At 64.6% G+C, this 113374-nt stretch carries 100 protein-coding genes, 2 tRNA genes and 4 pseudogenes (2 of these 106 only partly in view); 54 read left to right on the plus strand and 52 right to left on the minus strand.

The features are described from left to right. Positions 1-1053 carry the 3' portion of a GGDEF domain-containing protein gene (locus J4G43_RS10865; RefSeq protein WP_208084780.1) on the plus strand. It extends 159 nt beyond the left edge of the window, so 1053 of the gene's 1212 nt are visible here — the last part of the coding sequence; its start codon lies beyond the left edge, outside the window; its stop codon occupies positions 1051-1053. Between the two features lie 33 nt (positions 1054-1086). Continuing rightward, entirely contained in the window at positions 1087-1713 is a 627-nt protein-coding gene (locus J4G43_RS10870) for a peptidoglycan recognition protein family protein (protein WP_208084781.1), read from the plus strand. Positions 1714-1799: 86 nt separating this feature from the next. Here J4G43_RS10870 and J4G43_RS10875 read toward each other — a convergent pair whose 3' ends face one another. From J4G43_RS10875 to J4G43_RS10890, 4 genes are all read right to left on the minus strand, one after another. Next, positions 1800-2147 (minus strand): hypothetical protein, encoded by a 348-nt coding sequence (locus J4G43_RS10875; RefSeq protein WP_223153852.1) that lies wholly within the window; start codon positions 2145-2147, stop codon positions 1800-1802. Positions 2148-2400: 253 nt separating this feature from the next. Continuing rightward, complete coding sequence (locus J4G43_RS10880) at positions 2401-2820, minus strand: hypothetical protein (protein ID WP_228411348.1); 420 nt, start codon at positions 2818-2820, stop codon at positions 2401-2403. Positions 2821-3152: 332 nt separating this feature from the next. Continuing rightward, positions 3153-4052, minus strand: a complete 900-nt coding sequence (gene rpoH, locus J4G43_RS10885) for an RNA polymerase sigma factor RpoH (protein ID WP_014492123.1) — start codon at positions 4050-4052, stop codon at positions 3153-3155. Positions 4053-4268: 216 nt separating this feature from the next. Then, the gene (locus J4G43_RS10890; RefSeq protein WP_063985479.1) at positions 4269-5276 is read right to left on the minus strand and encodes an RluA family pseudouridine synthase; all 1008 of its coding nucleotides are present in this window, start codon (positions 5274-5276) and stop codon (positions 4269-4271) included. Here J4G43_RS10890 and J4G43_RS10895 point away from each other — a divergent pair. The 6 genes and pseudogenes from J4G43_RS10895 (at position 5275) to J4G43_RS10920 (ending at position 10897) form a co-directional block, all read left to right on the plus strand. Then, positions 5275-5619 carry a hypothetical protein gene (locus tag J4G43_RS10895; protein WP_208084782.1) on the plus strand — a complete coding sequence of 115 codons (345 nt, stop codon included), beginning with the start codon at positions 5275-5277 and terminating at the stop codon, positions 5617-5619. The two genes, J4G43_RS10890 and J4G43_RS10895, sit on opposite strands and share 2 nt — an antisense overlap. A gap of 98 nt (positions 5620-5717) precedes the next feature. After that, on the plus strand, positions 5718-6308 hold the full coding sequence (locus J4G43_RS10900) for a DUF2846 domain-containing protein (RefSeq protein ID WP_208084783.1): 591 nt from the start codon (positions 5718-5720) through the stop codon (positions 6306-6308). Positions 6309-6449: 141 nt separating this feature from the next. Next, positions 6450-6524: transfer RNA gene (locus tag J4G43_RS10905), tRNA-Glu, on the plus strand. Between the two features lie 628 nt (positions 6525-7152). Further along, positions 7153-8025, plus strand: a complete 873-nt coding sequence (locus J4G43_RS10910; RefSeq protein WP_249814768.1) for an SEC-C metal-binding domain-containing protein — start codon at positions 7153-7155, stop codon at positions 8023-8025. A gap of 447 nt (positions 8026-8472) precedes the next feature. Further along, positions 8473-9963 (plus strand): amidohydrolase family protein, encoded by a 1491-nt coding sequence (locus J4G43_RS10915; RefSeq protein ID WP_208084785.1) that lies wholly within the window; start codon positions 8473-8475, stop codon positions 9961-9963. 4 nt (positions 9964-9967) lie between these two features. Continuing rightward, positions 9968-10897 (plus strand): annotated as a pseudogene (locus J4G43_RS10920) (CobW family GTP-binding protein). Between the two features lie 34 nt (positions 10898-10931). On the opposite strand, the gene J4G43_RS10925 reads toward J4G43_RS10920, so the two are convergent. Next, the gene (locus J4G43_RS10925) at positions 10932-11309 is read right to left on the minus strand and encodes a tautomerase family protein (RefSeq protein ID WP_208084786.1); all 378 of its coding nucleotides are present in this window, start codon (positions 11307-11309) and stop codon (positions 10932-10934) included. A 171-nt stretch (positions 11310-11480) separates the two neighbouring features. On the opposite strand from J4G43_RS10925, the gene J4G43_RS10930 reads away from it, so the two are divergent. Beyond that, on the plus strand, positions 11481-12080 hold the full coding sequence (locus J4G43_RS10930) for a TetR/AcrR family transcriptional regulator (protein ID WP_208084787.1): 600 nt from the start codon (positions 11481-11483) through the stop codon (positions 12078-12080). Between the two features lie 142 nt (positions 12081-12222). Here J4G43_RS10930 and J4G43_RS10935 read toward each other — a convergent pair whose 3' ends face one another. Beyond that, a complete protein-coding gene (locus J4G43_RS10935) occupies positions 12223-12567 on the minus strand; it encodes a hypothetical protein (protein WP_208084788.1) in 345 nt (114 codons plus the stop codon). A gap of 11 nt (positions 12568-12578) precedes the next feature. After that, complete coding sequence (locus tag J4G43_RS10940; RefSeq protein ID WP_208084789.1) at positions 12579-13079, minus strand: hypothetical protein; 501 nt, start codon at positions 13077-13079, stop codon at positions 12579-12581. A gap of 297 nt (positions 13080-13376) precedes the next feature. On the opposite strand from J4G43_RS10940, the gene J4G43_RS10945 reads away from it, so the two are divergent. The 3 genes from J4G43_RS10945 to J4G43_RS10955 all read left to right on the plus strand — a co-directional run bounded on the left by J4G43_RS10945 (position 13377) and on the right by J4G43_RS10955 (position 20508). Beyond that, positions 13377-15059, plus strand: coding sequence for a methyl-accepting chemotaxis protein (locus tag J4G43_RS10945; RefSeq protein WP_208084790.1), 1683 nt, complete (start codon positions 13377-13379; stop codon positions 15057-15059). Positions 15060-15253: 194 nt separating this feature from the next. Continuing rightward, entirely contained in the window at positions 15254-18556 is a 3303-nt protein-coding gene (locus J4G43_RS10950; RefSeq protein WP_208084791.1) for an acetyl-CoA carboxylase family protein, read from the plus strand. Positions 18557-18651: 95 nt separating this feature from the next. After that, on the plus strand, positions 18652-20508 hold the full coding sequence (locus tag J4G43_RS10955; RefSeq protein WP_208084792.1) for a sigma-54-dependent Fis family transcriptional regulator: 1857 nt from the start codon (positions 18652-18654) through the stop codon (positions 20506-20508). 195 nt (positions 20509-20703) lie between these two features. On the opposite strand, the gene J4G43_RS10960 is transcribed toward J4G43_RS10955, so the two are convergent. Both J4G43_RS10960 and J4G43_RS10965 read right to left on the minus strand, forming a co-directional pair. Then, positions 20704-21258 (minus strand): flavin reductase family protein, encoded by a 555-nt coding sequence (locus J4G43_RS10960; protein ID WP_208084793.1) that lies wholly within the window; start codon positions 21256-21258, stop codon positions 20704-20706. Between the two features lie 57 nt (positions 21259-21315). Further along, positions 21316-22413, minus strand: a complete 1098-nt coding sequence (locus J4G43_RS10965; RefSeq protein WP_063985464.1) for an LLM class flavin-dependent oxidoreductase — start codon at positions 22411-22413, stop codon at positions 21316-21318. Between the two features lie 240 nt (positions 22414-22653). Here J4G43_RS10965 and J4G43_RS10970 point away from each other — a divergent pair, with 240 nt between their 5' ends. The 3 genes and pseudogenes from J4G43_RS10970 (at position 22654) to J4G43_RS10980 (ending at position 25967) form a co-directional block, all read left to right on the plus strand. Continuing rightward, positions 22654-23568, plus strand: coding sequence for a 2-dehydro-3-deoxygalactonokinase (locus J4G43_RS10970; protein ID WP_166349504.1), 915 nt, complete (start codon positions 22654-22656; stop codon positions 23566-23568). A gap of 13 nt (positions 23569-23581) precedes the next feature. Then, entirely contained in the window at positions 23582-24214 is a 633-nt protein-coding gene (locus J4G43_RS10975; protein ID WP_208084794.1) for a 2-dehydro-3-deoxy-6-phosphogalactonate aldolase, read from the plus strand. 80 nt (positions 24215-24294) lie between these two features. Next, a pseudogene (locus J4G43_RS10980) lies at positions 24295-25967 on the plus strand (thiamine pyrophosphate-dependent enzyme). Here J4G43_RS10980 and J4G43_RS10985 read toward each other — a convergent pair. After that, entirely contained in the window at positions 25964-26329 is a 366-nt protein-coding gene (locus J4G43_RS10985) for a hypothetical protein (protein WP_038942774.1), read from the minus strand. The pseudogene J4G43_RS10980 and the gene J4G43_RS10985 sit on opposite strands and share 4 nt — an antisense overlap. Positions 26330-26397: 68 nt before the next feature. Then, on the minus strand, positions 26398-27306 hold the full coding sequence (locus J4G43_RS10990) for a PaaI family thioesterase (protein WP_208084795.1): 909 nt from the start codon (positions 27304-27306) through the stop codon (positions 26398-26400). Positions 27307-27455: 149 nt separating this feature from the next. Between J4G43_RS10990 and J4G43_RS10995 the strand changes: the two genes are divergently transcribed. After that, entirely contained in the window at positions 27456-27773 is a 318-nt protein-coding gene (locus tag J4G43_RS10995; RefSeq protein ID WP_028151536.1) for a hypothetical protein, read from the plus strand. A gap of 38 nt (positions 27774-27811) precedes the next feature. Here J4G43_RS10995 and J4G43_RS11000 read toward each other — a convergent pair whose 3' ends face one another. After that, entirely contained in the window at positions 27812-29281 is a 1470-nt protein-coding gene (locus J4G43_RS11000; RefSeq protein WP_208084796.1) for an amidase, read from the minus strand. Positions 29282-29393: 112 nt separating this feature from the next. Continuing rightward, complete coding sequence (gene atzD / locus J4G43_RS11005; RefSeq protein WP_208084797.1) at positions 29394-30512, minus strand: cyanuric acid amidohydrolase; 1119 nt, start codon at positions 30510-30512, stop codon at positions 29394-29396. Between the two features lie 248 nt (positions 30513-30760). On the opposite strand from atzD, the gene J4G43_RS11010 reads away from it, so the two are divergent. The 4 genes from J4G43_RS11010 to J4G43_RS11025 all read left to right on the plus strand — a co-directional run bounded on the left by J4G43_RS11010 (position 30761) and on the right by J4G43_RS11025 (position 35862). Next, positions 30761-33097, plus strand: coding sequence for a Tex family protein (locus J4G43_RS11010; protein ID WP_208084798.1), 2337 nt, complete (start codon positions 30761-30763; stop codon positions 33095-33097). 342 nt (positions 33098-33439) lie between these two features. Continuing rightward, positions 33440-34006 carry a hypothetical protein gene (locus tag J4G43_RS11015; RefSeq protein ID WP_208084799.1) on the plus strand — a complete coding sequence of 189 codons (567 nt, stop codon included), beginning with the start codon at positions 33440-33442 and terminating at the stop codon, positions 34004-34006. Between the two features lie 100 nt (positions 34007-34106). After that, positions 34107-34799, plus strand: coding sequence for a response regulator transcription factor (locus J4G43_RS11020; protein ID WP_208084800.1), 693 nt, complete (start codon positions 34107-34109; stop codon positions 34797-34799). After that, positions 34786-35862, plus strand: coding sequence for a sensor histidine kinase (locus tag J4G43_RS11025; protein WP_208084801.1), 1077 nt, complete (start codon positions 34786-34788; stop codon positions 35860-35862). The genes J4G43_RS11020 and J4G43_RS11025 overlap by 14 nt, the downstream gene beginning before the upstream one ends. Before the next feature lie 12 nt (positions 35863-35874). On the opposite strand, the gene J4G43_RS11030 is transcribed toward J4G43_RS11025, so the two are convergent. Beyond that, positions 35875-36246, minus strand: coding sequence for a response regulator transcription factor (locus tag J4G43_RS11030; protein ID WP_208084802.1), 372 nt, complete (start codon positions 36244-36246; stop codon positions 35875-35877). Next, positions 36243-37109: a S1C family serine protease gene (locus tag J4G43_RS11035; RefSeq protein WP_208084803.1), complete on the minus strand. Its 867-nt coding sequence runs from the start codon at positions 37107-37109 to the stop codon at positions 36243-36245. Before J4G43_RS11035 ends, J4G43_RS11030 begins: the two co-directional genes overlap by 4 nt. Before the next feature lie 200 nt (positions 37110-37309). Between J4G43_RS11035 and J4G43_RS11040 the strand changes: the two genes are divergently transcribed. From J4G43_RS11040 to J4G43_RS11050, 3 genes and pseudogenes are all read left to right on the plus strand, one after another. Then, on the plus strand, positions 37310-38275 hold the full coding sequence (locus J4G43_RS11040) for a VOC family protein (protein WP_208084804.1): 966 nt from the start codon (positions 37310-37312) through the stop codon (positions 38273-38275). A gap of 64 nt (positions 38276-38339) precedes the next feature. After that, positions 38340-39217 (plus strand): annotated as a pseudogene (locus J4G43_RS11045) (dihydrodipicolinate synthase family protein). Positions 39218-39446: 229 nt separating this feature from the next. Further along, positions 39447-41771 carry a xanthine dehydrogenase family protein molybdopterin-binding subunit gene (locus tag J4G43_RS11050; RefSeq protein ID WP_208084805.1) on the plus strand — a complete coding sequence of 775 codons (2325 nt, stop codon included), beginning with the start codon at positions 39447-39449 and terminating at the stop codon, positions 41769-41771. A gap of 179 nt (positions 41772-41950) precedes the next feature. Here J4G43_RS11050 and J4G43_RS11055 read toward each other — a convergent pair whose 3' ends face one another. The 3 genes from J4G43_RS11055 to J4G43_RS11065 are packed head-to-tail and all read right to left on the minus strand — an operon-like array spanning position 41951 to position 45161. Then, on the minus strand, positions 41951-43147 hold the full coding sequence (locus tag J4G43_RS11055) for an acyl-CoA dehydrogenase family protein (protein ID WP_208084806.1): 1197 nt from the start codon (positions 43145-43147) through the stop codon (positions 41951-41953). Between the two features lie 15 nt (positions 43148-43162). Then, positions 43163-44302: an acyl-CoA dehydrogenase family protein gene (locus tag J4G43_RS11060; protein WP_208084807.1), complete on the minus strand. Its 1140-nt coding sequence runs from the start codon at positions 44300-44302 to the stop codon at positions 43163-43165. A gap of 4 nt (positions 44303-44306) precedes the next feature. Further along, on the minus strand, positions 44307-45161 hold the full coding sequence (locus tag J4G43_RS11065; RefSeq protein WP_208084808.1) for an enoyl-CoA hydratase: 855 nt from the start codon (positions 45159-45161) through the stop codon (positions 44307-44309). A 171-nt stretch (positions 45162-45332) separates the two neighbouring features. Between J4G43_RS11065 and J4G43_RS11070 the strand changes: the two genes are divergently transcribed. The 6 genes from J4G43_RS11070 (at position 45333) to J4G43_RS11095 (ending at position 50666) form a co-directional block, all read left to right on the plus strand. Beyond that, on the plus strand, positions 45333-45941 hold the full coding sequence (locus tag J4G43_RS11070; RefSeq protein WP_063985447.1) for a LemA family protein: 609 nt from the start codon (positions 45333-45335) through the stop codon (positions 45939-45941). A gap of 138 nt (positions 45942-46079) precedes the next feature. Then, the gene (locus J4G43_RS11075) at positions 46080-46976 is read left to right on the plus strand and encodes a TPM domain-containing protein (protein ID WP_208084809.1); all 897 of its coding nucleotides are present in this window, start codon (positions 46080-46082) and stop codon (positions 46974-46976) included. 5 nt (positions 46977-46981) lie between these two features. Continuing rightward, complete coding sequence (locus J4G43_RS11080) at positions 46982-47479, plus strand: TPM domain-containing protein (RefSeq protein ID WP_208084810.1); 498 nt, start codon at positions 46982-46984, stop codon at positions 47477-47479. Between the two features lie 311 nt (positions 47480-47790). Beyond that, positions 47791-48774 (plus strand): hypothetical protein, encoded by a 984-nt coding sequence (locus J4G43_RS11085; RefSeq protein WP_208084811.1) that lies wholly within the window; start codon positions 47791-47793, stop codon positions 48772-48774. A 93-nt stretch (positions 48775-48867) separates the two neighbouring features. Continuing rightward, the gene (locus J4G43_RS11090) at positions 48868-50418 is read left to right on the plus strand and encodes a hypothetical protein (RefSeq protein WP_208084812.1); all 1551 of its coding nucleotides are present in this window, start codon (positions 48868-48870) and stop codon (positions 50416-50418) included. A gap of 80 nt (positions 50419-50498) precedes the next feature. Beyond that, positions 50499-50666, plus strand: a complete 168-nt coding sequence (locus tag J4G43_RS11095; protein ID WP_014492272.1) for a hypothetical protein — start codon at positions 50499-50501, stop codon at positions 50664-50666. A 13-nt stretch (positions 50667-50679) separates the two neighbouring features. On the opposite strand, the gene J4G43_RS11100 is transcribed toward J4G43_RS11095, so the two are convergent. The 3 genes from J4G43_RS11100 to putA all read right to left on the minus strand — a co-directional run bounded on the left by J4G43_RS11100 (position 50680) and on the right by putA (position 55929). After that, positions 50680-51327, minus strand: a complete 648-nt coding sequence (locus J4G43_RS11100) for a glutathione S-transferase family protein (RefSeq protein WP_208084813.1) — start codon at positions 51325-51327, stop codon at positions 50680-50682. A gap of 283 nt (positions 51328-51610) precedes the next feature. Next, positions 51611-52816 (minus strand): CaiB/BaiF CoA transferase family protein, encoded by a 1206-nt coding sequence (locus J4G43_RS11105; protein ID WP_208084814.1) that lies wholly within the window; start codon positions 52814-52816, stop codon positions 51611-51613. 116 nt (positions 52817-52932) lie between these two features. Beyond that, the gene (gene putA / locus J4G43_RS11110) at positions 52933-55929 is read right to left on the minus strand and encodes a bifunctional proline dehydrogenase/L-glutamate gamma-semialdehyde dehydrogenase PutA (protein ID WP_208084815.1); all 2997 of its coding nucleotides are present in this window, start codon (positions 55927-55929) and stop codon (positions 52933-52935) included. Between the two features lie 114 nt (positions 55930-56043). Here putA and J4G43_RS11115 point away from each other — a divergent pair, with 114 nt between their 5' ends. Next, positions 56044-56505 (plus strand): Lrp/AsnC ligand binding domain-containing protein, encoded by a 462-nt coding sequence (locus J4G43_RS11115; protein ID WP_038954741.1) that lies wholly within the window; start codon positions 56044-56046, stop codon positions 56503-56505. A gap of 170 nt (positions 56506-56675) precedes the next feature. On the opposite strand, the gene J4G43_RS11120 is transcribed toward J4G43_RS11115, so the two are convergent. The 4 genes from J4G43_RS11120 to J4G43_RS11135 all read right to left on the minus strand — a co-directional run bounded on the left by J4G43_RS11120 (position 56676) and on the right by J4G43_RS11135 (position 60670). Then, positions 56676-56876 carry a cold-shock protein gene (locus J4G43_RS11120; RefSeq protein WP_008134691.1) on the minus strand — a complete coding sequence of 67 codons (201 nt, stop codon included), beginning with the start codon at positions 56874-56876 and terminating at the stop codon, positions 56676-56678. Between the two features lie 208 nt (positions 56877-57084). Then, positions 57085-57393, minus strand: coding sequence for a SorB family sulfite dehydrogenase c-type cytochrome subunit (sorB, locus tag J4G43_RS11125; protein ID WP_208084816.1), 309 nt, complete (start codon positions 57391-57393; stop codon positions 57085-57087). 12 nt (positions 57394-57405) lie between these two features. Continuing rightward, positions 57406-58605: a SorA family sulfite dehydrogenase catalytic subunit gene (gene sorA, locus J4G43_RS11130; RefSeq protein ID WP_028151513.1), complete on the minus strand. Its 1200-nt coding sequence runs from the start codon at positions 58603-58605 to the stop codon at positions 57406-57408. Between the two features lie 334 nt (positions 58606-58939). Further along, entirely contained in the window at positions 58940-60670 is a 1731-nt protein-coding gene (locus tag J4G43_RS11135) for an adenylate/guanylate cyclase domain-containing protein (protein ID WP_208084817.1), read from the minus strand. Between the two features lie 413 nt (positions 60671-61083). Here J4G43_RS11135 and J4G43_RS11140 point away from each other — a divergent pair, with 413 nt between their 5' ends. Further along, on the plus strand, positions 61084-62613 hold the full coding sequence (locus J4G43_RS11140; RefSeq protein WP_208089286.1) for a glycosyltransferase family 39 protein: 1530 nt from the start codon (positions 61084-61086) through the stop codon (positions 62611-62613). A 287-nt stretch (positions 62614-62900) separates the two neighbouring features. Next, positions 62901-63143 carry a hypothetical protein gene (locus J4G43_RS11145; RefSeq protein ID WP_208084818.1) on the plus strand — a complete coding sequence of 81 codons (243 nt, stop codon included), beginning with the start codon at positions 62901-62903 and terminating at the stop codon, positions 63141-63143. 12 nt (positions 63144-63155) lie between these two features. On the opposite strand, the gene J4G43_RS11150 is transcribed toward J4G43_RS11145, so the two are convergent. The 4 genes from J4G43_RS11150 to J4G43_RS11160 form a co-directional block, all read right to left on the minus strand. Next, on the minus strand, positions 63156-63359 hold the full coding sequence (locus J4G43_RS11150; protein ID WP_166349576.1) for a hypothetical protein: 204 nt from the start codon (positions 63357-63359) through the stop codon (positions 63156-63158). A gap of 313 nt (positions 63360-63672) precedes the next feature. Further along, positions 63673-63807: a hypothetical protein gene (locus tag J4G43_RS55275; protein WP_256461516.1), complete on the minus strand. Its 135-nt coding sequence runs from the start codon at positions 63805-63807 to the stop codon at positions 63673-63675. Between the two features lie 576 nt (positions 63808-64383). Next, complete coding sequence (locus J4G43_RS11155; protein WP_208084819.1) at positions 64384-65409, minus strand: YcjF family protein; 1026 nt, start codon at positions 65407-65409, stop codon at positions 64384-64386. Next, positions 65406-66875 (minus strand): YcjX family GTP-binding protein, encoded by a 1470-nt coding sequence (locus tag J4G43_RS11160; protein ID WP_071909671.1) that lies wholly within the window; start codon positions 66873-66875, stop codon positions 65406-65408. The genes J4G43_RS11155 and J4G43_RS11160 overlap by 4 nt, the downstream gene beginning before the upstream one ends. 179 nt (positions 66876-67054) lie before the next feature. Between J4G43_RS11160 and trhA the strand changes: the two genes are divergently transcribed. Together trhA and J4G43_RS11170 are read left to right on the plus strand one after the other, a co-directional pair. Then, positions 67055-67750: a PAQR family membrane homeostasis protein TrhA gene (trhA, locus tag J4G43_RS11165; RefSeq protein ID WP_028151267.1), complete on the plus strand. Its 696-nt coding sequence runs from the start codon at positions 67055-67057 to the stop codon at positions 67748-67750. A gap of 93 nt (positions 67751-67843) precedes the next feature. Beyond that, positions 67844-68638 carry an SDR family oxidoreductase gene (locus J4G43_RS11170; RefSeq protein WP_208084820.1) on the plus strand — a complete coding sequence of 265 codons (795 nt, stop codon included), beginning with the start codon at positions 67844-67846 and terminating at the stop codon, positions 68636-68638. A 141-nt stretch (positions 68639-68779) separates the two neighbouring features. On the opposite strand, the gene J4G43_RS11175 is transcribed toward J4G43_RS11170, so the two are convergent. Together J4G43_RS11175 and J4G43_RS11180 are read right to left on the minus strand one after the other, a co-directional pair. After that, on the minus strand, positions 68780-69844 hold the full coding sequence (locus tag J4G43_RS11175; protein WP_208084821.1) for an IS630-like element ISRj1 family transposase: 1065 nt from the start codon (positions 69842-69844) through the stop codon (positions 68780-68782). Positions 69845-69890: 46 nt separating this feature from the next. Further along, positions 69891-70352, minus strand: coding sequence for a MarR family winged helix-turn-helix transcriptional regulator (locus J4G43_RS11180; protein WP_208084822.1), 462 nt, complete (start codon positions 70350-70352; stop codon positions 69891-69893). 75 nt (positions 70353-70427) lie between these two features. On the opposite strand from J4G43_RS11180, the pseudogene J4G43_RS11185 reads away from it, so the two are divergent. Next, a pseudogene (locus J4G43_RS11185) lies at positions 70428-71193 on the plus strand (SDR family NAD(P)-dependent oxidoreductase). A gap of 109 nt (positions 71194-71302) precedes the next feature. Here J4G43_RS11185 and mdlC read toward each other — a convergent pair. From mdlC to J4G43_RS11205, 4 genes are all read right to left on the minus strand, one after another. Beyond that, positions 71303-72925, minus strand: coding sequence for a benzoylformate decarboxylase (gene mdlC / locus J4G43_RS11190; protein ID WP_208084823.1), 1623 nt, complete (start codon positions 72923-72925; stop codon positions 71303-71305). A 165-nt stretch (positions 72926-73090) separates the two neighbouring features. Beyond that, positions 73091-73942, minus strand: a complete 852-nt coding sequence (locus J4G43_RS11195) for an HTD2 family dehydratase (RefSeq protein WP_208084824.1) — start codon at positions 73940-73942, stop codon at positions 73091-73093. A gap of 15 nt (positions 73943-73957) precedes the next feature. Beyond that, entirely contained in the window at positions 73958-75061 is a 1104-nt protein-coding gene (locus tag J4G43_RS11200) for a CaiB/BaiF CoA transferase family protein (RefSeq protein ID WP_208084825.1), read from the minus strand. A 9-nt stretch (positions 75062-75070) separates the two neighbouring features. Then, positions 75071-76240, minus strand: a complete 1170-nt coding sequence (locus tag J4G43_RS11205; RefSeq protein WP_208084826.1) for an acyl-CoA dehydrogenase family protein — start codon at positions 76238-76240, stop codon at positions 75071-75073. A 125-nt stretch (positions 76241-76365) separates the two neighbouring features. On the opposite strand from J4G43_RS11205, the gene J4G43_RS11210 reads away from it, so the two are divergent. Then, positions 76366-77286, plus strand: coding sequence for a LysR substrate-binding domain-containing protein (locus J4G43_RS11210; protein WP_063985424.1), 921 nt, complete (start codon positions 76366-76368; stop codon positions 77284-77286). Positions 77287-77520: 234 nt separating this feature from the next. On the opposite strand, the gene J4G43_RS11215 is transcribed toward J4G43_RS11210, so the two are convergent. Together J4G43_RS11215 and J4G43_RS11220 are read right to left on the minus strand one after the other, a co-directional pair. Continuing rightward, the gene (locus tag J4G43_RS11215; RefSeq protein WP_208084827.1) at positions 77521-78795 is read right to left on the minus strand and encodes a cytochrome P450; all 1275 of its coding nucleotides are present in this window, start codon (positions 78793-78795) and stop codon (positions 77521-77523) included. A 54-nt stretch (positions 78796-78849) separates the two neighbouring features. After that, positions 78850-80115, minus strand: a complete 1266-nt coding sequence (locus J4G43_RS11220) for a cytochrome P450 (protein ID WP_071909680.1) — start codon at positions 80113-80115, stop codon at positions 78850-78852. A 391-nt stretch (positions 80116-80506) separates the two neighbouring features. On the opposite strand from J4G43_RS11220, the gene J4G43_RS11225 reads away from it, so the two are divergent. Together J4G43_RS11225 and J4G43_RS11230 are read left to right on the plus strand one after the other, a co-directional pair. Then, positions 80507-81661, plus strand: coding sequence for a YjgN family protein (locus J4G43_RS11225; RefSeq protein ID WP_408581420.1), 1155 nt, complete (start codon positions 80507-80509; stop codon positions 81659-81661). 3 nt (positions 81662-81664) lie between these two features. After that, positions 81665-82777 (plus strand): M48 family metallopeptidase, encoded by a 1113-nt coding sequence (locus J4G43_RS11230; protein WP_208084828.1) that lies wholly within the window; start codon positions 81665-81667, stop codon positions 82775-82777. A 66-nt stretch (positions 82778-82843) separates the two neighbouring features. On the opposite strand, the gene upp is transcribed toward J4G43_RS11230, so the two are convergent. The 3 genes from upp to J4G43_RS11245 are packed head-to-tail and all read right to left on the minus strand — an operon-like array spanning position 82844 to position 86028. Beyond that, positions 82844-83473 carry a uracil phosphoribosyltransferase gene (upp, locus tag J4G43_RS11235; protein WP_028151256.1) on the minus strand — a complete coding sequence of 210 codons (630 nt, stop codon included), beginning with the start codon at positions 83471-83473 and terminating at the stop codon, positions 82844-82846. 52 nt (positions 83474-83525) lie between these two features. Continuing rightward, entirely contained in the window at positions 83526-84764 is a 1239-nt protein-coding gene (locus J4G43_RS11240; protein ID WP_208084829.1) for a URC4/urg3 family protein, read from the minus strand. A gap of 7 nt (positions 84765-84771) precedes the next feature. Further along, complete coding sequence (locus tag J4G43_RS11245; RefSeq protein ID WP_208084830.1) at positions 84772-86028, minus strand: GTP cyclohydrolase II; 1257 nt, start codon at positions 86026-86028, stop codon at positions 84772-84774. A gap of 383 nt (positions 86029-86411) precedes the next feature. On the opposite strand from J4G43_RS11245, the gene J4G43_RS11250 reads away from it, so the two are divergent. Next, on the plus strand, positions 86412-87539 hold the full coding sequence (locus J4G43_RS11250) for a threonine synthase (protein ID WP_208084831.1): 1128 nt from the start codon (positions 86412-86414) through the stop codon (positions 87537-87539). A 186-nt stretch (positions 87540-87725) separates the two neighbouring features. Here J4G43_RS11250 and J4G43_RS11255 read toward each other — a convergent pair whose 3' ends face one another. Together J4G43_RS11255 and J4G43_RS11260 are read right to left on the minus strand one after the other, a co-directional pair. Continuing rightward, a complete protein-coding gene (locus J4G43_RS11255) occupies positions 87726-88541 on the minus strand; it encodes a DUF2927 domain-containing protein (protein ID WP_085398749.1) in 816 nt (271 codons plus the stop codon). 84 nt (positions 88542-88625) lie between these two features. Then, a complete protein-coding gene (locus J4G43_RS11260) occupies positions 88626-89204 on the minus strand; it encodes a L,D-transpeptidase (RefSeq protein ID WP_063985416.1) in 579 nt (192 codons plus the stop codon). Between the two features lie 269 nt (positions 89205-89473). Between J4G43_RS11260 and J4G43_RS11265 the strand changes: the two genes are divergently transcribed. Both J4G43_RS11265 and J4G43_RS11270 read left to right on the plus strand, forming a co-directional pair. Then, positions 89474-91021, plus strand: coding sequence for an acetolactate synthase large subunit (locus tag J4G43_RS11265; RefSeq protein ID WP_028151250.1), 1548 nt, complete (start codon positions 89474-89476; stop codon positions 91019-91021). A gap of 38 nt (positions 91022-91059) precedes the next feature. Continuing rightward, positions 91060-91578 carry a hypothetical protein gene (locus J4G43_RS11270; protein ID WP_208084832.1) on the plus strand — a complete coding sequence of 173 codons (519 nt, stop codon included), beginning with the start codon at positions 91060-91062 and terminating at the stop codon, positions 91576-91578. A 224-nt stretch (positions 91579-91802) separates the two neighbouring features. Here the strand turns inward: J4G43_RS11270 and J4G43_RS11275 are convergent, their stop codons facing one another. Beyond that, complete coding sequence (locus tag J4G43_RS11275) at positions 91803-93341, minus strand: peroxidase family protein (RefSeq protein ID WP_208084833.1); 1539 nt, start codon at positions 93339-93341, stop codon at positions 91803-91805. A gap of 336 nt (positions 93342-93677) precedes the next feature. Further along, a complete protein-coding gene (locus tag J4G43_RS11280; protein WP_208084834.1) occupies positions 93678-93911 on the minus strand; it encodes a DUF3551 domain-containing protein in 234 nt (77 codons plus the stop codon). 254 nt (positions 93912-94165) lie between these two features. Here J4G43_RS11280 and J4G43_RS11285 point away from each other — a divergent pair, with 254 nt between their 5' ends. The 7 genes from J4G43_RS11285 (at position 94166) to J4G43_RS11315 (ending at position 100227) form a co-directional block, all read left to right on the plus strand. Then, positions 94166-94504, plus strand: coding sequence for a hypothetical protein (locus J4G43_RS11285; protein WP_208084835.1), 339 nt, complete (start codon positions 94166-94168; stop codon positions 94502-94504). A gap of 176 nt (positions 94505-94680) precedes the next feature. Further along, positions 94681-95166: a hypothetical protein gene (locus J4G43_RS11290; RefSeq protein WP_208084836.1), complete on the plus strand. Its 486-nt coding sequence runs from the start codon at positions 94681-94683 to the stop codon at positions 95164-95166. Between the two features lie 99 nt (positions 95167-95265). Beyond that, on the plus strand, positions 95266-95748 hold the full coding sequence (greA, locus tag J4G43_RS11295; protein ID WP_063985411.1) for a transcription elongation factor GreA: 483 nt from the start codon (positions 95266-95268) through the stop codon (positions 95746-95748). Between the two features lie 203 nt (positions 95749-95951). Then, a complete protein-coding gene (locus J4G43_RS11300) occupies positions 95952-97538 on the plus strand; it encodes a tetratricopeptide repeat protein (protein WP_208084837.1) in 1587 nt (528 codons plus the stop codon). 20 nt (positions 97539-97558) lie between these two features. Then, positions 97559-98122, plus strand: a complete 564-nt coding sequence (locus J4G43_RS11305; RefSeq protein WP_208084838.1) for a hypothetical protein — start codon at positions 97559-97561, stop codon at positions 98120-98122. 180 nt (positions 98123-98302) lie between these two features. Then, on the plus strand, positions 98303-98980 hold the full coding sequence (locus J4G43_RS11310; RefSeq protein WP_166353629.1) for a hypothetical protein: 678 nt from the start codon (positions 98303-98305) through the stop codon (positions 98978-98980). A gap of 209 nt (positions 98981-99189) precedes the next feature. Continuing rightward, positions 99190-100227, plus strand: coding sequence for an IS110 family RNA-guided transposase (locus J4G43_RS11315; RefSeq protein ID WP_038381005.1), 1038 nt, complete (start codon positions 99190-99192; stop codon positions 100225-100227). A 138-nt stretch (positions 100228-100365) separates the two neighbouring features. Here J4G43_RS11315 and J4G43_RS11320 read toward each other — a convergent pair whose 3' ends face one another. The 3 genes from J4G43_RS11320 to J4G43_RS11330 form a co-directional block, all read right to left on the minus strand. Next, positions 100366-100680 (minus strand): hypothetical protein, encoded by a 315-nt coding sequence (locus J4G43_RS11320; protein WP_208084839.1) that lies wholly within the window; start codon positions 100678-100680, stop codon positions 100366-100368. Further along, positions 100677-101111, minus strand: a complete 435-nt coding sequence (locus J4G43_RS11325; RefSeq protein ID WP_208084840.1) for a hypothetical protein — start codon at positions 101109-101111, stop codon at positions 100677-100679. Before J4G43_RS11325 ends, J4G43_RS11320 begins: the two co-directional genes overlap by 4 nt. Positions 101112-101173: 62 nt before the next feature. After that, positions 101174-102451, minus strand: coding sequence for a metallophosphoesterase family protein (locus J4G43_RS11330; RefSeq protein WP_225004796.1), 1278 nt, complete (start codon positions 102449-102451; stop codon positions 101174-101176). Positions 102452-102760: 309 nt separating this feature from the next. Between J4G43_RS11330 and J4G43_RS11335 the strand changes: the two genes are divergently transcribed. Further along, positions 102761-104098, plus strand: coding sequence for a TAXI family TRAP transporter solute-binding subunit (locus tag J4G43_RS11335; protein WP_208084841.1), 1338 nt, complete (start codon positions 102761-102763; stop codon positions 104096-104098). A gap of 33 nt (positions 104099-104131) precedes the next feature. After that, entirely contained in the window at positions 104132-104881 is a 750-nt protein-coding gene (locus J4G43_RS11340; protein WP_208084842.1) for a bestrophin-like domain, read from the plus strand. 285 nt (positions 104882-105166) lie between these two features. Here the strand turns inward: J4G43_RS11340 and J4G43_RS11345 are convergent, their stop codons facing one another. Beyond that, positions 105167-106072 carry a LysR family transcriptional regulator gene (locus J4G43_RS11345; RefSeq protein WP_071917142.1) on the minus strand — a complete coding sequence of 302 codons (906 nt, stop codon included), beginning with the start codon at positions 106070-106072 and terminating at the stop codon, positions 105167-105169. 113 nt (positions 106073-106185) lie between these two features. Here J4G43_RS11345 and J4G43_RS11350 point away from each other — a divergent pair, with 113 nt between their 5' ends. The 3 genes from J4G43_RS11350 to fabG all read left to right on the plus strand — a co-directional run bounded on the left by J4G43_RS11350 (position 106186) and on the right by fabG (position 109867). Then, complete coding sequence (locus tag J4G43_RS11350) at positions 106186-107082, plus strand: sterol desaturase family protein (protein WP_208084843.1); 897 nt, start codon at positions 106186-106188, stop codon at positions 107080-107082. Positions 107083-107476: 394 nt separating this feature from the next. After that, the gene (locus J4G43_RS11360; protein WP_225004798.1) at positions 107477-109003 is read left to right on the plus strand and encodes a coniferyl aldehyde dehydrogenase; all 1527 of its coding nucleotides are present in this window, start codon (positions 107477-107479) and stop codon (positions 109001-109003) included. 183 nt (positions 109004-109186) lie between these two features. Then, positions 109187-109867 (plus strand): 3-oxoacyl-ACP reductase FabG, encoded by a 681-nt coding sequence (gene fabG, locus J4G43_RS11365; RefSeq protein WP_208084844.1) that lies wholly within the window; start codon positions 109187-109189, stop codon positions 109865-109867. Positions 109868-110425: 558 nt separating this feature from the next. On the opposite strand, the gene J4G43_RS11370 is transcribed toward fabG, so the two are convergent. The 3 genes from J4G43_RS11370 to J4G43_RS11380 all read right to left on the minus strand — a co-directional run bounded on the left by J4G43_RS11370 (position 110426) and on the right by J4G43_RS11380 (position 112681). After that, positions 110426-110500, minus strand: a tRNA-Val gene (locus J4G43_RS11370). Positions 110501-110657: 157 nt separating this feature from the next. Continuing rightward, positions 110658-111956, minus strand: a complete 1299-nt coding sequence (locus tag J4G43_RS11375; RefSeq protein ID WP_063985401.1) for a coiled-coil domain-containing protein — start codon at positions 111954-111956, stop codon at positions 110658-110660. A gap of 119 nt (positions 111957-112075) precedes the next feature. After that, a complete protein-coding gene (locus J4G43_RS11380) occupies positions 112076-112681 on the minus strand; it encodes a DUF1134 domain-containing protein (protein ID WP_028151234.1) in 606 nt (201 codons plus the stop codon). 139 nt (positions 112682-112820) lie between these two features. Here J4G43_RS11380 and J4G43_RS11385 point away from each other — a divergent pair, with 139 nt between their 5' ends. After that, positions 112821-113306 carry a YHS domain-containing (seleno)protein gene (locus tag J4G43_RS11385; RefSeq protein WP_085398734.1) on the plus strand — a complete coding sequence of 162 codons (486 nt, stop codon included), beginning with the start codon at positions 112821-112823 and terminating at the stop codon, positions 113304-113306. A gap of 8 nt (positions 113307-113314) precedes the next feature. On the opposite strand, the gene J4G43_RS11390 is transcribed toward J4G43_RS11385, so the two are convergent. Next, on the minus strand, positions 113315-113374 hold the end of the coding sequence (locus J4G43_RS11390) for a 3'(2'),5'-bisphosphate nucleotidase CysQ family protein (protein WP_208084845.1). 771 nt of this gene lie beyond the right edge of the window; the window shows 60 of its 831 coding nt (coding positions 772-831); its start codon lies off the right edge, out of view; the stop codon is at positions 113315-113317.

The raw sequence follows: 113374 nt of genomic DNA on the forward strand, positions 1-113374 counted from the left end.
GTCCGCCTGTTCGTCGCCTCTCCCCTGCCGCTTCTTGTCGGCGCTGCCGGTATCATCGCGGCGAGCTGCCTCGCCGCCATGGGCATTCAGCGCTTCTATGACCGGCCGGTCTCATGGCGCGTCATGGCCGCAACGGGGGTGCTAAGCCTCGCCGGCGTCGTGTTCTTCGTGGTCGGCTTCGAGCACATGCAGCTGCGCATGCTCAGCTACACGCTCGGCCAGGCCTTGCCGCTGGTGCTGGCGCTGCGTCTGCTCCTGGCGCCGCCGGAAGGCCGCGTCAGCCCGGGCGCACGGCTGTCCGGCATCGTCATCCTCACCATCATCGGGATCTTTGCGGTTCGCACGCTGGGCAATCTGCTCGGCCACGATTTCTCGGCGCGCGCCGGCGGTCAGGCTCATGGCGTCATGGTGCTGGGCCTCCTGTTCCTGTCGATGACGCTCAATTTCGGCTTCCTGCTGATGGCGATGGATCGCCTGCGCAACGAGGTCGCCGACCTCGCACTGCTCGACGATCTCACCGGCGTCGCCAACCGGCGGCATTTGTTGCAGCGCCTGTCCGAGGAATGCGCCCGGTCCGAGCGCAGCGGCGAGCCGTTCTCGCTGATGGTGATTGATCTCGACGGCTTCAAGGCCATCAACGACACCCATGGTCATGCCGCGGGCGATGCCTGCCTGCGGCACTTCACCCTGATGGCGCAAACGCGGCTGCGGCCGGGCGACATGCTGGCCCGCACCGGCGGCGACGAGTTCTGCGTCGTGCTGCCGTCCTCGTCCCTGCGCGAGGCTGCCGCGATCGCTCGCCGCGTGCTCGAGGTCTGCCGCCAGGACGCCGCGGCCTGTACAACCAGGGACATCCCGATCGCGATCTCGATCGGCGTTGCCGAATGGGACCGCGGCATCGGCCAGTTTCCGGACCGCCTCATCGCCCATGCCGACCACGCCCTCTATGCCGCCAAGAAAAACGGCAAGAACGACTTTGCCGTCTACGATCCGGCCCCGCCGCTCTCGCCTGAGCGGCCCGGGCTCGGCGAGGCCACGCGCAAATTCGCATAAAGCCTGCTACGATTTGGGCCGCCCTGGACCCGTATGATGATCCTCCGCCTGCTCGCGGCTTTTCTCGCCGCCCTTCTTCTGCTCACCCCAGCCGCCGCAACGGACGCCGAGCTCGCGAAGATCGCGCGCGTCTCCGGCACGCCTGACATTCCCGGCCTGAAAATGGTCTGGCTCGCACCATGGGGCGATGTCCGCGACGCCCATCCCTGGCGCAACATCATCGTGCACCAGACCGAGGGGCCGACAGGTTCGGCGCGCGGCGGCGCGGCGGAGCAGTCGAAGAACCCGACGCGCCGCGGCGTCACTGTGTGGGTCGAGACCGACGGCACGGTCTATTGGGCGGTTGCCGAGAACCTGATGCCGACCCATGGCGACGGCGCCAACCGCAACGACAACAAGTACATCGACAACCGCTCGACCTATCGCCAGGTCGTGCGCGACAACTCGATCGGCGTCGAGTTCGCCGGCAACTATCCGGATGTCACCGCCGGCCCGACCGAGGCGCAGGTCGCCGCATGGAAGATCCTCGTGAAGGTGCTGCGCGCGCGCTACGGCATCCCGCTCGACCACGTCTATGCGCACAACTGGATCGACTACAAGGACGCCCGCTATTGCGAAGGCTGCTGGCTCGCGACGCTGGCGCGGATTTGGGGGGAGTGACGGGCAGGCGCGTCCGGCAAACCGAAGGCCGAAACCTCCGGTGCCGGACGGCCATCGAGAGTGTAAGTCCACCGGTCTTCCCAGGCTCAGGGGAATGCCTTGGGAAGATCGGCGGAAGGCTTCGTGACGATCTGGTGCGCGTCGCGCCAGATCACTTCGCGCTGGCGCGAGGTTGTAATCGTGCGCACCGGCAGGCCACCCTCCTCGAGCAGCCAAGCGCAGTAGCGCGCGCGGCTGACAGCCTCGCGGGCTTGAGGATCGAACCAGCAAATGCCCCAGATCGAATCGCGCCGCTTGAAGTGACGCGCGATGCGTCCAGGAAGCGGCAGATGCTGCGCGAACCAATTGAACTGGTCCGAGAGCTCATGCCGGATCCAGTCCGGACAGTTGTTTCGTTGGACATACCAGGACGCACGAAAGAAGCCGCTCTCCACGCGACTGTGCGGGTGGATGAGCGGTGTAACGAACCGCAAATACATGACGACACGGCGCGACGCCTTGTTGCGTCGCGCCCCTCGCAGCCAGATGCAATGAATGGAGAACAGCCGCGAAGCGGCGTTCAGCTTATGACCGATTGCCGATCAAAGAGGTCGGCGGTCAGAACGTATCGATCTACTTTTCATGCCGCCTCCCTTGGTTGCGCTGAACAACAAAGGCGCGATATCGCGCCGGGCGGCAGCACATACATCAGCAAGCGTCCTGCGGCAAGCGTGATCGACAAGGACGATTGAGCGGGAAGCATCCATGACGCGCTCCGGAATGGCGAGCTAAACCGGCTGCGCCATCCATCCGAACAGCCGCCGCATCAATCCCGGCCGCCGTGGCAATTCCGGCGGGCCGTCCGACGCCAGCACGCGTTTGAAGAAGTAGTCCAGGAACACCATGTCGTTCGGCTCGGTGACGGAATTGTTCGTCGCCGAAGAACACGCTGTAATTATAGAAGAACGGGCCCATGAGCGGGATCGTCGCGGTCGAGGCATAGTCCTTGGAGATGACGAACTCCGCGGGATCGAGCCCGTGCTCGCGCATCGCCTGCTCGACCAGCGGCAGCTTGCGCATGAACTGGGCGGAGAAGCCGCCGACGGTGGATTGCAGGATGATCGACACGGTTGGTGTCCGTTCAGTTGAGGCCGCCGGCCCGATCATTCTGGGTCGGTTGACCGGACGCGCGGGTTCAAGGCAAGCCCGGTTCTATGTCGGCCAGGGGAAGGAGACTGTGATGGCGATCTCACTTGGCAAGACTCTCCGCCACAACCACCGCTGTCATCGCCCGGTTCAAGCCGGGGCACGACAGCGAGTGTGGAGGTACGGCGCGTCGCATCGCGCAGAGAAGGCACGGCGGATCACTCAAACAGAGCATCGCCACAAACAAAAAAGCCGGCGTTGCCGCCGGCTTTCTGTCTCTTGTCGATCCGCCAATATCTACCGCGAAAGCCCGCTTAATGCGCGGCTTCCAGCGCGGCCTGTTCCGCCCGTGCGATCGTGCCCTTGACCGCGGCCTGTACCTTTTCAAAGGCGCGGACTTCGATCTGGCGGACGCGCTCGCGCGACACGCCGAACTCGGCGGCAAGGTCTTCCAGCGTCATCGGCTCATCGGCGAGGCGGCGAGCCTCGAAAATGCGGCGTTCGCGCGGGTTGAGCACGCCCATGGCGCCGTTCAGCGCGTCACGGCGTTCGTCATACTCCTCGTGCTCCGCCAGCATGGCTTCCTGGTTGGGCGTGTTGTCGACCAGCCAGTCCTGCCATTCGCCGGCTTCGCCGTCATCGCGGATCGGAGCGTTGAGCGACGCGTCACCACCGAGGCGACGGTTCATGTCGATCACGTCCTGATCGGTGACGCCGAGGCGCTTGGCAATGATCTTCACCTGGTCGGGGCGGAGATCGCCCTCGTCCAGCGCGTTGATCTTGCTCTTCGCCTTGCGCAGGTTGAAGAACAGCTTCTTCTGGTTCGCGGTGGTGCCCATCTTCACGAGCGACCAGGAACGCAGGATGTACTCTTGAATCGACGCCTTGATCCACCACATCGCGTAGGTGGCGAGACGGAACCCCTTTTCGGGTTCGAAACGCTTCACCGCCTGCATGAGGCCGACATTGCCTTCCGAGACGACCTCGGAGATCGGCAGGCCGTAGCCGCGATAGCCCATGGCGATCTTGGCCACGAGGCGGAGATGGCTGGTGACGAGTTGGTGCGCCGCGTCGCGATCGTCATGCTCACGCCAACGCTTGGCGAGCATGTATTCCTGCTGGGGTTCCAGCATCGGGAACTTGCGGATCTCGGCGAGGTAGCGAGAAAGGCCGGATTCTCCATTGAGGACCGGCAAAGCAGCGGTACGGGCCATGATGAAGCCCTCCAAGGTTCAGGCCCCCGATAGCGGCGGGCCAGGCAGACGACCGCTGTGTTAAAGCCGGCCGTAGCTGCGATGTTCCGTTGGTCATTTCCAACGCAAGCGCAATATACCCCAAGGGGGGTCAAAAAGGGAAGGATTGCTGACGTCACGTCCCCGTGTGGCAGCTATAACTTTTTGTAATGTAACGCTTTTCCAAGGTGGCCTGCGTCATAGCGCCGCTTTCAGGGCACCCTGAAGGAGAAGCAAATCCTTCGGCAGCGGCGCTTCCCAGTGGAGTAATTCTCCGGTTCGCGGGTGCTCCAATACCAGCAAATAGGCATGCAGGGCCTGCCGCCCCAGCGTGGCCAGAGTCGCCTGCGACTCGGGGCCGAGGTGGTTCGCCTTGGTCTTGAAGTGCGGGCCATAGACGGCGTCGCCCATCAGGGGATGACCGATATGGGCGAGGTGGACGCGGATCTGGTGGGTGCGTCCGGTCTCGAGCTCGCAGGCGAGCAGGGAGGCGATCGGCTTGCCGTCACGCCCCGCAAAACTCTCCAGAAGCTCCCAATGCGTCACCGCCTCGCGGCCGCCCTGGCGCACCGCCATCTTCTCGCGCGCATACGGGTGGCGGTCGATCGGCGCATCGACGGTGCCGCGGTGGCGTCCCGGCAGCCCCCAGGCGAAGGCCATGTAGCCGCGGCGCATCGCGCCCGTCCGGCCGTGGTCGGCGAATTGCGCGGTGAGCGAGGCATGGGCGAGGTCGTTCTTGGCGACTACCATCAGCCCGGTCGTGTCCTTGTCGAGCCGGTGCACGATGCCGGGCCGGCGTACCCCGCCGATGCCGGAGAGCGAGCCGCCGCAATGGGCGATCAGCGCGTTGACCAGCGTGCCGGTCTCGTGGCCGGCCGCGGGGTGGACGACGAGGCCCTTCGGCTTGTTGAGGACGACGATGTCGTCGTCCTCGAACACGATATCGAGGGCGATATCCTCGCCCTTGGGCTCGGGCGGGGCCGCCTCCGGCACGTCGATTGTGATCGTATCGCCGGATGTGACGTGATAAGCGGGGTCGCGGATCGCGGCGTCCTTGAGGCTCACCGCGCCCGCCAAAATCAGGGCTTTCAGCCTCGATCGCGACAGGTCGGTGAGGTGCGCCGCCAGCACGCGGTCAAGCCGAGCCGAGCCCTCGTCGCCGGCGACGACAACTTCCAACCTTTGCGCAGAGCCTGAGCTATCCATGACGACGTCTGATACCGCTGTTCCCGAACCGAGCCCCGAGCAGGCCGCGCTGTTCGCGCGGGTGCGGCGGATGATGCTGATCGCGGGGTTGACCACGGCGCTGGCAATCTGCGCCGTCCTGATCGCGGTGGGCTACCGCCTTTTCAAGTCGGAGGGAAGGGCGTCCGAAATGGCCGGCGACGTCACCGCCGCCCTGCCCAAGGGCGCCAAGATCGTCTCGACCGGGGTCGCCGGCGACCGCCTCGTGATCACGCTCGACGTCGGCGGCGTCATCGAGATCCGCACCTTCGACGCCCACACCCTGAAGCCGGCCGGAAAGCTGAAATTTGCCAATGAGCCGTAGGGCTGGCCACGGCTGTTGATCGTTCTCCGGTCCAGTTTGTCTTGCCGCGCAACTTCTGATTTAGCTCTTGGGCTTGGGAAGTTGGGCTGGGACTGGGAATGGGACGTATCAAGTCGCGCGTCGTCGCAATTGCACTCGTTGCCGGGTCGTACGGATGCGCTGGATTTGCGGCGCTCGCAGAGCCGGCCAAGCAGCCCACAGCGCCAGCCAGGCAGGCTGGACTTGCCGCGCCGGCCAAACAACCCGCGGCGCAGGCCAAGCCAACGGGCTCGCGGAACGCACGGCTCTATTTCCTGCGCGAGAAGGGCATTTTCGGCGCGATGGGCGGAATGGCAGCCTCGTCGGAAATCCTGATCGACGGCAAGTCCGTCGGAAAGGTCGACATGGGGACGTTCTTCTTCGTCGACCGGCCGCCGGGCGTCCACAAAATCGCCTCCCACATGAAGATGTCGATGACGGACTATGAGGTCGAAGTCCCCGTCGAGGCCGGCAAGACCTACTATTTTGGCGTCGGGACGCAGCGGACGGGCGCCATCGGCCAGGACCTCCTCAACCAGGCCGTCGCCGGCAGCAGCGGCCAGCAGATCCGCTCCTCTTCGCCGTTCAAATCCGCCTTTGCGGGCGCAGGCCTGTTCCGCCTGGAGCCGGCCGCCGGCGCCGCGGCGATCGAGAAACTGAAGCAGCCGTGAGTGTTCCCGGCGGTTTCGTAGGGCGCGCGGCGGCCCGCCGCGCAATTAAGCCTAAGCCGCGTTGACCGTGCATATCCGGGGTTTTCGCCCCCGATCGAGGCTTGCCGCCGACAAAATTCGCGGCTATGTCCTGTCCCTCACGCTCCCTTCGTCTAGCGGTTAGGACGCGGCCCTCTCAAGGCTGAAACAGGGGTTCGATTCCCCTAGGGAGCGCCATTCCGGCTCCATCGAGCGTTGATCACTCTCCTCTTGGCCGGTCTCAGGCTTTCGCCGCAAAACCCGCCCTCATCCTGAGGGCCCGCGAAGCGGGCGTCTCGAAGGATGGCCGCAGGCGAGCCTCCGGCCAATATGGTGACAGTGCACTCAATTGATTCCTGACAACATTATCCGCATCATACATCCGTTTCGCTCGCACAGCCGTTCGCGACCAGCCGCACCGCGTCATGCAGTGTGGCAACGCCGCGCGCGGACCATTTCGGGAATGGAAATTAAGTGCACTGTCACCGTAATGGAGAACAGCGCGCAACGCTTTCTCGAGTTGATTGGCCGCAGCCGGAGTCGCTGATTTCGCATCTCGCACTTTGCGGACGTGTCGAGGTGGTATCGTCGCGAAGGTTAGCGGCGTGCTCGCCCCCTAGATTCGCCTCGCGGTGCTAATCTAAGTTTGATTGATCATCTTTCGTCTAGGGCTGGATGTTGCATGATTCTAAATCCGCGGACCCCATCGGAGCTCTTGCTCTATTGCGTCAAACGGATCGAGTGTAATGTCGGGAACGGTCGCCTGTCGGTGGGAACCGGCTACATCTGCGGCATTGGGCATTCATCTGGGATGATGGTCCCCATCTTGATTACGAACAAGCACGTCCTTGAAGGCGCGAAGAGCCTTCGCATATGCATGCACACTGGGCTCAATGGCACCGATGAAGCGCCGGACGGCGGAATCACTTTTATCGAAACCCCTGCAATTCTAGCGACGACCGTCTTACACGATGACCCAGCGATCGACCTGTGTGGGATTCTATTGGGACCTCTTATTAACTTCTGGAAGCAGGCAAATCCGGGCCGATCTGTTTTCTATAAGGCGATCATGGACGACTTGATTTACGGGCCAGTTGAGGAACTGGACGTCTGTGAACAGGTCACAATGGTTGGATGTCCGAATGCCATATGGGATGAGCACAACGGATTTCCTTTATTTCGTCGAGGTTTTACTGCGAGCCCGCTAACTGCGAACTTTCAGGGGCGTCGCGAGTTCGTTGTAGACATCGCTGTGTTTTCGGGCTCGTCGGGGTCGCCGATTTTTTTGATGGACAACGGGCCATACGTTAGTTCGGATGCGCCTGACAAGCTTCAGCTCGGTCGTCGATTTGGGTTGCTCGGCACGCTTTGGGGTGGACCCAGAATCACTGAAGCGGGTCTCGTAGAGATTAAGCCGGCGCCAACTTCAGCCAGCGCCGACATCGCTATCGATGTGCGGATGCACCTCGGTTACGTGATTAAAGCGTCGGAGACGCATCACCTCCTCAAGAAAGCAGCCGCTGAATTCGGCAACATAGACCTCACCGCAATAAAGATGGTTACGACTCTGATGTCTCCAACTGGCGATGCGCTTAGAGAAACGTTCAGGAGAAACGCATTGTGCTTTTGCGGAAGCAAAAGGAAGTTCAAGCATTGCCATGGACAAATCGTTACCGCTCAGCAACAGCCAGAAAGTTGAGCGCGCGTCGCGCCGCGCTTGCTAGCCGCCGACCAGCGATAATCAGACCCTATCGAAGTTCAGCACGGCTTATGCGGGGGGCCTTGCGTGTGCATCCGTTCAGTATGGGGGAGTGTGGGTGCCAGCCGGCGCCCGGTCTTCCCTGCGCCCTTTTTTCGGGAGGACATGACGCGAAGCACAGCTCGGGCAAAACATGCCGCGAGGATGCGAGCACTTGGCGATCGGCACGCGAACTGACGAAGCGGCGTTGTGCCCCTCCAGGCCGAACACTCCTGCGAGCACCGACCTCCCGCGCAAGCATGCTGCATCGGCATCGACGGTAGTGGTCGTCCCCTTCAAAATCTGCATCATGCGCGCCGGGACGGTGCGCGATGCGGCCGAGCTCATCCTCCGAAGCGGCTGCCGGGCCTTTGGAGGCCATGGCTTTCTGCTTTTTGGAGTTTTGACATGAGCGGCTTGGTGATCTCTGGCGGCCGGGTGGTGGATCCCGCGAGCGGGATGGACGCCATTGGCGATGTAGCAGTGATGGATGGCAAGATCGCCGCGGTCGGCACGGGCCTCAGCGGCACCGAGCGGGTGATCGACGCGACGGGGCTCGTGGTCGCGCCGGGCTTCATCGATCTGCACGCGCATGGCCAGTCGATCCCGGCCGACCGCATGCAGGCGTTCGACGGCGTGACGACGACGCTCGATCTCGAGGCCGGCGTGCTGCCGGTCGCCTCCTGGTATGAGCGCCAGGCGCGGAAGGGACGCGTGCTGAACTATGGCGCCGCCACCAACTGGGCCTTTGCGCGCCTCGGCGCGATGACCGGCTCGAATGCGGAGAGCTCGCTGGAGGCGTTCGGCAACGCCATGCGCGACCGCCGCTGGATGGACAACGTGGCAAGCGATGCGGAGGTCGCCGGCATCCTCGAGCGTCTTTCGCGCGGTCTCAACGAGGGCGGCATCGGCATCGGCATCCTGAACGCCTATGCGCCGGGCGCCGGCGTGCAGGAGCTGACGGCGGTCTGCCAGCTCGCGGCGAGGCAGGACGTGCCGACCTTCACCCACGTCGCCTATATGTCGCGCGTCGACCCCGAAAGTGCGGCAGAAGCCTATATCCGCCTGATCGGCTATGCCGGCGCCACCGGCGCGCACATGCACATCTGTCATTTCAACTCGTCGAGCAAGACCGACATCGAGCGCTGCCGCGTGCTGGTCGAAAAGGCGCAGGCGCAGGGCCTCCCGATCACGGTCGAGGCCTATCCCTACGGCACCGGTTCGACCGTGCTGGCCGCGGCCTTCTTCAGCGACCCGGAGTTCGTCGAGCGCAACGGCACCGGCTACGACTCGGTGCAGCGCGTGACCGACGGTCACCGCTTCCGCGATCGCGAGGAGCTGCTGAAGGCGCAAGCCGAAGAGCCGTCCTCGCTGGTGCTCTGGCACATCCTCGATACCGACAACAATGCGCATCATCGCGATCTGCTCGATATGTCGGTGCTGTATCCCGGCGGCGCGATCGCGTCCGATGCGATGCCGTGGACGACGTCGGACGGCAAGACCTACACCGGCGACGCCTGGCCGCTGCCGGATGACGCCACCTCGCATCCGCGCTCGGCCGGCTGCTTCACGAAATTCATTCGCGAATGGGTGCGCGAGCGCAAGGCCGTGTCGCTGCTCGAAGGCGTGCGCAAATGCGCGCTGATCCCCGCAGAGATCCTGTCGCAGAGCACGCCCGCGATGCGGGCCAAGGGCCGCCTTGCCAAGGACGCCGATGCCGACATCGTCGTGTTCGACTACGAGAAGCTCTCGGACCGCGCGACCTTCACGGCGATGAACCGCCCCTCGGACGGCGTGCGGCATCTGATCGTCAGCGGCCAGCCGCTGATCAGCGATGGCGTGCTGGACGTGGCGGTGCGGCCCGGCCGCCCCGTGCGTCGCCCCGTCGTCGAGGGCTGATCCCATGCCGGTCCCCATTCTCCTGGTGACGGGCTTTCTGGGGGCAGGCAAGACCACGGTCGTCAACCATCTGCTGGCGAACGCGGAGGGACGGCGTATCGCGGCAATCGTCAACGATTTCGGCGCGATCAACATCGACGCGGAGTTGATCGCGGGCGCCAGCGACGGCGTGGTCAGCCTCGCCAATGGCTGCATCTGCTGCTCGCTCGAAGGCGATCTCCTGCGCACGCTCTCGACGCTGTTGCGACGCGATCCCAAGCCCGAATATATCGTCATCGAGACCAGCGGCGTCGCCGATCCCGCCGACATCGTCCGCAACCTGATGGACCCCGTGATCCTGCGCGAGGCGCCGCTGGAAACCGTGCTCTGCGTGATGGATGCGGCGACGCTACCTGTGGCCCTGGATGATGCGCTCCATCGTTCGCAATTGCGCGTCGCCGATATCGTGGCGCTGAGCAAGCTCGATCTGGCGGACGAGAGCGCAGGCGCCCGCATGCGCGAAGCCATCCGCGCGCAGCGCGTCCCCGCCGTGGTGGTCGATGCCAGGCACGGCGAGATTCCGTCCGCGCTGCTGTTTCCCGCGGCTGTTGATCGTGCGCCCGCGCCGCGCGACCCTGGACCACGACGGCTGTCCGAGGAGCGCTTCGAGACGCTGAGCTGGACCTCGGACCAGCTGCTGTCGCTGCCGCGCCTGCAGCAGGCGATCGGCCGCCTGGCGCCAAAGCTTGCGCGCGCAAAAGGCCTGTTCGAGACCGTCGAGCAACCCGGGCGCTAGATGGTGCTTCAGTTCGCCGCCGGCCGCGCGACGCTCGCGCCGGGCGATGCACCGGCGGAGGGCGTGCCGCGATCGCGGATCGTCTTCATCGCCGAGCTCGGCGTGCTCTCGAAGGCCGAGTTCGACGGGATCATGGCGGCGTGCGTTGCGGGTGGGTGAAGCGAGCGATCACGCTAGAAGCAAGCCCCTCACTTCAGGCAAATTGCGCGATGCCGTTTCCGACGGACCAGTTCTCCGCGGGGGCGTCGAGCACGTTGACGAACACGTCCTCGGAGCGGATGCCCGGGTTTTCGCCGAGCAGCTCCGCGATCCGGCGGTACAGCGCCTTTTTCTGCTCCGGCGTGCGCGATGCGAATACGGTGATCTGGATCAGCACGGCGTCGTCGTTGCGTTTGACGCCATAGGCATTGCCGCAGCGGAAGTTCGAGGCGTCATGCTCGCTGATGGTCATGAACTCGTCGCCCTCGGGCACGTTCAGCGCCTCGCGCATGGCGAGGTACAAACCATCGAGGATCGCCTGCCGATAGGCTTCCGGTTTGCCGGCGCGCATTGAGATGTGAAGGAGAGGCATGGGCGGGTCCCTTTTGGCATGCGGGCCCGATCGGCCAGGGCGCACGCAAGCGCCGGCCGTTGGGCCCATTGACGGAACGGGCTATCAATCCCAATTAGTTTTTGACACGATGTCGAGAAAACACGTTATTGACATCGTGTCAAATACTTTTGCCGGGCAGAGGAGCAGGATTTGAGGCCGCGCGAGTTCGACCACGACGACGTCCTGCGTATCGCGTTCGACCAGTTCTGGCGCAAGGGCGTGCGCGGCACGTCGCTGTCGGACATCGCGCGCGATGCCGGTGTTCAGCGCGGCAGCCTCTACAATGCCTTCGGCAGCAAGGAGGCGCTGTTCCTCCAGGCCTATGAGCGTTATGCGGGCGATTATCTCCTCGCCCTGCAAAAGGCGCTCGGCGCGGGCTCATTGCGAAAACGCCTCACGGCGTTTTTCGACCTGACCATCACCAACTTCCGCTCGGGCTCGCCACCGCGGGGATGTCCGACCACGCGCGGATTGATGGAGCTCGGCGCGGCCGAAGGGGAAGGCTTGGATGAAGACGCGCGTCAGGCCTTTGCGGGCCTCATCTCGCGCATCACCATGCTGGTTCAAGAGACGCTGGCGGAAGGCGCAGAGCGCGGCGAGTTCAATGGCAATCCCGCGGCCGCAGCGCTGCACATCATCACGGTGACGCGCGGCCTTGGCGTGCTCGAACGTGCCTTCGGCGACGAGCCGCAGCTGCGCAAGATCGCGGCTCACACCATCGATCTCGTGCTCGGCAAGAAGGGCGGTTAGGTCAGGCCGCAAAACGACGACCCCAGCGGTGGTGATCCCTGGGGCCGTCTGGAGGTTTTATGGAGGGCATCGAGCACTGCGTCTCCATGGCGATGTTGATAGCGCAAGGTCGCTTGAGATGCGACTAGAACCCATCAAAGCGTCAGCACAAGGCAAGCGCGTTGACGGCCCGCGTCGTCGCGATCTCGTTCTCGTTCCCGACGAACTGGCAAACGATGGATTCGAGTTCGCCCGGCTGGTTGCGGCGCGCCACCGCCAGCAGTCGCATCAATTCCGCCTCGTCGGCGAAGCGATAGGCCGCTTCCCAGCAATCGGAGGCGCCGGTCGCATAGGCCGCTCCGATGAATCGGAACAGCGACAGCGCGACGCGGGAAAACTCATCGTAGCTCTCGACGCAGGGACGCGCCGCAAGCGCGGCCTGGAGCGGACAGAGCCGCGGCTGGCCGGCTGTTTCGACTGGCGCAGAACCACACGTATCGTGGAGCATGAACGATCCCGTCAGTGCAGCGTGGGACTTCCGACCAGCCAGCTCTTCATCGCCATCGTCCGGTCATGGTCGAAAGACTGAACGTGCCGGTCGGGCAGGATGAGGCCAGCCATGCGGAAGATCGTTGCAAGCCCCCGCACGGGTGCGAGAGCCCAATCGGCACCGACCGGCGGCAGCCAGCTCTCGAACTGCTCGCGCGCGACGTCGATGCGCTCCTGCTGTGCCGCGGCGATGGCCCGCAGGATCCCCTGCTCGCTGTCCGACATCTTCGGACAGGTCGGGCAATGAACTTCGATGGCCGTATGCGCCGTGCAAGCGAAGATCTCGATGATGGATTCCAGCGACGGCACGGCGTCGCCCACGCGAAAGTGGTCGTACACTTGCTGGATATCGGCCGCGGTCGGAACGGCGCTTCCGCTGCGTGCCTTGGCTCGAAATCCCCAGATGAAGAGCCGCTCCGCTGCGCACAGCGTGGGAAGGTCGAGGGACTTGCCATATGTCGATTGATGCATTGAGCCTCTGGCCTTCTGTGCAGCTCACGCCACAGCTTGCGCTGATGATCTGCGCCGATCGTTCCGCCAGAGCCGACCGCAAGTCAACGCTCGGAGCGCCGATATCGAGGTCTTCTAGATCTAAAGAGCCGGGATCCCGGATGCAGCCAAGCCTCGCCAGCCTGCCAAGCCGCACGCATTACGCCGGCGGCCTCCAACGCAATTTTGCGGGGATTTGGAGAACCCGAATGCTTAAAGCTTCGCTAAGGGGTGCGGGATAAACTGGCATATCAGCCCTTCCAATTCTTGCGAGCACCGATGTTTTTCTCCCGCATCAGTTTCAAGCTGGTCCTGATTGTCGGCATCAGCCTCCTCGGCATGATCGCTCTGGCGCCGATCGCGCTCTCGACCCTGCGCGCGCAGATGATCGCCGACCGCCAGGCCAAGACGCAGCACATGGTCGACGTCGGCTACGGCATCCTGGCACACTATCAGAAGCTCGAGAGCGAGGGGAAGCTGCCGCGCGAACAGGCGCAGGTCGCCGCGATCGCAGCGATCAAGAGCCTGCGTTATGACAAGGTCGAGTATTTCTGGATCAACGACATGGCGCCCAAGATGGTCATGCACCCGATCAAGCCCGAGCTCGACGGCAAGGATCTCTCCGGCATGAAGGACCCTGCCGGCAATGCGCTGTTCGTGGGCTTCGTTGACGTCGTCAACAAGCAGGGCGCGGGCTTCTACAGCTATCTCTGGCCGAAGCCGGGCTTCGAGCAGCCGGTCGGAAAAATCTCCTATGTGAAGGGCTTTGCGCCCTGGGGATGGATCATCGGTACCGGCATTTATCTCGACGACGTCGATGCCGTTTTTCGCCAGAATGCGACGACATTCGCCTACATTTGTCTGGCCGTCCTGGTCCTGGTGCTGGCCTGCTCCTTCGTAATCGGCCGCAGCGTGACCCGGCCGCTCGCGAACATCACCGCGCTGACCGAGCGGCTCGCCGCCGGCGACAGCGCGTTCGAGGTGCCCTACACCGGCCGCAGCGACGAGGTCGGCGGGCTCGCCAAGGCGCTTGCCGTGTTCAAGGACAATGCGTCGGCGGTGAGCCGCATGCATGCGGAGCAGCAGGAGACGAAGCAAAGGGCCGACGACGAGAAACGCAAGACGATGGCCGATCTCGCCGGCAGGTTCGAGGCGAGCGTTCAGGCCGTCGTCCGCGACGTCTTCACCGAGGCGCGCGCGATGCAGCAGGCCGCGCAAGGCATGTCGGAGACCGCGAACAAGGCGACCGACCGCGCAAGCTTCGTCGCGACCGCCTGCCAGCAGGCGTCGAGCAATGTGCAGACGGTGGCGTCCGCCGCCGGCCAGCTGTCGTCCTCGATCACCGAGATCAGCCAGCGTGTCGCGCAGGCTGCAAACGTGGCCGACAAGGCGGCCGCGGACGGTCAGCGCACCAACGACACCGTGCAGGGGCTGGCCGCCGCCGCGCACAAGATCGGCGAGGTCATCGACCTCATCAACCAGATCGCATCGCAGACCAATTTGCTCGCGCTCAACGCCACCATCGAGGCGGCGCGTGCCGGCGAGGCCGGCAGGGGATTTGCCGTGGTCGCGAGCGAGGTGAAATCGCTGGCGAGCCAGACCGCGAAGGCGACCGACGAGATCGGCGCGCAGATCACCGCGATCCAAGCCGAGACCAACCAGGTTGTCGGCAACATCGAGAGCATCCGCAAGACCATCATGGAGGTCAACGAGATCTCCTCGTCGATCGCCGCCGCTGTCGAGGAGCAGGGCGCCGCGACGCAGGCGATCGCCCACAGTGTGCAGGAGGCGGCGTCCGGCACCGACCAGGTCTCGCAGAACATCTCCGGTGTCACCGACGCCACGGCGGAAACGGGCCAAGCCGCGGGCCTCGTGCTGCAATCGAGCGGCCGGCTGTCGCAGAAGCTGCAATCACTGGAGAACGAGGTCAGCACCTTCGTTGCGGGCGTGCGGGCGGCCTGACATCGCGTTCATACTATCTGCCGCGGCGCGGATTATGCGCCTCGTCACGGCGCGCGCTGGCAACTGATATTCCGGCCTGCGGGACCGGCTATTGCGACGGGCTTTCTCGCCCTTGACGAGCGCGGTTAAAGTGAAGAAGCAGGATCATCGAACCTGCCGACCCGCGCCTCGGCCCGCGGGCATGGAGACGCCGCATGTCGTTCAAGAAACTCCTGATCGCCAACCGTGGCGAGATCGCCATCCGTATCGCGCGCGCGGCGGCCGATGCCGGCATCGCGACGGTCGCGATCCATCCGGCCGATGACGCGCTTTCGCTGCACGCGCGCGTTGCCGACGAGGCGATCGAAATCCCCGGCCGCGGCGCGCGGGCCTATCTCGATATCGAAGCGGTGGTGAAGGCGGCGAAGCGCGCCGGCTGCGACGCGGTGCATCCCGGTTATGGCTTCCTCAGCGAGAATGCCGCGTTCGCCAAGGCTTGCGCGGATGCGGGGATCGCCTTCGTCGGGCCGAAGCCGGCCGCGCTTAAACTGTTCGGCGACAAGGTCGCGGCCCGGCAACTGGCCAAGCGTTGCGGCGTGCCGATCATCGCCGGCACCAGCGGGCCTTCGTCGCTGGAGGAGATCACGGCATTCTTCGAATCCCTCGGCAAGGGCGCGGCGATCGTGATCAAGGCGATGGCTGGTGGCGGCGGCCGCGGCATGCGCGTCGTGGAGAATGCCGCCGATCTCGCGGAAGCTTATGCGCGCTGCCAATCCGAGGCCAGCGCGGCGTTCGGATTCGACGGCGTCTATGCCGAGCGCCTGATCCGCCAGGCCCGCCACATCGAGGTGCAGATCATCGGCGATCGCCATGGCGCGATCTCCCATCTCTGGGAGCGCGAATGCACCATCCAGCGCAGGCACCAGAAGCTGATCGAGGTGGCGCCGAGCCCGTCGCTCAGCGACGCCTTGCGCGGCCGCATCATCGAGGCTGCGAGGCAGCTCGCGACCGCGGCGGCTTACGACAATCTCGGCACCTTCGAGTTCCTGGTCGACGGCACGGCCGAGGACAGCTTTGCGTTCATCGAGGCCAATCCGCGGCTTCAGGTCGAGCACACCGTGACGGAGGAAGTGCTCGGCCTCGACCTCGTCCGCGCCCAGCTTGCGGTCGCCGCCGGCGCAACATTGGCATCCCTTGATCTGGCACAGGGCGCCATCCGAAAGCCGCGTGGCTATGCCATGCAGCTCCGCGTCAACATGGAGACGCTGGACGAGCTGGGGGCGACGCATCCGACCGGCGGCGTGCTCGCCGTGTTCGAGCCGCCGTCGGGGCCCGGCGTCCGCGTCGATAGTTTTGGTTATGCCGGCTATAAAACCAGCGCGGCGTTCGACTCCCTGCTGGCCAAGGTCATCGTGCACACGCCGGGCGAAGCCTGGCACGACGTCGTGGCAAAAGCCTCGCGCGCCTTGCGCGAGTTCAGGATCGATGGCGTCGTCACCAACATCGCCTTCCTCCAGGCCGTGCTCGCACATCCCGATTTCAGGACCAACCGCATCGCGACCGATTTCATCGATCGCAACATCGCAAAGCTGGTCGAGGCGGCCGATGGCGCGGCAAAGCCGCTCTATTTTGCCGCCACCGAGCGAAGCGGCCATGGTGCGGAGACGCACGTCGCGCAGATCGTGCCCGAAGGTGCGGTGATGGTCGCTGCGCCCTTGCAGGGAACCATCGTCACCATCCAGGTGAAGGAAGGCGAGATCGTGCGCCCGGGCCAGCAGCTCGCCGTGATCGAATCCATGAAGATGGAGCATCTGGTCATGGCCGAGCAGGGCGGCCGCGTCATGAAGCTCGTCGCCGGCGATGGCGTGACCCTGATGCATGGCGAACCAATCATGTATCTGGAGCCGCTCGACGTCGCGGCCGATGCGTCGGCAGCGGAGGCCGATGTCGATCTCGACCACATCCGCCCTGATCTCGCCGAGATGATCGCGCGCCAGGCCAATACGCTCGATGCGAACCGGCCGGCCTCGGTCGAGCGCCGCCGCAACACCAACCAGCGCACAGCGCGCGAGAACGTCGCGCAGCTCGTCGACGACGGCTCGTTCATGGAATATGGCAGCCTTGCGATCGCAGCGCAGCGACGTCGCCGCAAGCTCGACGATCTCATCAAGAGCACACCGGCCGACGGCCTCGTGATGGGTGTTGCGACGGTGAATGCCGAGAAGTTCGGCGCCGAGGGCGGCCGCTGCATCGTCGTGGCCTACGACTACACCGTGCTCGCGGGCACGCAGGGCCACATGAACCACAAGAAGATCGACCGCATGCTGACGCTGGCGGAAGACTGGCGTGTGCCCTTGGTGTTTTACGCCGAAGGCGGCGGCGGCCGGCCCGGCGACACCGACCGACTCGGCATGACCGGCCTCGACGGCCCGTCCTTCGTGCAGTTCGCACGGCTCTCCGGCCTCGTGCCGGTTATCGGCGTGGTCTCCGGCTACTGCTTTGCCGGCAACGCCGCGATGCTCGGCTGCTGCGATGTCATCATCGCTACCAGGAACGCCTCGATCGGCATGGGCGGTCCGGCGATGATCGAAGGCGGCGGTCTCGGCGTCTATCATCCGGCCGAGGTCGGCCCTGTTACGTTCCAGTCGCCGAATGGCGTCATCGACATCCTGGTCGAGGACGAGGAGGAGGCGACGCGGGTGGCTCAAAAATACCTGTCCTACTTCCAGGGTGCGGTGACGGAGTGGCAAGCGGCCGACCAGCGCCTGCTTCGCGGCGCCATCCCGGAGAACCGCCTGCGGGTCTACGATATCCGCAGCGTCATCGATCTCGTCGCCGACAAGGATTCCGTGCTGGAGCTGCGCCGCGACTACGGCGTCGGCATGATCACCGCGCTGATCCGCATCGAGGGCAAGCCGTTCGGCCTGATCGCCAACAATCCGCGCCATCTCGGCGGCGCGATCGATGCCGACGCCGGCGACAAGGCCGCGCGCTTCCTCCAGCTCTGCGACGCCTTCGATCTGCCGATCGTCTCGCTCTGTGATACGCCCGGCTTCATGGTCGGCCCGGAGGCCGAGAAGACCGCGATCGTGCGCCACGTCTCGCGCATGTTCGTGACAGGTGCCAGCCTCACCGTGCCGCTGTTCGGCATCGTGCTGCGCAAGGGTTATGGGCTCGGCGCGCAGTCGATGATCGGCGGCGGCTTCCACGCCTCCTTCTTCACCGCGGCCTGGCCGACCGGCGAATTCGGCGGCATGGGCCTGGAGGGGTATGTCCGCCTCGGCTTCCGCAAGGAGATGGAGGCGATCGCCGACCCCGAGGAGCGCGAGACCTATTATCGCAACAAGGTCGCCGAGCTCTATGCCAACGGCAAGGCGGTCTCGATCGCCTCGGTGTTCGAGATCGACAACGTCATCGACCCCGCCGAGACGCGGCGCTGGATCATGGCGGGCGTGCGCTCGGTGCCGAAGCCGCCCGCGAGGACGAAGAAGAAGCGACCCTGCATCGATACGTGGTGAGCGCAGTGCAGCAATAGCTGCGTCCCGGTTCCCGATTGACATCCCCGCCTGTGCTGCCAGACTTTGCACAATAATGCAGGGTGGAGACGTCCGCGATGGCCAGCCTTTCGGCCTCGAACCATGTCGCCCGTGTCTTGTCCGTCGCCAACCACGTGGCCGACGTCGATGCCTCGTCGCGGATCGCCAATTCCTGGCGGCGCTGCGTAATCAGCCACAAGCTCGACCCCGCCCGCCAGGGCCCGCCGCAGACGCTGACCGAGGCCGAGATCCGGCACGTCGCCGAACCGATGGAGGAGACGATCCGGCTCGCGATGCCCGAGCTCGACGATCTCGCCCGGGTGCTGCGCGAGGCCGGCTACTGCGTCAATCTGGCTGATACGAACGCGACCATGCTGTTCAGCCGCCTGCCGGGCGAAGCCGACGCAAAGATGTTCTTGGACTGGAAGATCTACACCGGCTCGAATTTCGCCGAGACCTTCGAGGGCACCAACGGGCTCGGCACCGCGCTTGCCGAAGAGAAGCCCATCCTGGTGCATCGCGACGAGCATTTCCGCGCGCAGTGGCACATGTTCTCCTGCGCCGTGGCGCCGTTGTTCGATCAGGCCGGCCGGCTCGCCGGTGCCGTGAACATCACCTCGTGCCGCGAGGATCTCGAACGCGCCGCGCATCAGCTCGCGCTCGCGGTGACGATGGAGGCGACGCGGCGGATGGAGGGCGCGATCTTCCGCGGCCATTTCCGCAACGCTTGGATCGCCACCGTGCCGGGCGACGGCGGCAGCGGCCTGCTTGCCTATGACGACGATCGCCGCATCGTCGGCGCCTGCCGTTCGGCGCGCGCGCTGCTGGGCCTCACAGACGGCTTGATCGCATCGGGCATCGATCTGTCGCGCTATATCAAGTTCGATCATCACGCGGCGCGTGGTGCGGACGAGGTCGTCGAACTGCGCCGCGCCGACGGCAGCGCGCTCGGGCAGGGACATGTCGCGCCGCCGCTGCGGGCGAGGCCGTCCACTCAGCGTCGTGACGTTCCCGTCGATCGTTTCGATTCGCTGCATCGGCTCGCAGGTCGCGATCTCGGCCTGATCAAAAGCGTCAAACGGCTGCGGAGCATCGGCGACCACAATCTGCCGGTGCTGCTGCATGGCGAGACCGGCGTCGGCAAGGACGTGTTCGCGCGCGCGATTCATGCGGCGAGCAACCGCGCCCGCAACCATTATGTCGCGCTGAACTGCGCGGCGATGCCGGAGAGCCTGATCGACGCCGAGCTGTTTGGCTATGAGGCCGGCGCCTTCACCGGCGCGCGCCGCGACGGCTCGAAGGGTCTGATCGTGCAGGCCGACGGCGGCACGCTGTTTCTCGACGAGATCGGCGACATGCCGATCGCGCTGCAGACGCGCCTCTTGCGCGTGCTCGAAAACCGCGAGGTCTGGCCGCTCGGCGCGCTCAAGCCGGTGCCGGTCGACATCCGCCTGATCAGCGCGACCCATCGCGACCTCGGCCGCATGGCGGAGGAGGGCGCCTTCCGCGCCGATCTCTACTTCCGGCTGCGCGGCATGGACGTGCGACTGCCGGCGTTGCGCGAGCGCGCCGACAGAGACGATATCATCCGCCAGATCGCGCGCGAGGAGGCGCCGGATTGCCGCCTGTCGGACGAGGCCTGGGCGTTGCTCTCGGCCTATCCCTATCCCGGCAACATGCGCCAGCTGCGCCACGTGCTGCGGCTTGCCGGCTGCACCGCGGAGGACGGCGTCATCATGGATGCCGATCTCGATCTGCCTCCGTTCGGTGGGTGGACGGCAGAGCCCGATCTCGCAACGGCCGAGCGCGCGACGATCGTCGAGGCGCTACGCAAGCATGGCGGCCGCGTGACGGAAGCTGCCCGCGCGCTGAAGCTGAGCCGCGCCACCCTGTACCGCAAGATCAAGCAGTTGAAGATCGAGACGGCGCAGTAGCGTTCAGTCGCATGCGGCGTTCTTTCTTCCTCTCTCCCCTTGTGGGAGAGGGTGGATCGCCGCGTAGCGGCGAGACGGGTGAGGGGTCTGCCTCCGCGATTACTCCCTTTCGAGTTTGCGGAGACATACCCCTCATCCGGCGCTTCGCGCCACCTTCTCCCACAAGGGGAGAAGGGAAAACAGCAAGCGAGAAGCTTACGAAAAATCGCTCCAGCTCAGATGCCGCGAATCGAGGTCGCCGACTGAAACGGTGCCGCGGATTTCGTGAGGGACGTGGAAGCTGCTGCGCAGATACACCAGCGGCGCGGCCTCGTCGGAATGCGTGACGCCGCGCACCTCGCCGACGAAGATCGAATGCGTCTTGGTCTCGAATTCCTGCGCCAGCAGGCAGTCGAATGCGGCGACCGCATCCGTCAGCACCGGAGCGCCGGTTGTGCCGCGCGTCCACTGTCCGAACGCAAATCGGTCGTCGCCGTTGACGCCCTTCTGGCCGCTGAAGGTGAGCGCGAGCACGGCGTGGTCCTCGTGCAAGAAGTTGATCGCGAAGGCGCCTTCCTCGCGGATTCGCGCATGTGCGCTGGCGTTACGGTTGACGCAGACGATCAGGGACGGCGGATTGTCCGATAGCGAGCAGGCTGATGTCACCGTCAGCCCGGTGCGCTTGCCGTGCTCGGCGCCAACCGTGACCAGCGCAACCGCGCCGGCGCATTGGCGCATTGCAAGTTTGAAATCCTTTGCGTCGACGCTCACGCCGAAATCTCCGAAACGGGGGCGGGTGCGACACGATTGCGCCGCACCCGCCGCGCGTCAAGCGGCCTTCTTCGCGGAGCCGAGATGCTTCAGGCGCGGCATCACCTCTTTGCTGAGCAGCGAGAGCGAATGGCGCCAGGCCTCCGGCTTGTGCTTGTAGTCGAAGCCGAACACTAGCAGCACGCCGAAGCCGCCGACCTCGTCGTAGATCTTCTCGATCTTCTCGGCGACGGTTGCGGGCGAGCCGACGATCCAGTTCCGCTTGGCGCAATATTCGACGGTGACGTCGCTGTCGGGCACGTCAGGCGCGTGCTTCAGATAGTCCTTGAAGCCGAAATGGCCGAGCAGCGGCAGGAAGTACTCGCCCATCATCCGGCCCATCATGTCGCCGGTCGAGAGCTTCCAGGCCTCCTCGTCGGTGTCGGCGACGAACACCTCACGTACGAGGCGCCAATCCGCGCGGTTCGGCTTGCGGCCGGTCTTGGCGGCGCCGATCTCGACCGAATCCCAATGGCTGCCGACATAGGCCGGATTGAGGTTGAGGCTCATCGGAATGAAGCCGCGCTCGCCGGCGAGTTTCAGCGTGTCCGAGTTCTTCGAGAGCCCGGCAACGCCGATCGGCGGATGCGGGGCCTGGAGCGGCTTGATGTGGGGCTTGAGGAAGTCGAACATCGTGTCCGGCTTGGTCACGGTCCAGAACTTGCCCTTGTAGGTGAAGGGCGCGGGATCGGACCACAGCTTCAGGATGATCTCCAGCGCCTCGCGGGTCATGTCGCGGTTCTGTCCGCTCATGCCGTCGACGTTGAACATCGCCCAGTCGCTCGGCAGACCCGAAGCTGCGACGCCGAAATTGAGCCGGCCCTCGGAGAGATGGTCGAGCATCGCGACGCGGTTGGCGAGCTCGGCCGGGTGGTGATAGGGCAGCAGGAAGCCGCCCGGCCCGATGCGGATATTCTTAGTCTGCATCAGCGCCTGTGCGATCAGGAGGTCCGGCGTGGGATTGGGTTCCCAGGGCGCGGTGTGGTGCTCGCCGACCCAGGCTTCCTGGTAGCCGAGCTCGTCGAGCCAGCGCATGACCTGCAGGTCCCAGTCGTTTCCTTCCTTCAGGCCGCACTCCGGCGGATGCGAAGGCATCGTGAAATAGCCGATCTCCATGGGTTTCCTCATCTGATGTTGACGCGTCTTGTTGCGCGTTCCTGGACTTGAACAGGACAGCTTTAGCAAGCGGTGTGCCACCGCATCGCAAGCCGTGTGCCAGCGCGACGAGCGCCTCAGACCTGCGAAAAATCGCTGGTTTGAGGCGGCAATAGCCGATATCCCGGGGCAGATTTGCGCGCCGTCGTCTCATTGTCGCGAGACGGCGTCTTAGCCGTGAGACCAAGGATACCCGTTGAGATGACCGAACCCGCCTATGTCGCGGTGGACTGGGGCACCAGCAGTTTTCGGCTGTGGCTGATCGACCGCGCCGGCCAGGTGCTGGCTGAGCGCCGCAGCGATGAGGGCATGCTGGCCGCGGCCAAGGCCGGCTTTGCCGGTGTGCTGCAGTCGCATCTCACAGCTGTCGAGGCCCCGGCCCAACTGCCGGTGCTTGTCTGCGGCATGGCTGGCGCCAAGACCGGCTGGGTCGAGGCCGGCTATGTTGACACGCCTGCGCCGCTCTCTGCTGTGCTGAAGCAGGCCGCGCTTGTGCCCGGCGAGACGCGCGATATTCGTATCCTGCCCGGCATCGCGCAGCGCGATACCAGGGCGCCGGACGTGATGCGCGGCGAGGAGACGCAGCTACTCGGTGCACTCGGTCTCGAGGCCGCAGGCGAAGCGCTGGTCTGCATGCCCGGCACGCATTCGAAATGGGTGCGCGTGAAGGACGGCACGGTCGCGCATTTCTCCACCTTCATGACCGGCGAGCTCTTCAGCGTGGTCTCGCGCGAGACGATCCTGTCGCTCGCGGTCGCCGGTGCCGATGACGCCGAGGATGTCGCGAGCTTCAAGGCGGCTGTGAAAGTCGCCTATGAAGCGCCGGCCTTCGCGGCCAACCTTCTGTTCACAGCGCGGTCGCGGCAGCTCCTGTTCGGCGGCACACCGGCCGCCGCGCGCGAAACGCTGTCGGGCACGTTGATCGGCGTCGAGCTGGCGGCAGGGCTCTCCGGCACGGTGCCGAAAGCGGGCATCACGCTGATTGCCTCCGGGCGGCTCGCGATGCTGTACCGGCTGGCCTTCGATGCGCTGTCGGTCACCGTGCAGTCGATCGATGCCGATGAAGCCGTTCGCCGCGGCCTGTCGATGGCTGCTGCCGCGATCTGGACGAAATGAGAGGAATCTTGAGATGAGCGTTCCCTTTCCGCCGATGCAGCGGCCGCTGGTCGCGATCCTGCGTGGTGTGAAGCCCGAGGAGACCGAGGCGATCGTCGGCGTGCTGATCGAGGCCGGCATGACCGCGATCGAGATCCCCCTGAATTCACCGGAGCCGTTCCGCTCGATCGCGATTGCCGCGAAGCTCGCGCCGGCCAGCGTCCTGATCGGCGCCGGCACGGTGCTGACCGCCGCAGATGTCGATCGTCTCAACGACGTCGGCGGCAAGTTGATGGTCTCGCCGAATGTGGATACGCAGGTGCTCACGCGTGCACATCAGTACGCGATGGTGACGTTGCCGGGCGTGTTCTCGCCGACCGAGGCGCTGCTCGCGGCGCGCTCCGGCGCATCGGGTCTGAAATTCTTTCCGGCCAGCGTGCTCGGTGCGTCCGGTATTGCCGCGATCCGCGCCGTGCTGCCGGCGGGCGTGATGATCGCCGCCGTCGGCGGCGTCTCCGACCAGAATTTTGCCGAATACATGAAGGGCGGCGTGACCGCGTTCGGGCTCGGCTCCAGCCTCTACAAGCCCGGCATGACGGCCGCCGATGTCGCCGCTCGCGCAAAGGTGACAATCGCGGCCTATGATCGGGCGATTGTGAAAGACTGACCCAGCAATAAACAAGCCGTGATCCCGTCATAGCCGCGCTTTATCCTATCTTGCTGCAGCAGCGAGATCAGGAGACCGACATGGCGATCAACAACGTAGCCGATCTGTTCGTGGCAACGCTCGAGCAGGCCGGCGTCAAGCGCATCTACGGCATCGTCGGCGACAGTCTGAACGGTCTCACCGAGGCGCTACGCCGCCGCGGCACCATCGAATGGATCCATGTCCGGCACGAGGAGGTCGCGGCCTTCGCGGCCGCCGGCGAAGCCGAGATGACGGGAAGCCTCGCTGTGTGCGCGGGCTCCTGCGGCCCGGGCAATCTGCACCTGATCAACGGCCTGTTCGATGCGCATCGCAGTCGCGTCCCCGTGCTTGCGATCGCGGCGCAGATCCCTTCGGCCGAGATCGGCGGTGGTTATTTCCAGGAGACCCATCCGCAAAACCTGTTTAGGGAGTGCAGCCATTATTGTGAGCTGGTGTCGGATGCGAGCCAGCTGCCTTACGTGATCGAGAACGCCATCCGTGCGGCCGTAGGCCTGCGCGGCGTCGCCGTGATCGCAATGCCCGGCGACGTCGCGTTCCGCAGCCCGCCCAAGCGCGCGCTGTCGACGACGCGCGGGCTTGCGCTGTCGGCGCCGAAGGTCGTGCCGCAGGCCGACGAGCTGAAGGTGCTCGCGGACCTCCTGAACGGTGCCGAGCGCATCACCCTGTTCTGTGGTCGCGGCTGCGCCGGCGCGCACGCGCCGCTGATGCAGCTGGCAGAAGCGCTGAAGAGCCCGATCGTGCATGCACTCGGCGGCAAGGAGCATGTCGAGTACGATAACCCCTACGACGTCGGCATGACCGGCTTCATCGGTTTCTCCTCAGGCTATGCCGCCATGCACGCCTGCGACGCGCTGGTCATGCTCGGCACCAATTTCCCTTACAAGCAGTTCTTCCCGACCGACTGCCAGGTCGCGCAGATCGACATCCGCCCGGAAAATCTGGGACGGCGCTCAAGACCAAGACGCAGCGGAGGCATCTCGACGACGCCATCGCGCATTACAAGAAGGCGCGCGAAGGGCTCGACTCGCTTGCGAAGGGGACACCGGGCAGCAAGCCGATCCATCCGCAATATCTGGCAAAAGTCATCAGCGACCATGCCTCCGATGACGCCGTGTTCACCGCCGATGTCGGCACACCCACGGTGTGGGCCGCGCGCTATCTCGACATGAACGGCCGCCGCCGGCTGATCGGCTCGTTCGTGCACGGCTCGATGGCCAACGCGATGCCGCAGGCGATCGGCGCGCAGGCCTCGCAGCCCGGCCGCCAGATCATCTCGCTCTCCGGCGACGGCGGCTTCACCATGCTGATGGGTGACCTCATTACGCTGACGCAGATGAAGCTGCCGGTGAAAATCGTGGTCTTCAACAATGGCGTGCTTGGCTTCGTTGCGCTGGGGATGAAGGCGGCCGGTTTCGTCGACACTAATGTCGATCTCGAGAATCCCGATTTCGCGGCGATGGCGCGCGCAATGGGTATTTTCGCCAAACGCGTCGAGGACCCCGGCGAGCTCCCGGGCGCCGTGAAGGAGATGCTGGCTCATGACGGACCCGCGCTGCTCGATGTCGTCACGGCGAAGCAGGAGCTGTCGATGCCGCCGACCATCACGCCCGAGCAGATCAAGGGCTTCAGCCTCTGGGTGCTGCGCGCGGTGATGAACGGTCGTGGCGACGAGGTGCTCGATCTCGCTAAAACAAATCTGCTACCGCGCTAGCCCCGCTTCACCGAAGGCGCGGGCAGCCGCTCGTGGCGGTGCTGGAAGCGCTGCCAGTGCAGCACGATGCCGATCAGCAGGGCCGGCACGAAGCCGAGTGCGATCAGGAAATACGGCAGCTGCGTCGGCGAGATGAATGCAATGGCGATATCGGAGATCAGCCAGAGCGCTGCGAACATCACCGCGAAATCGGTGCGCGGGCAGCGCAAATAATAGAACACGGCGGTGATGACGATGGCGGGCCCGATCGCGATGCCGATCATCACCGCGGTCAGCTCCTTCGGCGTCAGCGCGTCGAGCACCATCGACGCCAGCAGCCAGAGCGCGGCGAACATGGCGATGATGTCGAGCGGATGCCGCAATCCAATACCTCTCGCAGGAACCGCGCTATCGTTGTGGCCGGAACTCCGGTCGTCAAGGGAAAATACGCCTATTCCTCGTCACTTCCGGGCGTTGGCCGCAGCATGAAATGGCCGAAAGCGGTGGCGATCGGCTTGTTCGCATCGTCCTGCCAGGCCCGCGCCTCGAAGGCGACGATGCGCCGGCCCTGTTTCACGATCGAGACATTGGCGACGGTATCGAGGGCACGTCCGGAACGCAGATAGTTGACGGTGAGTCCGATCGGCTTGGGCAGCGCCGCGATGCCGAGCTCGCGCCTCACGCCGAGGATCGCGGAGGTCTCGAGGAAGGCACCGGTCATGCCACCATGGATCGCGGGCAGGATCGGATTGCCGATGATCTGCGGCGAGAACGGCATCGTCAGCGTACCGTCGTTATTGACGCGAATGCCGAGGCAGCGCGCGAACGGGCTGTTGGCGAACGGGCCGTCCGGATCGTCGGGCGCCTCCAGCGTCGGGATGCTGCGCGAATCCATCCTGCGGTCCGCGAGCATGTTGGTGCGGTTGGCGCCGATCATGAAGCAGGCGGTCGCGGTTGCGACCGGATCGTCCTCGGAGTCCTGATAGGCGGTGGAGCGCACGAAGGCGATCGAGCGCGTGGTGCGGTAGCAGACCGAATGCGCCTTGATGTCGAGGCCCGGCGTTGCCGGCTTCTGATAATCGATGCGCAGGTCCAGGGTTGCGATCGCGCGCGTGCCGTCGAGTGCAAGTTGCACCGCCATGCCGCAGCTCTCGTCCAGCATTGCCGTGACGACGCCGCCATGCAGCACGCCGGTCTCGGTGTCGCCGACGAAGACCGGACGATAGGGCAGGCTGGACCAGGCCTCGGCGAGCGCGAAGCGGTCGAGCTGGAGCCCGCTGATATGGCCGTAGTCGGAGCGGCGGCCCTTGATCGCCTCGGCGAGTTCCTCGAACGGCAGCGTGGTGGGTGAAGTGGACATGACGACGTTCTAGACCAGTGTCGGTCGCCGCGCAAAACCCCGAAAGGGGCTCATTAGGCAGGTCTGTCTGGGCCGGTTTGGCCTCGACATGGTGTGCCGAAGCAACGATGGTGGGCGCTTCGTCCGTCGACTAGCCCCAAGGAGTGCCCATGGCCGACCCCGAAACACCCGCCACCAATCAGGGGCCCGTGACCATTTCGAGCTCCAGCTCGGAACGGGCACCGATCATCTATTTCGACGGCGCATCCTGCTTCGGACACCACAACGGCGCGATCCAGATCGAGCTCGCCGCGAACCTGCTGATGCCGGTCGGTGCCGCCGTCAGGGTCGACGTGGTCCAGACCGCGCACTTGCGTTGCAGCGTGGCCGCAGCGCTGGCGCTACGCGAGGCCCTCGACAAGGCGCTGGCGATGTACAGGCAGGGGCAGCAGCAGCCGGCGGAGGTGATCCCGACGGTGAAGAACTGAGATCGCGGGCGATCGCTTTTGAATGCGATCGCAATCTCTCAGCCCACATGCACCTTCGGCTTCTTGCCGCCGTTCCACTTGCCGTCGAGCGCGCGCTCGATCTGGGCGGCGAGTTGCAGGAGCAGGCCGTCATTGGCCTGCTTGGCGATGGCCTGGATACCGAGCGGCAGGCCGTGGTCTTGCTCTGCCATCGGCATCGAGATCGCGGGCATGCCGCAGAGATTGGCCAGCGGCGTGAAGGCGAAGAAGCGCCAGAGATTGCCGAACCAGTCGAGGACGTCAGGATTGTCGGAGATGGTGAGATATTCCCTGGTGCCGACTTTCGGCGTCGGCAGCGCGGTGATCGGCGTCAGGATCACGTCCCACTGCTCGAAGAACGCGCCGAAGCCGCGCGAGGTCGTGTTGAACACGCCTTGCATCTTCGCGCGTTCCGCGAAGGTCGTGTGGCGACCGGCCTCCCAGATCCGGATGTTCATGGGCTCGATCAGATCCTCCGGCGGCTTTTCCAGCCCGCGTGCGGCGAGCATGTTGGAGATCACCACGGCAAAATTGCTGATGTAGCAGGTGGTCTGTGCCGCGAACGCGGCGCGGAAGTCGAGCTCGGGCAGCGCGTATTCGACGTGATGGCCGAGGCCTTCGAGGAAGCGGCCGGTTTTCTCCAGCTCGGCGGCGATCTCCGGCGTTGCGGTGTAGTCGCCCCAGGTGTGCGACAGCGCGATGCGAAGCTTTGACGGGTCGCGCTTGATCATCTCCGAATACGGCTGCGCCGTGGTCCAGAACGGCATGAACTCGCCGGGCGCAGGCCCGCGCGCGTGATCGACGAAGGCAGCGGTGTCGCGCACCGAGCGCGATTGACAGCCCTGGATCGAGACGAGACCGGTGAGGTCGGACATGTGTGGGGCCAGCGAGAACACGCCGCGCGACACTTTCAGCCCGATATTGCCGTTGACGCCGGCGGGAATGCGGATCGAGCCGCCACCGTCGGTCGCATGCGCGATCGGGACGACGCCGGCCGCGACCATCGCCGCGCTGCCCGCCGACGAGCCGCAGGTGGTGTAGTCGGTATTCCAGGGATTGCGCGTCACGTAGACGGCGGGATTGTCGGCCGAGCTGCACACGCCGAATTCCGGCGTCGTGGTGCGTCCGATCAGGTTGAGGCCTGCCTGGCGGAATTTACCGGTGAGGAACGTGTCGGCCGCGGCGCGATTGCCGCGCATCAGCAGCGAGCCCATTTCCTGGAGCCGGCCCTTCATGGTCGGTCCGAGGTCCTTCATCAGGAAGGGCAGGCCGGCGAACGGGCCGGCGAGATTGGCGCCGTCCTTGGCCGGATCGGCGATCACGTCCTCGAACAGCTCGACCACGCCCGACAGTGCCGGATTGACCTTGGCCACGCCCGCCGCGGCCTGGCGCGCCAGCTCCTTCGCCGTCAGCTCGCCCTTGCGGACGCGCGCCGCCAGTCCGACGCCATCGTGCTGCGCCCATTCGTTCCAGCTCATCGGCAAAGTCATGAAGTCCAAATCCCCGTGGGTAGCGGCGTCACCTTTTTCGCAAGGGCCCGCGTGAATCAACTGAGCCGGCGCGAAGGGCAGGGTTGCGCCGGGCGGAGAGGTCGCCGCGTCATTAAGACAGCCGTGCGATCACCGCAACCGGGCCGCCGCCCGCCGGCCCCTGATGCTCGGCGCCGCCGGAGACATAGACCGCGCCGGTGCCGGCAAGGCCTGCGATCAGGCCGCCGACGGCTGCGCGGGCGTGGCGCGTCGAGCTGATGTCGGTATCCTCCAGCATGGTGTGGCGGAAGCCGCGCACGCTGCCATCAGGCGAGGCCTCGGCCTTGGCGAATATATTGACGAGCTCGCGGTCCTCGGTGGCTAGCGGCGCGACGCCAAGCCCAACACCAAGGCCAACACATTTCAACGCCGACACCACCGCCGGAGCATCGATCGCATCGTTCATCACGGCGTGGCCGATCTCGAACTCGCTAGCTGAAGACGCCGAGTTGCCGAGCACGATGATGACGTTGTGCATCAGCTCGATCCCAGACGAGGTGGACGCAACCGACGAGAACAGATCGTAGCGCCGCAGCACGTCGTCGTCGCCAACATCGGAAGCGATCTCGCCGAGCGCGACCGCGACCCCAAGCGCGGAGGCGCCGCGCGAATAGGCCATCGAGCTGTAGGCGCTGGTCGTGGCCGTCTTGTTGCCGCGCGCGTTTGCCGCTTCGACGCGGTCGCTGGTGAGCAGCGGGCATTTGATCTGCACGAAATGGACGTCAGCGGGATCGGTGATGCCGGCATCCGCCATCGCGGCAGTCACCGCCTTGGCCGTTTCCATGATCTGTGCGGAGCGGCCGATCTCTTCGGGGAGGAAGTCCCGCGTGTGCGCCATGCCGATGCTCAAGCGCTTGCCGGACATGCCTGCCGGGCGCTCAGCCTGGCGCCGCGTGAACACCGTGATATGCGGGCTGAGCACGCCTTCGGTGCCGCCCGACATCACGAAGGCGATGCGCTGCTCGACTGCCTCTGGCGAAAGGCCGAGTTCTGGCGCCAGCGCGGTGCACAACGCTGCAACGGCATACTCCCGCGTAAAATCGTTGACGCCGCCATTGCCTTCGGTCTTGCCGAGGATGGCCAAAATCGTTGTCGGGTCGATCGCGCCGGAGCCGATCATGGCCATGAGGCCGGAGACGTCGCCGGGGCCGGTGGTGGCGACCCTGAAGACGCCGACCGATGCTGTCCGCATTGCAGTCCTCGTGTGGAGTTCGGTGGTCCGGCGGGTCAACCAGCCGTGGAACGGAGGCGCATGTCAAGGCGCAAGCGGGGGTGCAGGCACCCACGAATGTGGCGAGATCGCATCCGGTTCAACAAAAAAATCCTCTGTCGACGGTTGCGCGCCGCACCTTGATGAATCAACCTCGGTTGGTCCATAAGCGGCGTCCCGCTGCCGGTGGTTCGCCCCCGCGTCGCGTGCTTGGATAGAGGGATTCTCGCGTGGCAAATATCAACCAGAAAATTGCGCAGGAGCTTGGGGTACGGGCGGAGCAGGTCGAGGCGACGGTGACGTTGCTCGACGGCGGCGCCACGGTTCCCTTCATCGCCCGCTACCGCAAGGAAGCAACCGGTGCGCTCGACGACGCGCAATTGCGCACCCTGGAGGAGCGCCTGGGCTATTTGCGCGAGCTCGAAGACCGCCGCAAAGCGATCCTCGAATCGGTCCGCGAGCAGGGCAAGCTCGATGCCGCGCTCGAAGCCTCCATTCTCGCCGCCGACAGCAAGGCGCGTCTGGAAGACATCTACCTGCCGTTCAAGCCGAAGCGCCGCACCAAGGCCGAGATCGCCAAGGAAGCCGGGCTCGAGCCGCTCGCCAATCAGCTGATGGCGGAGTCGGGCAACGATCCGAAGGTCGTGGCCGAAACCTTCATCAATGCTGAGAAGGGCGTGGCCGATGCCGCTGCCGCGCTCGATGGCGCCCGCGCCATCCTGGTCGAGCGCTTCGACGAGGACGCCGACCTGATCGGTGCTTTGCGCGAGGAGGTGTGGACCAACGCGCGCATGGCCTCTAAGGTGCGCGACGGCAAGAAGACCGAGGGCGAGAAGTTCGCCGACTATTTCGAGTTCTCCGAGCCGCTGACGAAGCTCCCGTCGCACCGCATCCTCGCGATGTTTCGCGGCGAGAAGGAAGAGATCCTCGATCTCCAGATCCAGGCTGAGGCCGAAGCGCCGCCGCCGGGCGTGCCGAGCGCTTATGAATTGAAGATCATGAAGCGGTTCGGCATCGCCGACCTCAAGCGCGCCGGCGACCGCTGGCTGATCGATACCGTGCGCTGGGCCTGGCGTACCAAGATCCAGGTGCATCTCAACATCGACCTGCGCATGCGGCTGTGGAATGCGGCCGAGACCGAGGCCGTGCGCGTCTTCGCCTCCAATTTGCGCGACCTGCTGCTCGCGGCACCCGCCGGCACCCGCGTCACCATGGGCCTCGATCCCGGTTATCGCACCGGCGTCAAGGTCGCCGTCACCGACGCGACCGGCAAGGTGGTCGATACCGCAGTGATCTATCCGCACGAGCCGCAGCGGCAGTGGAACGAGGCGCTCGCGATCCTCGGCAAGCTTGCCCTGAAGCATCGTGTCGAGCTGATCGCGATCGGCAACGGCACCGCCTCGCGTGAAACCGACAAGCTCGCAGGCGATCTCGTCAAGGGCCTGGCCGAGCTGAAGATGACCAAGATCGTGGTGTCGGAAGCCGGCGCGTCGGTCTATTCGGCCTCGGCCTTCGCCTCGGAGGAGTTGCCGGGTCTCGACGTCACCCTGCGCGGCGCGGTCTCGATCGCGCGGCGGCTCCAGGATCCGCTCGCCGAGCTCGTCAAGATCGAGCCCAAGGCGATCGGCGTCGGCCAGTACCAGCACGACCTCGGCCAGGCCAAGCTCGCCAAGTCGCTCGATGCCGTGGTCGAAGACTGCGTGAACGCGGTCGGCGTTGACGTCAACACCGCCTCGGCACCGCTTCTGGCCCGCGTGTCGGGCGTCGGCTCCGGCCTTGCCTCGAGCATCGTGGCACACCGCGACGCCAACGGCCCGTTCAAGTCGCGCAAGGCGCTCAAGGACGTGCCGCGGCTCGGGCCGAAGGCGTTCGAGCAGTGTGCCGGCTTCCTGCGCATCCTCGGCGGCGAGGACCCGCTCGATGCGTCCGGCGTGCATCCGGAAGCCTATCCCGTGGTGCGCCGGATTCTCAGCGCCACCAAGAGTGACATCAAGGCACTGATCGGCAGCAGCGAGATCGTGCGTACGCTGAAGCCCAAGGATTTCGTCGACGAGACCTTCGGTCTGCCGACCGTCACCGACATCCTGCGCGAGCTCGAGAAGCCCGGCCGCGACCCGCGTCCAGCGTTTAAGGCCGCGGTGTTCAAGGAGGGCGTCGAGGAGATCAAGCATCTCCAGAAGGGCATGATCCTCGAGGGGACCGTGACCAACGTTGCCGCCTTCGGCGCCTTCGTCGATATCGGCGTGCACCAGGACGGCCTGGTTCACATCTCGGCGATGTCCAGGAACTACATCAAGGATCCGCGCGAGGTGGTGAAGCCCGGCGACATCGTCAAGGTGAAGGTGCTGGACTTCGAGGTCGCCCGCAAGCGCATCTCGCTGACATTGCGCCTCGACGACGAGGTCGGCGCCAAGAAGGATGCGCCCGGCATGCAGCGGGACAACAGCTCGCGAAACCCCGCGCGCATGACGTCGTCGGCCCCGCGCAACCAGGAATCCTCCGGCGGCGGTGCCCTCGCGGAGGCCATGCGCCGCGCAGCCGAGAAGAACGGCGGCAAGCGGGCGTGATATTTTAACCTCTCCCCGCTCTTTGCGGGGAGAGGCCGGATCGCGCCAGCGATCCGGGTGAGGGGCAAGGCATGCGGCTGACCAGATCAAAGGTCCCTCCGGCTCGTAACTTGACGGTGCACGGGACAAGCGTTGCGATCACTTTTTAGATCGCATTCGCGGACGCAGCCCCTCACCCCACCTTCTCGCCGTCAGAGCGGGGCGAGGGAGCGAAAGAGCGTTCGTCCCTAACACCTGCGTCAGAATCTGGCGCGGTTGTAAGTTGAAGGTGCCTGTCCCTTCCTCTCATCTGATCCTCCTCGCGCGGCAGAAAGATCGCCGCGCAGCACGGAGGATGCTTCGATGGACAACAGGCTTCTCAAAGGCGTCACTGCGGTGACGCTCGCCGCAATGATGGCGCTCGCTTCACCTGTGCTTGCCCGTGGCGGTGGCGGCGGCGGTGGCGGAGGGCATGGCGGTGGTGGCTTTGGCGGTGGCGGCCACGGTGGCTTTGGCGGCGGCGGGCATTTCGGCGGCGGCGGAATGCATGCGGGCGGCTTCGGCGGTATGCGCGCGAGTGGTTTCGGTGGCATGGGCGGCGCACGCTTTGCTGGCGGCCCGGGCTTCGGTGGCGCCCGCTTCGCCGGTTCGCCAATGGCCGCCCGTGGTGCCATGGGGCCGCGCTTTGTCGGTGCACCATTGGCGACCCGCGCCGCTTTCGGCCCGCGGTTTGCTGGCCCGGGCTGGCACGGCAGGCCGTTCATTGGCCGCCATGCCTTCTTCCACCGTCACCGCTTCAACCGGTTCGCTTTCGTCGGCGCGCCGTTCTTCTATGCCAACTATGCCAACTATTACGACGATGGTTGCTGGCGCAGGAGCTTGACGCCCTATGGATGGCAATGGGTCAATGTGTGCGGAGACTATTGGTAGTCGCATCGCGGTACCGCACCATTGTCGCGATCGCCACCGGGCGGTTCCGCTCAGCCCCGGAACGGGATAGTCTGGTGGCGATCGTCGCGCGGAGTTTTGCATGACCGGAGGTCACCGCCGCATCCTGGTCGTCGAGGACGATCCGGAAACCGCAGGCCAGCTCGTCGAGGAACTGACCACCTCGGGCTACGACGTCGATCTTGCCGCGACAGGTCGTGAAGCTCTGAGCCACGGCGTCGCCCGCGACTACGCCGTGATCACCATCGATCGCATGCTGCCCGACATCGACGGCATCACCGTGATGCGCCAGTTGCGCGACGACGGCATCGCCGCACCCTTCCTGATCATCTCCGCGCTCGGCGAGGTCGACGACCGCGTGCGCGGTTTGCGCGCCGGCGGCGATGACTATCTCGTCAAGCCGTTCTCCTTCGTCGAGCTGCTGGCGCGCCTCGAGGCGCTCGGCCGCCGCAGCGAGACCGTCGCCAAGGAAACGATTTTGCGGGTCGGCGATCTCGCCATCGACCTGATCGCGCGCAACGCCAGCCGGCGCGGCCGGAAAATTCCGCTGCTGCCGCGCGAGTTTCAGCTGCTCGAATATCTCGTCCGCAACGAGGGCCGCGTCGTCTCCCGGGCGATGCTGCTCCAGCATGTCTGGGACCTGCATTTCGACCCCTCCACCAACATCATTGACGTCTATGTCGGGCGGGTCCGACGCAAGGTCGACGACGCCCAAGCCTATCCGCTGATCCATACCATCCGCGGCATCGGATATTGCATCCGTGCTCCTGGCTAAGACGCTCCGCTCCTCCACCTTCCGTCTGGCGCTGATCGCGATCGCGACGTTCGGGCTGATCGTCGCGGCGATCATGGCCTATGTCTATTTCGGCACGATTGCCTATGTGCAGGGCCGGGTCGGCGACGCCGGCGATCACAGCGGCTTCACCGCGATGATCGAGCTCGCGATGGTCGCCGTCGCCGTGCTGCTGGCCGTGCTGGCCGGGGTCGCGGCCGTGCTGGTGACGCGGCGCACGGTCGGACGGATCGAGGAGATCAATGCGACCAGCCGCGCCATCATGCTGTCGGGGCTCGACCGGCGCATTCCCTTGCGCGGCAGTCACGACGAGTGGGACCGCGTCGCCGAAAACCTCAATCAGATGCTCGACCGCATCGAGACGCTGATGGGTGAGGTCAAGCAGGTCAGCGACAACGTCGCCCACGATCTGCGCACGCCGCTGACGCGCATGCGCGGCCGGCTGGAAAAGGCCTATCACACCCCGCGAAATGGCGAGGCCGATGCGACGCTGATTGGCGATACCATCGCCGATCTCGATTCGGTGCTCGGGATGTTCGCTTCCATCACGCGGATCTCGGAGATCGAGACTCGCGCCCGCCGGAGTGCGTTTCGCAAGCTCGATCTCGCTGAAATTGCCGGCGAGGTCGTCGAGCTCTACGACGCCGCGGCCGAGCAGGTCGCGACCCGCCTCAGCCTTGACGGCGACCGCGAGGTGGCAATTACGGGGGACCGCGACCTGCTGTTCGACGCCATCGCCAATCTGGTCGACAACGCGATCAAGCACGGCCGCGCGGGCGGGCAGGTCACGGTGACCTGTCGCAGCGCCGGCGCCGGGGCGGTGATCGCGATCGCCGACGATGGTCCGGGCATTCCCACCGGAGAGCGCGATCACGTCTTCAAGCGCTTCTACCGACTCGAACAGAGCCGTTACACGCCGGGCAACGGTCTGGGCTTGAGCCTGGTCGCGGCCGTTGCCGGTCTCCATGGCGCCGAGATTGCACTGCACGACAATGCGCCGGGCCTCACGGTCCGGCTCAGCTTCCCGGCGACATCAGCGCGATAGGAGCTGACGGCGTCATAGCTCGATCACGCCGCGGCGTGCCGCATGCGCGACCGCGTCGGTGCGGCCGGTGGCATCCAGCTTATCGAGCAGCGAGCCGACGTGGAATTTGACCGTGTGCACGGAAATGCCGAGCTGGCGCGCGATCAGCTTGTTGGACGCGCCTTCCGCCATCAGCGCCAGGACATCGAGCTCGCGCTGTGTCAGTGCGATGTCTTCCGGCATGCTGCGCGGATCGCGGGCCATGATCGTTGCCGTGGCGGCCTCGCCGGGCGCGGCGAGCCGAAGCCCGGCGATGTTGCCGAGCAGGACCGCCAGGCGATCGGCGAGGGCGGGATCGTCGATCTCCAGGGCGAGCACGATCTCGGGCGCGTTGTCCTCGCTCACGCCTCGGGCCTCTCGCCGATCGTGACCTTGAAGCTGACCGGCTCGCCGCCGCGGCGCACCGCGACATCGACCACCGTGCCGACGCTCGCAGGTCCCAGCGTCCGCGACAGCGCACGCACGCCGGAGAGCTTCTGGTCGTTGACCGCCACGATGACGTCGCCCTGGCGGATGCCGGCTGCAGCCGAAGGACCGGAATTGTCGACATTCATCACCATCGCGCCGATGCCATCGTCGAGCCGCACCGGCTGGAGCCCGAGGCCGAGATATCCGCGGGCGATGCGGCCGCGCGTCTCGAGTTGTGCCGCGACCCGCTCGATTGTCGCCGTCGGGATCACCAGGACCCGCCGCGGCCCGAGCACGGCCATGCCGAAGGCGTCGCCTGATGCATCGAGTGCGAGCCCGCCTTGCTGCGCGAAGCGCAGGCGCACGTCGAGCTCGATACGCGCATCGATGTCGCCGCCGCGCAAGGAGCGCCAGCTCTTGCCGGACAGTGATACCATGCCGAGCGCCGCGCTCGGCGCATCGCGATCGGTGGCGACGACGACCGACAGCGTGCCGAGGGGCGGAACGGTCGCGGCCAGCTTGACCGGCGCAAGACTGGCATCGGTGCGCAACAGCGCGATGTCGGTCGTATGGTCGCGGCCGACGATTGTGGCGGCAGCATTGCTGCCGTCGGGGAGGCTGATCTGGATATCGCCCTCATCGGCCAGCGCTTCGTCCGCGGTGACGATCAAGCCGGGTTTCCAGACGAAGCCGGTGGCGCGGGAGCGATGCGAATGCACGGCGACGACGGATGGCGCGGTGCGCGTCACGACATCCGCGAGCGCGGACGAAAGGGACGACAGAGGAGTGGGGTCGGTCATGGAAGGCTCCTGTAAATTGTCCTCAATCTGGGATGTCGCGGGCGATAGCGAAACTGGCCGGGTGGCCAGGACAGACGGGGCGGACCGGCTTCCGCAGGACTACGGCCGACGAACATGTGATTGGGAGGCGCTCACGGGAACGTGTAGCAATCCAGGAATTGCACTGTACGACCTCCAGCGTTTCCAGCGAGCCCCGACCGATGACCGTCGACCTCACCCGCCGCACCCTGCTTCAACTCGCCGGTGCGACCTCGCTCGCGATGGCGGCCGCCGCCGCCGCTCGGGCCGAGGGCATGCCGCAAGGCGGTGGGCCGACCTATGCCAGCCGCACGCCGATGCGGGTGGGCATGGTGACGCTCCGGGTCAAGAACCTCGACAAGGCCGCGGACTACTACCGCGACGTGATCGGGCTGACCGTGATGGAGCGCTCCGCGACCGCCGCGACGCTCGGCACGGCCGGCATCACGCTGCTCGTGCTGGAAGCCCGTCCCGAGGCCGCGATCGAGCCGCGCAATGCCGCGGGCCTCTACCACACCGCCTTCCTGATGCCGTCGCGAAAAGATCTCGCGCGCTGGCTGGTGCACGCAGCCTCGCATCGCGTGCCGCTGTCGGGCTTCGCCGATCATCTCGTCAGCGAATCCGTCTATCTCGACGACCCCGAAGGCAACGGCATCGAGGTCTATGCCGACCGCGATCCCTCGCAATGGCAGTGGAGCGAGGGCAGCGTGAAGATGGCGAGCGACGAGCTCAACATCCCTGACCTCTTGTCTCTCACCAACACGCGCGTCACAGACTATGCCAAGGCGCCGGACGGTCTGCGCGTCGGCCACATGCATCTGCGCGTCGGCGATCTCGCCGAGGCCGAACGGTTCTATCACGGCGCTGTCGGCCTCGATCCGACCCGCCGCCGTGGCGGCGCCGCGTTCCTGTCGTCGGGCCGCTATCACCATCACCTCGGCATGAACGTCTGGCAGAGCCAGGGGGCCGGCCAACGTGACGATCAGACGACGGGGCTTGCCTGGTTCTCGCTGGTGATGGCGAAGCAGGACATTCTCGCCGCGCAGGAGGAACGCCTGCGCAAAGGCGGTGCGCAGGTCACAGCGCTCGCCAACGGTCTGGAGGCCGTCGATCCCTGGGGCACGCGGGTGCGCCTGATCAGGGTTTGATCGCCGGCGCGGGCATTGCTATGACCGGTCAGGCGCTAGCCAATTTTCCGGGGTTCAGCCTGACATGCCCGACTTTCACGGCGTCTTTCCCTACCTCGTTTCGCCTGTCGATGCCGATGGCACGGTGCGCACCGAGGTCCTCGGCAGGCTCTGCGACGATTTGATCGGCGCAGGCGTGCACGGGCTGACGCCGCTGGGTTCGACTGGTGAGTTCGCCTATCTCAATGCCGCGCAACGCACCGCGATCGTGCAGACCACCATCCAGGCCGCGAACGGCCGCGTGCCGGTTGTGGCCGGCGTCGCATCCACCTCGACGGCGGACGCAGTGGCGCAGGCGAGGGCGTATCAGAAGTGTGGTGCCAACGGCATCCTGGCGATCCTGGAAGCGTACTTTCCGCTCGCGATGCCCAGGTCGAATCCTACTTCCGCAGCATCGCGGATGCCGTCGACATCCCGGTCGTCATCTACACCAATCCGCAATTCCAGCGCTCCGACCTCACGCTCGACATCATCGCGCGCCTCGCTGAACATCCGCGCATCGGCTACATCAAGGACGCCTCGACCAATACCGGCCGGCTGCTCTCGATCATGAACCGCTGCGGCGATGCCTTGCGCGTGTTCTCGGCTTCCGCCCATATCCCGGCGGCGGTGATGCTGATCGGCGGGCTCGGCTGGATGGCGGGACCGGCCTGCATCATCCCGCGCCAGAGCGTCGCGCTCTACGACCTCTGCAAGGCCGGCCGCTGGGACGAGGCCATGGCGCTCCAGCGCAGGCTGTGGCGGATCAACGAGGCTTTCGCTCGCTTCAACCTCGCCGCCTGCATCAAGGCGGGGCTGGCGATCCAGGGCTACGACGTCGGCGATCCCGTCCCGCCGCAGGCCGCGCTGTCGGCCGACGCCCGCAAGGTGGTGGAAGCGGCGTTGAGAGAGCTTTCTCCGTAGCAGTGCCGTAGGGTGGGCAAAGCGTAGCGTGCCCACCGTCCTGGTCGCGTCCGTTGGATGATGGTGGGCACGGCGCAAGCGCGCCTTTGCCCACCCTACGGAATCGCGGATTTGCGAGACGGCATGCCGAAATCGTGGATATCCCGCCCAAAACCGCGGCTGGTATGCCTCCGATCGATCCGCTAAAAGGCTGCCCGCAGTTTCGAAAAGACCCTGAGGACCCCACGGAATGAACATTCTTCCCGGCAATTTGCGTTTCGGAGCGGGCCAGCCCGTCAAGCGTTTGGAAGACCAGCGGCTGCTCACCGGGAAGGGTCAGTTCATCGACGACAAGCCGGAGGAGGGCGCGCTGTGGTTGCATGTGCTGCGCTCGCCGCATGCCCACGCGAAGATCGTCTCGATCGACACCGGCGCTGCGGCATCGATGCCGGGCGTCACCGCGATCTACACCGGCGCTGACCTCGTCAAGGACGATATCGGCACCATTCCGACCCTGAGCATCTTTAAGCGCCCCGACGGCAAGCCGATGACGGTGCCGCCGCGCCGCCTGCTCGCCCATGAGATCGTCCGCTACGCCGGCGAAGCGATTGCGGCGGTGGTTGCTTCCTCCCGCGCGGAAGCACAGAGCGCGGCCGAAGCGATCGTGATCGAATACGACGTGCAGCCCGCGGTGGTCGATCCCGTCGAGGCGGTCAAGCCCGGCGCGCCCGTGGTGTGGCCCGAGGCGCCCGACAACATCGTCGGTGCGATGAGCTATGGCGATGCCGCCAAGGCGGACGAGGCGTTTGCCAAGGCTGCGCATACGGTCGAGCTCGACATCGTCAGCCAGCGTCTGGTGCCCTCCGCGATGGAGCCGCGCTCGACCATTGCCGAGATCGACAAGAAGACCGGCCGTCTTCTCCTGCATGTGCAGTCGCAGACCCCGGCCTCGACCCGCGACGTGCTCGCGGAAGCCGTGCTCAAGCGCCCCAAGGACAGCGTCCGCGTGCTGGTCGGCGACATCGGCGGCGGCTTTGGCCAGAAGACGAATCTCTATCCTGAGGACGGCATCGTCGCCTACGCCGCGACCAAGCTGAACCGGAAGATCCGCTGGCGCGGCGATCGCACCGACGAATTCGTCGGCGGCACCCACGGCCGCGATCTCACCTCGACCGCCTCCTTCGCGCTCGACGAGAAGGGCAAGGTGCTGGCCTATCGCGTCAAGTCGATCGGCTGCACGGGCGCTTACTCGTCGGGGGCGGCGAACATCATTCCGCTGGTGCTCGGGCCGTTCGTGCAGACCGGCGTCTACGATCTGCCGCTGGTGCATTTTGAGGTGCAGTCGGTGATGACTCACACCGCGCCGGTCGGCGCCTATCGCGGCGCGGGCCGGCCCGAGGCTGTGTTCATTGTCGAGCGCCTGTTCGACGCCGCCGCGCGAAAGATCGGCATGGATCCGCGTGCGATCCGCAAAGCGAACTACATCAAGCCGGCGCAGCTGCCCTACACCAACGCCGCCGGTCAGGTTTACGATTCCGGCGCCTTCGCCCACATGCTCGACCGTGCCGTGAAGCTTGCGGACTGGGACGGCTTTGCCGCGCGCAAGAAGGCGGCGAAGAAGAAGGGCCTGCTCTACGGCCGTGGGCTCACGTCCTACATCGAGTGGACCGGCGGCCGCGCGCACACCGAGAAGGTCAGCCTGCACGCGACGTCGCAGGGTCGCGTCGTGCTGCATTCCGGCACCATGGCGATGGGGCAGGGGCTGCAGACCACCTACACCCAGATGATCTCAGACACGCTCGGCATTGCCATGGACAAGATCGACGTCGTCCAGGGCGACACTGATCTTGCGATGGGCTTCGGCAGCGTCGGCTCGCGCTCGCTGTTCGTCGGCGGCACGGCGGTCGCGGTCTCGTCCAACGATCTGATCCAGAAGGCGCGCGAGAAGGCTGCCAACGTGCTCGAGACCTCGGTCGAGGACATCGAATATCAGGGCGGCATGCTCACCGTGGTCGGCACCGACCGCCGCATCAGCCTGTTCGATCTCGCCGAGAAGGAAGGCGGCGCCAAGCTGAGCGTCGATTCCGAGGGCGAAGTCGATGGCCCCAGCTGGCCGAACGGCACGCATATCTGCGAGGTCGAGATCGATCCGGAGACCGGCGTGTCCAAGGTCGTGCGCTATACCACCGTCGACGACGTCGGCGTCGCCGTGAACCCGATGCTGGTCACCGGCCAGATCCATGGCGGCGTCGCGCAGGGCATCGGTCAGGCGTTGTATGAAGGCGTCTCCTATGATGCCGACGGTCAGCTCCTCACCGCGAGCTACCAGGATTACTGCATCCCGCGGGCCGACGACGTTCCGCCGATCGTGGTGACGCTGGACGATTCCGCGCCCTGCCGCACCAATCCGCTTGGCGCCAAGGGCTGCGGCGAATCCGGTGCCATCGGCGGCCCGCCCTGCGTCACCAACGGCGTGATGGACGCGCTCGCCGAGCTCGGCATCACCCAGCTGAATACGCCGCTGACGCCGCAGAAGATCTGGAAGGCGATCAGGGACGCGAAGGTGGGCGCCTAACATTCCACTGTCGTCCCGGGGCGCGCAACGCGCGAACCCGGGACCCATAACCACAGGACGTTGTTTGACGAAGACTCGTGGTGACCATCTCGCGCTATAACCTCACCCTGTGGTTATGGGTCCCGGATCTGCGCTTCGCTTGTCCGGGACGACAGCGAGTGCGAGGCGCCAGCTCGCCCTCAAATCCCCAGCATCATCTTCGCGATGATGTCGCGCTGGATCTCCGAGGTGCCGCCGAAGATCGTGTAGGCCCGGCCGTTGAGATATTCCGGCACCACCGTCAGCATCTCCTCAGGCGTCGCCGGCGCGTGGTTGAGCTTGTAGAGCGGGCGCATCGGCTCGACCGCGAGGGCGTCGTGGCCGATCACGTCGGCGCCGAGCCGTGTCACGGCCTGCCGGATCTCGCTGTTGCGCAGCTTCAGGATCGACGACACTGCGCCGGGATTTTGCCCGGTCTGAAGTGCGGAGAGCACGCGCAGCTCGGTCATCTCCAGTGCGTCGATGTCGATTTCGACCTCGGAGATGCGCACGGCGATATCGGGGCTGTCGATCGCGCGGCCGGTCAGGTCCGACTCGGCCAGCTCCGCGATCGCCTTCAGTCCCTCGCGCAGCTTCGCTGACGCAATGCCGGAGCCCCGCTCGAACTCGAGCAGATATTTGCCGTAGGTCCAGCCTTTGCCTTCGTCGCCGACGCGGTTGGCCACGGGCACGCGCACATCGTCGAAGAACACCTGGTTGACCTCGTGGTCACCGCCGATGGTTAGGATCGGTCGTGTCGTGATTCCGGGCGTCTTCATGTCGATCAGAATAAAACTGATGCCGTCCTGCTGCCGCGGTCCGTCGCTGGTGCGCACCAGCGCGAACATGCGGTTGGCGTGGTGGGCGTGCGTGGTCCAGATTTTTGTGCCGTTGATAATGTAGTCCTCGCCGTCGCGCGCCGCGCGCGTCTTCAGCGACGAGAGATCGGAGCCGGAGCCCGGTTCGGAATAGCCCTGGCACCAATAATCCTCGCCGGAGAGGATGCGTGGCAGATAAAAATTCTTCTGCGCCGCCGAGCCGAAACCGATGATGACGGGTCCCACCATCTTGACGCCCATCACGTTGACATTGGGCACGCCGGCCCGAGCGCTTTCGGTCTCGAAAATCCAGCGCTGCGCCGGCGTCCAGTCCGGACCGCCATATTCGACCGGCCAGCCCGGTGCGCCCCAGCCCTGCCGGTGCAGCGCGCGCTGCCAGGCCATGCCGATATCAGGGTCGGAGAATACCGACGGCGTCAGCGCGGTTGCGCGCTTCATCTCCTCGGTGAGATTCTTGGCGATGAAGCCGCGCACCTCGTCCTGGAAGGCGCGCTCCTCGGTGTTGAACGAGAGGTCCATGATGCGCTCCTTGTGTCAGGCCGTGTGGCCGAGCTGGGCGTGGCGGCTGTAATGGTGCGCGCTGCCGCCGAACAGCGTGTCGAAGGCGACCAGCCGCTTGAAATAGGCGCCGACCTCGAGCTCCTCGGTGACGCCCATGCCGCCATGAAGCTGGATCGACTGCTCGCCGACGAAGCGCGCGCATTTGCCGATCTTCGCTTTCGCACCGGAGGCGGCGCGGGCGCGCTCGACCGGCGGGCTATCTGCCTTCAGCGCGGCGCGCAGCGCCATCGAGCGCGCCTCGTCGACCTGCATCGCCATGTCGGCGAGGCGGTGGCGGATCACCTGGTTGGCCGAGAGCGGCCGGCCAAACTGCTTTCGGATCTTGGTGTATTCCAAGGTGGTGTCGAGCAGCGTCTGCATGATGCCGACGGCTTCGGCACCGAGCGCAGCCATGGCGCGGTCAACGGCCCATTCGATCGCGGGCAGGGCGTCGTGTCCGTCGCCGAGCAGGGCATCCTCCGGCAGCTCGACGCCTGATAGTTCGATGTTGCAGGCCCGTCCGCCGCCGAGACGCTCATAGTCGCTGATGGCGAGGCTCGGCGTCTTCGCCGGAACCAGGAACAGGCCGATCCGCCCCGAAGGTCCCTGATGGTCGTGGACATGCGCGGAGACGATGATCTCGTCGGCGGCGTGGCCGTCGAGCACCGCGATCTTGTTGCCGGCAAGGCGCCAGCCTCGCGCCGTCTTGTGGGCGACGGTCGCGACTTTTGCGAGATCGAACCGCGCCGCGCGCTCGGAATGCGCAAAGGCGAGCTTCAGCGATCCATCCGCGACCTTGGGCAGCCGCGCCTGCTTCTGAGCGGTACTGCCGCATTTGTCGATCAGCGAGGCTCCAAGCACCACCGTTGCAACATACGGCTCCGACACCAGCCCGCGGCCAAAGGCTTCCATCAATATGCCGATCTCGACCGCGCCGCCACCGAGCCCGTCGAACTCTTCGGGAATCGGCAGCGCCAGCCAACCAAGCTCGGCGAACTGCTTCCACACCGCAGGGCTGAAGCCAAACGAGTCCTTCGCCATTTTGCGGCGATGATCGGCGTCGTAGCTTTCGGCCACAAAGCGCTCTGCGCTTTCGCGCAGCAGCCGTTGCTCGTCACTCAGGTTGAGGTCCATGTCGTTACTCCGCGGCCGCCGGCGGCTTGCGCACGGAGGGATGCAGTCCTGATGGATCGACCACCATGCCGAACTGCTGAAGGTTGTGGGCGTGACAGAGCTGATGCAGCGCAAAGGCCTGGTCGATCGCGGCGGGCTGGCCCATCACATCGACCGAGCGATTTACCGCCTCCTTGGTCAGCTTCAGCGCGAAGGACGGCTTTGATGCGATCCGGCGCGCCAGCTCCAGCACCGACGCTGAAAGCTCCGCGCGCGGCACGACCCGATTGACCATGCCGAGCTGATGCGCCTCCTGCGCACTCCATGCGTCGGCGGTGAACAGGAATTCCTTGGCCTTGCGCGGGCCGAGCTCCCAGGGATGCACGAACCATTCGACCCCGCAGACGCCCATGGTCACCACGGGATCGCAGAACTGCGCGTCGTCGCTGGCGACGATGAGGTCGCAGGCCCAGGCCAGCATCAATCCGCCGGCGATGCACTTGCCGTGCACCTCGGCAATGGTCGGCTTGGCCAGGTTGCGCCAGCGCCGCGTGATCTGGAGATATATTTCCTGCTCGCGCGCGAAGCGGCCATGCGCGTTCGCCTCCGCAAAGCCACCCCAATTTCCGATCGGCGGAAAATCGACGCCTGCGGCGTTCTTGCCGCCGGGGCGCAGATCGTGGCCCGATGAGAAATGCGGCCCGTTGCCGGCGAGGATGATGACCTTGACCGCGTCGTCCTGCACCGCGGCGTCGAAGGCGGCGTTGAGGTCGTAGGTCATCTGCAGGTTCTGCGCGTTGCGCGCCTCGGGCCGGTTCATCACGATCCGGGCAATCGCCGGCTCGGGCCTCTCCACGAGGATGGTCTCGAACGAGCTCATCGCGTTCCCCTTGGCGTTTCCGTTCTTGTTTTGCTCAAGTTGACTATGTCGGCCAGGGATAGGCAAGGGGCTTGCGTCAGGCGGTTGCTTTTCGCGTCGCCGGCACAAGATGTCTGGCACCGCGCGCGTTCAATCTGATAGTTTACGCCAGATTTCACCGGGAGGAATTTGATGCGCAAGATCCTGACCGTGCTGGCGGCTCTGGCCTCGCTGAGCCTGACCAATTGCGGCTACAACGCGATCCAGAGCGAGGACGAGCAGATCAAGGGCAACTGGTCCGAGGTCGTGAACCAGTATCAGCGCCGCGCCGATCTCGTGCCCAATCTCGTCAACTCGGTAAAGGGCTTTGCGCAGCAGGAGAAGGACGTGCTGCTCGGCGTCACTAATGCGCGCGCCAAGGTCGGCAGCATCCAGGCGACGCCTGAGGTGCTGAACGACCCCGCCGCCTTCCAGAAGTTCCAGGCCGCCCAGGGCGAGCTCTCCAGCGCGCTGTCACGTCTCTTGGTCGTCACCGAGAACTATCCGCAGCTTAAGTCCGATGCGCTGTTCAAGGATTTGATGTCGCAGCTCGAAGGCACCGAGAACCGCATCACGGTCGCGCGCAACCGCTACATCAAGGCGGTGCAGGACTATAACGTCACCATTCGCTCCTTCCCGAGCAACCTCACCGCGATGATGTTCGGCTACAAGGAGAAGCCGAATTTCGCGGTCGAGAACGAAAAGGAGATCTCGACCGCGCCGAAGGTCGATTTCAACCCGGCGCCCGCGCCGTCGAAGTAAGTGCGTTCGATTTTGCGAATGCGCCCAGCCCCACCCACCGCCGTCATTCCCCGCGAAGGCGGGGAATCCAGTACGCCGCGGCTCCTCCGTAGTCCTCTGGCGTCTCTGGAATACTGGATCGCCCGGTCAAGCCGGGCGATGACAGCGAATGTGTGGCGGGCGCTTATCGCATTCGTGCTGCTGATTGGCTGCTCGTTACCCACCTTCGCCGATGTCGCCATCCCCCAACTCACCGGTCGCGTGGTCGACCAGACCGGCACGCTGTCGAGCGCCGACATCGCCGCGTTGTCGCAAAAGCTACGTGATTTCGAGACGCGCAAGGGCAGCCAGGTCGCCGTCCTGATTGTACCGACGACCCAGCCGGAGACGATCGAGCAGTTCTCGATCCGCGTCGCCGACGCCTGGAAGGTCGGCCGCAAGAAGGTGGACGACGGCGCGATCCTCGTCGTTGCCAAGAACGATCGCCATTTGCGCATCGAGGTCGGTTACGGCCTCGAGGGCGCGCTCACCGACGTGACGTCCCGGCGCATCATCGACGAGATCATCACGCCGAAATTCAGGACGGGCGATTTCGCCGGCGGCATCTCGGATGGCGTCGATCGCATGATCCGCGTGATCGACGGCGAGCCGCTGCCGGTACCTTCGCCGACTGTGAATTTCGGCAATCTGGACGATATTGCGCCGCTGTTCATTGTGACGCTGTTCGCCTCGATCGGGGTCGGCGGCTTCTTCCGGGCCATGCTGGGGCGGCTGCTTGGCTCATTGGCGACCGGCGGCATCATCGCAGCGCTGGCCTGGCTCATTCTCGGGTCCTTTGCAATCGCGCTCGCGCTCGGAGCGCTGGGCTTCGTCATAGGCTTCATCGCCGATCTGTTTGCGGCGATGGCGCCAAGCTCGGGATCGTCGCGCGGCGGCTCGTGGTCGAGCGGCTCTTCGGGGGGCGGCTGGAGCAGCGGATCGTCGTCCAGCGACAGCGGCGGCTTCAGCGGCGGTGGTGGCAGTTTTGGCGGCGGCGGCGCCTCGGGGAGCTGGTAGCGGTCATGAGCATCAAGCGCATTGCCAGACACCTCGTGCAGCATCATTGGCGCGCGAAGCAGATCTTTCCGCCAAAGGTGCTCGCCCGCATCGAGCAGGCGATCAAGCAGGGTGAGAGCACACATTCCGGCCAGGTCCGCTTCGTCGTCGAGGGCGCGCTCGACGGGCGACCGCTGTTCCGCAACCAGCCGGCCCGCGAGCGCGCGCTCGATGTGTTCTCTCACTTGCGTATCTGGGACACCGCGCACAACAACGGCGTCCTGATCTATCTCCTGCTCGCCGACCGCGACGTCGAGATCGTTGCCGATCGCGGCATCGATGCGAAGGTTGGTGCGGAGGGCTGGGAGAGCATCTGCCGCGCGATGGAGGCCGAGTTCGCCTCCGGCCAGTTCGAGCACGGCGTGATCGGCGGCATCGCGACGGTGTCGCGCGAGCTGGCGCGGCATTTCCCGCCGCAGGGCCCGCATGCGAACGAGCTGCCGGATACGCCGGTGGTGATGTGAACGGAGGCCGATGATCCACATTCCGTCATTGCGAGCGTAGCGAAGCAATCCAGAGCCTTTCCGCAGTGCCTCTGGATTGCTTCGCTGCGCTCGCAATGACGGTGTGGAGGCAGCCATTCCGCGGCCGTTCATCTTCCCCCGCTTACAATTTGTTTCACGCCCGCCACACCGGTTCCACGTTCCCGGCCAAATTCGGCCCCGGATGACTTCCTAAAATTTCGGTAAGCGGGTCCCGAAGTAAGGATTTCGCAAGCAATGAAAGTTACCAAAAGGTCAATCCAGAGTGGAGTATTCGAACTGTGAGCGAACCAATGGCTGAGCAGGCTGCCCAAGATACGAGCGTCGAAGCCGCGGTGACCGCGCCGAAGGCCGTCGAGGCTGCCGGCATCGAGGCTCCCTCGATTGCGCCCGACCATGAAGCGCCGCCCAAAGCTGATCCGGTGAAGGCTGAAGCCCCCAAGGTCGAGCCGCCCCGGATCGAAGTGCCGAAGTTCGAAGCCAAGGTTGAACCGAAGGCCGAGACCAAGCCCGAGCCGAAGCCCGGCAAGCTCATCGTCATGGCACCGTCGGAGCGCTCCTGGGAGCGCGAAGAGTTTGCCCCGCATGTGAAGGCGGACGAGCCGCGCGAGACCGGCGGCAAGCGCCGCCTGTCGGCGATGGCCGCGGTGGTGGCGATCGCGGCCAGCGTCGGCGCCATCAGCGGCGCGCTCGCGACTGCCGGCATGATGCACTTCGCAGCCCCGGCCCCCGCGCCGGCGCAGGTCGCCGACACCAGCGCGCTGGAATCCTCGGTTGCCCGGATCGATGCCGATGTCGTCGCACTGAAGGCGAATGTCGAGCACACCTCCAAGACTAGCCTCAGCCAGTTCAACCGGGCCAATGACCGCCTCGACAAGCTCGAGAAGGCCCAGGCCGAGCCGATGGCCAAAATCGCAAAGCTGTCCGAGACCGTCGACAAGCTCCGCGCCACGCCGCCCGCGGCCCCCGCGCAGGCCGCAGCGGCTGCCGCAAAGGAGACCACCGGCTCGATCGCGCCGACCCAGGTTGCGACCGCCGCCGCCGCGCCGGTTCCGGCCCCTGCCGCGCCCAAGACCGAGGTCGGCCGGTTGCCGACGATCGACGGCTGGGTTCTGCGCGACGTCGCCAATGGCGGTGCGCTGATCGAGGGCCGCGGCGGCCTCTACGAGGTCTATGCCGGTGACCCCATCCCCGGAATTGGCCGCGTCGATGCGATCCGCCGTCAGGACGGCCGCTGGGTCGTCGTCACCAGCAAGGGCCTGATCGTCGCGCGCTGAGCGTTCGATATCCGATCTTCAAAGAGGCGCTTCACCACCATGTGAGGCGCCTTTTTACTTGAATAGGCCGGCTCACGCGGTGTTACTGAAGGCATGAGCCGCGCGTTGCGAATTCTCTTTGCTGCCGCCGTCTTGCTTGGCGGGACTGTTTCGCTTTTCGCAGCGGAGAACGCGCCGTTGACGCGCGGCACGGCGATCATCGATCCCGATCTGCTCCGCAAGCTCGACCAGAACGATTCGCTCACGATCTCGCGCCTGCTATGGCCGGAGCGGAACGCAAACGTTCCGCTGACGACCGACCTGCTTTTCTCGTCGCTGTCCCCGCTCAACGAGATTCCGCCGGCGATCGACGCGGAGTTCGACCACTACATCGCGCAGCAGAAAGCGGCGTACCCGACCGAGACCATCGGCGTCGGTGAAGGCTTTGACGTGCAGCTGTTCGATCGGGCCAATCTCAAATCGCGCGACACCCGTTTCGTGCTGGCCGGCATCGTCAATCGCATGGACCGCGCCTATGTCTCGGAGGAGGCGTGCGGCGAGATCAGGCTGATCTATCGGCTGGTGCGTTTCGAGAGTAAGCCGGAAGGTGGCAAGACCGCAACGCGTCTGCCGATGACGTTCAATCTGGTGATGAAGGCACGCGATGCGCGCCAGACCGACGCGAACGGAAAGGCTGTTACTTGCGCCGAGGTCGCGCGGCGCTGGCTCGACAATGGCGACTGGCAGGGGCTGATCGACGGCGGCATCTCTCCTTCCGACGCCATGCTCGATCGCATCGAGACCAATATCCAGATCTCGATCGCGCCGAAATCGGCATTGCACGATTTCCGTTCCGACTATCTGCTCAAGGTGTTCAAATATAACGCCGCGACGAAGACGTTCGAGGAATCGACGCTGGAGAACCAGATCGACCGCGACCGCATCCTCGCCGACAACGATCTTCGACGTGATTTCAAAGCCTGGCTGCTTGCGCCGGAAAATCTCCGCGAGTTCGATCGCGGCACGGTACTGATCCCCGAGACATTCCTGGCCAAGGCCGCGGTGGTGCCGACGCCGGCGGGCCTTGACGCTTCGCCGTTGCAACCGGAGTTCGGCATGGTGCAAGGGGAGGACAGGGACAGCAACAAGGGCGAGCCGGTCTTCACCGACAACGAGGTGGTCGGCGCGCTGAAGCAGGCGGCGGCGCGTGGCATCGACATGCAGAACATCCGCTCGATCGCGGGCTTCCAGCGCCGCCTCAACGACGTCACCTGCGCCGGCTGCCACCAGACCCGCGGTATCGGCGGCTTCCACTTCCCCGGCGTCGACTGGCTTGCGGACAAGCCGTCGAACTCCACCATCGTGCCGGCTTCGCCGCATTTCTTCGGCGACCAGGTCCGCCGCCGCGACATCCTGACCGCATTCGCCGCGGGCAAACGCCCTGATTTCTCACGCGGATTTGCCAGCCGGCCGCAGACCCGCGGCAGCGGCGTGCTGGCCGGCACCGAATATCAGGATGGCTGGGGTGCCCATTGTGCCCTGCAAAATACGGGATCGGGAGCGCCGGATAAGAGTTTTACGTCATGGAGCTGTGCTAAAGGTCTCACCTGTCAGGCTGCCGCGGCATCGAGCCGCATCGGCATGTGCTTCATCAAGACGCGTTAGCGCGTGATCCGAAAAAGCGTGTGGCGGTTTTTCGAAAAGATCACGCGCAAGATAAAATCAGCAACCGGTTTGGATGACCCATGACTGAGACCAGCGACGCCGACAAGGAGCGCAATCGCGAGATCGCGCGCAATGAGGAAGCCAAGCAGGTCACCGGCAGCATCCGCGTCAGCACCTGGGCGGTCGCGGTGGTCGTGATCGTCGGCGGGATTCTGTTCACGCTGGGGTGGCTGGCGCTGAGGGGGTAGTGCCAGCGCCCCCTCACTTCGCGTAGTTCGTCATCCGCTTGCCGGGCAAGAGCTCATAGGCCGGCTTCCAGCCGGGCAGCGCGGCCATGCGGCCGAGCCAGGCGTGGATGGCAGGGTAGCTCGCCGCGAAATCAAAACCGTGCTCGTCGCTCGGATAGTGCAGATAGGCCATCATCGAGATATCGGCGACCGTCGGCTTCGCCCCGATCGCAAAGGCATTATGCTGGAGATGTCCGTCGAGAATGCCGAGGAAGTCCTCGAGCCGCCGGCGAAAATGCTTCAACACCTGCGGATCGTTTTTCTCAGTGAACGCCCGCATGAAGCGATAGGTCGCCATGTAGCCGGTGAGCTTGTGGTTGTCCCAGAACAGCCAGCGCAGCAGCTCGAACTTCTCGTCCTCGGTCTCGGCGCCGAAGCGCCCGTACTGCTCGGCAAGCTTCAGCAGCAATGGCGCGGTCTGCGTCATCTTCACGCCGTCGACCTCGAGCACGGGAATCTCCCCCATCGCGTTCACGGCCTTGCGCCATTCCGCCGTGCGCGTGACGCCGCCGCCGAAATCGGTCCACACCGGTTCGAACCTCTCGCCGCAAAGCGTCAGCATCAGCGCAAGCTTGTAGCTGTTGCCGGATTCCGGGAAGTAGTGCAGGCGGTAGTTGGGCATGAGGGCCTCACGGGACGCGATGTTGTCGTGAGTTTATAGCGAGATCATCCCGCGCCGTCATTGCGAGCGAAGCGAAGCAATCCAGCAATGTATCTGGAGACGCGAGCTATCTCCCCACCGTCGTCCCGGACAAGCGCAGCGCAGATCCGGGACCCATAACCACAGGCCGTGGTTTGGCGATGACTCGTAGTTACCAGGGAGTGCGGCAACCACTCCCCGTGGTTATGGTCCCGGGCTCGCGCCTTGCGCGCCCCGGGACGACAGGGGAGTTTGTGGCGCCGCCTTACCCCACCGCGCCCGAACCCCGCAGCTGCTTGATCGCCTTCTCGTCGTATCCCGCTCCGCGCAAAATCTCGTCACTGTGCTCGCCGACGGCCGGCGGCTTGCGCGGCTGGACCTTCTTGGCGCCGTCGATCCAGATCGGGCTGGAGATGGTGAGCATGGTGTCGTTCTCGAACGGCACCAGCACCTCGTTGTCGAGCATCTGCTTGTCGTTGGGGATGTCGTCGAGAATGCCGACGATGCCGAACACGAGGCCGTTGCCGTCGAGGATCTTGCGCCATTCGGCAAGATCCCTGGTGGCGAAGGTCTCGTCAAAAATCTTGATCAGTTCGACCGAACGGGCGTGACGGTCGGCCTTGGTGGCGAAACGCGGATCGTCAATCAGGTCCTCGCGTCCCAGGCATCTGGCCAGTATCGGAAACTGCTTCTCCTCGCTCAGCAGCGACAGGATCAACCAGCGGCCGTCCTTGCACTGGTAGTGGTTGGCGACCGCATTCAGCGCGCGCTCGCGCGGCCGCCGCTCGGCGAACCTGGCGCCGCAGAGCTTGGCCTGCGCCAGCGTGCCCGCGGCCCACACCCCGTTCGCCATCAGATTGGAGGCGACATGCGAGCCCTTGCCGGTCTTCTCGCGCTGATACAGCGCGGTGACGATGGCGCCATAGAACGCCATGGCGCAGGGATGGTCGCCCATGCCGGCGACCGAGCGAGCCGGCGTCGTGTGGGTGTCGGCGCGGATGAGGTCCATCAGGCCGGAGCGCGCCCAATAGGCGTTGCTGTCGAAGCCGGGCTTGTTGGCCTCTTCGCCCTTCTCGCCATAGCCGGTGAACGAGGCATAGATCAGCCGGTCGTTGAGATGGGCAAGGTGGTCATAGGTGATGCCGAGCTTGGCGCGCACCGGCGGCGGCATGTTGGTGATGAAGACGTCGGCCTCTTCCACCAGCTTGTAGAGCACGGCCTGCGCCTCCGGCTTTGCGAGGTCGAGCGCGATGCTCTTCTTGTTGCGGGCCTCCAGCAGCCAGGCGAAATTGTGCTCGCTGGTCGGATAGCCCGGAATGTTGGGCAGATTGCGGTAGGGGTCGCCGGCGCCGGGCGGCTCGATCTTGATGACGTCGGCGCCGAAATCCGACAGCACGGTCGCGGCCGCGGGCGCTGCGATGAAGCTCGCGCAGTCCAGAACCTTGAGCCCTGCAAAAATGCCCTTTTCCATCGCGGCGTAGCTCCCTCGCTCTTGTTGTTTCCCGCGCGCTGGAATTGGCGCGGGCCAAGTCATGGCAGCATTAGACCGATGTTTCGGCGGGATGCAACGGCGCCAGGCGCAGGGCTTCACTCCTCCCCCGCAAGCAGCGCGGCATTGCCGCCGGCTGCCGCGGTGTTGATCGTCACGGTCTGCTCCGTCGCAAAGCGTGCGAGGTAATGCGGGCCGCCCGCTTTCGGGCCGGTTCCGGACAGCCCGTTGCCGCCGAATGGCTGCACGCCGACCACGGCGCCGATCATGTTGCGGTTGACATAGATGTTGCCGACCTGCACGCGATCGATGATCGCCTCGATAGTGTCGTCGATCCGGGAGTGAATGCCGAGCGTGAGTCCATATCCGCTGCGCTCGATCGCCTGCAGCAAGCGGTCGAGGTTTTCCGGGCGATAGCGCACGACGTGCAGGATCGGGCCGAACACCTCCTCGGTGAGCTGGCCGGCGTCCTTGAGCTCGAAAATGTGCGGGGCGACGAAGCAGCCGTCGGGCACAGTGCCGGCAAAGTGCAGCCGCGCCTCCAACTTCATCCGCGCGATGTGCGCATCGAGGCGCTGCCTGGCCTCGGCGTCGATCACCGGACCGACATGAGTCGCGACATCAGCGGGATCACCAATCCTGAGTTCGCGCGCCGCGCCGGCGATCATCTCGATCATGCGGTCGGCGACATCCTCCTGCACGAACAGCAGCCGCAGCGCCGAGCAGCGCTGGCCGGCGGAGCGGAAGGCCGAGGTGACGACGTCGTCGGCGACCTGCTCGGGCAGCGCGGTTGCATCCGCGATCATGGCGTTGATGCCGCCGGTCTCCGCGATCAGCGGCACGATCGGCCCGTCCTTGGCGGCGAGCGTCCGGTTGATCAGGCGCGCGACCTCGGTCGAGCCGGTGAAGACGACGCCGGCGATGTCGGCATGCGCGGTCAGCACGGCGCCGATGCGGCCGTCGCCGGTGACGAGATGCAGCGCGCTCTTGGGAATGCCTGCTTCGTGCAGCAGCGCTACGGCCTCACGGGCGATGCGCGGCGTCTGCTCGGCGGGTTTTGCGACGACGCTGTTGCCGGCCATCAATGCCGCCGTGACCTGGCCCAGGAAGATCGCCAGCGGGAAATTCCACGGCGAGATCGCGACGAAGGTGCCGCGCCCGCGCATGGCGAGCGCATTGCTCTCGCCGGTCGGGCCCGGCATGGCGGCATCAACGCCGAACAGCTTTCGACCCTGCGCGGCATAGTAGCGGCAGAAGTCGGCGGCCTCGCGCAGCTCCGACAGCGCATCGTCCAGCGTCTTGCCGCCCTCGGCTTGCAGCAGCGCGATGAAATGGGCGCTCCGGCTCTCCAGAAGATGCGCGGCCTGCTCCAGTGTGGCCGCGCGCGTGCCCGCCGGCGTTCGGCTCCAGGCGGCAAAACCGGCGTGCGCAGCAGTCACCGCCGCATTGGCACGATCCACCGTTGCATCCGCGATCGGCTTGAGGCCGGCCGCCTCGGCCTTCACGTCTGCCAGCAACCGGTCGAGCGCGGCGCGCGCGCCGAATTCGACGCCGCGCGAATTGCGCCGCTCCGGCGCGAACAGATCGCCCGGCAGCGGAATTCTGGGATGGGCCGCCGCTTGCGGCCGGACGATGGCATCGGCCGGACGCTGCAACAGCGCCACAACCGGCACACGATAGTCGGCCGCCTGCGCCACGAACGACGAGTTGGCGCCGTTCTCCAGCAGCCGCCGCACCAGGTAGGCGAGCAGGTCGCGATGGCTGCCGACCGGGGCATAGGTGCGGTAGGCGATGTCAGGATGATCCTTGGCGAGCTGTTCGTAGAGCGCCTCGCCCATGCCGTGCAGGCGCTGGAATTCGAAGCCGCCGCCATCTTGGGCAAGCTCCAGCACGGTCGCGACTGTCAGCGCGTTGTGGGTGGCGAATTGCGGAAAGATGCGCGGCCGCAAGCCGAGCAGTTTTGACGCGCAGGCGACGTAGTTCAGATCTGTCATCGCCTTGCGCGTGAACACGGGATAGCCGTCCAGCCCGCGCTCCTGCGCGCGCTTGATCTCGGTGTCCCAATAGGCGCCCTTGACCAGCCGCACCATCAGCTTGCGGTCATGCGCGCGGGCGAGCGCGTCGACATAGTCGATCACGGCGCTCGCGCGCTTCTGATAGGCCTGGATCGCCAGGCCGAAGCCGTCCCAGCCGCTGAGCGAGGGGTCGGCGAGCGTCGCCGCGATCACGTCGAGCGACAGCTCCAGCCGGTCGGCTTCCTCGGCGTCGACGGTGAAGTTCAGATCATGGGCCTTGGCGCGCTGCGCCAGATCGAGCAGCTGCGGCACCAGCTCGGCCATCACGCGCGCGCGGCTGATCGCCTCGAAGCGCGGATGCAGCGCCGAGAGCTTGACCGAGATGCCGGGACGGTCGGGCAGGGGATGGCTGCCCGCTGCCTTGCCGATGGTCTCGATCGCACTGGCATAGGCGTCGAAATAGCGCCTGGCGTCCGCCGCGGTGCGCGCGCCTTCGCCGAGCATGTCGAAGGAGTAGCGCGTCTTCTGACCGGAGCGCGGCTTACCCCGCTCCAGCGCCTGCTCGATGGTCTCCCCCAGCACGAAATGGTTACCCATCAGCCGCATCGCCTGGCGCGTGGCGGTGCGCACCGCCGGCGCGCCCAGCCGCTTCACCAGCCGGCCGATGGTGCCGTTGGGCGTCTCGCCGGGCTGGATCACCCGCGCCGAGAGGCCGAGCGCCCAGGCCGAGGCGTTGACCAGGAAGGCCGTGGACTTGGTCTCGTGGTGGATGAAGTCGCCCTCGCCGAGCTTGTCCTCGATGAACTGGTCGGCGGTGCGCGCGTCGGGCACGCGGAGCAGCGCCTCGGCCAGCACCATCAGGGCGAGCCCCTCCTTGGTCGAGAGCGCGAACTCCCGCAGCATGTCCTCGACACCGCCAAGCCGGTCGTCGCGCTTGCGGATCGCCTCGATCAGCCGCGTCGCGGTGCGGTCGATCCGCGCCTGCGGCGGGCCGAGATGCGAAGCGGGCAAGAGCCGCGTGGCAATCTCGGCATCGTCGGGCGCGTAGGGGGCGGTGAAGGGCGGCGGGATGTTCGGCATGGCGTGTCCTGTGGCTAAAATCGAGGATAAGGCCCGCTAGACCGTAGTTCGATAGACAAATTAGCCATTTTACCTTAGGAAATGAAGATCATTGGCGTATCGGCCACATAAAATATGGAACTCGATCGAATCGACCGGAAGATCCTCTCAATTCTGCAGCAGGACGGGCGCATCGCCAATGTCGAGCTCGCCGAACGCATCGGGCTGTCGCCGACCTCGGTCGGCGAGCGGCTGAAGCGGTTGCAGCGGGAGGGCTTTGTCGAGGGCTACGGCGCGCGGCTCAATCCGCACCGGCTCGGCCTGGGTCTTCTGGTGTTCGTCGAGGTGCTGCTCGACAAGACCACGCCGGACAATTTCGAGCGGTTCGCGCGCGCGGTGAAACTCGCACCCGAGGTGCTGGAGTGTCACATGGTTGCAGGAGGCTTCGACTATCTTGTGAAGGCGCGGCTTGCGGACATGACCGCCTATCGACGCTTCCTCGGCGAGACGTTGCTGTCGATGCCGGGCGTGCGCGAGACGCGAACCTATGCGGTGATGGAAGAGATCAAGCGCGACGCACCATTGCCGGTGGACTAACGAAGGGCCGTCGCGATTGTCATTGCTGTGGCGTTGAACGAGCGGTCTTCGCGGGAAAATAGCTCTCCGTGTGCAATCGCAACGCCCGTCGTCGAATGCACTGGCCGTCTTCTAAAATTTTTTTGGCCCGGCTCCCGGACAGATCCGGGAGGCAGCAAAGGCTGCCGGGCTTATACTTTGAGGTTCTCTGCGGAGGTCTTGCCCCGGTTTGCGATCTCTTCGTATTCCACTGTCTGTCCTTCGTTCAGGGACGACAGACCGGCTTTCTGCACTGCCGAGATATGCACGAACACATCCTTGCCGCCCGACGCAGGCTGGATAAATCCATAACCCTTCGTCGGGTTGAACCACTTGACCGTACCTTTAGCCATCACGTCTTCTCCGCGGGTCTTCCTCCGAGATCTCGAACCGCCAGTCCCCGCCAACCGGCCGGTTCGGTCCTAACAGGATACGCGGAATGTGGCCGGCTTGGTAGCTCAAACCATATCGGCATTTCGCCGAATTCCGCTCAACTTCGCAGCGTTTTTGCCGATTTTGCCCGTTTCGCGGTCAATTGATCGGCACGCCGCACGTCATCCGTCAATAAGTCGCCGCCACATAATCGACAATCTTGCCGACATCAGCATCGTCGATCGGGGCGCCATAGACCTTGATCATCTTGGTCACCTCGGCCTGCCAAAAACCTTTCTTGTCCTTCATCGGCGGTTGCGTGTTGACGTAATCGGCCGAGTGGCAGGCGCTGCAATTGCCCTGCACCACCTCGAGATTGGGGCCTGGCTTGAAGGCCGCGACCTCGTCGGGCGTCTTGTAGTTGAGCGGCGCTGCAAGTGCCGAGCCGACCATTGCGGCGAAGGCGAGTGAGATGGCGAGGAGAACGGTGCGCTGCATGATCATTCTCCCTCAGGCCACGGTGACGCGGACGGTTTCGACGACGTTGCGTAGATAACCCGCAGGGTTCCAGCGTGGCGCATCCGGCTGGGTCTCGCCACCATTGCCGGTGGCGCGCACCTTGAGCTCGTGGGCGCCCGCAGCGAGCTTCACCGGCAGCTTCCATTCACGGAATGAGTATTTGCCGAGATCCTTGCCGAGCTTGGCGCTGACCCAGGTCTTGCCGCCGTCGGTGGAAACCTGGACGTCCTTGATGCCCTTGCCGCCGTCGAAGGCGATGCCGCGCAGCGTCGTGCCGCCGGCCTTCAGCTTGGCGCCATCGGGAACGCTGGTGATGAAGGATCGGATGGTGAAGCGGTTGATCGGGATCGTCGCCTTCGGCGCGGTGCCCGGCTCGACCGCATTGTTCGGCGTGTCCGGAATGCGATAGGCCGACTTCATCCAGAAGCCGTCATAGACATTGTCGATGACGGTGATCTCGTTGAGGTGCTTGACCCAGTAGGTGCCGTAATAGCCGGGGACGATCAGGCGCAGCGGAAAGCCGTTGAGGAACGGCAGGTCCTCGCCGTTCATGCCATAGGCCAGCATCACCTCGCCGTCGGTGGCGTGATCGAGATCGAGCGCCTTGACGAAATCCGGCGTCTTGTCGCTGACGGGGCCGTCCATGCCGTTGAAGGTGACCTGCTTGGCGCCGCTCTGCACGCCCGCCATCTCCAGCACGGCCTTCAGCGGCACGCCGCGCCAGCGCGCATTGCCCATCGCGCCATTGGCGAGCTGGCCACCGGCGACACGCGGCTCGGAGAAGCCGCGGCTGTTGCCGGAGCACTGGTTGACGGCGACGATCTCGGTCGCCTTCATTTTCCTGATGTCCTTGAGCGACAGCTTGAGCGGCTTGTCGACCTTGCCCTTGACCTCGAGCGTGAACTTGTCGGGATCGAGATTGTAAGGCAGGTCCGAGAGGTGATAGCGCACGAAGAACGCGTTATTCGGCGTGATCGGACCGTCGTTGAAGATCGCGAACGGCGTCTCGAGCTGCGGCGGCCGGCTGGTCAGGCCGATCATCGGCCGCTTCTGCGGATATTTCACCAGCGGCCGCTCGCCATTGGCGAAGGGAAGCGTGACGGTGTCGAGTGCCAGCGCCTTGGTGGAATTCAGTGTGGCCGCCATAGCGGCAAGGCCCGCTCCTTTGAGCAGGTCGCGTCGATCGAACATTCTCGTCTCCTCCCGGAGCTTTTCGTTGGACCGCGGTCATCACCGCGATCCCGCGCTCATCTGTCGCAACGATTGAGATGAAGTCAATTCGTGCTTTCGCAGCAGGCCCATGTCGCTGCGTTGCAGCAAGCCGGTGTTACGTTCGTAACGAGATTGCCGAGCTGTAGCCGCAGTGACAGTGCACTCCCTCGCCCCGCCTGCGGGGAGAGGGTTGGGGTGAGGGCGAGTCTCCGCGAGCGAGGTGAGAGTTGGATTCGCGGAGGCTCCCCCTCACCCGGAATCCGCGCTGCGCGCGCATTCCGACCTCTCCCCGCAAGCGGGGAGAGGTGAAGAATCAAGCTGCGACGCGCTCGCTTCGGTCAACCAGCGCCGACAGCTGCCTCGTGTCCGCAACCACGCGCACGGCCAGGGGCTCGTCGCGGCCGCGGATCGCGACCTCCTGCTGCGGCAGCGCATCGTCGGCAAGTCCCGCGGTACGGCGAACCTCCTCCGAGACGATCGCCTCGCAGGCCAGCGTCTTGGTCATGTCCTGGAGCCGGGCCGCGACGTTGACGGCATCGCCGAGCGCGGTGAAGACGATGTGATCGCGATAGCCGATGTCGCCGATGATGACCTCGCCGCCGTGAATGCCGATGCCGAAGCGGATCGGCTGACGGAGATCGTGGCTCAGGAGCTCGTTGAGCTCGTCGATATGCGTGGCGATGCCGGCGGCAGCCTTCAGCGCTTGCCGGCAGGCGGTCTCCGGATCGGCTGACAGCCCGAACAGCGCCAGCATGCCGTCGCCGACGAACTGGTTCGGCTGGCCGCCGTTCTCGATCACGGCCCGCGAGACGGCGCCGAGGAAACGGTTGACGATGAAAACGGTGTCGAACGGCAGCCGCTTCTCGGCAAGCTGCGTCGAGCCGCGCATGTCTACGAACAGGCTGACGAGGTAGCGCTCCTGGCCGATTCTGGCCGATGTCGAGGTCTGCCCGTCCGCCGAATGCGTGTGGGGCGTGAACAGCTGGAAGAAGGAGAGGTCGGAGTCCGGTCGCAGCTGGCAGGCAAGCCGGATCGAGGGATCGGCGGTGCCGACGCGCGCGAGCACGAAGGCCTCGCGCTGCGACGGCTCGGGCAGGGCGGCATGGTCACCGATGATGCGGATGCGGCAGGTCGAGCAGCGGGCGCGGCCGCCACAGACGCTGGCATGCGGCACATTGTGGCGCAGGCTCGCCTCCAGCACGGAGAGACCCTTCGGCACGCGCACCGTCTTGCCGTTGCCGTAGGACAGCGCGATCATGCCGCGGCGCCGCTCGCGCAAGGCGCGCACGCCGCGTGCCGCCAGCGCCAGTCCGAGCAGGCCGACATAGCCGATGGTGAGGCCGCCGGTGATGAGGTCGAGCGTCGCCGCTTCCGCGGTCGAGCCGAGCTGGCGGCGGGTGAGATTGTGCGTGCGCCATTCGCCGTCGTCGACCTCGACCTGGACGCTGCGTCCGCCCTGGTAGACGCCGAGCAGCGACAGCGTCGGGATCAGCACGGCGGCGGCGAGCAGATAAGGCGCGGCGCGCGCGAAGAACGGTTTCAGGCGCAGCCAGAAATAGATGCCGATGCAGCCATGGACCCAGGCGATGATCAGCAGGACCGTCATGGTCCAGATCCGGTTCGAGGTGACGAAGAACAGATAGAGTTCCTGCGGATAGAGTTTCTGGTGTCCGTACAGCGTGTGGCCGAGCCGGACGCCGATCACATGCGCCATGACGAGGGCGGGGATGCTCAGCCCCAGCACGAGCTGGAGCGGCTCGATCGTCCGCCAGCGGAACTGGCGGCGCTGATAGAGCGCGTAGATGCCGAGCCCCATATGCGTGAGCGCGGCCGTATAGAACACGATCGCGATGGGGAGGAACCGCCAGAACGCCGTGTGATAGTAGACCCCGATCTCCATGGCATCGACCGAGATGTTGCCGAGTGCATGGTTGAGGAAATGGCTCACCACGTAGGAGAACAGGATGACGCCGCAGACCAGCCGAACCTGCCGCATGCTGGTCGCGCGGGACAGTTCGGACAATCGTGAGGATGCAGTGGCCATGATTCGGTTTGTATCAGTTCATGAAGGAGAACAGCCAGCGTAGCGTTTAATTCCAGGGGCGGACAGCTGGCCTGATCACATGCGCGGCAAGGTTACCGAACCGTAGGGTGGGCAAAGGCGCGCGCCAGACCCACCGCTGTCGTCCCGGACAAGCGCCGCGAAGCGGCGCGGCGATCCGGGATCCATAGCCACAGGATCGGATTTGACGAAGACTCGTGGTTACCAGTTCGCGCCACGACTCCTCCCTGTGGCTATGGGTCCCGGGCTCGCGACTATGTCGCGCCCCGGACGACAGCGATATGCGCGGCGCCCCCGCATTGACTCCCCCTCCCAGGTTGGCGAAAAGCGCGGCCGTGACGACAGCCCCTGATATCACCGTGTCCCCAGCCGGCGCCGCGCGCCGTCCCCTCGTTATGGCCGTGCTCGTCATCGCCGCGATGACGCTGCTGCGGATCATCTACGCCTCCGCGATCGAGCTGCGCACCGACGAGGCCTATTACTGGACCTGGTCGAAGGAGGGAGCGCTCAGCTTCCTCGATCATCCTCCCATGATCGCCTGGTTCATCCGTTTTGGTACCGCGATCTTCGGCGACACCGTGCTCGGCGTCCGTTTCGGCGGCATCGTCGCGATGCTGGTCACGCAGCTGCTGCTCGCCGACATCGTCCGCCGCCTCACTCATGATGCGCGCGCCATCATGTTCGCGGTGCTGATGCCGGAGGCTGCGCTCTATTACGGCCTGCTGATGGCCAAGGTCGCGCCGGACGTTGCCATGATCCCGTTCGCGGTGGCGATGATGTGGGCCCTGGTGCGGCTCGCGCAGAGTGGCGATGGATGCTGGTGGCTGGCGGCGGGCCTGTTTGCCGGGCTGTCGATGTTGTCGAAATTCACCGCGATCATGTTCGCGCCGGCGGTCGCCGCGTTTCTGCTGGTGCCGGATTGGCGCTGGCGCTGGCTGCGCAGTCCTTACCCCTATCTCGCGGTGCTGATCGCGATTGTCGTGTTCTCCCCGGTGCTGATCTGGAACGCGCAGCACGACTGGGCCTCGTTCCGTTTCCAGGGTGTGCGGGCCACCGCCAATTACGGCATCTCGCTGCGCACGATCGGCGACTACATCGGCCTGCAATTCGGCCTGGTCGGCTTCGTCATGCTGCCGGTGGTGCTGTCAGGCCTCGTGATGACGGCGTGGCGCGGCTATCGCACGCGCGAGCCGGTCGCGATCCTGCTGTCGACCGCGGTGCTGGTGCCGTTCCTCTATTTCTTGTTCAAGTCGACGACGCTCAGGGTCGGCGACACCTGGCCGATGTTCATGTGGCCGGTCGGCTTTGCTGTCGCGGCGGTCAACCTCGTCATGCTGTCGCGCGAGCACTGGTCGGCGCGGATGATCCGGTCGAGCATTTTCTGGCTCAACACGGCGGTCGTCTCCGGGATCGCCTTCGTCGTCATCGTATTCCTGTACTACGTCGCCGCGCCCTGGAATCTCCTCGGCAAGATCGATCCGATCGGCGCCGAAGCCGGCTACGAGCAGGTCGCTGTGCGTGCGCAGGCCGCGCTCGACGAGACTGGCGCGACCTGGATCGCGACCACGGACTATCGCACCTACGCGATGATGCGCTGGCTGTTCAGGGGCCGCGTGCCCGTCATCGAGATCAACGAACGCGGCCGCTTCCAGGGTTTTCGCGATCCCGGCATGGATCGGATCAGCGGGCATGCGGGCATCTATGTCGGGCGAGAGCCGGACAATCGCGCACCGGTGTGGGGATCGATCCCTGCGAAGCGCGAGCAGCTCGGCCAGGTCGAACGCCGCTGGCGCGGCGTTCTGACGGATACCTACGTGATTGAGAAGCTCACCGGCTGGACGCCGGAACTCTCGCCGTCAACGGATTCGCCGCTGTTTCAATGGCGGGTGCTGGCGGGGGAATTCGAGAAGCGTACGCTCGCCTAGCGAGGCACCCTTCTTCCCTTGCGGGAGAAGCGGCTGACCATCACCGTCGCCAGGCATTGCAAATGTCCCAAGTGCAATCGAGGCCACGCGTTGAAGCGGCTTGGCGTGGCATGATAACAACATAGAGCAGAAATCTGAGCTGATCGCTTAGCTGCAACCAGCATTTTTCCCGACATTCACAGGCCGCCATCCCAGATTACCACCCGCTCAAGCATTTAAGCCACTAAGCTGGAGCTATCGTGACGAAACATATTTTCTCTTATTGATATTATCTACGGGGATAGGACATGTTTGATGTCTATCGCAATGGCAAGCGGGACTTCCTCGTCGTCAGCAACGGCTCTCCGATGCCCGCGCTCTACTCTTCCAACAAATGGCGCAAGAGCAGAGCGAGAGTTCTCAAGGTCAGCGACGAGATCAAGGCAGCCGTCCAGGAGCGAGGTTATTATCTTGGCAGCGTGCGAGTGACCAAGAAGGACCTGATCCGCACCGAGTGCAGCGTTGCCGATACGACACCGGGCAATCTCTGAGCATCCGGCCGACTAGGCCGCCAACCGCACCAGCCCGGCCTCAATCACGACGATGTCTTCCTCGATTTGCCGGATCGTACTCCTGCAGTCGATCCCGGTACATGCATCGAGATCTGCGATAAGTTTGCGACGCTGTGTTCGAAGCTCATCAAGAGCTGCTTGGTCCCTGAGGGAAACGTAGCCCTCCACGATCAGCTCAATTGCACCTGCCGCCATCAAACTCCCCACGCCTTGTTAGCCCCGTCAAGGCACTCCCGACCAGGCGAGGATCGAGCGTGCCAATTGGTTACGCGGCTCAATCCCGCGCACTGAGTTCTTCCAGAACAACGCGCCTCCGCAGCTCGTGCGCAGCAGCGGTCAAATGAGACCCTGCGATCAGCCCGAGCCGCCTCAATCTTGGCAGAGCGACGGGGTCGCACAGCTCGATCGGGAGCCCGGCTCCCAATATCGCGATGGCGCGTTGCTCCTCCGCGTCGAGATCAGTCCATGGGATGCCCTTCATCACCGGCCTCAAATCGTCCAGTGCACCTCAAAATCCAAACGCGCGCCTGATTTGCCGCAGCATATCCGCGGCCGCGTCGGTGTACCGACCGTTGGTCAGGTATCGATCCAGTTGCAGTGTGCTGATCAGCGCCACAAGCGCTGCCATTAAGCCCTTAAACATTGGGCCTCTCCTGAAAGAGACCGCCAACCGGGCGTGTCGAAATATTGAGACGTTCTCAGAATGCGCGCCGCATATGGCGGCCTAATATGCAAATGGTGACATCGACTGGTAACCAGTTTCTTAACGGGGTGATGCGCCGTGGTATGGGGCAGCCAGAGGCTGACTTAAAAGCGACGACTTGAATTGCCGCCTCCTTGTGCTCAGTTGCCATAAACCGCGGCAGATAATCCTCCAATACTCGAAAGGGCTAACTCGATAGTTCGCTTGCGAGGCGCGGCTTGACTGAGCAAGGTCATTTTTACCGGACAATTGCCCTTTAACCCCGTCCGGATCTGCCTCAGATCAGCCGGCGAGGGATGATATTCCGCTCGTTGGCTCGATTGGGTGGCACTCAGCTGCTCGGAGCCTTTCGTGTGGTCCTTTGCTGTTGCGGCACTGTTCCTGGCGCTGTTGGTGTTTGGTGCGGTCGGGTTTATCATTGTGAGCTTCGACTTTCCCGATGAACCGCGAGCTTAAGCTTCGCTCATTCAGGCGCCGCGCCATGTGTCGGTCCGGCGAACGGCGCGGATAGCGCCGCTACTCCTCGTCCTTCTTCCGCAGCAGATCCGTCGCGAGGTCCGACAGTTTTGGCGGCGGCAGCGCCGCGAATGGCAGCGGCCGCGTCACGTCGATCGCGGCCAGACCCAGTCGCGCGGTCAGCAATCCGTTCAGCACACCTTCACCGAGCCGCTGCGACAGCTTTGCCGCGATGCCATGGCCGAGCATCTGCTGCACCAGGCTGTCGCTCGCGGCCATGCCGCCGGTGATGGCGAGATGGGCGATCACGTGGCGGAGCAGGCGGATCATGCCAAGCGCGCCGGGGCGGCCGCCATAGAGAAAAGCGAGCTGACGGATCAGGCGCAACGCGGCCACGAACACGAACAATACGTCGATCGCGGCGCGCGGCGAAACTGCGGTCACGATCGAGACCTTTTGCGCGGCCGACGACACCAGCCGCCGCGCTTCCGCATCCAGCGGCGACATCAATTCGCGCTCGGCAAGCCGGATCATGTCGGCGCCGTCGATGATATCGCCGGTGTGGCTTTCCAGCGTCGCGCGTGCGCGCGCAAGCTGCGGGTTCTGGTGCGCGATCTTGAGCAGGTCCTGCACGATGACGCGGCTCTCCTTGCGGTCGTCGCTGGCAAGGACTGCGGCGGCGCGCGCATGCAGCTTCTCGATGGTCGCAAGGCGCGCCAGACCAAAGGCCTCGCGCCCGATCACCACCGCGAGCGCCAGTGCGGTGACGAAGGCGAATGCGAGGCCGACGAAGCCGAGCGTTTCGCTGCGCGCAAACAGATCCTCGATCAGACGGACCACGCCGAGCCCGGTGCCGAGCAGCGTCAGCCCGGCGAGGCCGGACCAGAACAGCGTGCCCCAGGGAAAGCCGCGCCGCGCGGGGAGCGCCGCCTCGATCGGCACCGGCAGCGCCTGCGGATCGTGCTCCGGCGTGATCTGGATGGTGGTGCGGCCAAGCCGCGCCGCTTCGTCGGCTTCGGTGACGACGACGCCGGGATCGTCGAGCCGGAACGTCGCCGGCCGCCGCGGCTTGGATCGGTCGTTCATGACAGCTTGTCTCCGATCAGGAACTGCAGGGCACGGTCGAGGCGGATGTGTGGCAGCGCCGGCTCGTCATTGCCCTCGCGCTCGAGCTTTGGCGGACGGAAGCGCAGGAAGCGAAAATCGCTCTTCTCGGCGGCCTCGGTCGCGAGGCCGCGGAATGCGTCGGTGCCGTTGAACAGCGGCTCGGGATCCGGCGGCAGGTCACCCGGAAAGGTCGCAACCTCCGTGTTGCCGTCGAAGAACTCGCCGCCCGCGCTTTCGCCGGCCGCCGGCGTTCCCAGGATCGACGGCAATTTGTCGCGGCCATGCGCGACCTGGGCCTCGCGCGTGGCGCGAACGGCGGCGAGCGCCACCACGTCGATCTCCGCGCCGGTATCTTCCGCGCGCACCACCGCGCGGGTGACCGCGCGGCGCAGCACCGCCTCGAGCCGGTCGTGACTGGAATGATGCAGATGGTCCGCTTTGGTCGCCGCGAACAGGATGCGGTCGATACGCGGCCGGAACAGGCTGGAGAGGAACGTGCTGCGACCGATGCGGAAGCAGTCGAGAATTCCGGCAAGCGCGGCTTCGAGATCGTGCAGCGCTTCGGGGCCGGAGTTGAATGCGGCGAGCGCGTCGGCCAGCACGATCTGGCGATCGAGCCGGGCAAAATGATCATGGAAGAACGGCCGCACCACGACGTCCTTGTAGGCCTCGAAGCGGCGGACCATCATCGCCCACAGCGATCCGTCCGGTGCCTGGCCGCCCACGGGCACGTCGAGCGGCGCAAAAGTCAGCGCCGGCGTGTCGGCGAGATTGCCGGGCATCAGGAAGCGGCCGGGCGGCAGCAGGCTCATCGCGAAGCGCTCGTCCCGGCAGGCGCGCAAATAGCCGGTGAAGAGCTTTGCCGCCGTCAGCGTCGCCTGCTCGTCCTCGCGCGCCTCGGGCTTGAGCGTCGCGAGATGCGCGTGCCAATCCGCCGCAAGATGCGCGCGCGGCGCCTCGCGCGACAGCGCGAGGCTTTCGGCCGACCATTGCTCATAGCTCTTCTGGAGCAGCGGCAGGTCGAGCAACCACTCGCCGGGATAATCGACGATGTCGAGCGTCAATGTGCGATCGGCGCCGTTCTGGCGCTGATAGTCGATGACGAGCCTGAGTTCGCTGATGTCGACGGTCGAGTTCGGCCAGCGCCGCTCCTCGAGCAGCGCGCGCAAATGGTTCTCATAGGCGAAGCGCGGCACGGCGTCGTCCGGCTGCGGCGCCAGATGCGCCCGCGCGATCCGGCCCGAGGCATAGGCCTCGAACACCGGAAAGCGGCCGCCACGGGTGAGGCCGTGGATCAGCGCGGTGATGAATACGGTCTTACCGGCCCGTGACAGGCCGGTGACCCCGAGACGCACCGTCGGGTTGAAGAAGTGCTCACCATAGTCGATCAGCGCCCTTGCCGACAGCCGCGCTTCTTCGACCATATCCTGGAAACTGAATGCCATATGAACGTGATTGATCTCGGGGCGGGCGGAACAGTGAAGCCGTTCACAAAAGTGGCAATTGCGTAGGGAAAATCAAGCTTCATACTTCCACCGCCTTTGTCGGCAAATCAGCCGTTTGAACGATGCGCCGATCGCGAAAGACCCTACAAGAGGGCATTGTCTGAGCCTTGCGGATTGCCATGACCGTCTTCCAGCTGAAACAGCTCGCATCCACCTCCGTCCACGCCGCGGCCGACGCGATCGGCTGGAACTACGACCGTGCCGAATTGATCGCGGACGGCGTGATCCACGCGATCGGCGTGTTCTGCGGCATCGTCGCCGCCACGGTCCTGGTGGTGCTGACGGCGGTTTATGCCGACGCCACCAACATCGTCGGGGTCTCGATCTATGTCGCCGGCCTGCTCTCGATGCTGGTGCTGTCGGCGACCTATAATCTCTGGCCGGTCTCGCCGGCCAAATGGCTGCTGCGGCGGTTCGACCATTGCGCGATCTATCTGCTGATCGCGGCGACCTATACGCCGTTCATCCTCGAGGTGAGGGACAGTGTGTTCGCGCTGGTGCTGCTCGGCGGCGTCTGGTGCGTCGCGATCCTCGGTATCGTGCTGAAACTTCTCTACCCCGGCCGGTTCGACCGCGTCGCAGTCGGAATCTATCTCGCGATGGGCTGGAGCGGCGTGATGGTCTACGACGCCGTGGTCAAGGCGCTGCCTGCGCTGGTGCTGGGCTTCATCCTTGCGGGCGGCCTGCTCTACAGCTTTGGCGTGATCTTCCATGCCTGGCGGCGGCTGCGCTTCCAGAATGCGATCTGGCACGGCTTTGTCTTGGCCGGCGCGGCGTGCCATTATACCGCGGTGCTCGACCTCGTGTTGAGCTGAGCAAGATCCGCGAAGCGGAATAAGCGAAGTGGTATAAGATAGCGAAGCGCTATCCGAAAAGAGAAGCGCTACAAGACAAAGAGGAGACGTCGCATGCAGGTGACCGGCAAGGTCGTGGTCGTCACGGGCGGCGCAAACGGCATCGGCAAGGCGCTGTGCGAGGCCTTCCACAAGGCGGGTGCCGCCAAGGTCGTCGTCGCGGACATGGACGCCGCCAATGCAAGGGCCGTCGCCGCCACGGTGGATGGCGCGGCCTTCAGATGCGACGTCGCGCAGGAAAAAGAGATCGCCCACGTCATCGAGGAGACCGAACGGCAGTTCGGCCCGATCGACCTGTTCTGCTCCAATGCCGGCATCGGCGGCGGCTTCGATCCGATGTCGGTCAATGCCGGCGGCGCCTCCGACGAGCCGTGGCAGCGGAGCTGGGCGATCCATGTCATGGCCCATGTCTATGCGGCGCGGTATCTCATTCCCCGCATGAAGGCGCGCGGCGGCGGCTATTTCCTCAACACGATCTCGGCGGCAGGTCTGCTGTCGCAGGTCGGAAGCCCGGCCTATTCCACCACCAAGCACGCCGCGGTCGGCTTTGCCGAAAATCTCGCGATCTCGCACAAGGCGGACAATATCAAGGTCTCGATCCTCTGCCCGCAGGGCGTCGACACCAACATGCTGCGCTCGATCCCGAAGGGCCCGCAATCCGGCGATGGTGATCTCACGCCGGAGCAGGTCGCCAGGGACGTGCTTGCTGGTCTCGAGCAGGAGACGTTTTTGATCCTGCCGCACCCGCAGGTGCTCGGTTACATGCGCAAGAAGACCGAGAACTACGACCGCTGGATCGGCGGCATGGCCAAGATCCAGGCCAAGATGCGGGAGGAGTTCGGGAAGTAAGGTAGGCTGGTGCCACCCGCACCGCTGTCATTCCCCGCGGAAGCGGGGAATCCAGTACGCCGCTGCCTGTCGGTTCAACCACAACCGTCTCGGAGTACTGGATCGCCCGCCTTCGCGGGCGATGACACCTAGTACCCGGAATCAGAGCTGAGTGATACGGCGGCCTTTGAAACGGCGTTGACGGACCTTTTTCTTGGTCCAGACGAAGGGCTCGGCTCTGTCGTTGTATGCGTTGACGTAGGCATCGATGTGTTCCTGAAGCTGCTTGAGGCTCGTGAAGGAGGTGCCGCTGAGCGACTGCCCCTGCAAGATGGAAAACCATACTTCGACCTGATTGAGCCATGACGCACTTGTCGGCGTGAAATGAAATTGCACGTTGGGGTGGGCCTTGAGCCAGTCCTCGTTCTTTTTATGGGTGTTGAGGTTGTCGAGGATGACGTGAAGCTTGCGGTTCGGAAAAGCCGCGGTGACGCTGTTCATGAAATCGAGAAACTCGACGCGGCGCCGGCGTTTTGAATGGGTCGCGATGATCTTTCCGGTGGCGACTTCGAGCGCCGCAAACAATGTTGTGGTGCCATGCCGCTTGTAATCGTGGCTTTGGCCGGTTAAGGCGCCGCCATTGGGCAACTTCAGATAACCCTGCGCTCGCTCCAAAGCCTGGATCGAGGGCTTCTCGTCCACGCACAGCACAATGGCCTTCGCCGGCGGCGCGACATAGAGGCCGACAACATCGGCGGCTTTGGCCGTAAAGTTCGGGTCGTTGCTCTCGCACCAGGACTTGCGAGCCACCAGGTCAATCTTGTGGCTGCGCAGGAACCGCCAGACATATTGGACATCGACATCGCCCAGCGCCTCGGCCAGCAGGGGGCCGGTCCAGCGCGCAAACCCTTGCGGTGGCGGCTTATCCAGCAGCTTCAGAATCCGCTTGTCGGTCGTCTTCGTATAGATCGGCTGCTTGCCAGGCCGCGGCTTGTCTTGCAGCCCTTCAAGGCCATGGTCGGCATAGCGATGCCGCCAAAGGCTGACAATCCGCGGCTGGACCCCAACTTCCTTGGCGATCGACCGGGTGCTGCGCCCATCCGCCGCCAACAGAACTATCCGCGCCCGCTTCAAATCGCGCTGCAACGTCACCGGTGAGCGACAGCACGCCTCAAGCACCTTGCGATCTTTCCTCGAAAGGTGGACTTCTCTTGCTTCGGGTATCATCCCGACCTTGAATCACGACTCACGTTCCAAGAAAAGTGGGTACTAGTTACGCCGCCGACTCCCCCTCATCGTCCATGCGGCTCTGCCGCAGCGCCCGGGCATAGAGCATCATGCCCTCGCGCACCGTGCGCTGCTCGGCCTCTGTCAGCGCGGCCAGCGCGCCGCGCACCTGCTGGCGTCCGAACGCGTGCAGCGCCTCCAGCGTGCGCCGGCCCTTCGCCGTGAGCGACAGGAGCTTGCTGCGCGCATCGGCTTCGTCAGGCGTCTCCCGCAGCTCGCCGCAATCGACCATCTTGCGCACCATACGGCTGACGCTGGATTTCTCCAGGCGCAGGAAATCGCCGAGCTCGCCTGAATTCATCGGGCCGCGGATCCCGATCTCCAGGATCGTGTGCACGGCCGAGGGCGGATAGTCCGAGGCCGCCACCGTCGCATCCATGAAGCCGAGCTCCCGCACCATCAATCGCGAGGCGGCGCGGATGTCGTCGATCAACGCAAGCTCGGCCATCTTGACTCCCGGCATATAGTTGTATCATACAACTAAATGCACGCAACGTCGCGCGCAAGCGTTTTGGAGTGAGCTATGAGCGGAACTTTGCCGGCCGGGATGCGGATGACAGGCAAGGTCTGCCTCGTCACGGGCGGCGGCAGCGGCATCGGCCGCGCCACGGCGCTGCGGATGGCCTCGGAAGGCGCCGAGGCGATCGTCGTTGCGGGGCGGCGCGAAGCCGAAATCAAGGACACCGCCGCAGTGTGCCGGGAGCTCGGCGCTGACGCGATCGCGATCCAAACCGACATCACGCAAGAGGATGACGTCGAACGTCTGGTTCGCACGGCGGTCGAGCGTTGCGGCCGGCTCGATGTCGCCTTCAACAATGCCGGATTCCAGGAGCGCCGCGCGCCGCTGGAAGAGCAGGGCACGGAGATCTACGACACGGTGTTCGACACTGTTGTTCTTGTGCCTGCGCCATCAATTGCCGGCGATGCTGGCGCAGGGACGCGGCAGCATCGTCGTCAACGCCTCCGTCAGCGGCGTGCGCAATCCCAATCCCGGCTTCTCGCTCTACTCGGCCTCGAAGGCGGCGGCGATCTCGCTGACACGCTCGGCCGCGATGGAGAACGCCCCGCGCGGCATCCGCATCAACGCCATCGCGCCCGGCCGCGTCGTCACCGACATGATGCTGCGCGCCGGCGTCGGCGATGTCGCAACCGTCAGTGCGGGCCTGCCGCTGCGGCGGATGGGGAGCCCGGAGGAAGTGGCGGAGGCCGTGGTGTGGCTGTCGTCCGACGCGTCATCCTATGTCGTCGGGCACGTGCTGGCGGCGGACGGGGAATTTTTGGCGTCGTGATGTCGTAGTCGTAGTTCGTAGCCCGGATGGAGCGCAGCGTAATCCGGGTCGACTCGCTTGTGGCACGATTCCCGGATTTCGCTTCGCTCCATCCGGGCTACGCGCCCCCCTAATGCTTCTGCCCGTACAGCACCGGCACCGCCGAATCCACGACGACTTCGACGAGGCTCGTCCCCTCGAACGCCATTCCGCGCTTGAGCGCCTCGCCCAGCTCCGCGGCCTTGCTCACCCGCACCGCATGGCACCCCATGCCTTCGGCGAGCCTGACGAAATCGATCCCCGGCAGCTCCAGCCCCGGCACGTTCCTCACCTGCATCACCTGGCTGAACGAGCGCATCGCGCCGTAGCCGGAATTGTTGATGACGACGATGGTCAGCGGCAGCTTTCGTTGCGCGGCGGTCCACAGCGCCTGGATCGAATACATCGCCGAGCCGTCGCCGATCAGGCACACGGTGCGCTGCTTCGGCTTGCCGAGCGCCATGCCGACCGCGGCGGGCAGGGAGTAACCGAGGCCGCCGCTCGCCATGGTGTAGAAACTGTCCTGGCCGCGCATCGGCATGAACTTCTGCATCGCCGGCCGGTGCGAGGGCACTTCCTCGACCAGTGAGGCGCCATCCGGCATCGCCTGCGACAGCGAATGCAGCAAAAATTCGACCGGCAGCGGATCGGCGGCTTGCGGCGCCGGCGGCAGCGTGCGGCCTTGCGGCGTCGCGCGTTTGCTCTCCGGCAGCAAGTCGAGCAGCAGGCTGAGCGCCGGCTTCATGGTCGCGATGATGCTGGTGCCGACCGGCGTCACCGCCGCCGCGTCCGGATCGTCGGTGATCTGAAAAATCGTCGCGCCGCCATCGAAGATCGCGGCATGGCCCTCGACATGGAAGGTGAACACGGGCGCGCCGATGGCCACGACCACATCGTGCTCGCGCAGCGCGTCGGACAGTTGTGCGGGCGAGGCGTGCAGGAAGCCCGCGAACTGGGGATGACGCTCGGGGAAGGAGCAGCGCGCGGAGAACGGGCTGACCCAGACGTTGGCCTTCGCCTTCTCGGCGACGCGCACCATCAAATCGACCGCGCCGGCGCGGTCGACGCCGGGGCCGACCACGAGGGCAGGGTGTTTTGCAGAGCCGAGCGCGGCGACCAGCGCCTTCATCGCGTCCGGCTCGGGCCCGATCTCGCGGCTGACCTTGCGCGCCTCGACCGGTGCGGTCGCATGGGCCCAGTCGTCGATCGGGATCGACACGAAGGTCGGCCCGCAGGGCGGCTGCATCGCGGTGTAATAGGCCCGCGCGATCGCGGCCGGCACGTCCTCCGGCCGTGCCGGCTCGACGCTGTATTTCACGTAAGGCCGCGGGAATTCCGAGGCGCGCTCGGCATAGAGGAACGCCTGCAAGGGCAGGATCGAGCGCGCCTGCTGGCCCGCGGTAATCACGAGCGGCGTCTGGTTGCGGTGCGCGGTGTAGATATTGCCGAGCGCGTTTCCGACGCCGGCGGCCGAATGCAGATTGACGAAGCCGGCATTGCGCGTCGCCTGCGCGTAACCATCGGCCATGCCGACGGCGGAGGCCTCCTGCAGCGCCAGCACGTAGTCGATGTCATCAGGCCAGTCGCTCAGGAACGGCAGCTCGGTCGAGCCGGGATTGCCGAACACCCTCTCGATGCCCAGCGAGCGCAGCAGATCGAGCGTCGCCTGCTTCACGGTGACGGACTTGCTGCCGCTCTTGCCGTTCTTGGCCATGGATTCCGTCCCTGTTGTTGATTGCCGCTACTAGCCTCACCCGTCATTGCGAGCGAAGCGAAGCAATCCAGACTGCCTCTGCGGTGACAGTATTGCTTCGTCGCTTCAGTGCAAAATTGCTCCGCAATTTTGTCACGAGCTCCTCGCAATGACGAGGAGAGAGCGTCACCACACCGCCGTGCCCTTCATCGTCGGCTGTCCCTCCGCATTCGCGGTCCACAGCTCCAGGCCCGCCTCAGTCTCGTTGGCGTTGATGGAGAACTCGGTGCCCTCGAACAGCGGCTGAAGGCCGCGATACGAACACTTCTTCGGCGCCTTGCCGTCGTGCAGCTTCGCCGCCATCTCCACGATCAGCGCCGCCTGCAGCGGCCCGTGGAAGATCAGGCCCGGGTAACCCTCGACCTTGGTGACGTAGTCGCGGTCGTAGTGGATGCGGTGGCCATTGAAGGTCAGCGCGGAATAACGAAACAGCAGCACGGGATCGGACACATGCGTCTCGCGGCGCTGCGCCTTGGGCGGCGGAGGCGGGGCCTTTGCCGTCGCAGGCGCGCTCGTCGTCATCTCGCGATAGACGATGTCCTGCCGCTCGCGGATGGCAACGCCCCGCGGCGAGGAGATGCTGTGCTCGACCGAGACGAAGCACAGCGTGCCGGTCGAGCCGGATTTCACCTGCACATCGGCGATGCGCGAGGTCCGCGTCGATTCATCGCCGACGCGCAAGGGCTGCAGGAATTCGATCTCGCCGCCGGCCCACATCCGGCGCGGCAGCGGCACCGGCGGCAGGAAGCCGCCGCGGGTCGGATGGCCGTCGGGTCCCAGCATCGACATCGGAAACACCGGCTGCGCCAGGCACCAGTGCACCGTGAACGGCGCGGCATCACCCTTTTTGGGCTCGCCGACTTCTTGGAACAGCGTCGCGCGCAGGCCCTTCACGAGCTGCGCGGTGACGATGTCGGTGGCCTCGGTGCTGCGGCCGATCCATTGCCGCAAGTGATCTATGTCGAGCTTCTCGGTCATGACGCCTCGCTCTTGTTATGACTTCTTGGCCGGCCGCTCGCCGATGCCCGGCACGGCGCCGTAGCTGCGGGTCTCGCCGACGATGATCGGCGCCGGCGCGGGATAGCTGACACGTCCCTGCGGCGTGTCGACCTCGATGCGGCGCAGATGCGGATGGTTGGTGAGGTCGGCCATGGTGTTGACCTCGGCAAAGGCGATGTCGGCGTCCGACAGCCGCTTCAGCAGCTCATCGCGCGTCATCTTGCCGAAAATGTTCGCGACCGTCGTGTCGGTGAAATCGCGATTGCGCACGCGCTCGACCATGTTGGCGACGCGCGGATCGGCCGGCAAATCGGGCTGGTCGAGCACCTTGACGCATAGCGTCTTCCACTCGCGCTCGCTCTGGATCGAGATCAGGATGTCCTTGCCGTCCTTCGAGGTGAACACGCCGTAGGGCGCGATCGAGGGATGGCGCAGGCCCATCCGCTTGGGCGGATTGCCGGCTTCGGAATTGAACAGCGGCACGGTGCACCAGTCCGCCATCACGTCGAACATGGAGATGCGGATGTCACAGCCCTTGCCGGTGCGCTCGCGCGCGATCAGCGCTTCCAGGATCGCCGCATGCGCGGTGGCACCGGTCGCGACGTCGACGATCGACATGCCGACGCGCGATGCTCCGTCAGAATTGCCGGTGATCGAGGCAAGGCCGCTCTCGGCCTGGATCAGCAGGTCATAGGCCTTGCGGTGGGCGTAGGGGCCTTCGTCGCCATAGCCGGTGATCGTGCATGAGATCAGCTTCGGATAGTCCTTCAGCAGCCGTTCGCGCGAAAAGCCGAGCTTGTCCATCGAGCCCGGCTTGAGGTTCTGGATCAGCACGTCCGCGCTCGCGATCAGCTTTTCCAGCTCGGCGCAGCCTTCTTTCGTTGCGAGATCGACCACCGCCGATTGCTTGCCGCGGTTGAGCCACACGAAATAGCTGCTCTGGCCCTTGGCCGCCGCGTCATAGCCGCGGGCGAAATCGCCCTCGGGCCGCTCGATCTTGATCACTTCCGCGCCGGCGTCTGCCAGCCGCGACGAGCAGAACGGCGCCGCGACCGCCTGCTCGACCGCAATCACCCTGATCCCGTCCAATGCTCCCATGATGCGACCTCAGTACGAGCGGGGCATGCCGAGCACGTGCTCGGCGACGTAGGACAGCACCAGGTTGGTCGAGATCGGCGCCACCTGGTAAAGCCGCGTCTCGCGGAATTTGCGCTCGACATCGTACTCCTCGGCGAAGCCGAAGCCGCCATGGGTCTGGATGCAGGCGTTTGCCGCTTCCCACGACGCATCCGCCGCCAGCATTTTTGCCATGTTGGCCTCCGCGCCGCAGTCGAGCCCGGCCTCGTATTTGCGCGTGGCTTCCTTCACCATCAGCTCGGCCGCGCGCATCGAGGCGTAGACCTTGGCGATCGGAAACTGAATGCCCTGGTTCTGGCCGATCGGCCGGCCAAACACCGCGCGCTCCTTGGCGTAGTTCGTGGCCTTAGCGATGAACCACTTTGCGTCGCCGACGCATTCGGCCGCGATCAGGATGCGCTCGGCATTCATGCCGGAGAGGATGTAGCGGAACCCCTTGCCTTCCTCGCCGATCAGATTCTCCGCCGGCACCTTCATGTCGGTAAAGAACACTTCGGTCGTGGCGTGGTTCATCATGGTGCGGATCGGTCGGATCTCGAGGCCGTTGTTCTTGGCCTCGCGCATATCGACGATGAAGACCGAGAGACCATCGGTGCGCTTCTTGCTCTGGTCCTTCGGCGTGGTGCGCGCCAGCAGCACCATCAGGTCGGAATGCTCGGCCCGGCTGGTCCAGATCTTCTGGCCGTTGACGATGTAGCTGTCGTTGCCTTCCTTGCGCGCAAACGTCTTCAGCGAAGACGTATCGGTGCCGCTGGTCGGCTCGGTGACGCCGAACGCCTGAAGCCGCAATTCGCCGCTCGCGATCTTCGGCAGGTACTTCGCCTTCTGCTCGTCATTGCCGTGCCGCAGCACGGTGCCCATCGTGTACATCTGGGCATGGCAGCCGCCGCCGTTGCAGCCCGCGCGCTGGATCTCTTCGAGGATCGCCGCCGCGGCCGAAAGCTTCAGGCCCGCGCCGCCATATTCCTCGGGGATCAGCACCGAGAGATAGCCGGCCTGCGTCAGCGCATCGACGAAGGCCTTGGGATAGGCCATCTCGCGATCGAGCTTGCGCCAGTATTCGCCGGGAAACTGCGCGCAGAGCTTTGCGACGGCCTCGCGGATGTCGGCGTGATCTTCGGTGTGGTGTTGTTCACTCATGGCGTTTTCCATCGATAGCGGCAGTCAAGATAACGCCGGCCGATCCCCTGGCGTTGTGAAAACATCGCCAGCCCCCTATGCTCATTTGCTATAGCGTATGAAGTAGCCTTCGAGGATTGGCAAGCATGGATTTCCGGCAGCTCAGGACCTTCAGTTGCGTGGCGGAGCTCGGCAGCCTCTCCAAGGCCTCCGACACGTTGCGCGTGGCGCAGCCGGCGCTGAGCCGGCAGATCAAGCTGCTGGAACACGAGCTGCGCACGGAGCTGTTCACGCGCAACGGACGCGGCATGGTGCTGACGGAAGCCGGCCGTCTCTTGCTGGCACGCACCTCCGGCATCGTGCGGCAGATCGACCAGATCCGCGACGATATCCAGTCGACCAAGGGGCCGCCGTCCGGCCAGGTCGTGCTCGGCCTGGTTCCGACCGTGAGCTGTGTGCTGTCGGCGCGCTTCGCGCGGCGCTGCGTCGAAAAATTTCCCGGCATTTCGCTGCGCATCGTCGAGAGCTACAGCGGTCATCTCGTCGAATGGCTGCATCGCGGCGAGATGGATCTGGCCATTCTCTACGGCCGCTCCGCCGATCTGCATCTCAACGTGGAGAGCCTTGGCCGCGACAACATCGTCGCGGTTGGCCCGCGCGGCTGCGGCCTCGCGCGCAAGAAGAGCGTCGATGTCGGCTGGCTGCTGCGCCAGCGGCTGGTGCTGCCCAGTCATTCCCACGGTCTCCGCGCGCTGATCGAGCACGCCGCCGCCCAGCGCAAGATCAAGCTCAACGTCCAGCTCGAGGCGGATTCCTTCCGCGTGCTGACGAGCCTGGTCGAGGAAGGCCTCGGCTTCGCGCTGCTGCCGCCCTCGTCGGTCCACGGCGAGGTCGCCGACGGGCGGCTGGAGACCGCGCCCGTATCCAAGCCGATGACGCGCGAGCTCATTTTCGCCTCTCCGATCGACCGCCCGGCCTCGACGGCCTCGCTCGCCATCACGACGCTATTGCGCGAGGAAGTCGCGGCCTGCCGCAAGGAAGGCCTGTGGGACATCAAGTTGAGTTAGATGCACGCGTGTCCTAGAACAGCCGCGCGCCAACTTGCCTTCGCATCTGGCGCGACCTGTCATGCCGGAATTTTATAGCTGGGCTGGACGATGCGTGAGCGTGCGCTCCCAGCCTCACCCTCAGTGTCATCGCCCGCGAAGGCGGGCGATCCAGTACTCCAGAGGCTGCAGTGGTCGAGCCGAGAGGCCGCGGCGTACTGGATGCCCCGCCTTCGCGGGGCATGACAGTGGGGCCTACCCCGGAATCCGCACCGGCAACGACTCATATCCCTTGATGAAGCTCGAATAGATCCGCTTGGGTTCCCCGACGACCTCGATGCGGTCGAAGCGCTTCAGCATCTCCTCCCAGACGATCCGCAGCTGCAGCTCGGCCAGCCGCATGCCGACGCAGCGGTGGATGCCGAAGCCGAAGGAGAGATGGGTGCGCGGCCGCGGGCGGTCGATGATGAAGTCGTTCGGCTTCTCGAACATCTCCTCGTCGCGGTTGCCCGAGACGTACCACATCACGACGCGGTCGCCCTTCTTGATATGCTTGCCGCCGATTTCGGTGTCCTGTAGCGCGGTACGCCGCATATGCGCCAGCGGCGTCTGCCAGCGGATCACCTCGGGCACCATGGAGTCGATCAGCTCCGGATTGGCGCGCAGCCTGTCGAACTGGTCCGGGTTCTCGCTCAGCGCCAGCACCGAGCCGCTCATGGTGTTGCGCGTGGTGTCGTTGCCGCCGACGATGAGCAGGATGATGTTGCCCATGAGATTGTCGGGGTCCATGAAGCGCGTCGCGTCGTTATGCGCCATCAGCGACAGCAAATCGTTGCGCGGCGCGGAGTTGACGCGCTCGTTCCAGAGCTTGGACATGTAGGCGTAGCACTCGTCCATCTCGCGGCGGCGCTCTTCGGCCGAGGCGACGATGCCGCTCTTGGGCAGCGCGGTCGCGACATCGGACCAGCGCGTCAGCTTGCGGCGTTCTTCCCAGGGGAAGTCGAACAGGGTCGCCAGCATCTGCGTCGTCAGCTCGATCGAGACGCGCTCGACGAAATTGAAGGTCTCGTTGCGGGGCAGATTGTCGAGCACGGTCTGCGAGCGCTGGCGGATCAGTTTTGCCAGCTCGTCCAGATGCGTCGGCGTGAACATCGGCGACACCGTCTTGCGCTGCGCCGAGTGCTGCGGCTGGTCCATGGCGATGAAGCTCGGCCAGTCATAGCCCTGCGGCACGTCGCGGATCCCGATGCCGCCGAGCGTCGAGTCCGAGGAGAAGATGCCGTGACTGGTGTCGACATGCATGATGTCGTTGTACTTCACCACCGACCAGTATGGCTCGATCGGCGCATTGGTGCAGTAATGCACCGGCTCTTCCTTGCGCAGCCGCTCGAACCACGGCCACAAGGTGTCGTCCTGGAACAGCCGGGGCGCGCCGGGGTGAAACTGCGCCAGCGGCGTCGCATAGGCCTCCTCGCGGGCCCTGCGCATGCGTTCGGCGTTGTCGGTTTTGACCGGAGTCTGGATGTTCATGGTAGTAGCTCCAGTGTTTCTCTTTCTCCCCGCAAGCGGGGAGAGGGAGTGATCTCACGCCGTAATCTTCACCGGCAAGGTTTCAAGTCCCTTTACGAAACTCGAATAGACCCGTTTGGGTTCGCCGACCACGTCGATATGGTCGAAGCGCTTGAGGATCTCTTCCCAGATAATCTTGAGCTGAAGTTCGGCAAGCCGCAAGCCGACGCAACGGTGAATGCCGAAGCCGAAGGACAGATGCGTGCGCGGGCGGGCGCGGTCGATGATGAAATCGTAGGGCTTTTCGATCGCTTCCTCGTCGCGGTTGCCCGAGACGTACCACATCACGACCTTGTCACCTTGCTTGATCTGCTTGCCGCGGAACTCGAAGTCGGCAAGTGCGGTGCGCCGCATATGCGCCAGCGGCGTCTGCCAGCGGATCACCTCCGGCACGAAACTGTCGAGCAGGCCGGGGTTCTCGCGCAGCTTGCGATACTGCTCCGGATGCTGGCTCAGCGCGTAGATCGATCCCGACATCGTGTTGCGGGTGGTGTCGTTGCCGCCGACGATCAAAAGGATGAGATTGCCGAGGAAGTTTTTCGCATCCATGTCGCGCGTCGCGGCGCCATGCGCCATCATCGAGAGCAGGTCGCTCTTCGGCGGCTGCTCGATGCGCTCCTTCCATAGCCGCGCGAAATAGCCCGCACATTCGGTCAGCTCGGCCTGCCGCTCGTCTTCGGTCGCAACGAGGCCGTCGGGGCCGGGAATGGTGGTGGCGATATCGGACCAGCGCGTCAGCTTGCGGCGGTCTTCCCAGGGGAAGTCGAATAGCACCGCGAGCATCTGCGTGGTGAGCTCGATCGAGACACGATCGACCCAGTCGAACACCTCACCGCGCGGCAGATTGTCCAGGCACTCGGCCGAACGCTCGCGGATGCTGAGCGCGAGATTGTCCAGATGCGTCGGTGTGAACATCGGCGCCACGGTCTTGCGCTGCGCCGCGTGGCGCGGCGGATCCATCGAGATGAAACTCTCGCGGCGCAGGTCCGGGTCGATGTCGCGGATGGTGATGCCGCCGAGCGCGGAGGCCGAGGAGAACACCGAATGGTTGGTCTCGATCTCCATGATGTCGTTGTAGCGCGTCACCGACCAGTACGGCCCGAACATCGAGTCCCTGCAATAGTGCACGGGATCTTCGCGGCGCAGCCGATCGAAATACGGCCAGAACGTATCGGTCCTGAACAACTCGGGATCGCCCGGATCGAACTGCTCCAGCGGCAGTGACGTGGCGCGCGCGCGTAGCTCGTCGAGCTTCGCCGCGCTCTCGATGGTCCCATGCATGACCGCTCTCCCTGACATGAACCGCGCGTTCTCGTTGAATTCTGCGCTGCGGTATTTGATTTGCAATTACAGCCGGTTGTCTGCGTCGGAGCAAGGGAGACTTTTGCCACATCCAACCTTTGCGAGAGGTGGCTAGATGCGTAGCCCGGATGGAGCGGAGCGAAATCCGGGATTGGGGCCGCCATTGGCGCTGTCCCGGATGACGCGGAGCCTGTCATCGGGCTACGGATCAGCAACCGTCACGCAGATGTGTCAACGTGATCTCCCGCACCCCCGCGCCTACGGAATCATGCGAGAAATCGAGGTAAATCGAACCCAGCCATCTTGGGGATCGACCAAATCTCTGATCTATAGTTTGACCGTATCAGGTCCGCACCCCGAGGTTGCCGCCGTGAACGACATGCAATGGGCCCCCATCGGCTCCGAACCCTTACCCCCGCCGCTGCCGCCCACGCGGGTCGACTTCACCGGCAACCGCTCCGAGTTCCGCAAAATGGTCACCAAGGGTGCCATGCTTGAGCTCGTCACCTTCGGCTTCTACCGGTTCTGGCTGGTCACCGACATCCGCCGTCATTTGTGGACGAACACCGCGGTCGACGGCGATGCGGCCGAATACACCGGCCGGGCCAAGGAGCTGCTGGTCGGCTTCCTGTTCGCGCTCGCGATCCTGGTGCCGATCTACCTCGCTTATTTTCTCATCGGCATCGAGTTCGAGCGCTGGCAGGGCTTTGCCTCGACGCCGCTGTTCATCAGCTTCTATGCCTTCGGCCAGTTCGCGAGTTTTCGCGCGCGGCGCTATCGCCTGACGCGCACGGTCTGGCGCGGCGTCCGGTTCTGGATGGACGGCTCGGGCTGGGCCTATTCGTTCCGCGCCATGGCGTGGGGCCTGCTGGTGTTCCTCACCCTCGGCCTGGCGCTGCCCTGGCGCGAGGCGTCGCTCGAACGCTACAAGATGCGGCACACCCATTACGGCGATCTCTCCGGCGACTTCGAAGGCGACGGCTGGACCTTCTTCAAGCGCGGCTGGTGGCTGTGGCTCTTGAGCCCGATCGCAATCGTGATCTTCCCGCTCGCCCCGTTCTTCTATGCCGAGTTCAAGGCGCGTGAATGGCGCTGGTGGCTCGACGGCATCCGCATCGGCGGTGTCAGTCTGTCCTCGGAGTTGCCGCACAACGCGTTCTACGGCCTGTACTGGAAAGTGATCGGCTGGGGGATGCTGCTTTCGACCATTTTCGCCGCCTATGTGGGCGGCGGTGCCTTGCTCGTCGTCCAGCTGAGCGGCGTTCCGGCTGATCAGGTGTTCGGCCCCGGAAATGCGGGCAAGAGCATCCCGATGCTGGTCATGATGGTGATCGGCTATTTCGCCGTGGCCCTTGCGATCAACATCGTCATGCGGGTCTATCTGCAGCGCGATCTCTGGGCCAAGGTGCTGGAAACCGTCGAGGTGCACAACATCGGGGCCGCGGCGGATGTCCGCGGCAGCGGTGAGCTTGCCAGCGCGCTCGGCGAAGGCTTTGCCGATGGGCTCGATGTCGCGGGATTCTGATCTGTGAGTGAGTTGTCCACCGAGGTTCCGGCGCAGTCTGCCAAGCCGACGATCTTCTTCGACGGCGTGTCGAGCCGCAGGCGGGAGGTGTCGCTGGCGCTCGGTGACGCGCTCGACATCGTCGAGGACGGCGGAGCGCCGGTTCGCTGGACCTATGCCGACATTCGCCGCGCCGACAGTCCGGCCGGGATATTGCGCTTGGCCTCGACATCCGCGCCGCCGCTGGCGCGGCTTGAAATTCGCGACGCCGCGCTCGCCGCCGATGTGACCGCCCGCTGCATGCGTCTCGACGAGCACCAGACGTCGCGCCGCGGTGTCGCAAAAATCGTCAGCTGGTCGGTGGCCGCCGCCGTCTCCATCGTTTGCGTCGTACTGTTCGGTGTGCCGCTCGCTGCCGACCGGCTCGCGCCGCTGGTGCCCAAGCCGATCGAACGGCGCATCGGCGACGCCTCCGAAGTCCAGGTGAAAACCATCTTCGGCCGCAAAGCATGCGAAGACCCCGCGGGCAAGGCCGCGTTCACAAAACTGGTCAATCGTCTGCGCGATGCCGCCGGCCTCGACGACGATTCCATGACGGCCGGTGTGCTGCCGACCTCGGTGCCGAATGCATTCGCGCTGCCCGGCGGCAAGGTGTACGTGCTGAGGGGCCTAGTCGACAAGGCCGAAAACCCCGACGAGCTCGCCGGCATCCTTGCCCATGAGCTCGGCCATCTCAAGCATTACGACAACATGCGCGGGCTGATCTACAACGGCGGCACCTCGTTCCTGATCGGCCTGTTGTTCGGCGACGTCACCGGCTCGAGCGCCGTGATCTTCGCCTCGCGCAGCGTGGTCGAAGCCTCCTATTCGCGCGAGGCCGAGACCGCTGCCGATACGTTCGCGATCGAGATCATGCACAAGCTCGGCCGCTCGCCGAAACCCGCGGCCGAATTGATGTTCCGCATCACCGGCAAGGAAGGCGGCTCCGGCCTCACCACGATCCTGGCGAGCCACCCGCTCACCGAAGACCGCCTCGTGCGCATGACGAAGGTAGATCGTCCCGCCAGCGGCCCCCCTCTGCTGACGGACAAGGAATGGCAGTCGCTCAAGCTGATTTGCGGCAGCGGGAAGATCTAGAGCGTTTTCGAGCGAAGTGGCGACCGGTTCGCGTGAAGAAAACGCGTCAAAAAAAGAGCTTTTCGCCTACCGCGTCCCGTAAGCGCGGTCGCCGGCATCGCCGAGGCCCGGCAGGATAAAGCCGTTCTCGTCGAGACCTTCGTCCACTGCAGCCGTCCAGATCGGAACGTCGGGATGCAGTCCACGCAGCCGTTCGAGCCCCTCAGGGGCCGCGATCAGGCAGGCGAGGCGGATGTCCCTGGCGCCGCGCTCCTTCAGCCGGTCGATTGCGGCGACGGCCGTGTTGGCGGTGGCAACCACCGGGGTCACCACGATCGCCAGGCGCTCGCTGAGGTCGGACGGCGATTTGAAGAAATACTCGACCGCGGCAAAACTGAGCGGCTCGCGGTAGAGGCCGATATGGGCGACGCGCGCGGTCGGCACCAGATCCATCATGCCGTCGACGAAGGTCGTGCCGGCCCGCAGCATAGGCACGAACACCAGCTTCTTGCCGGCGATCTTGGCCGAATGCATCGTCGCCAGCGGCGTCTCGATGACGGTATCGGCGAGCGGCAGATCCCGCGTGATCTCGTAGCACAGCAGCATGCCGATCTCCTTGATCAGCTCGCGGAAGGACTTGGTCGAGATGGACTTGTCCCGCACCAGCGTCAGCTTGTGCTGCACCAGCGGATGATCGACGATCGTGACGCCTTCCATGATGGGATGCTCCTGAAATTCATCGATATGGACTACGCTGCGGACGAATGGATTAAAAAACCGTGCCGTCGCTGATCACCTTGAGCGGCGGTGCGCCGTCGGGCCGGAGCGCGAAGGCGATGGCGCGGCCGGCAGCCCAGCTGCCACCTTCGAGAATGCTTGCGAGGGGCAAGGTCTCGGGCGTGCGGCCGAGCTTGCTGCGGACGCTGCTCGCAAGCCGGTCGAGCAGCGCGACGGTGAGCGCGCGCCACTCCACGACGAGCAGGGAATCCACCGCATGCGCGCGCTCGGCATCGGCGGGATCGCGCAGGCGCAACACCTCGTGATCGACGAACAGGCCGCCATTGCGGTATTCGGCAAGTCCGGTCAGGCCGTCGATGTCGGTGACGTCAAAGCCGGCGCGCTGCAGCGGCTCGATCAGCGAATAGCTCAGCCATTGCGACAGCTTGTGCAGGGGTACGAGGCCTGCCGTTCCGTCGTCCGCCCCGATCGCCGGATGACGCCAGCAATCGCCGAGCGGAATCCCGGCGAGCTCGAGCCGTGACGGCCAGATCGGTCCAAGCTGGTTCAGCACTGCGGACAGGATGGCGGGTGCGGCGACCGCGCCGCCCACAGCCTGTGCCGCGATGTGATCGAACAAGCCGCCTGGCCGCGGCGTATCGTGCAGGCCGAAAATGTCCGCACGCTCGGCAACCAGCTTGCCCAGACGTCGCAGCAGATCAGTGCGTCCGTCGAGACCGAGCAGCGGATTGGCATCGCTCACCTGAAAGGCCGAGGTGAGGGAGGCGAGCGGTAGTTTCGCCAGCACGTCTGCATCGGCCCTGAACGGCGCACGCGCATCGCCGGAGAACAGGCCGCCTGCAAACATGTCGAGGCTTGCGATGGCAAGCCCCTCCGATCGGCCGATACTTTCGCCGGTCACAGCGTCGCGATAGCGCCACGTGGCTCCCGCACCTGCGTCGAGCAGCACGCTGACAATGGCGAGGTCGAACTCGGCGCGCGCACGTGCCGCGCGATCCGGCCACGATGCGACGTTGGCAAGCCTCGCCCAGCGATCGACGCCGCCGAGCACGAAATGCCGCCAGCGGGCATGGAAGGGAATCTCCAGCGTCGGATAGGCCTTGCGCGTGACCGCGATCACGGCCTCCGCGACGCCGTCCATGCGGTCGAGGTCGATCGTGAAGTGCCGGAGCCCGCCGGCAAGGCCGATCTCGAGCATTTTGCCGGCACGCGCACGAACAGCTCCTGCGCTGAGCAGGGAGCGGGCCTGTTGTTCCAAAGCCTCCGCCATCGCGCGATCAGTACTTTTCCAGCGAGCGCCCGACCACGCCGTTCACGTCCTTCTCCGGCGCGATGTCGGTCGAGTAATAGCCGGCAGCCTTTTTCGCGGCGATCTCGACATAGGCGTCGGCCGGGATCAGCTCCGGCGGGATCGGCACGCGCTCGACGATGTCGATGCCCTGCGAGGTCAGCGCGTCATGCTTCATGTCGCTCATCGACAGGAAGCGGTCGATGCGCTTCAGGCCGAGCCAGTGAATGGTATCCGGCATCAATTGCTGGAAGCGCGCGTCCTGGACGCCGGCGACGCATTCGGTGCGCTCGAAATAGGCGGCCGCCGCGTCGCCGTCCTCCTGGCGCTTGCGCGCATTGTAGACCAGGAATTTGGTGACCTCGCCGAGCGCGCGGCCTTCCTTGCGGTTGTAGATGACGAGCCCGAGCCCGCCTTCCTGCGCGCCGCGCGCGGATTCCTCGATGCCGTGAATGAGATAGGGCCGGCAGGTGCAGATGTCGGAGCCGAACACGTCGGAGCCGTTGCACTCGTCATGCACGCGGCAAGTGATCTTGGTGCGGTGGTCCGGCAGTTTTGTCACATCGCCGAACATGTAGACGGTGGTGCCGCCGATCGGCGGCAGAAACACCTTCATGTCCGGTCGGGTGACCAACTCGGGGAACATGCCGGCGGTCTGCTCGAACAGCGTGCGCCGCAGCTCGGTCTCGCCGGTGCCGAAGCGCGTCGCGAGGCCCGGCAGGTACCAGACCGGATCGATCGCGATCTTCACCACCGACACGCTGCCATTGGCATGCACGACCTCGCCGTCGGCGCGCAGCCGTTTTGCGGCCAGCGCTTCACGGATCTCTGGCAGGTCGAGCCGCGCTCGCGTCACCGCGATACTCGGGCGGATGTCGACGCCCTCGGCGATGTCCTTGCCGAAATTCTCCGCGACGAGATGCCCCCAGGGATCGAGCGCGACGATCTTGTCGGGATCGCGCCATTGCTCGAACGGCCCGATGGTCGCGGCCGGAAAAGTGTTGGTGAGGTCGGGCCGGCGGATCGGATCGAGCGCGCCTGCGGACACCGCGAGAGCCCGGTACATCGCGTAGGAGCCGCCATGGCTGCCGATCACGTTGCGATCCCCAGCGCGCGATACCGTGCCGATGATCGGCCCCCGGGCGCGCGCGTCGGCTGCGTCCCAGTGAATTGGAAACGCGGCCTTTTTGCCCGGCTCCGGATGGGAGGTAAGGCGGATGTGATCGGTACGGTTCGCGCGGCTCATGTCCAGGCTCCCAAAAAGCCGACGGCCCGCCGCTCGGACGGGCCTGGCTCACTTGCGCTACCGGTGCCGAACACCGGCGACGCGAGCTCAATCCAACATATTGTAGCGGCTGGCGACGACAGACAAGTTAATGGTTCCCCGCCGGGCAGGCGACCCTGGCCAAATTCCCGTCACCGACGGGCCGGTCCGGCTCGCCTGGATGCCGCGCCTTCGCCCCGGCCGAACCTTGCTATTCGATCCGCGCGATAGGTCTAAGGATTTGAAATAGTTTTATTTTTTATGTTTTCAAGAGGGTGTCCCGCAAGTTGCGCCACCGCGGTGCCGTGGGCTGGACCGGACCCACATAATCGGACAAATAGGTCGCCTCTCGCCTGGAGAACGCCATGCCCACCGCCAGCTACATCGACCCCCGCAACGGACAGCTCTATCCGCTGGACCAGCCGCGCTGGTGCTCGGACGAGCGCACGCCGCTGCTGGTGACGCCGGGACCAGGCATATCGCGCGCGGACATCGACGGCGCCACGCGCTCGCTCTGGCGCTACCGGGCGGCGCTGCCGGTCGAGATCAAGAAGCTGATCACGCTTGGCGAAGGCTGCACGCCGCTGGTCCAGCAGGACTGGGGCGATTTGCGTCCGTTCTTCAAGCTCGAATGGTTCAACCCGACCGGCAGCTTCAAGGACAGGGGGTCTTCGGTGATGCTGTCGTTCCTGCGGCAGATCGGCGTCGACGCGATCCTGGAGGATTCTTCGGGCAATGGCGGCTCGTCGATGGCGGGGTTAGGCGCCGCCGGCGGCATGCGCGTGAAGATCCTGGCGCCGGCCTCGACGTCGCCGGCCAAGATCGCGCAGGTGCGCGCCTATGGCGCGACGGTGCAGCTCGTCGAGGGGCCGCGCGAGGAGTCGGAGGCCGAGGCCATCCGGCAGTCGAGCCAGACCTTCTATGCCAGCCACAATTGGCAACCGTTCTTCCTCGAGGGCACCAAGTCGCTCGCCTATGAAATCTGGGAAGACCTCGGTTTTCGTGCGCCCGACAACGTCATCGTTCCCGTTGGCGCCGGCAGCAGCCTGCTCGGTTGCGCCTTCGGCTTCCGCGAGCTGCTGAAGGCCGGGCAGATCGCGAAGCTGCCGCGCCTGTTCGCGGCGCAGCCGCTAAACTGCTCGCCGATCGATGCCAGCTTCAAGGCCGGTGTCGACACGCCGGTCGCCCGCGAGGTGAACAAGACCGTCGCCGAAGGCACCGCCATCAAGAATCCGCTGCGCCTGCGCGAGATCATCGGCAGCTTGCGCGAGAGCGGCGGCGGCACCGTTGCGCTGACCGAGGACGAGATCGTCGCCGCGTTGCGGCGTCTTGCGCGGCAGGGATTGTTTGCCGAACCGACCAGCGCCAGCGCGGCCGCTGCGTTGGAAAAACTCTCCGCGGCGGGATCGATCAAGGCGAACGAGACCACGGTCGCGGTCCTCACCGGCACCGGCCTGAAGGCCGCGACCACCGTCGCCGATCTCGTACAATAGAGGCGGAGGAGGCGTTCCGCTTACCCTCCCCTGGAGGGGGAGGGTCGATCGCGCGTAGCGCGAGCGGGGTGGGGTGATCTCTCCACACGGGCAGCGCTTCGGTGGAGAGACTTTCACCCCACCCCGTCTCACGTCGCTGACGCGCCGCGAGCCGACCCTCCCCCTCCAGGGGAGGGTAACGGCATCTCACTCCTTCAGATCATTCACCCGCTTCACCCACGCCCTGACATCGGCGAGCACCTGGGGCAGCACCGCCCTGACCTCCTGCACGGTCATGCCGGGCTTGATGCGGGGATCGTAGAGCAGGTTGAGGATGTACTGGTCGTAGACGTCGAAATAGCCCATCGACACATTGTCGTTGAACATGGTCCACGGCACGCTCGCGGTGTCGTTGATCGGGCCGAGCGATTGCAGCAGTTCCTCATAGGCGCAGTCGAGGAAGGTGAAATCGCCGTTGTCGACGGTGAGGATCACGTCGGAATGCTCGATCTCGAAATTGTCGTTCTTGCGGAAGCCGGACAGGCATTGCGGATCGAGCGAGGTGCGGATCTCGCGCGCCTTCTCCGCGCCGTAGAAGCTGGAAATCGTCCGAAACAGGTCGCGGTCGCGAACCAGCTTCACCCGCACGTTCGCGGCTTCGCTGGTGTCGATCATGGCGATGTCGAGATGCTGTACGCGCCTGCCGATGTCGGCCACGACCTTGGCGAGCTGCGTCTTGCGGTCGGCGCGCTCGCTCTCGGCGTAGACGCGCACCGGCCCGTCGAATTTCCGGATGCGGTCGACGCGGCCGGCGAGGTGGTATTCGGCGCCGAACGCCGTCTTCAGAAAGCCTTCGACGATCTCGCCGTCGGTGAAGCTCTTCTTCTCGGCGCGCTGGCGCGAGGCGATCGCGGGCAATTCGCCCGCGACGGCGATGGTAGCGGTGTCAGGGGCGAACGCGAAAGTGGCGAGCGCCAGCAGGGCGATGCGAAAGCCTGACGAAGGCGGGGCCAATGCGCTCATTGCGTCCCGACGCTGCCGTATTCGGCAGCGACGCACAAGACCGCATATTCACGCGCCCTGCGGGTTCCCGCAGTTCGCCGACGGCTAGTTGTTGAGCACGACCACCTTGGTGCCGACCGAGACGCGGCTGTAGAGATCGCTGACGTCCTCGTTGGTCATGCGGAAGCAGCCCGAGGACACGGCCTGGCCGATCGTCTCCGGCTCGTTGGAGCCGTGGATGCGGTAGAGCGTCGAGCCCAGATACATCGCGCGCGCGCCGAGCGGATTCTCGATGCCGCCCTTCATGTGGCGCGGCAGGTCGGGCCGGCGGGCCAGCATCTGCGACGGCGGCGTCCAGTCCGGCCATTCCTTCTTGGCGGTGATCCTGTGCACTCCGCCCCAGCGGAAGCCGTCGCGGCCGACGCCGATGCCGTAGCGCAGCGCCTGGCCGTTCTGGAGCACCAGATACAGGCGGCGCTCGCTCGTGTTCACCACGATCGTGCCGGGGGCGTAATTGCCGTTGTACATGATGGTGGTGCGGGGGATCGGGCTAGAGCCGCCGCGGAAGAAGCTCGGGCCGAAGCCCATGATCTCGCGCGAGTCGAACCCCTCGGCGAATGCGCCGCCGGCGGTGGCCGACAGCAGTGCGATGGCGGCAATCGGCGCGGCAAAAAATCGGATCATTGTTTCCCCCAGCAAAAAAATCGGATTCAACTGAAGTCACAGGCCATATTTGCGGGCATTTCGCAAGCCACGGGCCCGTGAGGGAGATCATCCTTAACGTTTGGCGTTACCAAACCGGCAACCACGCTAATTTGCCTGAAAGCATTAGCCAAACAAGCGCATCGTCGCGCGGAGCAGGCCAGCGATGCCGGCTATTGCTTTGACGGAGGCGGCGAACAATGATTGATCGAGGGGACATTTGAATATTGCCGGTTGCAGGGAGCTTTGGGATGAACGGTGCGGAAAGCCTGGTGCGGACGATGGTCAAGGGTGGGGTGGATGTCTGCTTCACCAACCCAGGCACCTCCGAGATGCATTTTGTCGCGGCGCTCGATCGCGTACCGGGCATGCGCTGCGTGCTCGGCCTGTTCGAAGGCGTGGTGACGGGGGCCGCCGACGGCTATTTCCGCATGAAGGGCACGCCGGCTTCGACGCTGCTCCATCTCGGCCCCGGCCTGGCCAATGGCCTGGCCAATCTGCACAACGCCAAGAAGGCGAATTCCGGCATCGTCAACATCGTCGGCCAGCATGCGGTCTACCACATCGACTACAACGCGCCGCTGACCTCCGACATCGAGGGCCTGGCCCGGCCGATGTCGTCCTGGGTCCGCACCTCGCCGGACTCCAAATCGGTTGCAGCTGACGGCGCCGCGGCGATCGCCGCCGCCAAGAGCGCACCGCCACAGATCGCGACCCTGATCCTGCCCGCCGACACCGCCTGGAACGAGGCCGATGGCATCGCCGAGGTACCGGCCGAGCAGCAGCGCGCCAGCTATTCGCCGCAGGCGGTCGAGCGGGCCGCGAAGATCCTGCACGGCGACGGCGAGGGTACGCTGCTGCTGATGACCGGCAGCGCGCTGAGCGAACAGGGCTTGGCGCTGGCCGAGCGTATCGCCGGCAAAACCGGCTGCACGGTGATGGGCCCGACCTTCCGTCCCAAGATGGCGCGCGGCCGCGGCCGCTATTCGATCGACCGCATTCATTACGTGATCGAGAACGCGCTGCCGATGCTGGCGAAGTTCCGGCACATCGTGCTGGTCGAGTCCGATGATCCGGTGGCGTTCTTCGCCTATCCGAACAAGCCGAGCATGCTCAAGCCCGAGGGCTGCGAGGTGCATCGCATGACCTCCTGGGGCGAGAATTCGGTCGCGGCGCTCGAAGCACTGGCCGGCGCGGTGAAGGCGAGCGCGAAGGACGTCAAGCCGCAGGCCTTGGCTGAGCTGGTGAAGCCGACCGGCGCGCTGACCTTCGCCTCGATCGCGCAGGCGATCGCATGCGCCATCCCCGAGAACGCGATCATGGTCGACGAATCCCTGACCACCGGCCGCGGCTTCTTCCCGCCGACGGCGGCGGCCGCTCCGCACGACTGGCTCCAGAACATGGGCGGCTCGATCGGCTTCTCCACGCCGCTGTCGATCGGCGCGGCGATCGCCTGTCCGGACCGCAAGGTGATCACCATGGTCGGCGACGGCAGCGCGATGTACACGATCCAGTCGCTCTGGACGCAGGCCCGTGAGAACCTCAACATCGTCACCATCGTGTTCGCCAACCGCATCTACCAGATCCTGCGCGGCGAGTTCGACAATGTCGGCGCCGGCGAGCCCGGCCAGCGCGCCAACGACATGCTGCGGCTCGACCGTCCGACGCTGGACTTCGTCGCGCTGGCGAAGGGCATGGGCGTCCCCGGCCGCGCCGTCACCAATGCCGAAGAGTTCAACAAGGCTCTGGCCGAAGCCGTCGCCGAGCCCGGGCCGCGGCTGATCGAAGTCCAGATGTAGGGCACAGCACCAGGGAGCGCCGAGGGCCGGGGGGCAAGATGCAGACCGAGCTGAACAAGGTGATCGCGGCGCTCCGGGACTTCTACACCCACGAAGGATTCCTGTTCGAGAAGGACGTCGGCGAGCGGGCGATGACGCACCGCTTCGCCGTCTATCTTGAGCGGCAATTCTCCGGCTGGTCAGTCGATTGCAATTACGACCGCCTCGGCGAGCGCACGCTGCACCTGCCGCACGGCACCATCGTCTCCACCGACGATCATCTGGGAAAGTCGATCTACCCCGATGTCGTCGTGCATCAGCGCGAGATTCCGAACAATCTGCTCGCCGTCGAGATCCGCAAGGCGAGCAATCACACCTCGCTCGACCACGACCAGTACAAGCTGATGGCGCTGACCGACGCGCATGTCTGGTTCGCGTACTGGATCGGCGTGCTGCTGGTGCTGGACAGGCAGCATGTGACGATTTCGGAAGTCTATGTCAGCGGCGTCGTTGATCAACCACTGTCGTTATGGTTTGCGGCGCGGCTGGAGGAGATCGGTCTCGGGGCCGCGCATTAGAGCGTCTCCACATCGTCATGGCCGGGCTTGTCCCGGCCATCCACGGCTTGTCACGCAGTGCAAAGAACGTGGATGCCCGGGACAAGCCCGGGCATGACGACCTCTTGTGAATGGTCAAACACGATTGCCCTCCCCCGCATCCGCCTTCGCTGAAGCTACGGCGGACGAGAGGGGGAGGGAACGCACCTCCATCGGGGCGCTAGTCCAGCCTCATCGTATCAAGCTCAGTGCAGCGGATCGCCCTGGCCGAGCGCGTAGGCGACGAGGTCCTTCAGCGCGAAGCCGGAGCCGGTCACCGGCGTCCATTGCGGGTCGAGCGACAGCACGGAGGAATTGTCGCCGAACATCATGCCGAGGAAGACCTCGGCCACGATGCGACCGCCGACGGGGCCGAGCTGCGGCGTGTTGATTCCGGTCGCCGGCGCGCCGGTAGCCGGGATCGTCACCGCGGTCTGGAATTGCCGCGCCTCGGCCAGGATGTAGGTCCAGAGCGGGCAATTGCCGGCAAACACCCCGTTCGCGATGGTCGCGATCCCAGTTTGCGGATCGCCCGCGCCGGGCTCGTCGACGGCCTTGCCGATGATGATCTGATCATCCGTCAGCGGCGTCAGGTTCATCGCCTTGGCGACAGCCTGGCCCGAGGGCAGGCCGAGCCGCCAGCTGCGCTCGAGATTGCGCAACGCCAGCGACGACGGATTGGACGCGACCTCCGGTGGCAGCTTGCGCAGCGGATCGACCAGCGAGGCGTCGATGCGGTAAGCGAACTGCAGCCGCTTCTTGTTGTCGGGATTGGTGTCGTCGTCCTCGACGCCATAGGGGCGCGCGTCCAGATCGATGAAACGGCCCCAGTCCATGGCGCGTCCCGGGCCCATGGCGCGGAAGCCGGTCAGCGCGTTCTTGTCGGGATTGTGGGGGTCGGGGAAGATCTGCAACAGCATGTTGTCCGCATCGTTCAGCCGATAGCCGGGGCGGATCATGGAATGGCCGAGACGGTAGGCCGCAACCGAGAATTCGACCGGCATGAACGGATAAGTCTTCCAGTGGTAGTGGGCGAGCTTGCTGCGGTCGTACTGGCCCGCGGTCTTCAGCTCGTCCAGCACGCTGGCGTGGACGATGCGCGGCAGGAAGTCGTTCAGCACGACGTATTGATAATGGAAGCGGACGCGCTGCTGCACGTCCTCGAACGACAGGCTGTCATTGTCATCGACCATGCGGTTGTGAAAGCGCAGCATCAAGGCCTGGAACTGCGAGACGATGCTGTTCTCGTCGTTGCGGGGGTCGCCGATCAGGGCGCGGCCTTTGAAGCGCGGCAGGTCGCTGGCATCGGGTACGCCCGCGCCGGTCAGCTTCTCGCCGAGCCGGAACTTGATGCCGTCATACATGTAGGGCTGATCGTTCGGACCACGACCGTAGAGATTGTCCAGATCGAGCGACGGCGTGCGGAAGTCGACGAGCCCGTCGGGATCCTGCTGCTTGGTCAGCGAGCTGACCGGATCGAAGGTGATGTCGTGGTCGATGAACTGGCCGAAATAGGTGTAGAGCGCGGGAATGCCGCTCTCCTCCGCGTCCGGCCCGTCCTTCGGACCATCGAAGTCGGCGACCATCTTGTCGGCCAGCGCCGAAAGGTTCGCGACATTGTCGGCGTCGTTCGGACCGAATTTCGCCGGCGTGAGCTTGCGGAACATGCGTCCGAAGCGGCCCTGGGAAAGCGGCGAACGCGTTGCGTTCAGACCGCGCGGAACAATGCTGTGGCGGCTGCTCATTGAAAACACCTCCCTGAAAAGTCATGACGTGCAACGAATAAAGCTAAAGTTGTTCGCAGTAGAATATGCAGGTCACGCTAGATCAGGCGATTGGGTGCCACAAGCGATCTGCTTCACACGCTGCGCGACATCGATGATGTTCCGAAAGGGAGCGTTGCGAACAAGCTGCGGTCGCGCTTTGCAAATTTTTCCCGGAGCGATGACGGATAACATTCTCGTCATCGGCATGCGCGAGCGGCTTCGCGCAAGTGAGTTCGCCGGACTGTCGGCGAAGTGGATCGTCTTCACGCAATAAGTGTGGCGGCGTGCGCGTCATGCGCGCACGCCGCGACGTGTTCAGTAGGCGTACTGCTGCGAGAACGCGTAGCGCGGATTGATGCCGCAAGAGGCCGACGTGCCGGAGGCGGAGGCGAGGCACTGCTGATAGCTTGCGAACTGGCAGTTGCCGGGATAGCCCCACATGCGTCCCTGCAGGCAATATCGATCGTTTGCAGGATGTGCCTGGGCGGCCGGGGATGCTACGGCGACCAGGGCGGCGAACGATGCGAGAGTGAGGATGATGCGACGCATTTCAATCTCCTTCGAGAGCGGGTGGACGGGAACGTCAGCGAGCCGGGCTCGTCTGAGGCATGTCATGCCTATCTTGGTGTCGGCGGAATGCCGTGCGTTCGCGACATGGCACATCATGACGCAGCCGGCGGCCAGCAATGTGATCTACGCCACAGTTCGCGGTGGGGGTCCGGGCCTATCGTGAGCAGACTTGTATGCGTCGATCCCGGAGAACCAGGCTTGTCTCATTCGGATCAGGTATTTTGGAGGTTCTAATGCAAAGGTCATATTTGCTGGCTACGACAGCAGCGCTGGCGCTTCTCATGCAAATACCGCTCGCGCTGGCCCAGAGTGCGCCGGCCGCCGGTGGAACCGCAGCGCCTGCCGCGACAACCACTGCGCCGGCAGCGACGACGACAACGCCGACCGCGACCAGCGACACCTCCAGCCAGCCCGCCGACTCCAAGAAGAGCGCGTCGAAGAAGCCGGCGAAGAAGAAGATGACGCGGCAGCAGGAAATCGATCATTCGGTCGACCGCGGCACCGTGCCCGCGCGCTACCGCAGCTCTGTGCCCAGGCAGTACCAGCAGTACATTCCGTTCGATAAGAAGTGACGGATCTCACGGCGGCGCGACGTGACCGGACGTCGGGCCGCCGGTGTCATCGTGTGACGGCCTTGGCGTGACGGCCGGTCTTGGCGTGAGGCCTTAACCAAGCGGAATCCGGCCATACATCCCCAGTGGCGGTCTGCGAGAGCGGTGCTAGAGTAGGCCGAAGCCCGGGGGGAGAAATGAGCGACGACGTGAAGGATGCTGGCCTTGTGGCCATGATCAGCAGCATCCTGGGAGGCAACAAGCGCGCAGACAGCAGTGCTCCGCCGCCGCTCACCGAGGTTCCGCCGACAGCGCCGACGAACGGGTTCGACCTGATCGAGCCGTCCACCCCCGATCCTGCACCGGCCGAACCCGACGATGCGCCCGATGCCGTGCCGGCTGCCGCGAAGCCGGTCGAGCGGCCGGCGAAAATCACGACGACGCCTGATGGCAAGAAGTTGCTTCCTGCCGAGGCGATTGCCGATCTGGTGCTTGGCGAGCTGCGCAAGCTGGAGAATTTTCCGGCGACCGGCGCCTCCGTCACGGTCTACGGTTACAAGCACTGGAACGCGATGATCACCTTCGCGCCGTTCTCGACCACGTTCCAGAACGCGACGCGGTTCCGCCAGGCCGTACCGGACCTGGTCTTCAAGCTGCGCCGTTTCGTCGAACTTGAGATATAGTCCGGGACAATCACCGGCTGCTGTTCGACCCGATTCCCCGCTCTGGGGCGCGGGACGAGGCGCGAGCGGGTGCCCGAAACAGTTCGACAGGATCTTGATTTGAGCGTCGCCTTTACCAAGGAAGAAAGCGCCGAAACCGCGTCCGAGACGCTGCTGCCGGATCGCCCGATCTCGCCGCATCCAAACCTGGTGACGGAAGCCGGCTTGCAGGCGCTGCAGGCGCAGCTTCGCGAGGCGCGCGAGGCCTATGAAGCCGCGCAAGCCATCGAGGACGTCAACGAAAAGCGCCGGCAGTCGGCGGTGCCCTTGCGCGATGCTCGCTATCTGACCGAACGGCTGCGCACGGCGCAGGTCATTCCCGATCCGGCGTCGACCGATGTCGTCGCCTTCGGCAGCACCGTGACCTTCAGCCGCACCGACGGCCGCGTGCAGACCTATCGCATCGTCGGCGAGGACGAAGCGGATCCAAAGGCCGGATCGATTTCGTTCGTGGCGCCGGTTGCGAAGTCGCTGATCGGGAAGGCGGTCGGCGATGTCGTGGGTTCAGGCGCGCAAGAGATCGAGATTCTGTCGATCGCGTAGGGATGCGATCTGAGGCCTGCATGGTGGGCGCGTGAGGATCCAACTCCGACGGCTCTGGCTTCGGATTGGTTGCGCCAACTCCGATCGCGTCACTGGGTCAGTTGCGCTGCCGCGATTCACTTCGCTGTTCAAAAGCCGCGAAGGTCATATAGTGAGGGGGTATCAAGACCAATTCATTGCGTGTCAGGCCAAGGGAGCGATCCATGCGGAAGTCCCTATACTTCGTCATCGCAGCCGGTCTCGGCCTATCAGGACCACAAGCTCTGGTCGCGCAAGACGATGTAGATCAGCAGCTCGGCAGCGTTCATTTCCAGACCTCTTGCAACGATGTGGCCCAGCGTCGTTTCGATCGCGGGATGCGCTATCAGCATTCCTACTGGTACGCCAACGCCAAGGAGATCTTCGAGGAAGCCATCAAGGCTGACCCGACATGCAGCATGGCCTATTGGGGCATTGCGCTCACCTACATGGACAATCCGCACAATGCGATTCCAAGGCCGAACCTCGCGCCAGGCCTCGCCGCGATCATGAAGGCCAAGGAGATCGGCGCCGCGACCGAGCGCGAACGCGACTACATCGATGCGCTGATGGTGATGTATGCCGACTACGACAAGATTCCTCACGTCCAGCGGATGCGCATGCTGCGTGACGCGCAGGCCCGCGTCGCGGCAAAATATCCAGACGACGACGAAGCCCAGATCGCCTACGCCATTACGCTCAATACGTCGGCGGATCTGAACGACAAGACCTATGCGCAGCAAATTAAAGGCGCGGCGATTCTCGAGCCGATCTCCAGGCGGCTGCCGATGCATCCGGGCGTGACGCATTATCTGATCCATCTGTACGACTACCCGGCGCTGGCGCAGAAAGGGCTCGATGCCGCCAATCGTTACGCCAAGATCGCGCCGGCCGCGCCGCACGCCCAGCACATGCCCTCCCACATCTACACGCGCGTCGGCTATTGGAAGGAATCGATCGACTCCAACGTCGCTTCCGTGAAAGCCGCGATGGCCGAAAAGTCGGTCGGCAACTACCTGCATGCGCAGGACTACATGGTCTATGCTTACCTGCAGCTCGGCCAGGACAAGCAGGCGCGTGCCGTCATCGACGACATGATCAAGGAGACCGACTTCAAGGCGACGGTCGCGGCGGCAGACTACGCGCTGGCGGCTTCGCCGGCGCGTTATGCGATCGACCGTGGCGATTGGGAGGGGGCCTCGCAGCTGCCGGTCAGGCCGAGCAACCTCAACTTTGCGATGGCGGTAACGCATTTCGCCCGGGCTCTCGGCGCGGCGCGCTCCGGCAAACCGGAAGCCGCCAAGGCCGAGATCCAGAAGCTGGCGGAATTGCGCGACAAGTTGCAGGACGCCAAGGACAATTATTGGTCCGGAATCGTCGACATCCAGCGTCAGGTCGCCGTCGCCTGGGTGCTTTACGCCGAGGGCAAGTATGACGAGGCGCTCAATGCGATGAGTGCCGCGGCGGACGCAGAGGACAAGACGGAAAAGCACGTCATCACACCCGGACCGCTAGCGCCGGCGCGCGAGCTTTACGGCTTCATGCTGCTCGATCGCGGCATGGCCAAGGAGGCGCTTGCTGCATTCGAGGCAACCAAGGCGAAGGAGCCGAATCGCTTGCACGCGTTCGCGGGAGCGGCCAAGGCGGCCGAAGCCCTTGGTGACAGGGAAGCGGCACGACAGAACTGTCAGCAGCTCGTAACGCTGACGGCCAGTGCCGATTCAGAACGCCCCGAGGTCGCGGCGGCGAAGCAATACCTCGCCAGCAACTGAGCCGGAACGAGAACGGTGGAATGATGAGAAGGGCAGCCGCCATCGCCGTCGCAGCAATCTCGCTGGGAAGCGCGCTGGCGGCCTCGCTCGTGTGGCTCCATGTGCCACGGCATGCCGCCGCAAATTCCGCCACGCCGGTGTGGCACGAGGTGACTTGGCCGTTCTCGATCGACCAATGGGGCAAGGGAAAGGCGTTCCGCTGCAAGGCCGCCGACTGCGGCGTCGAGGTGACGCTGTACCTGCGTGCCAAGATAGGTTTTTGCAATTGCACGACGGGCGTCGCCGATGACGAGGACCTCGATCGCATGGGCGATACCGTTCTCCTGGGCGAAGTCTCTCCACGCGGTTCCGGCCATCCCATCAGGATTGCGTCGATGAACGGTCGCAGCCGCGCCTACACGCTCAACTCACGTGGCGCTCCCGGCAAAACGCTGGTGTCGGTCGTCTACAACGAGCGTTGCGACATGATCGCAGCGACCGCTGTCACTGGCTCCGATCGGCCGGAGACCATCGAACCCCGCGTGATCGAGTTTCTGGGCGGCAGCACCGCGATGCACTGGGCTGAGGTCACACTGGGTCTGTGATCGACTGCACCTTCCCGATCGGCGGGCATTTCAATGCGGCGATTGGCCCGCGCAGCTGGGGCGAGGATTGCTATCGACAGGGGCAATCTCATTCGCCTAAACATGAGCCATGCATTTCGGTCGTCTTGTCCCGATATCGAAGGTCTCCGCCGTGTCCGCGAAACAAAGCGCGGCGGCTGGATGAGACGGTTTCTGTCGGGGGCGTTGCCGTTCTACGCGCTGGCCGGATTGGCCATGTGCATGTACCTCGTCCTGTACAAGACGAACCTGTTCGACTTGAACGCCATCGTCCAGGATGCGACCGGTTCGGCATGGTTTCCGGTCTTCATGTTCGCTTGCGTGCTCCTGGAGTCGGTCTTTCCGTATTTCGGCTATTTTCCCGGAACCGCCCTCATCCTGATGTCCGTGGCGCTCAATCCGAAGCCTGCGGATGTCTCCGTTTTCATCGTGGCGTGGGCGGCCATCATCGTGGGCGCCGTTCTGAGTTACGGACAGGCTCGCTTTTTCAGACCGATGTTGCAGCGGGTTACCTCAAAAGCGGCACTGGGCCGATGTGAGTCCCTTCTCGACTCCTATGGTCCGTACGCGCGCGTTGCCTTGTTCGTTCATCCCAACGCTTGCGCGATGTATTTCACGGCCCTCGGACTTCTTGGCCGGAACCTGACGCGAGAGCTCGCTTATCTCAGTGTGGGTGCAGCAGCCTCCGTGGGCATTCTGTTCGTCATTGTGACCAGACTGGTGTCGTCCGCAGGCGCCACCGATGACGGGGAATTGCAGGTGCTGCTGGCGGCAGGCCTGGTCGCCATCGGAACCCTCGTCGGTCTCTACGCGGCCTTACGGCCGGATCGGGCTGCTTGAAGCTTGATCCGGAAGAGCGCGAAGCGGTTTTCCGAACAAAGAGCCCGCTTTGAGCTTGGTCGGTCATGATCCATGTGCGGAAGCACCCAAGTCAGATGGGGTATTCGGCCTGTTGCTGAGCCCCGCGTTAGCAGGGTGCTGCGCTTCAGGTTGATGATAAACGTGGTCTGTTTTCGAACAGCCACAAGCATCAGACGGAGAAGCGCAGCATGAAACATTACGCTGGACTGGACGTGTCGGTCAAAGAGACGTCCCTGTGCATTGTCGACGAAACGGGCCGCATTTGCCGGGAAGCGAAGTTGGTGAGTCACCCGGACGATCTTCTTGCTGCACTCAACGATCCGATTTGGCGGTTTGATCGGATTGGGCTCGAGGCTGGACCGCTGTCGCAATGGCTGTTCAGCGGGCTGGCGGAGGCTGGCCTGCCGGTAATCTGCATCGAGACGCGACATGCCAAGGCGTTCCTCAAGGCGCAGGTGAACAAGAGCGACCGCAATGATGCGCGTGGCATTGCGCAGATGATGCGCGTCGGCTTGTTCCGGCCTGTCCACGTCAAGACCCTGATCAGCCAAAAGCGACGGGTCCTGCTTGCCGGTCGCAAGCTGCTTCAGGAGAAGGCCATTGCCATCGAGAATGACATTCGTGGGCTGTTACGCAACTTCGGCTTGAAGGTCGGAATTGTGGGGGTGATCGGCTTTGAACAACGTATCCACGAACTCGTCGGCGGTCAGCCGGAGCTGGCCGAACTCATGGAACCGCTTCTCGTCGCCCGACGCGTTTTACGCGAACAGTTCACACAACTGCATCGCAAAGTGCTTCTACTTGCCCGGGAAAGCGAGGTCTGTCGTCGGTTGATGACGATCCCTGGTGTCGGCCCCGTCACGTCGCTGGCCTTTATCAGCACGATCGACGTTCCCGCCCGCTTCAAGAGTTCGAAAGCCGTCGGGCCGTCCCTTGGATTGACGCCAGTTCTCAACCAGTCCGGCGAAAGCCACCGCATCGGCCGGATTTCGCTGTGCGGTGATGAAGCCATGCGAGCGCTACTCTATGAGGCCGCACAGGTCATGCTGACGCGGGTGCAGAAATGGTCCTGGCTCAAGGCGTGGGCCATGCAGATCGCCAAACGACGCGGGCAGCAGAAGGCGATCGTCGCTTTGGCGCGGCGGCTCGCCGTCATCATGCACCGCATGTGGAGCGACGGAACGGAATTCCGCTGGACACGGGAGGCCACGCCCGCGGCACAATAGTGCGACGCGCGGTCCACGCACCCGTTGTTTAGCGGGAGGAGGTCCCTCGCGGGACGATGGACGAGATGAGTTCGCTTTGGGCTCTTGTACGGTCGCGTCCTTGCGATCAGCACGCGAGTCAGATTGTTCCGTCTCGTTCTACTGATCCCATGCTGGGAGAGCCATACGGCTGATTCGCACTGAACGTCCGGGTAACGACGCAGCAACGAGGGCGACGATCAGTGCCCCGAGCGCGGCCGTCGCGGCCCACCCGTACCAGTACATCGCTGGAGCTAGAAATCCCATCGCAGGGTCAGCAACGTCTCGCGAATGATGCGTGCCCGCCAGCACGATGCCGAGCGACGGGAAAACGGTGAAAAGAGCAAGGTCCTTTGCGAGTGCAACCACGTAGAGGAAGCCAAATGTCGTCCCGAACGCGAATGCAAAGCGGCGGAACGCAGCCGATAACGTCATGCGCCGAAACCCCTGATGTTGTTTACGACGTGGCCAGTTAGGAAGCCCCACCAGATGACAAAGGCGAGGATCGAGGTGAGCATCGTGCGCGTCTGAGCAGGATCGTCGGCACGCGGCCGTCGCCAGCAAACCCAGTAGGCTGGTAGCAACGCAAAACCGATAGCGGCGAAGTGCTCCTTGAGGTCGAAGTAGCCCAGGGCTGGCCAATGACCGGCGCGCTCTAACTCCGGCCTGATGTCGACGCGAAAATACAGATAGATGATCCCACCAAGCAGGATGGAGATGGCATACAAGACGACGACGGCATCGGCGAACCGGGCCGATGACACGGAGCGAAAGCGGCCGAAAAACGAACTGGGGCGCGTTCGCACAGTCGCCCACGTCGCCAAGGTCTGGTGCGTAATCGCGCCAAGCAGTGCAACGGCGACCAAGCCGTGAATAATCAGGAGTACTGTCGCCAGAACCTCACTCCCGGCCTATTGCCCGCTTGCTGTCACGTGAAGAGTTCCTCAGTCCCGAATGGCTCCGCCGACCACGGCCGGAAGCGATTGAGGGTGAACTTCGTCTTCTGGCCGGGTTCAACGTCCACCAGCACGTAGTTGTACTCCTCTTGCGGAGGCTGGCCCTTCCAGTAAAGGTCCCGCGGATAGTCGGCGGCCACCTTGATGCTGGTTCGCCCCGGCAGGATTGGGTCTTGTTCTGCGCCCCCACCGCCCAACATCAGATACTTTACCCCATCTACATCGTAGATTTCCGTGGTGTGGACGTGCCCGTTCAACACGATCACCTCCATGTCCTTGGCATACGACGCAATCACCTTGTGCGGGTTATCGGGAGCCGGGATCGGGCCTAAGCCTGACCGCGCAAACACGGGATAGTGGAAGACGATAAACGCCTTCCGAATGCCGTTGGCCTTCGCCTCGTCCATCCACTTTTGAAGCTGGGTCATCTGCTCGGCATATTTTGGCCGATCAGCGTCCCACAGCGACGGCGAACGGTAATCGTACTTGCCACTCCAGAGATAGATGAAGCGGGTGCCCTTGAAGTCGAATTTGTAGATGAGGTTTTCCGGCGTGACGCCGAATTTTTTCAGATACGGCACAGCCGAAAGTACGCCCTCAATCTTTGGGTCGGCCCACACCTCATGATTACCCACACTCATGAAAAAGCGCCCATCCAGACCGGCCGCGCGCATCTCGTCATCCGGCGCGGGTAGCTTCTTCAACATTGTTTCGTTCACGCGCTTCCAGTATGGGCTGTCACTCACGGTCAAGCCCTGATTGCCCCACCACACAGCGTCACCGCTATTGACCACGAATTTGGCGCGACCGGATTGAACGTCCTTGACAATTTCGCGCGTCACCCATTCGCCGCCCTGAAGCCGGAACATGGTTCGATGCACTCCGGGAAGCAGTTTCACGTCTTCAACGGATGCCTCAGTGACCCAACCCTTATCTACCGTCAGGGTCATCACTTCCGTCTTGGATGCGAACGGCATGACGACCTTGACCAGGTCCTTTGTGACCGGATCGAAGATCATCTTCACATCCTTCGCTACGACGGCCTCGGCGACCTTTTCCGGCATGACCAATCCGAACATCTCGACGAAGAACTTGCTGAGGTCCGGTTGTCCCTCTTTCAACGGGAGGTACATCATCGGTCGGGTATCGCCGACCGCAGCGAATGAAAAACCGGCTGCGGGAAGCGGTGCTTGCGCGGGCGTTGTTTGTGTCTGGGCACCGGCAACGAGTGGCACGGAGAATGCGGGCACTGCTGCGAGTGCGCCTAGAACCAGGCGACGACTGGGCTCGTTAGGCCAAGAGGATTGCATGATGATCACCCCTGATCGAGGAGAGGGAATGAGCCGCCGCATAGGGCGCGCAAACAGCCCGATTTGCCGGCCGTTTCCCGTAGACCTTCAGCGGTGGGTGAGCTTGATATAGATCAACGTCCTCATCTGCCGTAGCAGCGAGCACGTAGAGCGGCGGCTGGCAGCTATTCTGGCCGCGGACGTTTGCGGGCATCGCAGGTGTGCAGAATACAGCGGCAGGGACGTGGCGAACCCACACAGGTGGCGAGCATGATGTCGATGAAATTGCCGCTGTGGCTTCGCTTTTTCCTGCTCCTCGGCGTCGTCGCCTTTGCGGCAGGCGCGGGTCTCCTTGCCTATCGGTACTACAGCCGCCCGGTAACGCTGACTGTGGCGGTCGGTTCGGTCGACGGCGAGGCGGCCAAGGCAATGTCAGCGATGGCAGGCGAGTTCGTTTCAGTGAACGCGCCGGTCCGACTCAAGGTCATCGACAGCGGCACCGCGCTTGAGGCCGCTGCCGCTTTCTCCGCGGGCAAGGTCGATCTCGCTGTGGTTCGCGGCGATGTCGGCGACTTGTCGCAGGCGCAAGCCGTCGTCGTCGTCAGCCATATGGTCGTACTGATCATCGCGCCGCCGGGATCGTCCATCGACAGCATTGCCAACCTGAAGGGACGCACGGTCGGCGTGGTCGGCGGAGCAGTGAACGCCAAAGTTGTCGATGTGTTGACCAAGGGATACGATCTGGCGGGCGCAAAAACTGTCTTCAAGAACCTTGCTTTGACGGATGTCCGGCAAGCCATTCAGTCAAAACAAGTCAGTGCCCTGCTTGTCGTGATCCCGCTCGCCGAAAAATACCTTTCGCTCGTTCGCGGATTTTTTCAGCTCGACCGTAAAAAGACCCCGGTACTGATCCCAATCGATTCCGCGGGGGCAATTGCAGAGAATGAGCGCGCTTTTGAAAGCTTCGACGTCCCGAAGGGCACGCTGCGGGGATCGCCGCCGGTCCCGGAAGATGACCTGACGACCCTGAGGACCTCGCTATACCTGGTTGCGCAAAAGAAGCTTGGCACTGATCTGGTAACCGACCTCACGGAGGCGATCATGAGCGCGCGCAGGAATCTGCTGCGCGAGCAGCCGATTTTCGCACAGATCACCGCGCCCAGCACCGACCAGGATGCCTACCTTCCGCTGCATCCTGGCGCGGCAGCCGTCTACAACAGCACCACGCAAAGCTTCATGGATGAATACGGCAACTGGATCTATTTGACGCCGATGGTACTGGGTGGCGCTGCCACCATGCTTGCGGCGGCGTGGAAATTCCTGGGCCTCGGCAGCCGCGCAGCCGAAGGCCCGCTCGATTCTCTCTACGCCCTGGCGCGCCGGATTCGGAAAGTCGATACAGAGGCCGAACTTTCGGATATCGAAGACGAAATCGACCGCATTCTAAAGGCGGAGCTCGCCAAATCCGCTGCTGGAGACGAGAGCGCGGTGGATGATGCCACATTGAACGTGGCAGCCCACCGGCTGGAGAGCTTGATTCACGACCGACGCACATTGATCGCCAAGGGACCCGCAGTTGCCTCCGCGGCGAAGGCGACACAGCGCTAAGTCACGACACGCCTCGCAACACAGTGGTGAATCATGAATGCAATCGCGCTATCGTGCATCACGTTTCTATGCATCTCAGGCGGTGCCCTGCTCGGTATGTTCCTTCCTGGGCATCACCTGAGCACGGATGACAAGGATGTGGTCAGGCTGGGCACGGGCCTCATCGGGACGATAGCCGCGCTTGTCCTCGGCCTGCTGATCGCATCGGCGAAGGGCTCCTACGACACGCAGAGCACTCAAGTCACGCAGATGACGAGTAATGTTGTCCTGCTCGACAATCTGCTGGCGCAGTACGGACCGGAGGCGAATGACGAACGCAATCTGTTGCGGCGCGCCATCGTTGTTTTAGCCGATCGAATGTGGCGCGAGAAAAGTTCCGAGGTTGCCAAGGCGAACCCCTTCGAGGCCAGCGCCGTAAGCGAAGCATTCTTTGCGAAGCTTCAGGAGCTTTCGCCGCAGAACGATTCCCAGCGCTCCCTGCAAGCCAGGGCCATACAGATCGCCACCGACATTGCGCAAACCCGCCTGTCGCTGTTCGCACAGACGAACAACTCGATCCCTATGCCGTTCCTGGTGGTGCTGATTGTCTGGCTCACCATCATCTTTGGAAGCTTCGGCCTGTTTGCCAAACCCAGCGCAACCGTTTTCGGCTCGCTGTTCGTTTTTGCACTGTCGGCCGCCGGGGCGATCTACCTGGTCCTGGAACTGGGGCAGCCATTTGCGGGTTTGATGCAGATTTCCAGCGCACCACTGCGCAGCGCCCTCACGCCGCTCGGTCCCTAGCGTTCGCATGATCGAGGTTGCCGGCCAGAGCGAGCCCCGACTGCTATCGTGGTCGTCGCGACCTGCTGCGGCGGCTGTTCGAGTTGATCAAGATGCGCATTGTGCTGCGATGTCCGAATCTGGCCCATGTCGGTCGGCTGCCTGATTTCTGCTTGCGAGGGCAAAGCGGACATTTGGGAAATTAGCGAGGTCGGCTAAGGGCCACAAGCAGACTCCGGCGTCTGGTCGATCACTTCGAAACAGTCGTCATCCGCACCGGACGATGCGTCGAGTGCGACAAGGCGCCTAGACGTTGATCTCGGCCGCTGCCCGCACAATCGCTGCTACGGTTGCCTTGGCTGCCGGCGACGAGGTTCTCCCTCGCAAACACACGATGCCCGTGCTTGACGGCGGCGACTGCCAGCCATGTACGACAAGCCGGACAAGCGCGCCGGATTCCAGCTCCCCCCGTACCGCCGCGTTCGTCGCACCCAGAACGGTATCCGTGGTGAGCGCGACCGTCTTGAGCAGGCCGTAGTTGTCGCACTCGAGCGCAATGGCGGCCTCCTGGCCCGCAGGCAGGCCCAGCAGGGCGGCGAGCTCCACCTTTGAGGGGCTCAGCAACTTCGGTGCGGCGAGACCGTACGCCCAGACGTCCTGCAGCATGTGCTCGCGCCCGGCCAGCGGATGTCCTGCCCGCACATACAGGCCGGCCTGCTGCCCCCCGATCAACTGGATGTCCAGCGCGGCATCCCCAGGCATGTCACGGACATCGGCGGCAAAGAACTCGATGCTTTCGGTACGCAAGCTCTCCAGCAACTGCACCCAGTTGCCGACCTCCATGCGCAGCGCCACCTGCGGGTGCTGGCGGCGCAACGCCACAAGCGCGCGTGGCATCAGGGTGGCCGTTAGCAGCGGCCCGACGCCGAAGGCCGTGTCGCCGAGCTGGCTGTCGCGGTAAAGATCCACGTCGCGCTGCAGGCAACGCGCCTCGAACAGCAGCTTGCGCGCCCGCTCAATGACGAATTCCCCGGCACGGGTAGGGCGGACATCACCAACGTCGCGGTCGAACAGGCGGATACCCAGGTCGTTCTCGATGGCCTGGATGCTGCGGCTGAAGGCCGGCTGGCTCAGGTGGGCGGCTGCGGCGGCGCGGGCGAAGTGCAGAGTGTCGGCAAGGGCGACAACGTGATTCAGGCGGCGCAGATTCACGGCATTGCTCTCCATGCATCAAGACGATGAGTATTATGCATTGGACGCAATATGGCGACACCCCTTAGACCGTTCCACAATTTAAAACATGAGAGCGGCAGGAGACGTCCCATATGAGCTCGCAATTGCAGTACCTCTTAATTGGCGCCTGCATCCTAGGCTTTGCCGCCATGGAGTTCGTCACCCGGCGGTATCAAGCCACCGTGCGCGGCAACGCGACAGCCAACGACGCCTCGCTTGAAGTGCTGATGTTCGTCAGCCCGATCGCCATCACCCAGCCTATCGCACTGCTGGGCAGCAACGCGTTGTGCAGCTGGCTCATGCCGACGCAGCACGACGCCTGGGCCAACCTGCCATGGTGGGCGATGGCCGGACTGCTGCTCATCGGCGATGACCTCACGCAGTACCTCTGGCACCGCGCCTCGCACACGCCCTTGCTGTGGCCGCTGCACCGCGCGCATCACAGCGCGGCCTACATGAGCGTGCGCATTACCTACCGCAACAACTTCTTTTACTACCTGATGATGCCGGGCCTGTGGATCGGCGGCGTGGCGGTGTACCTGGGTTTCGGCCCAGTCTATGCGGCGTACCTGGTGATCAAGTTGGCGGTCATCCTGGGCGCGCACTGCGCTTGGGCGTGGGATGCGCCGCTGTACCGCATCCGCGCGCTGCATCCGCTGATGTGGGTGCTGGAGCGCACCATCTCCACGCCGGCCACGCACCAGGCGCACCATGCGCTCACCAACGAAGATGGCATTGGCCACTACAAGGGCAACTTCGGCAACCTGCTGTTCTTCTGGGACGTGCTGTTCGGCACGGCGCATATCACACGCAAATATCCCGCCAAGGTCGGCCTGCAGGACGACATCCTGTTTGGCCCGGAGCGCTGGACGACGCAGATGTTCTACCCGCTCGTCCACTCAAAGCGCGAACATTCGGCGCTCCGCCCCGGCGGCCGTGGCTTCACCGAAGCAGACCTGCAGACCGAAGCTAAGCAGAAGGCCACCTGAACGCGGGTAGCGTCGAGGCGCCGCAGCAAGCGTTCGCGATGCCTCGGAAGGAGCTGGAATGGGTAACCATCTGGTCCGCGAGCGGCCTCTTGGCCACACCGAGATGAGCCGAGCGGAAACCATCGTGCTTGCGGCTGGAGCACCGCGCTTGTGGCGGTCTTCATCCGACTCATTGGTATTGGTTAGGAGAAGGCGATGATCGTCTGTTCTTGCAATGTGTTCAGCGACCACCAGGTGCGGTCAGTGGTCATAAAAGAAGCGCGACGGCCCCGCATGAGCGAGGTGTATGCTTGCCTCGGATGCTGCGCCCAGTGCGGCTGCTGCGCTCGCGCCATCAAGCGGATCATGGATGAGAGGCCGGGCTCCGTCCATGCGAGCGCAAGCATGCACTGACTTGGAGTTGACACGGTCACGGTCAGCGCGTGCCCTGGTTATCCACCTGGAGGACACGCGAAACCCAGAGAAAGCGAACATCATGAACGTGCCTGTCAATTTCCGTTCCGTCGACATTCCCGCCGAACTGCAGTCCTGCTTCGCCGCGCAGCGGGCGGCCTATTTGGCGGCGCCCGAGCCATCCTACGATCAGCGCATTGCTGACCTGAAGGCCCTCGGGCAACTCCTGAAGGACAACAAGGACGAGCTGGTCGCAGCGATCAACGCCGACTACGGCAACCGGTCTGAATTCGAGACCCTGTTCGCCGAATATTTCGTTGTCCTGGAAACAATCGCCGACGCCAGAAAGAACCTGAAAAAGTGGATGAAACCGCAGCGCAGGCACGTCGACTTCATGACCTACCCGCTCGCGCGCAACCGCGTCATCCCACAGCCGCTCGGCGTCGTCGGGGTCATCGTTCCCTGGAATTTCCCGCTTAACCTCAGCTTCTGCCCGCTCGCCGCAATTCTGGCCGCCGGCAATCGTGCGATGGTCAAGATGTCGGAAAATTCAAGAGCGCTCGCCGAGGTCCTGATCCGTGTCTCGCCGAAGTATTTCCCGCTCGAGAAGCTTGCCTTTTTCGAGGATGGCGGCGGACGAGGACCCGCATTCTCGTCATTGCCCTTCGACCATCTGCTGTTCACGGGATCCGGCGCGACCGGTCGCGCAGTCATGGCAAACGCGGCCCGCAACCTCACCCCTGTCACGCTTGAATTGGGCGGCAAGGCACCTGCAATTGTTGGGCCTGACTTCCCGGTCAAGACAGCGGCAGAGCGCATTCTCTGGGTGAAGATGTTCAATGCCGGTCAGATCTGTACGAATGTCGACTACATGTTTCTGCCCAAAGGGGGTGAGGACGAGTTCGTCCATCATTGCCGCAAGCTGTTTGCCGAGCGCTTCCCGGACATCAACGGTCAAGACTACACGTCGATCATCGATGAACCGTCGTTCACGCGGCTGCAGGCGACCCTGGATGATGCCCGTACAAAGGGTGCAGTCCTGGTCAATCTTGCGGAACGGCAGATTCCGGACACGAAGCAGCGCAAATTTCCACCGCATCTCGTGCTAAATCCGACGGACGACATGATTGTCATGCAGCGCGAGATCTTTGGCCCGATCCTGCCGATCAAGACCTATACAGATCGGCAGGAGGTCGCCGACTATATCAATAGTCACGACCGACCGTTGGCAATCTATCCATTCACCTCCGATGCCGAGCTGCGCGACTTCTACATCTCGCGGGTGATGTCGGGTGGCGTATCGGTCAATGAAGCTCTCCTGCACGTCGGCCAGCACGACCTGCCATTCGGTGGGATCGGTGCGAGCGGTATGGGCCATTACCACGCGCGCGAGGGGTTCAACACCTTTTCAAAATTGCGCCCGGTCTTCTATCAAGGTCCTCTCTCGCCGATCCAAATGCTATTTCAGCCGCCCTACGCCGGCCGCCCAATGAGCATCCTGCGGACGATGATCAAGTGGAAGACGTGATGCGTGACTGTGGCAGATCGGCGCCAATGATACGCGCCGCAAGCCTGGGCGGATGCCGGGCGTCGTCGGCATTTTATCCCGGTATCGTCGCGGTCGATCTCAGCCAGGGCGGCGCACATTTTGAAGCTCTGCTGACTATAGTGACTGCGGCGTCGATTCATTCTCATTCGCACGGAGACCGCCATGAAGGGTAACGTCTTTATCATCACCGGCGCGCTGGGCGCGCTTGGCAAGGTGGTCGCCGAGGAAGCCCTTTCGCGCGGCGCGCGAGTCGCCGGTATCGATCATGCTGAGTCGCAGTTCGCCGCAACAGCCCAGCGGATCGAATTCGGCCGCATCGACCTGACTGATGCGGCACAGGCGAAAGAGGCGATCGATGCCGCAGCCGCGCATTTTGGCGCGATCGACGCGCTAATCAATATTGCTGGCGGATTTGCCTTCGAGACCATTGCCGACGGCGATCCCAAGGTTTGGCAGCGCATGCATGCTCTCAATGTCGAGACCGCGCTGAATGCTTCGCGCGCAGCGATCCCGCATCTTCTCAACTCGCGGGCGGCCCGCATCGTCAATATCGGTGCGACGGGCGCACTGCAGGCCGGCCCCGGCATGGGTCCTTATGCGGCGTCGAAGGCCGGCGTGCATAAGCTGACGGAGTCACTAGCTGCCGAGTTGAAAGGCAAGATCACCGTCAATGCGGTGCTGCCCTCGATCATCGATACCGCGGCAAACCGCGCCAGCATGCCGAAGGCCGATTCTTCCGAATGGGTCGCGCCAAAGGAACTCGCCGATGTCATCCTCTTCCTGGCGAGTGACGCCGCCAGCGCCGTTACCGGCGCGCTGCTGCCGGTCAACGGACGGGTCTGAAGCGCGGTTGCGCCGCTACCAGCTTCCGAAGCACAGCTCAGCTACCGGATGCCCCTGCGCCGATATCGATGTACGTCCCAGTCACCTGTCCCGCAAAGACCACCGAAAGATGATAGTCCTCGAGGTTCTGTGAATAGGATAGCTCCAACCCAGCTTACTGCGATGACCGAGGTCGGCATGTCCGCTTTGGGTCAAAAGCCGACCTCGGGTGAATGACCGCTTTTGGCAAAGCGGACGTTCGCACGCCTCGCAAGGGAGCTTTCAGCGACTCTTGAAATCTAGGATCAATGGTGGGCGCACATGGGTCGAACCATGGGCCTCTCGCGTGTCAAGGCGGGCTAGTCGCAGGGGGGGGGTGCGGGCCTCTCCTTGGATGATGCCATCATGCCGGTGTTTTGCCCGACGCGTCAATCGAATTTCGGAAAAGGCGTAACCCATTGATCCGACTGACGCCGGCTACTGTGCATGGGGTTGTTTTCGACATTTTGGTTCGGACGGTCCCCGACAGCCGCGAGGCTTGGGCGATCGTCGGCAACCGTCAGGGTTCAGGAGGATGGATGGTGGGCGCACAAGGGATCGAACCTTGGACCTCTCCCGTGTGAAGGGAACGCTCTCCCGCTGAGCTATGCGCCCGGGACCATCATGCCGACGGCCGGACTTTCGGCCGGCCGGCACATCGGAGCCCGCGATTTAGAAGTGCGGGCCAAAGGTGTCAAGTTTCCAGGCGCCTCGAGGCCGGAAAACCTTCCGCCAATCACGCAATCGCAGGCGAATCCGTGGTTTGGGCCGCTTATGCGCCCTGCTGGCGGGCGCGGGAGGCGTGGGCCTGGAGCGCGCGGATGCGCTCGGCGAGCGTTCCGCCGCCTTCGGGCAGGGTGATTGCGGCCGCGCCATTGCCGGCGGCGTCATTGGCCGGGCGGGGCGCCGGTTTCGGGGGCTGGCCGGCCTCGGCCGCCAGCAGCGCCTCGATCGGCGAGTTCGGGCCTTCGAGCTGCATCGCGAGCTTGGCGACCTCGGCCGCGATGTCGTTGATGCGTTCGCGCAGCAGCGCATTCTCCATGCGCTCGGTCGCCCAGGAACTCTCCGCCTGCTGTTGGATCGCGTTGATGTCGCGCTGGAGCTTGGCGCGCTCGTCGCGCGCGGTGCGCAGCTGCTCCTCCAGCGCGGTCTTTTCCGCGCGGAGCGATTCGAACGCCGCCGACGATTTGCCGCCGCTCAAGCCGGCGATCTCGACGCGCAGCTCCTTGATGGTACGATCATTACCCTCATTGGCCTGGCGGAGCTGGTTGTTCTCGTAGTCGCGCTCGGCGAGCAGCTTGCCCTGCGTGGCGAGGCGGCCTTCGAGATCGGCGACGCGGCCCGACAGCATCTCGGCCTCCTTGACCTGCACGATCAGCTGGCGATCGAGCTCGGTGACGCGCTGGCTCAGATTCTCGACACGGCCGCGCGCATCGCCGAGCTCGCGGGAGGCGGTCTCGGATTCGGTCCGTTCCTGCGTCAGCCGCGCCTGCGTGGCGGCAAATTCCTTCTCGGCGTCGCCGACGCGATTTTTCAAGTTCTCGATCTGCGCGCGCACCGCGACCAGCTCGACCTGCCGGCTCTCCGCCATCATCGAGCGGTCGGACAGCTCGGAGTTGATTTTTGCGAGTTCGCCCTGCTTGTCGGTCAGCGCGTTCTCGGCGGCGCGCAGGGCCTCGGTCTTGGCGCTGAATTCCTCTTCGGTGGCGCGGAGCTGCTCCTTCACCGCCTTCTCGCGTGCCTCCAGCGCGAAGATCGTGGCGTTCTTCTCGCCGAGCTCGATCTTCATGCGGTTGATGGCGTCGCTCTTCTTGCCGAGCTCGGCGAGCTGGCTCGTGGTCTTGTTCTTGAGCTGGTCGACACTCATCTCGAGCCGCCGCGCCGACATGGCGAATTCGGCGCGGAGCTGGTCCTTGTCGGCCTGGATCTCGGCCATCGAGAGGGGGGTGGCGGCCTCGAGCCGGCGCGTGGTCAGGCGGACCGCGCGGTTATGCACCAGCGGCACGATGGCAAGCCCGCACAGCATCGAGAGCAGGAAGCCGATCGCCAGGTACATGATCGGTTCGACCATGGGGCCAGAACTCCGAAAGCAAGGAAAAATTTACCAAAGACAATGCATGGCGGGCCGGCAAAAAGCCAGCCCCGCCCTGTTGTTAACGTGAATCCGGAATCGGACCGGAGGAGGGAGCCCTAGAACGGGTTCCAGGTCGCGCGCGGGGTGAATTTCAAATAGCCGATATTGGCGCCCAGCCGTAGCCCGAGGCCCGAGCGGATCGGCACCAGCACGATGTTGTTGGCGGTGAGCGCCGTCATGCCGAAGCCGCCGATGATATAGGCCGAGCCGTCGATGCCGGCGAAGCGCTGGTAGATCGCGTTGGTGGCGGGCAGGTTATAGACCAGCGTCATGGTGCGCGCGCCGTCGCCGCCCCAGTCGAAGCCGAGCGAGGGGCCTTGCCAATAGACGCGCAGGTCGCCGGCGTTCTTGGTGTAGAGCGTGCCTTCGCCGTAGCGCAGGCCGGCAACGAAGGCGCCGGACCCTTCCTCACCCAGGATATAGCCGTTGGGCAGGCCCCACTGGCTGACGGCCTTCTCGATGATCGAGGCGAGCCCGCGCGAGACGTTGCCGAAGAAGCGGTGGCCGGCGGTTACGAGTTCGTCAGGCCCATAGGTGCTGGGTGACGGGCTCCGCTGCGGCGGCGGCAAATTGGGCGGCGGCGGCTGCTGGGCGGAGGCCGGGACGATCCAGCCGACCAGCGCGGCAAGCGCGACCGCAGCAAGGCGTGATGCGAAAGTCATAAAAGAACCCCTGGTATCGAATCCCGCCGCTTCCTTAACCTGACGCCAACAGGCACGGCTCTAGGTTGCGCCGGATGTCCCCTCGACTCGGATGTTATCCGCAGCAACTATGACGGCACAACGGCAGGAAGATAGCCCTTTGCGCCCCGGAATCGCCTTGATCCGCTTTCTGGTCTGCCTGCTGGCCGGCATTTGGATCGCTTGCGCAGGTTTGCCGGCCGAGGCTGCCACCACCGAGCGGATCGTCGTCAACCGCTTCAGCGGCGTGGCGATCGAGGGGTTCGACCCCGTATCCTATTTCGTCGATGGCGCGGCCGTGCAGGGGACGGCCGAGTTCGAGGCGAACCTCTGGGGCGCGGTCTGGCGTTTCCGCAACGAGGGCAACCGGGCGTCCTTCCTGGCCCATCCCGAGATCTATGGACCGCAGTTCGGCGGGTACGATCCGGCCGACATCGCCCGCGGCGTCGCCGTCGCCGCCAATCCCCGCTTCTACGTGATTTCGGCGCAGCGGCTCTATCTGTTCAGCCGGGAGGCCAACCGCGATGCCTTCGCCGCCGACCCGGAGCGCTTCCTCTATGAGGTACGCAAGCGCTGGCCGGCGCTCCAGGAACAGCTTAGTCAATAACAGCTCAGTCAGTAGCAGCCTGCCGCCCGCGGATCGCCCCAAGCGATGAACTCTGGGATAATGAAGCC

The sequence above is a fragment of the Bradyrhizobium barranii subsp. barranii genome (genome assembly GCF_017565645.3).
GTDB lineage: Bacteria > Pseudomonadota > Alphaproteobacteria > Rhizobiales > Xanthobacteraceae > Bradyrhizobium > Bradyrhizobium barranii.

What these genes read in the sequence shown, in the direction of transcription:
- J4G43_RS10870 (WP_208084781.1), top strand. Translation starts at nt 1,087, where the DNA reads ATGATGATCCTCCGCCTGCTCGCGGCTTTTCTCGCCGCCCTTCTTCTG.
- rpoH (WP_014492123.1), bottom strand. Translation starts at nt 4,052, where the DNA reads ATGGCCCGTACCGCTGCTTTGCCGGTCCTCAATGGAGAATCCGGCCTT.
- J4G43_RS10895 (WP_208084782.1), top strand. Translation starts at nt 5,275, where the DNA reads ATGACGACGTCTGATACCGCTGTTCCCGAACCGAGCCCCGAGCAGGCC.
- J4G43_RS10890 (WP_063985479.1), bottom strand. Translation starts at nt 5,276, where the DNA reads ATGGATAGCTCAGGCTCTGCGCAAAGGTTGGAAGTTGTCGTCGCCGGC.
- J4G43_RS10900 (WP_208084783.1), top strand. Translation starts at nt 5,718, where the DNA reads ATGGGACGTATCAAGTCGCGCGTCGTCGCAATTGCACTCGTTGCCGGG.
- J4G43_RS10915 (WP_208084785.1), top strand. Translation starts at nt 8,473, where the DNA reads ATGAGCGGCTTGGTGATCTCTGGCGGCCGGGTGGTGGATCCCGCGAGC.
- J4G43_RS10925 (WP_208084786.1), bottom strand. Translation starts at nt 11,309, where the DNA reads ATGCCTCTCCTTCACATCTCAATGCGCGCCGGCAAACCGGAAGCCTAT.
- J4G43_RS10935 (WP_208084788.1), bottom strand. Translation starts at nt 12,567, where the DNA reads ATGCTCCACGATACGTGTGGTTCTGCGCCAGTCGAAACAGCCGGCCAG.
- J4G43_RS10940 (WP_208084789.1), bottom strand. Translation starts at nt 13,079, where the DNA reads ATGCATCAATCGACATATGGCAAGTCCCTCGACCTTCCCACGCTGTGC.
- J4G43_RS10945 (WP_208084790.1), top strand. Translation starts at nt 13,377, where the DNA reads ATGTTTTTCTCCCGCATCAGTTTCAAGCTGGTCCTGATTGTCGGCATC.
- J4G43_RS10950 (WP_208084791.1), top strand. Translation starts at nt 15,254, where the DNA reads ATGTCGTTCAAGAAACTCCTGATCGCCAACCGTGGCGAGATCGCCATC.
- J4G43_RS10955 (WP_208084792.1), top strand. Translation starts at nt 18,652, where the DNA reads ATGGCCAGCCTTTCGGCCTCGAACCATGTCGCCCGTGTCTTGTCCGTC.
- J4G43_RS10965 (WP_063985464.1), bottom strand. Translation starts at nt 22,413, where the DNA reads ATGGAGATCGGCTATTTCACGATGCCTTCGCATCCGCCGGAGTGCGGC.
- J4G43_RS10970 (WP_166349504.1), top strand. Translation starts at nt 22,654, where the DNA reads ATGACCGAACCCGCCTATGTCGCGGTGGACTGGGGCACCAGCAGTTTT.
- J4G43_RS10975 (WP_208084794.1), top strand. Translation starts at nt 23,582, where the DNA reads ATGAGCGTTCCCTTTCCGCCGATGCAGCGGCCGCTGGTCGCGATCCTG.
- J4G43_RS10990 (WP_208084795.1), bottom strand. Translation starts at nt 27,306, where the DNA reads ATGTCCACTTCACCCACCACGCTGCCGTTCGAGGAACTCGCCGAGGCG.
- J4G43_RS10995 (WP_028151536.1), top strand. Translation starts at nt 27,456, where the DNA reads ATGGCCGACCCCGAAACACCCGCCACCAATCAGGGGCCCGTGACCATT.
- J4G43_RS11000 (WP_208084796.1), bottom strand. Translation starts at nt 29,281, where the DNA reads ATGACTTTGCCGATGAGCTGGAACGAATGGGCGCAGCACGATGGCGTC.
- atzD (WP_208084797.1), bottom strand. Translation starts at nt 30,512, where the DNA reads ATGCGGACAGCATCGGTCGGCGTCTTCAGGGTCGCCACCACCGGCCCC.
- J4G43_RS11015 (WP_208084799.1), top strand. Translation starts at nt 33,440, where the DNA reads ATGGACAACAGGCTTCTCAAAGGCGTCACTGCGGTGACGCTCGCCGCA.
- J4G43_RS11020 (WP_208084800.1), top strand. Translation starts at nt 34,107, where the DNA reads ATGACCGGAGGTCACCGCCGCATCCTGGTCGTCGAGGACGATCCGGAA.
- J4G43_RS11035 (WP_208084803.1), bottom strand. Translation starts at nt 37,109, where the DNA reads ATGACCGACCCCACTCCTCTGTCGTCCCTTTCGTCCGCGCTCGCGGAT.
- J4G43_RS11040 (WP_208084804.1), top strand. Translation starts at nt 37,310, where the DNA reads ATGACCGTCGACCTCACCCGCCGCACCCTGCTTCAACTCGCCGGTGCG.
- J4G43_RS11050 (WP_208084805.1), top strand. Translation starts at nt 39,447, where the DNA reads ATGAACATTCTTCCCGGCAATTTGCGTTTCGGAGCGGGCCAGCCCGTC.
- J4G43_RS11055 (WP_208084806.1), bottom strand. Translation starts at nt 43,147, where the DNA reads ATGGACCTCTCGTTCAACACCGAGGAGCGCGCCTTCCAGGACGAGGTG.
- J4G43_RS11060 (WP_208084807.1), bottom strand. Translation starts at nt 44,302, where the DNA reads ATGGACCTCAACCTGAGTGACGAGCAACGGCTGCTGCGCGAAAGCGCA.
- J4G43_RS11065 (WP_208084808.1), bottom strand. Translation starts at nt 45,161, where the DNA reads ATGAGCTCGTTCGAGACCATCCTCGTGGAGAGGCCCGAGCCGGCGATT.
- J4G43_RS11070 (WP_063985447.1), top strand. Translation starts at nt 45,333, where the DNA reads ATGCGCAAGATCCTGACCGTGCTGGCGGCTCTGGCCTCGCTGAGCCTG.
- J4G43_RS11075 (WP_208084809.1), top strand. Translation starts at nt 46,080, where the DNA reads ATGACAGCGAATGTGTGGCGGGCGCTTATCGCATTCGTGCTGCTGATT.
- J4G43_RS11080 (WP_208084810.1), top strand. Translation starts at nt 46,982, where the DNA reads ATGAGCATCAAGCGCATTGCCAGACACCTCGTGCAGCATCATTGGCGC.
- J4G43_RS11085 (WP_208084811.1), top strand. Translation starts at nt 47,791, where the DNA reads ATGGCTGAGCAGGCTGCCCAAGATACGAGCGTCGAAGCCGCGGTGACC.
- J4G43_RS11090 (WP_208084812.1), top strand. Translation starts at nt 48,868, where the DNA reads ATGAGCCGCGCGTTGCGAATTCTCTTTGCTGCCGCCGTCTTGCTTGGC.
- J4G43_RS11095 (WP_014492272.1), top strand. Translation starts at nt 50,499, where the DNA reads ATGACTGAGACCAGCGACGCCGACAAGGAGCGCAATCGCGAGATCGCG.
- J4G43_RS11100 (WP_208084813.1), bottom strand. Translation starts at nt 51,327, where the DNA reads ATGCCCAACTACCGCCTGCACTACTTCCCGGAATCCGGCAACAGCTAC.
- J4G43_RS11105 (WP_208084814.1), bottom strand. Translation starts at nt 52,816, where the DNA reads ATGGAAAAGGGCATTTTTGCAGGGCTCAAGGTTCTGGACTGCGCGAGC.
- putA (WP_208084815.1), bottom strand. Translation starts at nt 55,929, where the DNA reads ATGCCGAACATCCCGCCGCCCTTCACCGCCCCCTACGCGCCCGACGAT.
- J4G43_RS11115 (WP_038954741.1), top strand. Translation starts at nt 56,044, where the DNA reads ATGGAACTCGATCGAATCGACCGGAAGATCCTCTCAATTCTGCAGCAG.
- J4G43_RS11120 (WP_008134691.1), bottom strand. Translation starts at nt 56,876, where the DNA reads ATGGCTAAAGGTACGGTCAAGTGGTTCAACCCGACGAAGGGTTATGGA.
- sorB (WP_208084816.1), bottom strand. Translation starts at nt 57,393, where the DNA reads ATGCAGCGCACCGTTCTCCTCGCCATCTCACTCGCCTTCGCCGCAATG.
- sorA (WP_028151513.1), bottom strand. Translation starts at nt 58,605, where the DNA reads ATGTTCGATCGACGCGACCTGCTCAAAGGAGCGGGCCTTGCCGCTATG.
- J4G43_RS11135 (WP_208084817.1), bottom strand. Translation starts at nt 60,670, where the DNA reads ATGGCCACTGCATCCTCACGATTGTCCGAACTGTCCCGCGCGACCAGC.
- J4G43_RS11140 (WP_208089286.1), top strand. Translation starts at nt 61,084, where the DNA reads ATGGCCGTGCTCGTCATCGCCGCGATGACGCTGCTGCGGATCATCTAC.
- J4G43_RS11145 (WP_208084818.1), top strand. Translation starts at nt 62,901, where the DNA reads ATGTTTGATGTCTATCGCAATGGCAAGCGGGACTTCCTCGTCGTCAGC.
- J4G43_RS11150 (WP_166349576.1), bottom strand. Translation starts at nt 63,359, where the DNA reads ATGGCGGCAGGTGCAATTGAGCTGATCGTGGAGGGCTACGTTTCCCTC.
- J4G43_RS55275 (WP_256461516.1), bottom strand. Translation starts at nt 63,807, where the DNA reads ATGTTTAAGGGCTTAATGGCAGCGCTTGTGGCGCTGATCAGCACACTG.
- J4G43_RS11155 (WP_208084819.1), bottom strand. Translation starts at nt 65,409, where the DNA reads ATGAACGACCGATCCAAGCCGCGGCGGCCGGCGACGTTCCGGCTCGAC.
- J4G43_RS11160 (WP_071909671.1), bottom strand. Translation starts at nt 66,875, where the DNA reads ATGGCATTCAGTTTCCAGGATATGGTCGAAGAAGCGCGGCTGTCGGCA.
- trhA (WP_028151267.1), top strand. Translation starts at nt 67,055, where the DNA reads ATGACCGTCTTCCAGCTGAAACAGCTCGCATCCACCTCCGTCCACGCC.
- J4G43_RS11170 (WP_208084820.1), top strand. Translation starts at nt 67,844, where the DNA reads ATGCAGGTGACCGGCAAGGTCGTGGTCGTCACGGGCGGCGCAAACGGC.
- J4G43_RS11175 (WP_208084821.1), bottom strand. Translation starts at nt 69,844, where the DNA reads ATGATACCCGAAGCAAGAGAAGTCCACCTTTCGAGGAAAGATCGCAAG.
- J4G43_RS11180 (WP_208084822.1), bottom strand. Translation starts at nt 70,352, where the DNA reads ATGGCCGAGCTTGCGTTGATCGACGACATCCGCGCCGCCTCGCGATTG.
- mdlC (WP_208084823.1), bottom strand. Translation starts at nt 72,925, where the DNA reads ATGGCCAAGAACGGCAAGAGCGGCAGCAAGTCCGTCACCGTGAAGCAG.
- J4G43_RS11195 (WP_208084824.1), bottom strand. Translation starts at nt 73,942, where the DNA reads ATGACCGAGAAGCTCGACATAGATCACTTGCGGCAATGGATCGGCCGC.
- J4G43_RS11200 (WP_208084825.1), bottom strand. Translation starts at nt 75,061, where the DNA reads ATGGGAGCATTGGACGGGATCAGGGTGATTGCGGTCGAGCAGGCGGTC.
- J4G43_RS11205 (WP_208084826.1), bottom strand. Translation starts at nt 76,240, where the DNA reads ATGAGTGAACAACACCACACCGAAGATCACGCCGACATCCGCGAGGCC.
- J4G43_RS11210 (WP_063985424.1), top strand. Translation starts at nt 76,366, where the DNA reads ATGGATTTCCGGCAGCTCAGGACCTTCAGTTGCGTGGCGGAGCTCGGC.
- J4G43_RS11215 (WP_208084827.1), bottom strand. Translation starts at nt 78,795, where the DNA reads ATGAACATCCAGACTCCGGTCAAAACCGACAACGCCGAACGCATGCGC.
- J4G43_RS11220 (WP_071909680.1), bottom strand. Translation starts at nt 80,115, where the DNA reads ATGCATGGGACCATCGAGAGCGCGGCGAAGCTCGACGAGCTACGCGCG.
- upp (WP_028151256.1), bottom strand. Translation starts at nt 83,473, where the DNA reads ATGGAAGGCGTCACGATCGTCGATCATCCGCTGGTGCAGCACAAGCTG.
- J4G43_RS11240 (WP_208084829.1), bottom strand. Translation starts at nt 84,764, where the DNA reads ATGGCGGAGGCTTTGGAACAACAGGCCCGCTCCCTGCTCAGCGCAGGA.
- J4G43_RS11245 (WP_208084830.1), bottom strand. Translation starts at nt 86,028, where the DNA reads ATGAGCCGCGCGAACCGTACCGATCACATCCGCCTTACCTCCCATCCG.
- J4G43_RS11250 (WP_208084831.1), top strand. Translation starts at nt 86,412, where the DNA reads ATGCCCACCGCCAGCTACATCGACCCCCGCAACGGACAGCTCTATCCG.
- J4G43_RS11255 (WP_085398749.1), bottom strand. Translation starts at nt 88,541, where the DNA reads ATGAGCGCATTGGCCCCGCCTTCGTCAGGCTTTCGCATCGCCCTGCTG.
- J4G43_RS11260 (WP_063985416.1), bottom strand. Translation starts at nt 89,204, where the DNA reads ATGATCCGATTTTTTGCCGCGCCGATTGCCGCCATCGCACTGCTGTCG.
- J4G43_RS11265 (WP_028151250.1), top strand. Translation starts at nt 89,474, where the DNA reads ATGAACGGTGCGGAAAGCCTGGTGCGGACGATGGTCAAGGGTGGGGTG.
- J4G43_RS11270 (WP_208084832.1), top strand. Translation starts at nt 91,060, where the DNA reads ATGCAGACCGAGCTGAACAAGGTGATCGCGGCGCTCCGGGACTTCTAC.
- J4G43_RS11275 (WP_208084833.1), bottom strand. Translation starts at nt 93,341, where the DNA reads ATGAGCAGCCGCCACAGCATTGTTCCGCGCGGTCTGAACGCAACGCGT.
- J4G43_RS11280 (WP_208084834.1), bottom strand. Translation starts at nt 93,911, where the DNA reads ATGCGTCGCATCATCCTCACTCTCGCATCGTTCGCCGCCCTGGTCGCC.
- J4G43_RS11285 (WP_208084835.1), top strand. Translation starts at nt 94,166, where the DNA reads ATGCAAAGGTCATATTTGCTGGCTACGACAGCAGCGCTGGCGCTTCTC.
- J4G43_RS11290 (WP_208084836.1), top strand. Translation starts at nt 94,681, where the DNA reads ATGAGCGACGACGTGAAGGATGCTGGCCTTGTGGCCATGATCAGCAGC.
- J4G43_RS11300 (WP_208084837.1), top strand. Translation starts at nt 95,952, where the DNA reads ATGCGGAAGTCCCTATACTTCGTCATCGCAGCCGGTCTCGGCCTATCA.
- J4G43_RS11305 (WP_208084838.1), top strand. Translation starts at nt 97,559, where the DNA reads ATGATGAGAAGGGCAGCCGCCATCGCCGTCGCAGCAATCTCGCTGGGA.
- J4G43_RS11310 (WP_166353629.1), top strand. Translation starts at nt 98,303, where the DNA reads ATGAGACGGTTTCTGTCGGGGGCGTTGCCGTTCTACGCGCTGGCCGGA.
- J4G43_RS11315 (WP_038381005.1), top strand. Translation starts at nt 99,190, where the DNA reads ATGAAACATTACGCTGGACTGGACGTGTCGGTCAAAGAGACGTCCCTG.
- J4G43_RS11320 (WP_208084839.1), bottom strand. Translation starts at nt 100,680, where the DNA reads ATGACGTTATCGGCTGCGTTCCGCCGCTTTGCATTCGCGTTCGGGACG.
- J4G43_RS11335 (WP_208084841.1), top strand. Translation starts at nt 102,761, where the DNA reads ATGATGTCGATGAAATTGCCGCTGTGGCTTCGCTTTTTCCTGCTCCTC.
- J4G43_RS11340 (WP_208084842.1), top strand. Translation starts at nt 104,132, where the DNA reads ATGAATGCAATCGCGCTATCGTGCATCACGTTTCTATGCATCTCAGGC.
- J4G43_RS11350 (WP_208084843.1), top strand. Translation starts at nt 106,186, where the DNA reads ATGAGCTCGCAATTGCAGTACCTCTTAATTGGCGCCTGCATCCTAGGC.
- fabG (WP_208084844.1), top strand. Translation starts at nt 109,187, where the DNA reads ATGAAGGGTAACGTCTTTATCATCACCGGCGCGCTGGGCGCGCTTGGC.
- J4G43_RS11375 (WP_063985401.1), bottom strand. Translation starts at nt 111,956, where the DNA reads ATGGTCGAACCGATCATGTACCTGGCGATCGGCTTCCTGCTCTCGATG.
- J4G43_RS11380 (WP_028151234.1), bottom strand. Translation starts at nt 112,681, where the DNA reads ATGACTTTCGCATCACGCCTTGCTGCGGTCGCGCTTGCCGCGCTGGTC.